The following is a 115,343-nucleotide window of genomic DNA, read 5'->3' on the forward strand; positions in this document are numbered from 1 at the left end:
ACCGAGTAATGCCGCGTAAAGGTCACAGCCTCTTGCATGAATGCCCGCAAATTCGGAAGATCCACATAATCTGCCAAAGCGCCGCTCAGGCAATCAGCCCGAAGTTGATCAATGATGATGAACAAGACGTTTTTGGCCTGAGACATCTGAACACTCCGCTTCAACCTCGACTCCCACGCGGACTGTGTCTCGCATTCTGGGCTCAAGCAACTGATTAAATAAGTAGCCAACACTTTCTTGTATACCCGAGCCCGAAAACCTGGCCGCACCAAACAAGGCGTGACGCGAGGGCCATCCTGCACCGCAAAAACCCGATCTTTCAGAACAAAGACTTGAAGGCTCAGAGCGTTTTACTTCACATGGCTTTATGACGAAGGCAATGATCTCATCCGAGCGCGACACCGAAGGCACTCATGTCCGTATTTCGGGTGAATTGCTCACGCAATCTTTGGCATCAGTGGAGCATGATTTTGCAGCTATACAACCCTCGGCTGACAAGGTCGTTTTTGATTTGTCCCAGATCGAGGCCCTCGACACCGGAGGTGCATGGTTGATCGCGGACCTTGGTAAGCGTTTCACCTCGAACGGTGGGGCAGTGGAAATTCTGGGGGCAAAGCCTGCACATGCGACGCTTATTGATACCGTAACCCGCTCGATCCCGGGCAAACCCGGCAAGCTCGAAGATCCCCGCAGTTTCATGGATTGGGTGGCAGATGTGGGTCGCGGCACCTTCGGGGCTTGGAAGGACACGCTTTCAATCCTTGAATTTTTGGGACTTACGCTACACCGGCTGTTCCGCACCATGGTCATGCCATGGCGGCTGCGCAAGGCGGCCCTCGTCACGCATATGGAGGAAACCGGTGTCAAAGCCCTTCCCATCGTGGCTCTGATGGGGTTTCTGATCGGTGTTGTTTTGGCTTTTCAAGGCGCGACGCAGCTCAAGCAGTTTGGCGCAGAGATATTTGTAGTGGAGTTGATCTCAATCTCGGTCTTACGAGAGCTTGGGATTTTGTTGACAGCGATCATTGTTGCGGGTCGCTCAGGCTCGGCGTTCACAGCCTCGATCGGTTCGATGAAAGTGCAGGAAGAGATTGATGCCATGCGAACCTTGGGGCTGGACCCGATTGAAGTGCTGGTAATTCCCCGTGTCCTCGCCCTTTTGATCATGTTGCCCATTCTGGGGTTTATCGCGGACATAGCGGGTTTATTCGGTGGCGCCTTGATGAGCTGGATTGATCTGGGCGTAAGCCCCGGCATGTTTCTGACGCGATTGAAGGAGAATACGGATGTCTGGCAACTAGCCGTTGGTCTGATCAAAGCGCCCTTTTTTGCGTTGGTTATTGGAGTAATCTCCTGTTGGCAGGCCATGCAGGTCAGAGGATCTGCACAAAGCGTGGGTCAGCGGACAACCGCATCGGTTGTGCAATCCATCTTCATGGTCATAGTAATTGACGCCCTGTTTTCGATTTTCTTCTCAGAGGTCGGAATCTGACATGAACAGCAGAATACAAGAGGCAACGAGTTCAACGGCGTCACAACGTGACGCTGTGATCCGTGTGCGCGGCCTCAGAAACCAGTTCGGATCGCAGGTGGTGCATGATAATCTGGACCTCGATGTCTGGCGCGGCGAAGTTCTGGGAATTGTCGGCGGGTCCGGCACTGGTAAATCGGTATTGCTCAGAACAATTGTAGGGCTGAACACGCCGGCGGCGGGCAGCATCGAAGTTCTGGGTGTTGATGTCTTGAACGGCCCCGAGGAAGATCGGCGCAGCATCGAACGCCATTGGGGTGTGGCCTTCCAGGACGGCGCTCTGTTTTCGTCATTGACCGTCCTGCAAAACGTAATGGCCCCGCTGCGCGAGCACACGGGTCTGAGCGAAAAGCTGATGGAGTCGCTGGGCTCGCTGAAGATCAGCCTGGTTGGGTTGCCTCAGCTGAGCTGCGGCAAGTTTCCGTCCGAGCTTTCCGGCGGTATGCGCAAGCGCGCGGCGCTGGCCCGGGCATTGGCCTTGGACCCCGAAATCGTGTTTCTGGATGAACCAACCGCCGGATTGGACCCTATTGGGGCGGCGGCTTATGATGAGTTGATTGGCGAATTGCAGCAGGCTCTTGGGTTGACAGTGTTCATGGTCACCCATGATCTGGATAGCCTTTATGCCATCTGCGACCGGATTGCTGTGCTTGCAGAACAGCGCGTACTGGTCGAAGGTCCGATCGAAGACATGGCCAAGGTCGATCATCCTTGGGTGCAGGAATACTTCACAGGCCCCCGCGCCCGCGCAGCACAACAAAAGGGCCAGGACAGGTAGAGGCAATGGAAACCCGAGCGAATTATATCCTGATCGGCGCGTTTACCCTTGCAGGGCTTCTGGGCGCGTTTGGTTTTTTCCTTTGGCTTGCGAAATTTGAGGTCACACGCCAATACGCTTATTACGACGTCTTGTTCGACAATGTCTCAGGGCTTTCCGCTGCGGGAGGTGTGAGCTTCAACGGCCTTCCTGTTGGCCAGGTTATTTCGTTGAATTTGGATGAAGACGACCCCTCGAAAGTCAGAGTTCGCATCGAAGTGGATGCAGATATTCCAATCACCGAGGAAACGATTGCCCAGTTGCAGTCCCTAGGTGTGACCGGGGTTGGCTATGTCGAGTTGACCGGTGGGTCGGCGAGCGCACAACGACTGGCACAAAACAGCGTGATCAAAAGCAAACGCAGCACAATCCAGTCACTGTTTGAAGGCGCACCGAAAGTGTTGGATGAGGCCGTCACACTTTTGGAAAGCCTCAACAAGGTCGTTGACGACAAGAACAGGGAAGCCGTGAGCGGTATACTAGACAATCTTGCGTCGGCTACAGGACGGTTGGACAACACTTTGACAAGCTTTGAGTCTGTCGCCAGCGATATTGGTAATGCCGCCAAGGACATTGGCGAATTCTCTAAGCGTCTGGATCCATTGATCGAAACAGCTCAGACAACGCTTGAGACAGGAACGGATACGCTGGACTCGGTCAAAACCGCATCAGAATCCGCCAAGGCCGCGTTGGACGAAGCAAAAACAACGATCCAAACGGCGGACCAGATCCTGCAAGAGGACATTCGACCTTTCATTGAACGCGGCGCGCAACTGGCTGAACGTTTGACGTTGTTGTCGGACGAAGGCAGCGTCACCTTGGAAATTGTCAACGAAACCGTTCTGAACGCCAACACGACATTGGGGTCGATTACGTCGGCGATGGACACGGCGAAGGGGGCGCTGTCTTCGGCAGAGACGGCGTTCAACTCAGCCAATCGGGTGATGGAAGAAGAAGTCGCGCCTGTGGCTGCTGACATCCGCAAAGCGGCTAATCAAGTGACCGAGACGGTCTCGAACGTGACCGAAAAGATCGATCAAATCTCGGACGACGTTCTAAGCGCATCGAATTCTGCGTCTGAACTGATGGGCACTATCGACGGCATCGTTCAGAACAATCGTCGCCAAGTTTCGGATTTCCTGCGCGTCGGCCTTCCGCAATTTATCCGCTTCATCGAAGAATCCCAACGACTTGTTATCAGTCTCGACCGACTGGTGGATAAGATTGAACGGGATCCCGCACGATTCCTGTTGGGCACTCAAGCATCGGAGTTCCGCCAATGATCAAGCCTGTTTTCGCATTGCTGGCATTTGCCCTGATCGGCGGCTGCGCTGGCCTGGGTACGTTGCAACAGGCGGCCAAGCCCAACGACCTTTATTTATTGACGCCCAAAAGCACCTTTTCGTCCGCACTGCCCCGAATTCAAAAGCAGATCGTTGTCGAGGAACCAACAGCAACTGCGGCAGTGAACACAGATCAGATCGCTATTCAGCCGACGCCCTTGCAGGTGCAGTACCTTCCGCGCGCGCGTTGGGTAGATCGTGCTCCTTTGATCGTTCAAACGCTGTTGGTGGAAAGCTACGAGAATTCGGGAAAAGTTGCGGCGGTTGGTCGATCTACCGTTGGCCTGCGCGCAGACTATGTGATTGCACCTGACCTGCGCGAATTTCAGGGCATTGTGGTCCAAGAAACAGAGACCAGTAAATCGGTCCGCATTGAAGTGCGTATGAATATTAAGGTCATTGACGAGTACGAAGACAAGATTATTGCATCCAGCTCGTTCCAGGAAAATGTCGTGGCCGCCAGTGAACAAACACCTGATCTGATCGAAGCCTTTGACAAGGCCTTGGGCCGCGCGATGCGAGATGCGGTCGAATGGAGCATTCGCAGGATCAACACACATGTGGTGAATAACCCGAGGTCAATCCCTAACTGATCTGTGACTGTCACTTCACTTGAAATCGTGGGGAAACCTTGTTCCCGATCTGGTACAGTCGGGGAAAAGGTATTTATTGAAGCTTCCGTGGATCAATGCACGTGGACAGCCGTCTGGGTTCCCGGCTTTGGCGCACGACAGAAAAACAATAGCGGAATTGTCGCCAGGGCCAGCAGGCCAAGATTGTTGAAAACGGTCAGGTAAGAGATCAGTTCTGCCTGCTTCGCGATTTCCTGACCCAGGATCGCAGCGCCCTGTGGACTGTCAGGTGTCAAGCCAAGCGGGTTCAGGTAAGCTTGCGCCGCAGGGTTATAGGGCGTCACATTCTGGCTTAGGACAGCTGTGTTGGTCTGAAGTCCACGTACGATCCATGTGCCGACCAGAGAGATGCCAACCGATGAGCCCAACTGGCGAGTGACGTTGAACAGGCCAGAGGCTTCGTCTTGCCGGTTTTGGCTGATGCTTTCGAACGCGAGAATAGACATAGGCACAAAGACCAAACCCATCCCTAACCCACTGATGGCTCCGGGCCACGCCAACTCCCAAAACCCGGCATTGAGGTTGATGGCACCCATCATGAAGTTCCCAATCGCAGTCAGCAACAATCCGGCGCCCGCCAATAAGCGTGGATCGAAACGATGAACCAGTACGGCGCCGGTCAGAACCATCGACAATCCTGCTGTCAAACCGCGCGGAATAAAAAGGTGGCCTGAAGCGATAACGGGGAAATCCAGAAGGTTTTGTACGAGCGTTGGCAGGACTGCAATACCACCAAACAATGAGACCGCAAATCCGGCGATGATCAGATTGCACAGGGCAAAATTGCGGTCCGCAAACAAACGCAGATCCACGACCGCGTTACGCGCGGTCAATGCGTGAACAATAAATCCGATCGCGCCCAGTACCGACGCGACCACAGCCACTTGAATGACACGAGACGACATCCAATCCATGGTTTCGCCCTGATCCAGGACAAATTGCAGACACCCGATGCCAAGTGCCAACAAGGCCAGACCCTTCCAGTCGATCTGTACATCCTCGGTCTTGTCTTCGGGCAATTCCCCGGCCAGCAACAGAAGGGCAAGGGCGGCCACAGGCAAGTTGACGAAAAACACCATCCGCCACGAGAAATACTCGGTCAGGATCGCACCAACCGTCGGCCCAAGAACGGGTGCCACTACGACCCCCAAGCCGAAAACCGCCATCGCCTTCCCACGCTCTTCTCTGGGGAAGGCGTCGAACAGGATCGATTGCGATAATGGGATCAGGAAAGCTCCAAACATGCCTTGGGCCAGCCGAAAGGCAACAATGACTTCGAGGCTCCAGGACAGGCCACACATCATCGACATAACTGCAAAGCCAGTCACTGCTGTCAGGATCAACCGTCGCCGCCCAACACGGCGGGCCACAAAGCCGGTCAGTGGCATTATGACCACCGCCGATACGATATAGCTGGTCAGAATCCATGTCGCTTGGTCGGTTGTCGCCCCAAACGCGGCCTGAATATGCGGCAAGGCAACGTTGACAATCGTGCTGTCCAGCACTTCCAATATGGCGCTGAGAACAACAGCAACCACGATCACCCGGTTTACAGGGCCGGACGCCGCCGAAGTCATTTTCCGTCCGCCGGGCCCGTTGTGTCCACGACAACTTTGCTGCTGCCGCCGACCCGCAAGGGGGCATCGGTTGGGTCAAGTGCGATCCGAACCGGAAAACGCCGTGTGACCTTGACCCAGTTTCCACTGGCATTCTCGGACGGCAGCAACGAGAATGTGTCCCCTGAACCGCGTCCGATTGAGGCCACCTTGCCGGTAAGCTTCACCCCCGGCAGCATGTCGACCTGAACTGTTACAGGCTGCCCGGGCCGGATACGAGGCAACGACGTTTCCTTGAAATTGGCGTCTACCCACCAATCCGAGGACTCAACAATCGAGAATTGAGGCGCGTTGGCAGAGACCGAAGATCCGGGGCGCAACGTCAGATTGGCGATCCAGCCATCTGCGACCGCATAGACCTTGGTCCAAGCCAGGTTTGTTTCGGCGATCTCAAGCTGCGCCTGAGATGACAAGATGTCGTCCTGTTTTGCTTCCAACCCGCTTTGCAGCGCCAACAAGCTGGATTGGCTGGTCGTCAGCCGTGCCGAGGCCTGCGCGAATTCTGATGTCGTCTGGTCCAATGAGGCCTGCGCGACATCACCTGCAGCAAACAGGGCTTTCGCGCGCTCTAGGCTCTTATTTGCAGTGTCATAAGCAGATTGGGCGCTTTGAACGGACGCTTCAGCGGCCGTAATTTGTGTCGAGTACGACTTGGCCTGTTGAATGGCACTGTCCAGATCAGCTTTGGCCGCGTCGACGGAGGCTTTGAACTGAGTGTCGTCAATAGTGAACAGGAGATCGCCATTCTTAACCGATTGGTTATCGGAAATCTGGACTTCCGCCACTTGCCCGGTCACCTGGGCTGCCACATAAATGATGTTGGCGCCGATATAAGCATCCTGGGTGGATGGGTACCGTTCCTCGTGCCGCCAAAACAACAGCAAACCCACACCGATTACTGCCAACATAACAGCAATGGCTATGGTTTTGAGAGGTCTCATGCCGTTTACCTTTGTTGTGCGCTGCCTATTACATCACATGCATATGCATTCGGATCGCCAGGTTGCCCAACACCCAAACCGTACCCAGAATCATAATCAACAAAACCATCGTGGAAAACAGCACAAGGTGCAGGTCTTCCCGGCTGCTGCGACGACGGTCGATATGCAGGAAATAAACTAGCTGCAAAACAAGCTGTGCCAGACCAAGCAATCCAATTGTCAGATACACGCCAGTGGTTTCGATCCCGAATAGATGCGCCACGCCAAACATGGCCAGTGTAAGCAACAGCGACCCGCCATATCCGATCACATAACGTCGCCGCTCACGACGGTGCATTTCAGAGCGCTTATCCATAGGTCAGACCTCCGAAATAAACGATGGTGATTATTCCGATCCAGATCAGGTCAAGGAAGTGCCAGAACAACGCCAGACGCACCACGCGTGAGATAATCAGGTCTGTCATTCCTTTCGCGCGCAATTGAATGCCCAGAACGATCAGCCACAGACATCCCGCCGCAACGTGCAAACCATGCAGCGGGACCAGACCGAAGAATGCCGATAGGAAGCCGCTGCGTTGTGGAACACCGCCTTTTTCCGCCATGGCCATGAAGTCACGCAGTTCAAGAACCAGAAAGCTGAGTCCCAACAAAAGCGTAACCCCAAACCAAAGAATGATGCGCCCGCGCGGCAAGTTGTACTTTAAGGCCAGCATGGCAAGACCGACAGTCAGGCTGCTGGTCAACAGGATCAGGGTTTGAGCAAAGACACTTTTCAGATCGAACAGTTCGTGCGGACCGGGTCCACCCACCTGCGCATCAATCATTGTGATGTAGATTGCAAACATCAGGCCGAAATAGACCAGATCGCTCATCAGGAAGATCCAGAAACCAAAGGTGACAACTTCTGTCGCCTTGTCGGCACTCGCGTGGCGTTCCCCAAGGTTGATGCCCGGATAACTATGCGTTGGTGTGCGTTTCATGTGACTGCCTCCAGATCTGGGCGGGCGAGGCCGCGGTTTTCTGGGGAGGTTTCGTAGTCACGATCCACAGCCTTTTCACTGTGAACTAGGGACAACCAGGCTTCATGATCTCTGCGCACTTCTTCAGCAGCGATGGTGAATTCGGTACTGTCGTCAAAGGTCCAGATGATCACGGCCAGGATCATCAGCACAGTCATCAGGGCCGCCAACCACCAGATCCACCACACCAAAGCAAACATCCAGACTCCGCTGAAAACACAGAGGATAAAGCCGATACCGGTATTGCGCGGCAATTCGATATCTTCATATGCGTCCGGCGTTGGATACGCGATGCCTCGTTCTTTGGCGGCAGCGAAGTCATCACGATCCTTTACCTGTGGGATGATTGCAAAATTGTACGGCGGCGGTGGCGATGGAATCGACCACTCCAATGTACGGCCATCCCATGGATCCCCCACCGGGACACGGGTCTTTTCGCTATCCCGGACACTGACCCACAATTGGATGAGAACCGAAAACAAGGCGCACGTAATCACCAGCGCCCCAACGATGGCGACGATCATGAAAGGGTGGAAGGACGGATCGTCATAGCTGAATGAGCGGCGCGGCATTCCCATCAGCCCGACGAAATAGAGCGGCATGAAGGTCAACAAAAACCCTATGGTCCAAAGAGCGACTGTAACGCGGCCCCAGAACTCGTTCAGGCGGAAACCGAACGCCTTGGGGAACCAATAGTTATAAGCTGCCAACAGACCAAACAGCACACCCGGCAACAGCACGTTGTGGAAATGCGCCACCAGAAACAGCGTGTTGTGCACCTGATAGTCGACCGTTGGATTGGCCAGGATCACTCCGCTAAGGCCACCAATCACAAACAGCATCAGAAATGCCAGCCCATACAGCATCGGAACCGAAAACCGGATCCGCCCTCGCCACAAGGTTGCCATCCAGTCATAGACTTTCACACCGGTCGGAATAGCGATCAGCATGGTTGCAATACCAAAAACGGCGTTGATCAATGCGCTCTGACCCATGGTGAAAAAGTGATGCAGCCAGACCGTGAAGGACAGCACCGCAATCGACATTGTCGCAATAACAAGCGAGTTGTAGCCATATAGCCGCTTGGCCGAGAAAGTCGCGAACACTTCGGAATAGATACCATAGGCAGGCAGAACCAGCAGATAGACCTCGGGGTGACCGAACAGCCAGAACAGGTTGGCGTAGTTCATCATGTTGCCGCCGAGGTCGTTGGTGAAAAAGTGGAAATCCAGATAACGGTCTGCGGCCAGCATCAACGCGGCAACCCCCAAGGGCGGCATCGCAAAAACGATCAGGATCGAACTGCAGATAATCGTCCAGCAATACATCGGCAACCGCATGAAGGTCATTCCCGGCGCCCGCATTTTGTAGATCGTTACGGCAAAGTTGATGCCTGTGAGCGTGGTCCCAATACCCGATACAACGATGGCCCATATCCAATAATCCGGTCCCACTCCCGGATTAAACGCGGCGCCCGTATATGGCGGGTAAGCTGTCCAGCCGCCTGTTGAGAACCTCCCCACCACCAGTGAGACCATCAACATCATGCCAGCGGACACAGTCAAACCCAAACTGATCTGGTTCAATCGGGGAAACGCGACATCGCGCGCCCCGATCATCAGCGGCACAACATAATTGGCAATACCAAAGACGAAGGGCACGGCAACAAAGAAAATCATGATCGTGCCGTGGGTGCTGAAAAGCTCGGCAAAGTGCTCGGCCTCAAGAAATCCATCACCCGGCCCTGCGGCTTGCTGAGCGCGCATGACAACGCCCTCCAACACGCCGCGCGCAAGCATTACGATGGCAAAGACGACATACATGATGCCTATCTTCTTGTGATCGACGCTAGTCAGCCAATCGCGCCACAGCGGTGTCCACAGCCGAAACCAGCTGAGCAGGCCCACCACGGCAATAACGCCAACGATCACGACTCCCGCAGCCGCATTTGCCACGATCTCATTGGCGCTGGGGTCTTGAAGCAACCCGGCAATCGGAAGCGCATCCCAACTGAGGCGGCCCAAAAAGCCAGTTTCGGTTGACGTCATTTTTGCGCCTCCTGCCCGAAGGATGCCGTGCCCGGTTGTTGATCGGCAGGCAAGCCCTCGCCGGTGTGATACCGGTGCAGAATGCTTTGGAACACATCCTCTTCTAGCGTGAAATACAGTGCATCATCAGGCATCTGTGCTGTCCCCAAAGCTGCTTGAACCTCATCCCTGTCAGTTCGCATCGCAAGCGTCTGATAGGTGGCCGCATTCAGCGGGATGCCGCCGGTGCGCACTTTGTCGACCCACGTATCAAAGGCATCTTGCTCCATCGCAACAGTGCGGAACTTCTGTTTTGTGAACCCACGTCCGTTATACTGCGTGTTTTCGCCCTGCATGACCTCTGGAGTATCTGCGACCAGATGCAATTGCGTTGTCATGCCCGGCATCGCGTAAATCTGACCGGCCAGAGAGGGGATCATGAAAGACTGCATCACAGTATCGGTGGTTAATGTCATGGCCACCTGTCGTTTGGTTGGGATTCCAAACTCGCCGACGCTGGCAATGCCCAGATCGGGATAGAGAAACAACCACTTCCAATCCAGACCAACCACCTGAACCTGCACGGCCGGTTCCTCACCAAAACTTGCTGAATACGGGTCGAGCCGGTGCGTCGCCTTCCAAAGATAGAAAGACAGGAGCGCTACGATCAAAACAGGCACGCCCCACATGATAATTTCCAGTTTGGCTGAAAAATCCCAGTCCGGCCTATAGGCAGCGGTTCCACCCCTTCGACGCCGGTATCGAAATGCGATCCAGGGGACCAGAACGAGGACGGGTATGACCGCCACCATGATCAGGGCGGTCGCCCGTAACAGATGAGTTTTCTGAATGGCTGCAATCGGGCCTTGCGGATCCAAAAAACTGTCGCTGGCAACAGCCATTTGCGCAGTTACAGCCAAAATGAACACGGCAGCCACCACGAGCGAGGATAGGGTGGACAATCTGCCTGCGGCCATAACACACAACCCTCTCGTGATCCAAATTCCACCCAACTATCAGCAAATGCGAAAGTTTTCTCAAGACCTTTCCATACTGCAGATTGCCAGGTAAGACTTTCATTCAACCTTGGGCATCAATGGAAAACCGCATCAGTCGAGCCCCGGCCAAAACAGGGACGCAACTTGGTTTTGATACACAAAATACTTGCAATCATAGGTCTTATTTTGACTTCGCAAGCTGCGCTGGCTCAGGATCGCGCTGAAGTTGAACGTCAATTCCAAACCTGGTTGCAAGAGGTGGTCTGGCCAAAAGCGCGTTCCAAAGGGGTTTCACGGGATACGATGCAACAGGCGTTTTCTGGCGTGACCCTGAACTGGAAACTGCCAGATCTGGTCCCGCCCGGACGAAAGGCCAAGACACCAAAAAATCAGAAACAGGCCGAATTCGGCTCGCCTGGGCGGTACTTCAACTCAGGATCCGTTCAGGGTGCCACCTCGGTTGGGCGCAAGATGGCAAAACAGCATTCCGCAATACTTGCCTCGGTCGAGCGCGAAACCGGTGTGCCCGGCCGCATAATCCTGGCAATCTGGGGCAGAGAGAGCGGGTACGGACAGGTGCCCATCCGCCACGACGCGTTTCGCGTTCTATCGACCAAAGCATTCATGAGCACGCGTGCCGAGTATTTTACAAACGAGTTGATTGCGGCCCTTCAAATAGCCGAGGCTGGTTATTTACCTGCCCAAGACATGAAAAGTAGCTGGGCGGGTGCATTGGGTCAGCCACAATTCATGCCATCCAATTATTTGACCTATGCAAGAGACGGCGACGGGGACGGCCGGGCTGACATCTGGGGATCGCCCGCTGACACAATTGCGTCCATCGGCCATTATTTAGACCAACATGGATGGCTAAGCAGTCGAGACTGGGGTTTCGAAGTTTCCGTTCCCGCGAATGTGTCCTGCGCTTTGGAAGGGCCCGATCAGGGCCGACCCATTCACGAATGGGAAAAAATGGGGATACGCCGGATTTCAGGCAGGCCCTTTCCGGACCATGAGCGTGACGGCCTCGGCTATCTGATGATGCCAGCTGGACGCCATGGACCGGCCTTTCTGGTTACACCAAATTTCTATGTGCTCAAAGAATACAACAAAAGCGATCTTTACGCTCTGTTCGTTGGCCATGTTGGAGACCGCATTCAATTCGGTGTCGACGATTTTGTGGGGCAATGGGGTCCGGTCGGTGGGCTGTACCGTTCTGACATCGCCGCAATGCAGCGGACCCTCGAGAAAATGGGCCATGACGTTGGCGGTGCCGATGGTTTGCCGGGGTTCAAAACACGCCGCTCGATTGGCCGGTGGCAAATGACTTCAGGCTTTGCGCCAACTTGCTTTCCGGAACCTGCGATGAAGGCACAACTGACCCCCTGAGGGTGTTCTCAAATCTTGAGTTGTCGCTTGGGCCAACACCAAACCTGCCACGCCGGTCAGCCTGCGAAACCCCAGCGCGCACAGGTTTCATACCCGGGTCACGTCCATTGGAGGTCTTTTGAGTGAATTGTTGCTGATTTCAGAACAGAAGTGTGGGAACAGGCGTCCGCTCCTTATAAAAACACTTTTCCTCAAGAACAGTCTCAAAACCCTACCCTTGATTTGTCTTGACCCCTTTTCATCATCCCCGGATGCGTCGGAAAGATGTGGCTCACACAATTTTTATCACCGCATGAACAAACCGGAAAACGTGCACAAAAAAGCATATATTTTTAAATAAGATACACCCCAGTGAGCCTAGCTTTTTCGGATGGCTGAAGCGATACCCAACTGTTGCCAGATAGCCCAAACTCGGGCTTGGACCGGCTGAACTTCAACCGTAACCACTTCACAGCATGCGAATCCGGATCACTGTTATAATTCTTTAAAAGGCGTCAACTATCATGCGGGTACACAGCCAAGATTGCAGAGCGTGCTTTTGACAGCAGCCGGACAAGGTGGCACGATTTGACCAATTGCCACCCAGGCCATCGGGTATAATTGATTGATCGGGTTACGCAGCCTATGAGAACATGTCGGATTAAATCCGTTTTTCCGGCTGAATATTGAAATTGAGAGGCACCATGACACGCAAGGTCACCAAAGCGATTTTTCCAGTTGCAGGTATGGGAACGCGGTTTTTGCCTGCAACCAAGTCGGTCCCAAAAGAGATCATGACTTTGGTGGATCGCCCATTGGTGCAGTACGCAATCGATGAAGCACGTGCGGCAGGCATTAAGGAGTTTATTTTTGTCACCTCGCGCGGCAAATCTGCGCTCGAAGACTATTTCGACCACAACCTGGTGTTGGAGCAGGAACTTAGGGCCAAGAAAAAAGACAAGTTGCTTGAAATCCTGGACAAGACGAACATGGAAAGCGGCGCGATTGCCTATATACGTCAGCACAAGGCCTTGGGTCTTGGGCACGCCGTTTGGTGCGCCCGCCGCCTGATTGGGGATGAACCCTTTGCCGTCATGCTGCCTGACGATGTAATCGCTGCAGACAAGCCGTGCCTTCAACAAATGATTGAAGCCTACGAGGAAACTGGTGGCAACATGGTCGCGGCTATGGAAGTTTCGCCGGAAAAAACCAGCTCTTACGGGGTTTTGGATGTTGGCGACAGCATCGGTCCTGTCATCCCGGCCAGAGGTATGGTCGAAAAACCCGAGCTGAACGAAGCCCCCTCTAACCTGGCAGTTATAGGCCGCTACGTTCTGCGCCCATCTGTGCTGAACAACCTGAATGCGATGAAGACCGGAAGTGGCGGCGAAATCCAGTTGACTGACGCCATAGCCGAGGACATTGCAGATGGGGTCCCTGTATTTGGTTACAAATTTGACGGACAGCGCTTTGATTGCGGTTCAAAATCGGGCTTTTTGCAAGCCACGGTAGCCTTTGCGCTTGCCCGTGCCGATTTGCGCGATGACCTGAGTCAATATCTGAATGATATTGTCGCCACCGGAAAAGCAGCCCAATAGTTAAGAGCTATTTCATTGCGTAAAACTAAAGAAATACCTTCTGTGATTACCAGTTCAAAGGCATACGCATGACGAATACAGTTCATCCTGTCATTCTTTGCGGAGGATCAGGGACACGTTTATGGCCTCTGTCGCGCAAGAGTTATCCCAAGCAGTTTGTTCCGTTGGTGGGAGAAACCACACTTCTACAAGATTGCGCAGAACGCATGCTTGGGCCATCAGAAGCGCCATATGCAAAGCCGCTGGTTCTGACGAATGAAGCCTTCCGCTTTATCGTCCCGGAACAACTGGCCGAAGTTGGCATTGACCCCGGACCAATTCTGATTGAACCAGAAGGGCGCAACACAGCCCCTGCTATTCTGGCTGCTGCCCTCTATCTTTCGTCGCGCAATCCGGACGCGATCATGCTTGTGGCTCCGTCCGATCATGTGATTCCAGACAAGACCGCGTTCCACAAGGCGGTCGCCGAAGGCGCGCGCGCCGTCAGCGAACGTGGTGATCTGGTGACGTTTGGCATTACGCCCACACGTCCGGAAACGGGGTACGGGTACCTCAAACTCAGTCACGCACCGGATTCGAGTGAACGCGCGGTTCCGCTGGATTGTTTTGTCGAAAAACCAGACGCTGACACCGCACGGTCGATATTGGAAGACGGCAGCTATTTGTGGAATTCGGGTATTTTTCTGTTTGCGGTGCGCGACATCGTGGCTGCATTCGAACAAAATGCAGGAAGTTTGATCGCACCTGTGCAAAAAGCCGTTGTCGAGGCAAAAACCGACTTGGGCTTCCTGAGATTAGACCCTGCCGCTTGGGCCGAAAGCGCAGACATCTCAATCGACTACGCGGTCATGGAAAAAGCGGAAAATCTGAGTGTGGTCCCATTCTCCGCCGGATGGTCTGATGTCGGAAGCTGGACCGCTGTACAAGAACTGTCGGATGTGAATAAAGATGGCGTGGTGACAAACGGTGACGTCACCGCGATCGAATGCCGAAACGTTCTGATACGATCAGAATCGCCCACACAGGAAGTGGTGGCGATGGGGCTTGAGAACGTGATAGCGGTTGCGATGCCCGATGCGGTTCTTGTTGCCAGTATGGACAAGGCACAGGATGTAAAACAAGCCGTAACCGTGTTGAAGGAAAAAGGGGCGAAACAGGCAGAGACGCTGCCGGTAGATCACCGCCCGTGGGGATGGTTCGAAAGCCTGGTGGTCGGTGACAGGTTTCAGGTCAAGCGGATCCATGTCCATCCGGGTGCCGCATTGAGCCTTCAGTCCCATCACCATCGATCCGAGCATTGGATTGTGGTCAAAGGCACCGCCAAAGTCACTATCGACGACAAAGAGCAACTGGTGAGTGAAAACCAATCCGTCTACATCCCATTGGGCGCCACACATCGGATGGAAAACCCAGGCAAAGTTCCTATGGTCCTGATCGAAGTGCAGACGGGCGCTTATTTGGGAGAAGACGACATCATTCGCTACGAAGACATTTATTCCCGCGAGTAATTGGCGAAAGCTCCTGATCTAATCTGGCTGGGCTCTCCTGGCTTGACGATCAAAAGTAAACAACAGGTTTTCCGGGCGGTCGGCCCGGTCACAAAGGTTTGACGCGCTTCGCGGCAGTGTAGCGCGCAACCGATGTTTCGGGCCGACAGCTACAGGAGGCCCCTCGTGTCACAAACCTCACCCCGACTGAACCTTCCCTTTCTGCAACCCTCATAAGCGCAAAAACACGTCACTCACAACGAGGCTCTGCGAGGACTTGATCTGATCGTGCAACTAACGGTCCGCTCAACGAACGCAAATACACCGCCAGTGGTGCCCGAACAGGGCGAGGTTCATGCGGTTGGGGCCGCACCAATAGGTGACTGGGTGGGGCACGCCGGGGACCTTGCCGCCTGGTTGGACAATGCGTGGCATTTCGTGACCCCGTCTTCAGGTTGGCGCGCCTGGGACGAAAACACCGGCGAATTTCAGCTTTGGGATAGCACAGCCTGGGCCCCTGTGCCCGTTAACATGCAAAATCTGGATGGCGTCGGCGTATCGGCATCTTCGGACACAACAAACCGCCTCACAGTGCGAAGCCCCGCCACCTTGCTGACCCACGAGGGCAGTGGGCACCAGCTAAAAATTAACAAGGCCAGCTCTGGTGATACTGCATCACTTCTGTTTCAGTCGAACTGGACAAGTCATGCCGAAATGGGTCTGTCCGGCAGCACTGGATTTTCCATCAAGGTGTCCCCCGACGGTGCGAGCTGGACAGATGCGTTGAGCTTTGATCCCAACACCGGAGCAGCCACAGGTGCAGCCGTCCAAAGTGACGCGTCCGAAACCACCGCTGGCCGCCTTATGCGAGCAGATTTCGGTTACGGCCCCGGTAACCTTTTGGGCTCGGTCTCTGAGAACACTGGCACACCTACCGGAGCCGTCATCCAACGTGGCCATAACGCAAACGGAGAGTACGTGCGGTTCGCCGATGGGACCCAGATCTGCACGTTCACACTGCCCGCGGTTGATTGCACCAATACTGAAGGTGCTCTGTTCGCCAGTTCAGCACTGACCTGGGATTTTCCCATGGCCTTTGCTGCGACACCCTGTGTGAGTGGAAGTGGAGGCGCAGTTGATCGGTTTATCGGTTTGGATACTCCCGACACAACACAGGTTAACTGCAAAGTGCTGTCGGTCCTTTCAGATTCCTCGGCACTGTCTGCGACCGTAATCGCGGTCGGGCGTTGGTACTGACTGAATCGGCCGCCCGCCTCTGGTATCGGGCGGCTGTTTTTCGCATCGGTCTAAGTTGGTCTGTTCCCGAAATCACGTGGGAGCCCACGAAGTCCATCTTTGCGCCCCTGGTATTTAACTGAACCGTCGCCTTTCAACGAAACGTCACTTTTGACCTTATTGGTTCGAAAGCGGCCGATTTTCGGAACCATTTCCCGATTGTCAAAGGACCGTCGCAAAACCAAAGGCTTCATAGCTTTTGATAGCTCCGGCAGTGTCATGCTAACCTTGGTTCGGCTCGGCGACTTTGTGGCCAAGATCTTGAGGATTGGAAACCCTAGCGCACGTCTGATCCCATGTAATAAATATTCTTTGTTCGATGAGATCTCGGTGAAATCAGTTCTGTCTGACCCGAATATCCGCGACCACAGGCATATTTGTCTTTGACGCACACTTAAATAATTCAATGCCTTATTGCCTCAAAAACAGCGAGACTCTATGGGATGCAGCCTGAGGCCTCTTTGAACCATTGAATTTGGCGTCCATTTCTTCGATTGTTCACACATTGTCGGCAGATATTGGTAAAAAAGGATTAAATGATGCGTATTGCGATGATCGGAACCGGTTACGTTGGCCTTGTGTCCGGCGTGTGCTTTTCGGATTTCGGTCACGATGTGATTTGCGTCGATAAGGCAAACCAAAAGATCGACATGCTCAAAGCCGGACGGGTTCCAATTTACGAGCCGGGCCTGGATGTTTTGATGGCCAAAAACGTGGCCGCTGGTCGACTGAGTTTTACCACTAATCTGGCAGATGCGGTGGATGGAGCAGATGCCGTCTTTATTGCGGTGGGCACACCAACCCGGCGCGGTGATGGCCATGCAGACCTGACCTATGTCATGGCCGCCGCAGAGGAAATCGCAAATGCCGTCACTGGCTATACAGTGATCGTCACAAAATCGACTGTACCCGTTGGCACCAACAGACAGGTACAAGAGGTGGTTGCCGCAGCCAACCCAAAGGCGGATTTTGATGTTGCGTCCAATCCAGAGTTTCTGCGCGAAGGTGCCGCAATTGACGATTTTATGCGCCCCGACCGCGTTGTCGTGGGCGTTGAAAACGACCGCGCCGCCGAAGTGATGGCCGAAATCTACCGCCCTCTCTATCTACGAGATTTTCCGATCCTGACAACCGATCTGGAAAGTGCCGAGATGATCAAATATGCCGCAAACGCGTTCTTGGCGACCAAGATCACCTTTATCAACGAAATCGCGGGCCTGTGCGAAAAAGTTGGCGCAGATGTCAAAGAGGTATCCCGAGGCATGGGTCTGGACGGGCGGATTGGCAACAAGTTCCTGCACGCCGGACCCGGCTATGGCGGGTCGTGCTTCCCCAAAGACACTGCGGCACTGGCGCGGATTGGCCAGGATCACGCGTATCCGATGCAGATTACGGAAACCGTCATTCGCGTGAATGACGAAGTCAAAAAGCGCATGATCGAGAAGATCCGCGAAGCTTGTGATGATCGCTTCAACGGCAAAATCATTGCAGTTCTGGGTGTTACGTTCAAACCCAACACGGATGACATGCGCGACGCGCCGTCATTGTCCATTGTCCCCGCCCTGATCGGCGGAGGAGCAAAAGTACGCGTTGTAGATCCACAAGGTAAATCTGAGGGTGAAGCCTTGTTGCCTGGTGTTGACTGGTGCGATGACCCTTATGCGGCAGCAAAAGGAGCTGATGTGCTGGTTCTGCTGACCGAATGGAACGAATTCAGGGCTTTGAACCTTAGCGATTTGGCGGCGGCCATGAGCACCCCCAGAATGGTGGATCTGCGCAATATCTACTCAGAAAGCAAAACCCTGAAGGCAGGTTTCGAAACCTATGTCGGGGTCGGGCGCTGAGCTTACCCGATCTTGTCGTAGAACTTTTTGCGACGCCCCTACCAGCTTGGCCAACTTACCCTGATGCTTCGCAGTAGAATGAGGGGTTACGTCTGGATGTAAATCCCAGTCCTTTGCCGGGTCGTTTCGGGCTCGGCAAAGGACTGGTGCGGCTTTACTCGCCCGCCCAGATCTTGCGCCTGCGTTCTTTAACCATTTCGTTGCCCTCGTCCGTGCCGTCGTGGAACGTGTTGAACCACTCATCCCAAGGCGTTTCCCAGGTGCCGTAGTTGCAATCGAAGAACCTGTGGTGCAGCTGGTGAAAGAAATCCCCGACTTGAAACTTGGCTTTGTTACCAAGTTTCACGTGCTCGAATCCGGCATGAGAGGTCGGCGCGCCAATGCCGTGATGAAACAGCAGGAAGATGGCGTGGACCGGATGCGACGGCAGAAGGAAAAAGATCGTCGTGTCGAACATCAAAAAGAAGCTTTCGACGGGGTGCATAGCAAGGCCGGACCACGGGCCAGTATTGATGTTGCGGTGATGCCAAGCGTGCACTTTGGTGTAAAGCTGGCCGACATGCAGCAGACGGTGTAGCCAATAAAAATGAAAACCTGCCCAGATCGGTACAAAGATTATAACCGCGATGAACCATGTCGGATTGCTGTCGAATGTGATCATGGTGATCCAGCCGTTGGCGTAGGAATACAGGATCAGGCATTCCCAGAACGTCCAGAAGGTCAGCGCCGGGCCTAAGGTCCAAAACATATTGTCCCAGACCTGGTTCTTGAAGGTAAAGACCTTTGCGCCCTTCATCATCGGACGCATGTCATAGCGGTATTCGTCCTGTTGCGTACGGAATTTCCACAGTGCCAGGTGCAAGCCACCGGCAACCACCATCAAGATACAAAAATTGCGAAACCAGATTTCGGCCACCCAATCCCAGCTGAAGGTTTCAATCCGGCCCAGCGATGGGGTCAGGTAAGTCCAGGTGATGATGGCAAAGACCAGCAGAAGCGCGCGCAGCGCCAATGGGTTCCAGCTTTGCAGGAGGTAGCGCAGCGCAGCCAAGGGTTTCATCGGCCAATCCCAGTACGGAGACGTCTGAATTGGCAATTGTGGTGTAAAGTTCCAGATTTTGCGCTTGGGACGCGGAGGCAAGGCTGGTTTTGTCATGGTGTGGCTCGTTCATGCTGTTCGCTGCCAGCACGCTAGAGCAACTTGGGCAAGGCTCAGCACGGTTTGTCTTGCAGGTCAGGGCAAGTTTTGCTTAGCCTTTCAAAATGTCGTCACGTATCCCCTCTCTCAACTGGTTACGCGTCTTTGAGGCGGCCGCGCGTACCGAAAGCTTTGCCCGGGCGGCGGTGCAGCTGAACATGTCCGCCGCAGCCGTCAGCCAACAAGTCAAGGCGCTGGAAACCCAGTTGGGCACCCCTCTGTTCCACCGCCACGCCCATGCCGTCACCCTGACCGAGTCCGGGCGGGCCTACTTGCCGTCGGTGCAACAGTCACTGTTGATGCTGGAAACCGCCACCACCGGCCTGTTTGGCGAAACGCGGGGGCAGCGACTTTATGTGCAGTCTGTGTTGCTTTTCGCCCATGGAATCCTGGCCAAGGGCCTTTCAACATTTCAAGCCGGGCATCCTGATATCAACTTGTCACTGGCCACCGGAAACATCGTTTCGGATTTTGCCAATCGATTTACTGATTTGCAGATTGTGTTTGGCAACCCTGCTCTGTTTGGCACCGAAGGTGATGAGCTGGTTCGAGAAGTTCTTTACCCTGTTGCACCACCAGCAATCGCTGCACAGATCAAAACCCCACAAGACTTGCTGGAGCACACATTGATCGAGGTCTCAACGCACCGCGCAAGTTGGCCGCATTGGTTCGAAAGTCTACGCTTGCCTGCAGGACAGGCTCGGTACTTTTTCGCTGACAATTCGATCATGGCAGCAGAATTATCAGCCAGTGGGATGGGTATCGCCCTTGCCCGCGCGCCTGCTTCAGATCGGATCACAGAAAGGACGGGTCTAGTGCCATGCCTACCGGAGGCTTCAGTTGCCGGACAAGAAGCATACCACCTGATCTACCCATCGCTTGCAACCATGCGCAAACCCGCCCGCACCTTTCGTGACTGGCTGCTGGACTACAGCGCCGCAGTCCAGACTCGATAACGCCCTTGCCCCGTGACCTCTCGCACCAAACCTCGGCGGCTAAACAGATCGAAATTGCGCTGAACCGCCGCGCGGGACGCTTCGGTCAAGTCTTCGGCCAACGGAGCGGAGACCATCGGCCACGATGCCAGAACCTCGATCAGACGCGGTGGCGTGCGCCCGCTCAGATCTTGCGTGACGTCCCGGGCTTTGTTCTCCCACGCACTGATCCGGTCGAGATGCAAGAGACCCGCAAGGGCCGCCTGCCCTGCCCCTCGTATCCAGGATCCCAACTTTTCCGTCGGTTCGCCTGCCCCACGCAAGGCACCAGGGCCAGACAAGGCAAGCGGCATAAACAGGGCACCACCACGTCCCATGGACGCAGCGTGCCGCGCCGCAATCACGGCGGCCTCTGTGTCTTGTCCAATACCCTGCGCGATCGCGCGCCATGCATGAAACGCAATTGCCGATTGCGTCACCGGATGCAAACCTTCAGCGCTTTGCATAACTTCCGCCAAATCCACAACAGCCTCGGGCGCGGCATCAGAACCCTTTGCCAGACGGTCCAGAAACGCGGTCAGCCCGCTTTCCCATCCCCCTTCTGCAGGAGCAGCGCCCGAGCTTAATCGGCGCACAGCCCAACCCGCACGGAACAAAGCTTGCACATCGTCGTGGGTCGCGCCAATGCGCAGACCAGTCCACAAGGCCAATCGGTCCACACTGACCCGATCGCCGGTCCACCAGCCCAGATCAGACGTCTCCATCAAAGCCAGACGATGGGTCCATCCTTTAGGTCCAGCACGTAACCGTTCGTCCAGCGCCCCAAAAGTCAGCGCCAGATCCGCAAGCTCTGCCGACAAGTCTGACTGCGCCGCCCGCCAATCACGCGGGTCAAACAACAAACGCCGATCAGATCGGGGGCCGGGCGGGAAATAATCCTCCTCCGCCACCTCATCGGGTGGCAAAAACCACAAATCCTCTTCTTCGGTCGGATCACCGTCAAAAATACTGGCCGGGCCGAGATCTTCGGCCTCATCCTCCGGAAGCGGCATGGGTTTCTTCGAATTCATACCGGTATTCTTCGGGCATTTGCACCGGTTCACAAGAGGCTTTCCAAAAGATTACGATCAGCCTGCAAAGGTCCGGGTCAGAACGTCCAACTCATTCTGCAAATCGGTCTGCGGCGAACTGCCCAACAGCATGTAACCATAACCATCTTGCGTCCACGTGGCCGTCGCCAACCCGCTCAGCACCGCTTGCTTTATCTCAGCTGGTGGGGCATCTGGCCCCTGACGAAGAACACAAAACGCAAAGGGTTGGCCTTGTTCATCCGCAAAAACAACCTGGATCAGAGGCTTACCTTTGAAGGAAAGAACTTGCGCCCGTTTCAGCTCTAACCCCGGCAAGGATTCCAGCGTTTCACGGTTCAAAGACCGCCCAAGCTGTGCCTCAGCCATCTCAAATTGTTTGTCTAGCGATTTGGTTGAACTGTCTAGCCAGGCTATGGTCTCGGGCACGTAAAGCGACTGATAGATCGCAGCTTGCTGTGCCCAGCCCAGGTCTGCCGGTCGAGTGGCCCAAAAGGTCACGGCAATGGCAGCAATCGCCGCACTCGCTGCGACTGCAACAAGGCGCAGACCACTGCCGCGCGCTGCTGGCATCACCGGATCGGGCATCTCGATAGCTGGCGCCTCAGCCGGAAGTTTCTCAAAAACATCACGAACAATTGGCGCAAATGGATCCAGCGCCATCAGTCGTTGTTCCAGCGTGGTGTCGGTCTCGACCGCAGCCTCAATAGCGCGGCTCTGAGCCTCATCCAAGGTGCCTTCCAGATACGCCACCAGCGTTTCGTCGGAAAACGTCATTTACCACTCCGTCGCGCGGTGTCCGCCGCATCAGGCTGCATCACCGCTTTCAGTTTCTGCCGGGCATTCGAAAGCCGGCTCATAATCGTACCGATGGGAACTTCCAGTAAGGCAGCGGCTTCGCGGTAACTGTACCCTTCGACGAACACAAGCAAAACCGTTTCCCGCTGCGCTTCTGGAAGCTGCATCACTTGTGTAAACACTTCAGTGGCGAAAATATTCGTTTCTGTGTCCGACCCTGTCGCCACAAGGTCTGCTTCGGGCGTTACCGACAATGCCTGCGCCCGACGGACCGAGCGTGATCGCACTTCGTTCAGCCAGATTGACCGGCAGATTGTCATCAGCCAGCTGTCCAGACGATTATGCGACGTGACCTGATGATGACGCTCCAAAGCTCGAAGACATGTCGCCTGCAAAAGGTCATCGGCCACGTCAGACGCCCCAGACAATGCCAGCGCGAACCGCCATACGCGTTTCGAGTGCGTCTGCACCGCATCGCGGACGGCCTGTTCGGAAGTCATTTCAGCATTCATCGAATAAATTGCGACCTATGTGTGTTTGGTTTTCACGGACCGGGCCCGCTCGGCAAAATTGTCATAAACCTTGGAGGAATGAAATGAAACTTCTGTTGAAAGCAGTCACGATTGCGTCGGCGATTGTTGCAACACCTGTTCTTGTCGGCACGTGGACTTTGGACAGCGACAACTCGCACTTGGCTTATGGCACCATAAAGAAAAACGCTGTGGGTGAAGTCAACAGCTTTAGCAAACTCAGCGGGCATGTGACCCAAGATGGTCACGCTGAAATCACCATCGACCTGTCATCAGTCAGACCAATATCGATATTCGAAACGAGCGGATGATTGAATTTGTTTTTCGTAAAGCCGGTTCGGCAATGCTGACAGCTGACTTCGACATGGCCGAAGTATCCGGGCTGTCGATTGGCGAAACCACCACATTAGATGCAGCATCCGTTCTGTCTCTGGTCGGCTCGGACGTTTCTTTCGACACAGAACTGTTTGTCGCGCGACTATCCGAAACTTCGGTCCTGGTCTCCACCAATGATATGGTGTTCCTCAGCGCAGAAGATGCCGGTGTGAACGCAGGCGTCGACAAGCTGATGGAATTGGCAAACTTGCCAAGCATCACCCGAACAGTTCCCATCACGGCCCGGCTTATCTTTCACTCTGACGGCAAAAAGGTCGCCGCAACACCAGCAGCAGAAACTGCGGCCGTTGCAGCCGCCGCGTCAGGAGACATCAAGGCAGGTAAGAAGGTTTTTCGCAAATGCAGCGCCTGCCATAAACTGAACGAAGGCAGTAACGCTGTCGGCCCTTCCTTGCATGCCGTTATTGGCAAGCCAGCGGGCCAGGTTGAAGGCTTCAAGTATTCCGCTCCTGTGCAGAACTCTGGCATAGTTTGGACACAGGAAAACTTGAATGCATTTCTGGCCGATCCCAAAGGGTTCCTCCCTGGAAATAGGATGCAATATCGTCAACTTGTTGTCATATCTGCAGAGCGAAAGCTAAGTTTTACCGAGCTTCGACCTTGATTCAGTCGCGCGTTCACCCGCGCACTGATGATCAGGTGATCTTGTTTTCCTTTTGAAGCGCAAAAAAACGCGCGCTCCGGTTTACTTGCTTTTGGTTCGTGGCCCGCATTGTACTTGTTTCAACTCTTTAAAGCCCCTATCTAACTCTCCGCACGATCAACAGCTGGCATGAGCCTCACTGACGCAGTCCGGTATATACCCTTTTGGCCCGGCAAAATTTGGGGTATCTGAACGTGCGCACCGTTTCACGATTTGGAGAACGCAATGATAACGCGCGCCTGGAAAAAATGGCGATCAGGCTACATGGGCCGCCTTGTCGGCGAAAGCTTTTATGCTCAAGGCCCCTTATACGGCATTGCGATTTTGGCAATGATCGTAGTCGCCGTCACCACGGCCGGGTCGGCCTATATGATGGAGTACATCGTCGATGCCATGACAAGCCCGGAACTGCGGGGATGGTCACATGTTATTGCTTTGGCTGTTGTGCTGCTATTTCTAACGAAAGCGGTTGCCTCATATATTCAGGCGAACTTTCTGGCGCGCGCTGGCAATCGAATCGTCGCACAACAACAAGAAAAAGTTTATCGAAAACTGCTTCGTCACGGCGTTTCTTTCTTTACTGCAAATGAATCGTCAGACCTGCTGATGCGAACAACAAACGGTGCACAAGCCGCCCGGAGTTTGATTGATGTACTTGTTACAGGCTTTGTCCGTGACGCTCTTACCTTGGTTGGCCTTGTCGCGGTCATGGTATACCAGCAGCCCGTTCTGTCCGTGATGTTCTTTGTTTTAGGTCCTGTCGCTTTGTTGGGGGTGCGGCATCTCCTGAAAAGTGTGCGCAAAATAATGCAGGCCGAGTTCAAGTCGCTGGCCGAGATCATTCGCGTCCTTCAGGAGACATCAGCCGGAATCAAAATCATCAAGGTCTTTTCGTTGGAAGATCGCATGATCGACCGGATGGAGACCGCGATCCGCAAGGTAGAGCAGCGCTCGAACGACATTGCTAGGCTGCAAGCAATCGCCAGCCCACTGATGGAGTTTCTGGCAGGCCTTGCCGTTGCTGGTGTGCTCATTGTCAGCACGATGGATATCGCCGGTACGGAACAACCGACAGCCGGGCAGCTGATGTCCTTCATCACCGCTTTGCTGATGGCTTATGAACCGGCGAAACGCCTGTCGCGTATGCGTGTCCAGATCGAAGCCAATATGGTGGGTGTGAGCATGTTGTTTGGCTTGCTAGACCAACAAGACACGATGACCGAAAGCCCCGATGCCCGAGACCTGACCGAAGGGCCGGGTCACATTGTCCTACGCAACGTGACCTTTGGGTATCAAGGCGCGCTTCCTGTGATCGAAGACATGAACGTCTCGTTCGAAGCAGGTAAGACAACGGCCCTTGTTGGCCAGTCAGGCGGTGGCAAATCCACTTTGTTCGGATTGATCATGCGTTTTTATGATCCAGACGAAGGCGTTGTTGAGATTGACGGACAAGACGTGCGGGAGGTGAGCTTTGCCTCCCTACGTCGAAAGATTTCATATGTAGGTCAGGACACCTTCCTGTTTTCCGCATCAGTCCTTGATAACCTGCGTTACGCGGCCCCTGAAGCGACCGAAGAAGAAGTATTCGAAGCAGCGAAAGCAGCGTACGCCCATGATTTCATCATGGAATTGAAGGACGGGTACGACACTCAGGTCGGTGAAAACGGAACCTTCCTGTCAGGAGGTCAAAAACAGAGAATAGCGATTGCGCGTGCCATTCTGCGCAACGCTGAAATCCTGCTGTTGGACGAAGCCACTAGCGCCCTGGATGCTGAATCGGAATCGTTTGTCAAAAAGGCTTTGGATGCCTTGACTCAGAACGTTACCGTCATCGTTATCGCGCACCGCCTGTCCACAGTGCTCGAGGCAGACAAAATTATTGTGGTTCAGGATGGTGCAATTGTTGAGCAAGGCAATCTGGACGAGTTGATGAAGAAAAGCGGTAGTTTCCGCACTTTGTTTGATCAACAATTCAAACAGCACACGCCTGCAAAGGAAGTCGCGGAGTAACCGCGACTTCCACACAAGCGTTGGTACGTTCGCCAAGAATGCGATGTTCGATATCCATGAGTTTAGTTCAACACAGATGAGCTAGGGTACTTGACCTCTAAACCCGAGCGTTAGGCCTATCGGTCTTAACCGTTAGCTAAAATGAACGAACTGCTAATCGGGCCAGGCTGATACTTTAGTTGTCCTACAGATTTTGTGCACGCGAATACCAACGACTTAGCTAAACCAGCTCGAGTTTAACAACTAGCAATTTTATGAAACGACTGAAGGGTCACTTCCCGAACCCTGAAGCGCGAAACCAGGCGAAGCCACCCTCAACCTGGTTTCTTGATACCTTACGCAAGCAGATCGAACCGGTCGTTGTTCATGATCTTGGTCCACGCTGCCACGAAGTCGCGCACGAACTTCTCGGCATTGTCGTCCTGAGCATAAACCTCGGCATAGCCGCGCAGGATCGAGTTCGACCCGAAGACTAGATCCGTGCTGGTGGCGGTGAACTTGACCTCACCAGAAGCGCGGTCGCGCAGCTCGTAAGTGCCGCCTTCAACCGGATGCCAGCTCAGCGACATGTCCGTCAGGCTTACGAAGAAATCGGTGGTCAGCTGACCCACACGGTCGGTAAAGACACCATGCGCCGTTCCGCCATGGTTAGCACCCAGCACTCGCAGGCCGCCCACCAGAACGGTCATCTCAGATGCGGTCAGGCCCAACAACTGCGAGCGGTCCAGCATCATCGCTTCAGGCGACACGGCGTATTCCTTCAGCTGCCAGTTGCGGAACCCGTCAGCCAGTGGTTCAAGCACCGAGAAGCTGTCTGTGTCGGTCTGTTCGTCCGTCGCGTCACCACGACCAGCCGAGAACGGAACCGTCACATTAAAGCCTGCTGCCTTGATCGACTGTTCCAGACCGACATTACCTGCCAGAACGATCACGTCAGCGACCGACGCTCCGGTTTCAGCAGCAATCGGCTCCAGCACACCCAGCACTTTTGCCAGACGCTCAGGCTCGTTGCCCGCCCAGTCTTTCTGTGGTGCCAAACGGATGCGCGCACCATTTGCGCCACCGCGTTTGTCCGAGCCTCGGAAGGTACGTGCACTGTCCCAGGCGGTGTTGATCATCTCGATCGCTGCCAGGCCACTGTCTGCGATCTTTGCCTTGACGGCTTCTACGTCATAATCAGTCGAACCGACCGGGATTGGGTCCTGCCAGATCAGATCCTCTGCAGGGACGTCCGGACCGTAATAGTTGACGCGTGGACCCATGTCGCGGTGGGTCAGTTTGAACCAGGCACGGGCGAAAGTGTCCGCGAAATAGTCCGGAACAGCCATGAATTTCTGACAGATCGCATTGTATGCCGGATCAACCTTCATCGCCATATCCGCATCTGTCATCATCGGCATCCGGCGGACAGACGGGTCGGTCGGATCGACCGGTTTTTCATCTTCCGGCATGTCCACGGGCTGCCACTGATGGGCACCGGCAGGGGATTTGCCCAGCTCCCATTCGTAACCGAACAGATAATCGAAATAACCCATGTCGAACTTCAGCGGCTCTTTCGTCCACGCGCCCTCAATGCCTGAAGTGAACGCGTTGGTCGCCTTGCCGTTCTGATCCGGGTTGTCCCAACCCAGGCCCTGGCCAGACACAGGGCAGGCTTCGGGCTCGGAACCGATATTGTCGCCCGCCATAGCGCCGTGCGCCTTACCAACCGTGTGACCGCCGCAGGTCAGCGCTGCGGTCTCTTCGTCATCCATAGCCATACGGGCAAAGGTTTCACGGATATGCAAAGCGGTCCGCGCAGGGTCCGGATTGCCGTTTACACCTTCGGGATTCACATAGATCAGACCCATGTGCACAGCGCCCAGGGGGTTTTCCAACGTGCCGGGTGTTTCCAGATCGCCATAGCGGCTCTCGGACGGGGCGAGCCACTGGTTTTCCGAACCCCAGTACACGTCTTTTTCCGGGCCCCAGATATCTTCGCGACCAAATCCAAATCCAAAGGTTTTCAGGCCCATCGATTCATACGCAACAGTGCCCGACAGGACGATCAGGTCAGCCCAGGACAGTGCGTTGCCGTATTTCTTTTTTACCGGCCACAGCAGACGGCGGGCTTTGTCCAGGCTGGCATTGTCCGGCCACGAGTTGAGCGGAGCAAACCGGATGTTGCCCGACCCCGCGCCGCCACGACCGTCGCCCAGGCGATAGGATCCGGCAGAATGCCAGGCCAGACGGATCATCAGGCCACCATAGTGACCCCAGTCCGCCGGCCACCAGTCTTGACTGTCTGTCAGCAGCACCTCGACATCGGCACGGACGGCTTTGAAATCCAGACCTTTGACCGCTTCACGGTGGTTGTAATCCGCATCCATCGGGTTGGTGCGCGTGTCGTGCTGGCTCAGAATGTCCAGGTTCAGCGCATCCGGCCACCATTTGGTGACTGAATTGCCTGTACCTGTGTTCCCGCCATGCATGACAGGGCAGCCGCCGGTTTGATGATTGTGAGGGTTACCGTCCATTGTAAATCTCCTGAGTATTTACCTAGGGGTTCAGATGCCTTGACTCGTACCCGAACCAAGCGATAAATGGAAATTTGTAATTTCTATCATTGTGATTAGTTTTTCAAATGAAATCACTGACGCTCAAGCACCTGCGTTATTTCGAGGCCCTTGCCACCCATGGTCACTTCGGCAAAGCCGCAACTGCCAGTGCAATTTCGCAGCCAGCGCTTTCCATTCAAATCAAAGAGCTAGAGGCCATCATGGGCGGCCCATTGGTCGAACGGTCGGCGCGTGAAACCCGCTTGACCGCCTTGGGTGAAGACGTGTTGAAGCACAGCCGTGAAATTCTGACCCGAGTCGAGGACTTGGGGAAACTGGTGCAATCACCGTCCGGCCCGCTGTCAGGACGATTAAGGATCGGTTTAATTCCCACAGTTGCGCCTTATCTTCTGCCCTCGATTATCAAGGCCATGTCGCAGCGATTTCCGCAGCTAACGATTGAGCCCAAAGAGACCATCACCGAATCCGTAATCCGCGAAATACTGGACTCACGACTGGATGTCGGGGTCGTTGCGCTGCCGGTGTCGGAACCCAGTCTTCGAGAGTTCTCGTTGTTCAACGAAGATTTTTTGCTGGTCCGCCCGGCGCGAGATGCCAGCCTGCCCATGCCAAGTTCATCGCAGCTCCGAACAATGCGGCTATTGCTGCTTGAAGAAGGCCACTGTTTCCGTGACCAGGCTCTGTCTTTTTGTTCAATCCGCAATATCGAACCGCAACAGGTTATGGAGGGCAGCTCGCTTTCGACCCTTGTACAGATGGTTGGGGCAGGAATTGGCGTCACCCTGATCCCCGAGATGGCCGTTGGGTTGGAAACCCGTTCCGCCGATGTCTCTATTGCCCGGTTCCAGGACACCCCGCCGGCGCGAACAATTGGGCTAGTCTGGCGAAAGACCAACCCGCTGAGTGAAAACCTGCTCAAGATCGGCGCGATCATCCGCAAAACCGCAGAAGAGAACATTTTGAACACTGGGCACAGCGATCAGTCGGCAGCCGAGTGAACCACCTTTAAGCGCGATGCGGCAGGTATTGCCGGATCATTACATTTAGATATCATTCGGAAAACACATCATAGGCTTTGAGCGCCTTGGCGCTGTACGCATACGACGGCCCACCTCCCATATAGGTCGCCATGGCCAAAGCCTCGCACATTTCTTCGCGCGTGGCCCCCAGACGAACCAGCGACTTCACATGAAACCCAATGCAGCTGTCGCAACGAGTCGCGACAGCGATGCCCAACGCGATGAATTCCTTGCTCTTCTCGCTCAGCGCGCCATCGGTTTTGGCCGCCTTACCCATAATACCAAAGCCCCGAACGGTTTCAGGAACTTCCTTTGAGAAAGTCCCGATATTGGCCTCTGTCTCGGCCATGAAGGCTTTCCAGTCCATTTTTTAACTCCTTATCCGCGCTCGTCTGCGCCCATGCGGCGTTCCAACCGGCGCACACCAGCACTGATGATCAGTACGAGGATCAAATATTCAAAGATCAGCAGTGTGTAGATTTCCAGCGGGCGGTATTCCGTCACAACCAATTCATTCGCGCGGCGAGTCAATTCCTGCATCCCGATGACGCTGGCGAAGGCACTCATCTTGACGATGTAGATGAACTGGTTGGCCAGCGGCGGTAGAATACGCCGGATCGCCTGAGGCAGGATCACGTGACGCATGGTCTGCACATAGTTCAGACCTATGCTTTGCGCCGCTTCACGCTGACCGCGCGCGATGGATTGAATACCCGCGCGATAGATCTCGGCCGTGAATGCGCTGTCTGAAATCGCAAGGGTAATGATTGCACCCCAGAATGGATCGATTGGGACGTTCATTCCCATCGACTGGAACACGATAGGCAATCCATAAAAGACCCAAAAAAGCATCGGCAGCAGTGGAATGGCGCGGATGAATTCCACATAGACCCGGTTGACCAAACGCCAGCCGCGTTTCTCGGACAGCCCCGGCAATGCCACCATCAGGCCCACGACAATCGACAGAACCGCCGCGATCAGCGATATCTGGATCGTCGCCCACATGCCCGAGACAAGGAATTTCACGTTGGTCCAGCCCGATGCCGTGGTGGGGTCGATCACATACCAGCCCCAAGTCTGGGACGAGGAACAACCCGCAAGCAACAGCAAGGGCGCTATCAGAAGTAGTTTTTTCATAGCCCCTCTCAGTGCTGCAGAATTTGCGACAGGAATTTACGACACCGCTCGGATTGCGGGTTGGTGAAGAAATGTTCGGGCTTGCCTTCTTCGACGATTTCACCCGCGTCCATGAAGATCATCTTGTCGGCCACCTTGCGCGCAAACCCCATCTCATGGGTCACAACCACCATGGTCATGCCCTCGTTCGCCAACTCGACCATGACATCCAACACTTCCGAGATCATCTCGGGGTCCAACGCCGAGGTTGGCTCATCAAACAACAGAACACGCGGCTCCATGCACAGGGACCGCGCAATGGCAACGCGTTGTTGTTGGCCACCGGACAACTGATTGGGTTTTTTGTCCGCCTGATCAGGAATGTGTACGCGCTCCAGATAGAGACGTGCCTTTTCCTCGGCCTCCTTACGGCTCAGACCCCGCGCTTTGATCGGGCCCAGAGTCAGGTTTTCCAACACGGTCAGATGCGGAAACAGGTTAAACTGTTGAAACACCATTCCAACCTCGGACCGGATAGTCGCCGCAGATTTTGCGTCATCCGTCAGTTCGACCCCGTCCACACAGATGATGCCTTTCTGGTGTTTTTCCAACTGGTTGATACACCGAACGACGGTTGACTTACCTGACCCCGAGGGCCCGCATATCACCACCTTCTCGCCGCTGTTGACCGTCAGGTTTATATCCTTGAGTACGTGAAACGTGTCGAACCACTTGTTCACGCCCACAAGTTCAATTGCGGCGTCTGGCATAAGCTGGTCTGCCCCTGTTTTAGTCAAGTTGTAATATTTTCTTGAGGTTATCTTTCTCTTTCGGGTTAAATCAATGATGAACACGGCGGCAAGACATAAACATCACCAACGGGAGAAAGCGATGAACACTTTTTTGAAAGCAGCGGCAGCAGCCGCGCTGGGTCTGGTATTGTCAGGTGCCGCACAGGCGCAATCCGCACTGAACGAGATTCTGGATTCCGGCGTGCTTAAAGTGGGCACGACCGGTGACTGGAACCCCATGTCGCTGCGCGATCCGGCCACCAACAGCTACAAAGGCTACGACATCGACATCATGAACGAACTGGCCGCCGATCTGGGGGTCGAGGTCGAATATGTGCCGACCGATTGGAAAACGCTGGTCAACGGCGTGGTGGCGGGCAAGTACCACCTGACCGGTTCGGCCTCGATCTCTCCGCCTCGCATGAAGGTGGCCGGTTTCTCGGATAGCTACATCGCGGTGGAATTGTTCCCGTACACGACCAAGGATAAGGCGGACAAATTCGACGGCTATGATTCAATCAACCAACCGGGCGTGACGGTCGCCACAACTCTGGGCACCACGTTTGAAAAGCGCGTGCGTGAATGGTTCCCGAACGCTGAGATCAAGGTCGTGGAAGCCCCGGCCCGCGGTTTTCAGGAAGTGATCGCCGGACGCGCGGATGTGTTCATCACGTCAAATATCGAAGGCTCGACACTTGAGGCGAAGTTCCCGGTGGTTCGCGTCAAGAATGCGGGTCCCCGGTCGCCATCGCCCATCGCGATGATCCTGCCGCAAGGCGATCAGGTCTGGATCAACTACGTGAACAACTGGATCGAAGTGAAAAAAGCGCAAGGCTTCTTCGAAGCTAACCGCGAAAAATGGGGTCTCTGATCCATTTTCAGACATAACCAGCACTTTAGCGCCCGGCCTTCAGGATCGGGCGTTTTCTATTTTGACATGACGGAGCAAAGTGCTTGGCGCACCAATTTTCGATCAATATGTCCGCGGAACCAGACCGGCCTGAAACCATTGAATAAAAGAGACGATAGAAAACACGGGCAACCCAGTAGCCCGTTGGATATCGCGTGCATAGGGGCACATATTTGTGCATTCCAGCACGATTGCACCCAAGTCAGGGTTGTCCGCAACCAAGGTATGCGCCGCCTGAACATTATCTTCACGCGCTTTCTGAACATCCAGCCTTAGCTCATTTCCAAGGATCGCACGGGTGAACTCCTGCCCGCCTTCGGTTGTGCCAATCGGGGTATCCAACGGCACGTTGGCCGCCCGCAGATGATCTTTCGTCAGGGTCGAGGCTGAAATGGTCAAAACCCCTGCGCGCTTGCCCGCAGGCAGAATGCGGTTCACCATCTCGACCTGCATCAAGGACGATGTAGCCACCGGAACCGGGACGGCTTGGGCCAGTTCTTTCTGGAACAGGGACAGGAAACCGCAATTGGTGGTTATGCCATCCACACCATCCCTTACCAGATCCTGCGCCGCGTCGATGAACACGTCCAACATCCCCTCGGCCCGGTGCCGAACCACCCGATCCGGCGAGGCATCACGGACGATGCGATAGAGCACCGGGAATGGCCAGGTCAGCGCGTTGCCCATGTCACCTGGGATTCTGGGGAATTGGGCATCCAGCATCAGAATACCAACCGATGCGCCGTAGATGGATTTTCCGCCTTGCGCAATCATCCCTCGACCTCCTCGATTATGCGGGCCGAGATTTCTTCTGACCCTTCCATATAAATGCTGCTAATCCCGTGACGCACAGCGTCCTGCACCTGATCCATGCGCTTGGTGATATGAGCGCCAAGAACACGCGCGGCCTCTTCCGCATCCCGTTCCATCAACGCCTGCATAACTCGCTTATGCTCCTCTTTTGAACGTTGCACCCGGTCCATACTCATGGAAATCCAACGGATATAGCGAATACGCTCATTGATCCGCGTCAGGGTATGCAACAGCTCCATATTGCCTGACAGTTTGGCAATCCCAAGGTGAAACGCCTCATCCCGGCTGACTGCTTCTTCGACGGTCAGACCAGTGATATCGATGCCCGTTGAGTAAAGCTCATCCCGCAGATTCTGCAGGTCTTTGTCAGAGGCCTTGGAACACGCCGCACGCGCGGCGGCAGTTTCGATAATCTGGCGCAGTTCAAACAGGTCAAACACGCTTTGCGCATCCAACGGACGACAAAAAAACCCTTGCCCCGGGCGAAAATCAAACAACCGTTCTGCAACCAACCGGTTCAATGCCTCTCGTAAAGGGGTCCGGCTGACGCCCAGGTCCTTGGACAGGGCAACTTCGTTCAGGCGATCCCCAGGGCGCAGACGGAACGAGACCGCCATCGCCTTAACCTGATCATAGATGTCGTCGACCCTTGGACCCGCCATTAACCTGCCCTTCCTCTTGTTTGCCACAGGTGCCATAGGCAGCGCTTGAAATCAATATACAAAACTGTATACAGTTCTGCGTACAGCGTGGAATCGAGAGGCTCGTAGATCATGACAGGGACGAATTATCTGACCGGGGCAGAGGCTATGGTGCGTATGCTCGAGGCGCACGGCGTGAAGCACATGTTCGGCCTGTGCGGCGATACCACCTTGCCGTTCTATGACGCTCTGGCGCGCATGGATCACGGTATTCAGCACATTCTGACACGGGATGAACGGCACGCGGCCTATATGGCGGACGGTTACGCGCGTGTGACTGGGAAGCCCGGTGTCTGCGAAGGTCCCTCGGGCGGAGGTGCAACTTACATTCTGCCCGGCGTTGTAGAAGCCAATGAAAGTTCTGTTCCGATACTGGCGATCACCTCGGACGTCGCGACAACCAGCCGGGGCAAATACCCATTAACTGAACTGGATCAGCCCGCCCTCTTCAAGCCCTTAGCCAAGTGGAATACCACGCTGGACGACGCCGCGCGGCTTCCGGCCATGGTGCGGGCAGCCTTCCGGGCAATGACAACAGGCACGCCGGGCGCCACGCATCTGGCCCTGCCGTTCGACACGCAAAAAGCGCAGGTGGATGAGGCCGAAATCTGGGCGGATGACAGACATCGCAGCTATCCTGCCGAACGCTCAGCCCCGGACATGGATGCGATCGAAGCGGCGGCGGATATTCTGGCACGGGCCAAATCCTCTGTTGCTGTCTGTGGCGGCGGGCCGGTTCTTTCAGGCGCAACCGAAGCATTGCGACAGGTCGCAAATTTGTTGGACATGCCCGTTGCCACAACCGTTTCCGGCCAGGGTTCCATCGCCGAAACCGACCCTCTGGCTTTGGGCGTTATCGGGTCTAACGGAGGTGTGCCCGCGACACGTGCTGTCGTGGATCAGGCGGATGTTGTCCTGTTCATTGGCTGTCGCGCCGGCTCGGTCACAACCGAACGGTGGAGAAGCCCTGGGCGTGATGCCACGATCATTCACATCGACAGCGATCCCATGGTGATTGGTGCAAACTACCAGACGGAAGTGGCTATTTGCGCCGATGCCCGACTGGCGCTGGAAGCTCTGGCCCGCGCATTAGAAGGTCGCAAGGATCTGAACACACAAGGCGGGGCGGACAAAGCCCGCGCCGCGTGGGATGCCAAGCTGGCCGCTTTCGCGCCACTGGCCGCAAGTCGTGAAATGCCGATCCGACCCGAAGCTGTCATGGCTGCGTTGATGGATATTCTGGATGACGACGCAATTGTTGTGGCTGACCCCGGCACCCCATGCCCCTATTTCAGCGCGCATTACCGGTGGCGGACATCGGGACGGCAGTTCATCACCAACCGAGCCCATGGCGCTTTGGGCTATTCATTAGGTGCAGCGATGGGGGCACATGTCGGGCGTCCGTCGGTAAAGACCCTGGCCGTCATGGGCGATGGCTCGTTCGGCTTCACATGTGGCGAGTTTGAAACGATGGTGCGGCACAAAATGCCCATCACATCGATTGTCTTCTCAAACGCGGTCTTCGGCTGGATCAAAGCAGGTCAAGATGCGGGCTTTGGTCAAAGATTCTACAACGTTGACTTCAACCGCACAGATCATGCCGCAGTGGCGTCAGCCTTTGGTGTGAAATCATGGACGGTCAAAGACCCCGAAGACCTGCCAAAAATCCTGAAGCAAGCTATCGAACATGACGGCCCCACACTGGTCGATATCCATTCCCAACAACTTCACGAAGCTGCTGCGCCAGTATCTGAATGGGTTGCGTAAGAGGCGATTGACGGGATCAGTTGGTCCAGAAACTCCTGAGCGATCCTGGATAAAGGGCGACCTTTGGCTGTGATGATTGCAAGCTCCAACATGACCGCTGGCTTGAAAGGGCGGGTCTGATATCCGCTCTCTTCATCAAATGTAACGGTAAAGGGATCGATCATGGCGACCCCCATGCCTTGCTTCACAAAGCTCAGTAGGTTTTCAGACAAGTGCGTGTGAATCTGTGTGCGCCATATGCGCCCGGCACGCTGAAAGATGTCACGGGTTTTACGATGCGTCTGGTGTTCCGGCCCCATCACAATAAAAGGCTCGTTCTCCAGAGTTTCCGGCGTCAGAACGTCATACGCCACCAACGGGCTGCCTTCCGGGAAGGTTGCTAGAGTTTCGAACTGAAACACCTGATAATTCAACGTGTCGTGCAGGATCGGCATCTCGACAATGCCGATCTCAAACAAGCCAGACGTCACCCATTCTTGAATCTTGGACGAGTATTGCGACTGAAAGCTAACGGACAGGTTCGGGCGGCTTTCGGCAAACCGCGCGATCTCACGCGGCATGAAACCGAAGGACAACAGATGCGGCGCGGCGACCTGTAACTGACCCGGATGCTTGTTCTGCAAATCTGTAACCGCCTGTGCAACGTGATCCAACCCGCGCACAACCGTGTCGACCTCGCGGTACAACAGCTCGGCTTCGGGCGTGGGCAACAGACGCCCCTTGTTGCGTTCGAACAGAGGTAATCGCGCCTCGCGCTCCAATTGCGCCAAAAGGTTGCTGATGCCGGGTTGCGAGATGCCAAGAACTGATGCCGCGCCGGTCACGGTTCCCGTTTCCATGATGGCGTGAAAAGCTTGAAGCTGACGAAAGCGCAATGACATAGGTATAGTATCATTTTTTCTGATGAACTGTTGAAGATATTGTATTTGAAATGATAGTTCGGTCAAGGCAGGCTGCTGCTCATCCACAGGGGGCGGAATGAGCGATCTGTCACAAAAAATCACTGGCTATGACCTATGGCACCTCAAGCTGCCAGTGACCTCGCGGCGGGATCACGGCATTGGATCCGTCGAAGGCGTTTGTGAAATTGTTATCCTACGGCTGACATCCGAGGACGGCTCTCAAGGGTTTGGCGAAGCATCGCCTTGGTCAGTTTTTACCGGCACGCCAGAGGCAACCTTTGCTGCGCTCGATCGGTATCTGCGCCCACTTGTTTTGGGCGCAAAAGTCAGCGATAGATCCGCGATCATGGCGCGTGCCGCTTACGCTGTGGCGCACTGCACTGAAGCCAAGGCCGCACTGGAAACCGCGCTGCTGGATCTTTCAGGCCGGATCAGCAACGTGCCCGTTTGGTCTTTGTTGGGCGGCAAATGTCGGGATGCAATCCCCCTGAGCTGTTCCATCGCCAACCCTGATTTTTCGCAAGACATCGACCTGTTGGCACGGTTGCAGGACGATGATGTCCGTATCGTGAAACTCAAGACCGGGTTCAAGGATCACGCCTTTGACATCATGCGGCTGGAATACCTGGCCCAGAACTGCCCCGAGTTTTCGGTGCGCGTGGATTATAACCAAGGGCTCAAAATCGAGGATGCACCGGCACAGGTGCGTGACGTCGCCCGGTTCGATCCCGATTTCATCGAACAGCCAGTGCGCGCTCATCACTTCGGCATGATGGCCAAGCTGCGCCAAATGACCGATGTCCCATTGCTGGCAGACGAGAGTGTGTTTGGCCCCGAAGACATGGAGCGTGCAGCCCGCGAAGGGATTTGCGACGGTGTTTCCGTCAAAATCATGAAATCCGGCGGCCTGACACGCGGTCAGACTGTTGCGCGTATTGCGGCGGCTCACGGCCTGACAGCCTATGGCGGCGACATGTTCGAGGCCGGCCTGGCCCATTTGGCCGGCACGCACATGATTGCCGCGACACCAGAAATCACTTTGGGCTGTGAGTTCTATCAGGCGTCATATTTCCTGAAAGAGGACATATTGGAAGAACCGTTCCAGATCAGGAACGGGCAAGTCTGCGTGCCGGATGGTCCTGGGCTTGGCGGCAAACCAGACTTGGACAAACTGAACCACTACGCAGTTTCAAAGGCGGTGGCGGCGTGAGCGAGAAGAAGACCATAGCCATCATCGGAGCTGGAATTGTCGGAGTCTCCGCGGCTATCTGGCTGCAGCGCGACGGTCACGATGTGATTTTGATCGATAAGGCCGGGCCTGGCGAAGGAACCTCTCACGGCAATGGCGGCGTGCTTGCGTCATGCTCTATCGTGCCTGTAACAGTTCCCGGACTACTCGGCAAAGCACCAAAGATGCTTTTAAGCCCCTCTCAGCCGCTGTTCCTGAAATGGGGGTACTTACCAAAGCTGTTGCCATGGCTCAGACAATACTTAAGCCACGCAAATGCCGCAGACGTGGAACGGATCGCTGCGGCCCTGACGCCCATCGTGGGCGACAGCCTGAACGACCACAAGGCGCTGGCCGCCGGAACTGGCGCTGAGAAATGGATCGTTCCAAGCGACTATCTGTTCCTCTATGAAAACCGCGCCCATTTCGAAAGTGATGCCTTTGGTTGGGGCATTCGGCGTAAGCATGGCTTTGCGTGGGAAGAGTTGGAAGGCAAGGCATTCCACGATTACGATCCAGTATTCAGTCAGGATATCGGGCTCGCGGCCAAGCTGTCAGATCATGGTCACATCACCGATCCGGGGCGATATGTCAAAGACCTAGCTGCACATGTTGAGGCGCAAGGAGGTCGGATCATCCAAGCCACCGTCGAAGACGTCACGCGCGAAGGCGGAAGCGTCACAGGCGTTCGCACAGGTGGCGAAACCATTGCGTGCGACACAGCCATCGTGACGGCAGGCGTCTGGTCAGGACCTCTAGCGAAGCGATTGGGTGTTTCTGTCCCACTTGAAAGCGAACGCGGGTATCATCTTGAATTGGTGGAACCTTCTGACATGCCGCGCAGCCCGGTCATGGTCGCATCAGGTAAGTTTGTTGCAACACCCATGGATGGGCGCTTACGCTTGGCAGGCATTGTAGAGTTCGGAGGGCTGGATGCACCGCCCTCTCGCGCGCCGTTTGAATTGATGCGCAAGAATGCCCGGGCGGCTTTCCCGGGCATAACATGGAAGGAGGAAGTGGAATGGATGGGGCACAGGCCCGCCCCGGCTGACTCGATCCCGATCATTGGCGACGTACCCGGCATCAAGGGGGCCTATATGGGCTTTGGGCACCATCACATCGGCCTGACAGGCGGGCCAAAAACCGGACGCCTTCTGGCCCAAATGATCGCGGGCAGAACCCCAAACGCGGATGTCAGCGTCTACGCGCCGTCACGCTACTCAACATAAGAACAAGCTGATGAGAAACATCGGCGTTTCAAAATCCAATAGGGAGAAAACGATGAAAAAACTGACAAACCTTCTGGCAGCGACAGCTCTGACTGCAGCTGCAGCCGCACCGGCCATGGCCGAAAAATGGGACATGCCGATGGCTTATTCGGCGTCGAACTTCCACTCGGCCACAGGCGCGGAATTCGCCAAATGCGTGACCACCGGTACAGGTGGTGAGATCGAGATTGTGACGCACCCGTCCGGCTCGCTTTTCAAAGGTGCCGACATCAAACGCGCGATCCAGACCGGGCAGGCCCCGATTGGTGAGCGTCTATTGTCTGGCCACCAGAATGAAAATGCCCTGTTCGGGTTTGACTCAATCCCATTCCTCGCGACCTCTTTCGACGACAGCGCCAAGCTTTGGGAGGCCGCCAAGCCATCTATTGAAAAAGTATTGGCTGAACAGAACCTAACACTGCTTTACGCTGTGCCGTGGCCGCCTCAGGGCTTGTATTTCAAGAACGAGGTAAACTCGGTCGCTGACATGAAAGGCATAAAGTTCCGCTCGTACAACAATGCAACCTCGCGGTTGGCTGAACTGACGGGGATGCTGCCGGTGACAATTGAAGCCGCGGAAATCAGTCAGGCCTTTGCGACGGGTGTGGCGGATTCGATGGTGTCATCGGGATCGACCGGATATGACCGCAAGGTTTGGGAAAGCCTGAACTATTTCTACGAAGTCGATGCCTGGTTGCCGCGCAACTATGTGATGGTCAATTCTGATGTCTGGTCTGGTGTATCTGATGTCAACAAGAACGTCATCAAGGGCTGCGCTGAACTGGCAGAATACGCGGGCAATTGGCGCGCCAAGGAATACACCGGATTCACCCTGCAGGGTTTGCGGGATGGCGGGATGACCGTTGGCCCGGCTTCTGAACAGATGACGAATGAGCTGAAAGAGATCGGCGTGACCATGACCAATGAATGGCTGGAAGCTGCCGGTGACGAAGGCAAAGCCATCGTCGACGCGTTCAACGCGTCACAGTAACCTTTTTGATTTGGGCGGCGGGTCATCCAGCCGCCCTTTTCGCATCCAATCAAAACACAGCGGGGACAGCATGGCGGTTTTGCGAGGGCTTCGGTCCGTACTGGACTTTATATATCTTGCGGCAGGGGTGCTTGCGGCTCTCAGCCTCATTGCGATCCTGCTTTTGATCGTCGTGCAGATGCTGGCCCGCTGGACCGGCGAGGTCTTTCCCGGAGCGCCCGACTATGCTGGCTATGCCATGGCCGCCGCTTCCTTTCTTGCCTTTGCCAATGCGCTGAACAGGGGCAGCCACATTCGCGTGTCAATCCTGTTGAACGCTGTGCCTGATGGTGTCCGCCGCATATTGGAAGTCTGGTGTTTTGCAATCGCCACTGCCGTCATGTGGTATTTCTGCTGGTACGCTTATCGCTTTGTCTACTGGAGCTGGAAATTCAACGATGTCAGTCAGGGGCAGGACCGAACCGCCCTTTGGATCCCACAATCCGCGATGCTGCTAGGCGCGGTCATTCTGGCCATTGCTCTGACTGATCATTTGATCCACGTGCTTTTCAAGGGCGAACACCGCATCGTCCGCGATCTGGCCGATCAGAGTCACGGAGAGTAAATCATGGAAAACCTCTCTGTCATCATTCTCTTTCTTTTTGTTCTCTTCACCTTGCTGGGCACCGGCGTTTGGGTCGGCTTGGCTTTGATGGGCGTTGCCTGGGTCGGAATGGAGCTCTTCACCACCCGCCCCGTCGGGGATGTGATGATCACCACCATCTGGTCGGCGTCGTCTTCGTGGACCCTGACCGCACTGCCCATGTTCATCTGGATGGGTGAAATCCTGTACCGAACGCGATTATCGGAAGACATGTTCAAGGGTCTGTCCCCGTGGATGGCCCCTTTGCCGGGCGGATTGGTGCACACCAATATCGTGGGTTGTACGGTTTTTGCAGCTGTCTCGGGCTCTTCAGCAGCCACGCTGACAACTGTTGGAAAGATGTCGATCCCCGAACTGCGCAAGCGCAACTATCCCGAGCGGATGATCATCGGGACATTGACCGGGGCCGCCACACTTGGGCTGATGATCCCGCCCTCGCTGACCTTGATCGTCTACGGTGTGACGATCAATGAATCCATCACCAAGCTGTTCTTTGCAGGGATTCTTCCCGGTCTGGTACTGGCCGGGATGTTCATGGGCTACGTGGCGATCTATTCCAAACTCGGCAAAGACTGGAGCCCCAATTCCGAAGCCAAACTGAGTTTCTCAGAAAAGATCAAGAACTCTCGTTTCCTGCTGCCTGTAATCCTTTTGATCATGGTCGTGATTGGGTCGATGTATCTTGGATATGCCACCGCAACCGAGGCCGCGGCCTTTGGGGTCATCGGCGGGCTGCTGTTGGCGGCGGGACAAGGGTCGCTAACCTGGAAGACCTTTACCGAAAGCCTGATGGGCGCCACGCGCACCAGCGCGATGATTGCCCTCATTCTTGCGGGCGCTGCGTTCCTATCGCTGTCCATGGGCTTTACCGGCCTGCCGCGCGGTTTGGCCGATCTGATCGCCGGTTGGGAACTGACCCGGTTCGAGCTGCTTATGGTGTTGTTGGTTTTCTACATCATTCTGGGCTGTTTTCTGGATGGTATCTCTTCGGTCGTGCTGACCATGGCCGTGGTCGAACCCATGATCCGCGACGCCGGGATCGATCTGATCTGGTTCGGTATCTTCATCGTTGTTGTTGTCGAGATGGCGCAGATCACGCCCCCGATCGGGTTCAACCTGTTCGTCATGCAGGGCATGACCAACCACGAGATGAGCTATATTGCGCGGGCCGCCATTCCGATGTTCCTGATCATGGTTCTGATGGTCTTCATCCTGATCTGGTTCCCCGACCTTGCAACTTGGTTGCCCGAAAACCTGCGACAAAGTCCGGGCGGATAAGGCGGTTTTGAACCCGCTTCATCTGGCCGGGCGTCATGGCCCTTATGTTCTGATCTGCGGCTTGGCGGCAGGTCTACTTTTACCAGCTCTGGCGGAGCCAATGCGGGATTTGCTTCCGCCTTTGGTGGTGCTTTTACTGTTCGTGACTGTGCTGAGGATGGACCCCAGGACCATTCTGGGATCACTGAGTGACTTGCACAAAGTTGCGTTTACGGTTGTTGGATTTCAGCTGGTGACGCCGATGATCATCGTTGCGCTCGGATACGTGTGCGGATGGATCGGGACTCCCGTGCTTTTGTCCCTTCTTATCATGGCGGCAGCGCCGTCCATCTCGGGCAGTCCGAATATGTGCCTGATGATGGGCCACGCGCCAGAACATGCGATGCGACTGATGGTTGTCGGTACGGCCCTGTTACCTTTGACCGCCTTACCCATCTTTCTCGTAATGCCGCAGTTGGGCGACGTACAATCTGTCTTATGGGCTGGCGTGCGACTGTTGCTCACGATCTTATGCGCAACTGGCGCAGCCATATTTGTAAGGCGCACGGTTTTGCGCAACCCTTCACAATCCATGCTGATGAACCTTGAGGGGATGGGAACACTCACACTGGCCGTATTTGTCATCGGCCTGATGCCGTCGGTCAGCGCAACGGCGCTGGAGGACCCAGCTTTGGCTGCATTCTGGATCGCCTTTGCCTGTCTGGCCAACTTTGGCGCACAGATTGTCATGTTTCGCTTTACACAGGGCAAGCTACCTGCTGCGCAGGCAACTGCGGTGTCATTGATTGCTGGCAACCGCAACATCGCGATCTTTTTTGTGGCTCTTCCAACAGAGGTCACTGCCCCGATAATGGCCTTCATCGGAGCCTATCAAATTCCGATGTACCTGACCCCAATGATAATGCGCCGCCTCTACCAAAAGAACGCGCCATCGTGATCATTGATTGTGTGTGCCTCTGTTTCGTACTGTGCTCTGCCAATCCCGTTTTTGTAAATCGGAACATTCAGGTGATGATCACGGCTGATGGGACTTTTAACAAAAAGTACTTTGATGGGGCGGCAAAACGAAGTGGCGCGAACCGCCAGAGTTGTAAGTCAGGTACAGGATACCTCCCCTCTCAGAGCAGCTACCGCGCGTGCCAATCATCGCATGCATGTGCCAGGATCAGTTGTTTCGCGGTGATTTGAACAAATCTTTTCGCAGTGTCATCAACGCACCGGGGTCGATTTTGGCTTGAATAACCGTTGTTTCATTTGATGCGATTGCTTGTTCCAGCGCAGGACCAACCCCGCCTGGCCCATCGACCCATATACCTTTCCCACCACACAACTCGGCAAACTTGTCGAAACGGGGCGAGCGAATTTCGGCTCCAAGCAGACGGCCTCCGTAAAATTCCTGCTGATAGGCTTTTTCAGCCCCCCAAGCTTCGTTATCCAGAACGATGATTGTGATCGGCAGATAGTGTTGAATGGCGGTCTGTATCTCGATCATCGTATAGCCGACAGCCCCATCGCCCATAATCGCCACGACAGGGCGATCCGGTGCGGCTGCCTTGGCTCCAATTGCAGCGGCAAGGCCAAACCCGACAAGGCCGAAATCCAATGGCGTGATCAAAGACACCGGCGCGTAATGCGCCAACCGGTCTGCCGCCTGAAGACATGTGTTACCGGTGTCCAGTGTCACAATAGCATCTTCCGGCAGCGTCGCGCGGATTTCGGCCAGCGCACGGCGTGGGTGCATGGGCAAGCTCTCAAGCTCTGCCTCTGCTGCGCGCTCGGCTGCCAGGGTGGCCATATCGGACCGAAACGCTTCGCGCCACGGGTCGCAATTAGGACGCATTGTGGCATCGATCAGGGCCTCGGCAGTCAGGCGGGCATCGCCTTGCGCTGCGATCTCGGCCGGGAAGTACCGCCCAACCGCCGCGCCTTCGATGTCCACATGGGCGATACGGGTATCAGCACCCACATATTCATTGGAATGAAAGGTCGAGTTGAACCCAAGCCGAGCACCCAATACCACCATGACATCCGCTTCACGGGTTAGCCCGCTGGCGACCACATTGCCCCGTGGGCCGGCCTGCCCGGCAAACCAACGATGCCCATGAGGCATGACGTCGGCATGGCCGGTAGAGGCGACGACCGGTATTTCAAGCTTTTCGACCAGTACCGTCAACGCATCGCGCCCTGCCCCCCATTTGAATCCCCCTCCGGCAAAAATCACCGGTCTTTCGGCCTCTGACAACAGCTTGGCAATGGCGGCAATATCGGCGGGTGCGGCAGGACCGGGGCGCGCGATATTCACCGGTGCAGGCTCAATCGCCGGAATATCGGCGGCAAGCAGATCACGCGGAACATGCAGAACCACCGGCCCCCGTCGGCCTGTGTTGGCCAACCGGATGGCGTCTTCTAGCATCGGCGCCAACCGCGCTGGGTCTGTCACCATCACCGAGCGTTTGGAAATGGGCGCAAACAGCGCCACCTGATCGATTTCCTGAAACGTGTCTTTGCATTGATCGGCGCGAGTGATGGCACCGGCGATCACTACGAGCGGAGAATAGGCCAATTGCGCTTCGGCTACTGCTGTTACGATGTTGACCACGCCGGGGCCGGCCTGCGCACCCAGAACCACACCCGGCTTGCCCGTCATCCGCGCCCAGGCATCAGCCATGTGGCCCGCGGCACGTTCGTCGCGCGCCCCGACATAAGCGATCTGACCGCCCTGATACATGGCGTCATAAAGTTCGAGCATCGAACCGCCCAACAGGCCAAAAACGGTGTCGATGCCGTTGGCTTTCAGAACGCGATAGACGGCTTCTCCGCCAGTGATGGTGGTCATGTTCAGTCTCCGGAAATTTGACGTTCAATCTGCCGGGCAAAGCGCAGCAGCCGGGCGTCCGATCCTTTCGGACCGGTGATGTGAAGGCCCACGGGCATACCGTCCGAAGAACGGCCCAGTGGAATGGAAATCGATGGAAGCTCCATCGTCGGTGTCAGAGTCACTGTACGCCAATCTTCGGTGATTTCTCCATCACGCAGGTCGGCGCTGAACGGCAGGCCGGTGGCGGTGGGCCAGAGGGCAAAATCGTAGTGATTGAAGAATGTAGCGACAGAGTCCCAGACATGACGGCGGATCGTCTGATAGGCGATCAGATCGGCAAGGCTTTGCTCTTCGCCCTGTGCGCAGGCCGTGCGATAGCTTTCGGTGGCCTGTGTCATGTCGGGATTGAGCGCCGCGCGAATTTGCAGAGCGCATTGACCCCGAATGATATCGCCATATGCAAGCAGCGGAACAAGGTCCGGGGCCGTGTCTTCATCGACATGCCATCCCAAATCTCGGCAAAGATCAGCGATCGGTGCCAAGGCAGCCTGAACCGATGGGTCAACACTTGCACCGAAAGGCGAAAGGCTCAATGCCACGCGTCCGGCAGTCAGCGGAGCATCAAGCTCGACCGGGTCCGGGTAAGCGCCGATGAATGCCAAAGGTTGGTTGGGCGTCGGTCCTTGCATCACACTCAGCATCAAAGCGAGGTCCGAAACCGTACGCGCCATCGGGCATGGCACGGACAAACCGTCGAACGGGGCCGGGTTTGGATCCATGGGCACCAATCCCGATGTTGGCCGCATACCGACAACGCCACACCATGCAGCAGGTGTGCGGGCACTGCCACCAAGATCCGAGCCATCAGCAAGGGCAACCATGTTGGTCGCCAGCGCGGCTGCAGCGCCACCAGAACTGCCCGCAACCGTCTTTTCGGGGTTCAATGGATTGCGCGTCGTCCCCGATACAAAGTTCGTGGTCTGGCCAGAAAACGTGAACTCGGGCGTGTTTGTCTTACCAATTATAATAGCGCCGGCCGCCCTCAGACGCGCAACGTGGAGCGCGTCACTGGATGGGACATGATCAGAAAAGCTTTTTGACCCGTGTGTGGTGCGCAGACCGGCGGTATCAAAGCAATCCTTGATTGCGATGGGCAGCCCGTGCAGTGGCCCGGCAATCTGCCCGCACGCGGCCATCTTGTCCAATTCTTCGGCGCGGGCAGTGGCGGCGTCCCAATCCAGCGTGACAAACGCATTCACCCCAACTTTGTCGTCTTCGATGCGGGCGCGGTGCGCGCCCAGAACTTCGGCACTGCTAAGGGTTCGGGCGCGTAGATCAATCGCAAGTTCGGTCGCCGTTTTCTGAATGATATTGTTTTGTTGCGGCAAGTGTCACTCCTCGGATCGCGGTCGCAAATTCTGCGGATCGAAGAGCGCATCTTGATGTACCGTAACCGGGATGTCACGATTCAGAATCCGAACGCTGAGGCCTGTTTGCAGGGTGCCCTTGCGAACGAACAACCACCCCAGGGACTTGCCGATCGTATAGCCATACCCACCCGATGTGGTTAGGCCCACAGGCTCACCTTTCAGCAACACCGGCTCGCCACCATGAATGTCGATGTTTTCTGAATGCAGTTCCGCATAGAATAGCTGCCATGCCGGATCTCGGCTGAGCAGCGCATCGCGGCCCAGAAAATCGCGTCCTTCGCTCACGACAAAGCGTTCGAGGCCGACGTCAAGCGGGCCGACATCCGTGGTCAGTTCCCCGCTGGCGCGATAGGCCTTTTCCATACGCATCCCGTTGAACGCGTAAGAACCCAGATCGGTCAGACCATGTTTGGACCCGGCTTCGAAAAGCGCGTCGTAGATTGCGCCAATCTGATCCAGCGGCGCGTGCAATTCCCAGCCCAATTCACCGACAAACGAAACGCGCAGGGCATAGCAAAGAATGCCTGCCACGCGGATTTCCTGCCCCGACAACCAAGGGAAAGCGCGATTGGACAGATCAACGTCTGTCAGTTCGGACAGGATACGGCGGGTCGCGGGGCCTGACAGCGCCAGCATCCCCCAATCTGCCGAGCGGTTGATCATCGTCACATCCTCGCCGGGTCGGATATGGGACTTGATCCAATCGAAATCCGGTGTGGCGCGGGCAATGGGGGAACCTGTGAAAAACCGGTCTTCGGCCATGCGCCAGATCGTGATTTCTGTCTCGAACCTGCCCTGCGCCGTCAGCAAATGGTTCAGGCTCATCCGCCCGTCTTTCGAAGGTATTCGGTTGGCCGACAGCCGGTCCAGCAAAGCGCCCGCATCCTTGCCCGAGATCTCGAACTGGGCAAAAGCGCAGAGATCTATGACACCCGCGGCATCGCGCGTCGCTTTAGCCTCGGCCGTCGCGTTTGCGTGCCAAGGCTGATGTCCCCAGCCGATCTGTTCAGCCTCGCCTGCTTCTCCGAAATAGCGTGGGCGCTCCCAACCGGCGACTTCTCCGAAAACTGCACCCTTGGCGGCAAGGCGGTCATACAGCGGGTGCTTTTTCAGCGGTCGAAGGCTTTGGAACTGCTTACCCGGGCAAGGCGTATCATGACGGCGCATGAACTCGTCTTTGGTGCGCTCAACTATGAAATTGTCCGACGCAAAGTCCCCATAGCGGCGGGGGTCGAAACCACGCGTATTGATCTCGGCCTCTCCGTGCACCATCCAATCGGCCAATACCTTGCCCGCGCCGCCGCCCCAGGCCAACCCAATAGACGAGCCGCAGGACAGCCAGACATTCGGCGCGCCCGATGGCCCGACCAGCATTCCGCCATCAGGTGTGTGCGTGATGGCCCCGCGCACGACCCGCTTGATACCAAGCTCGGCCAGGATCGGCATCTTGTCGAAAGCAACCATCAGGAAATCGCCAATCGAGTCGTAGTCGGCCTGAAATAGCTCATTCTCCGCTGCCCAAGGCGCACCTTCGGGCATTTCCCAGACCGTCGGACAGACATGGCCTTCGTAAATACCGATCAAGCCGGATTTCTGCTCCTGCCGGATGTACCCGCCATAAGCATTGTCTCGCATCACTGGCAACTCGGGCCTGTCGGCGAACTGAGGGACGGTATCGGTCACAAGGTAATGATGCAAACAGGACACCGAAGGGATTTTCAACCCGAACCACTCTCCCACCTGATTGGCGTAGGACCCAGCGGCAATCACCACATGTTCGGCCAGCACATCGCCTTTTTCGGTGCGCAACAGCCACATATCGCCTTTGCGGGACGCCCCCAGTACCCGGTTGTGCCGTTCAACCCGGGCGCCGCGCGACCGGGATGCAGCAGCCAGCGCCATGGTCACGCTTGAGGGGTCAATGTGACCATCCTCGTAGGTGCGCACCGCAGCTCTAACGTCGTCGACCTTGTAGAAGGGATTAACCTGCGCCACCTCTTCCGGGCCTATCAGATCCATCGGCAGATCCAACAGCTTGCCCACGCCCATGATAGACTTCATCCAATCGACTTCATCGTCGGTGGTCGCAATCCGGATGCCACCGACTTCGTGCCAGCCGATGCTTTGCCCGGTTTCGGCCTCGACCCGTTTATAGGTTTCGATCGAGGTTTTGTTGATCCATCCCATAAGGCGGCTGCCCACCGCATGGGCGATCTGACCGGCCGCGTGCCATGTGGACCCGCTGGTCAATTCGGCCTTCTCGAACAGGATCGTGTCAGTCCAGCCGTTTTCCGCCAGCTGAAACTGCGCGGCCACGCCCATGATGCCGCCCCCAATGATCGCCACACGTGTCGTTTGGATCGTATCGCTCATGCAAAAGCTACCTTTGCGGGTTTGAGAGAAGCTTTGGCCGTGTAACGGGCGCACGCGATTTCGACTTCGAACCCGTCCAAAACGTCTTGCGTTTCAAGCAGGTCCAAAGGCGCTTTGATCAAGCCAAGCGCCACGGAACGACCAAACCGGTAGCTCCATCCGGCTGAGGTGATCTGCCCCACGACCTTGCCGTCAAAGTAAATGGGTTCATCGTGCAGCGGGATCGCTGCGGGATCGTCGAACAGAATCGAAACGATGCGCCGTTCAGGCTTGTGGTCCCGCAAGGCGTCTGCGCCCACAAAACCCGTGCCCATAGCGCAAAACGCACCTAATCCGGCTTCAAGCGGCGTGGTGCCCGGTGTGAGTTCGTGCCCGAACGCCCGAAAACCGCTTTCGATGCGCAACGATCCACTTGCGTAAAGACCTGCATGGCTTGCACCTGCCGCGACCAGCGCCTCATAGGCGGCCATGGCCATATCGGCAGGGATGTAAAGCTCAAAGCCTTCTTCTCCGGTAAAGCTCAGCCGACCTGCCCAACCTCGGGCCAAACCAATCTCGACGGGTGCAAAACAGAACCGCTTGAGGTCCGGGACAGCTGCGTTTGTCGTGGCCTGAAGCACGTCTCGAGCCCGCGCACCAGCAAGGCCCAGAATGGCATACCCGCTGGTAACATCCGTGAACTCAGCGTGGAAGCTGCCCTTCATGCCTCGCATTCGCTGCATCACACGGACGGTCTCATTGGCACCGACAACCAACAGGTAAGCTTCGGACCCATGCCGCTGAACGGTCAAATCGCTTTCTACACCACCGCGCGCATTCAGAATCTGAGTGTAGGCGATACGGCCCTCGGGCACATCCATCTGCGCGGCGCAAAGCCGGTTTAGAAAAGCGCAGGCATCCGGCCCCTGCACCATGATCTTGCCGAAGGCGCTTTGATCCAGAATGGCCGCACCGGTGCGACAAGCTTCAACCTCATGCCCGACCTGTTCGCGCCACGAGGGAACGCCAAAGGTCAGCGGCAGATGGGCGGCCTCACCGCCAAAGTGCACGGCGCGCTCCCAACCTCCGCGGGCTTCGAATTGCGCGCCGGCGGCCACCAACCCAGCATGAATGGGCGAGCGGCGTTGACATCGCGCTGACTGCATCGAGCGTCCGGGAAAAGGGTTGTCATAGTGCCGACCCAGCACTTCAGGTATGCGGGCTTCCAATGCCCCCAAAACGTTCAGTTCGGGGCTGAACCGCCGAATGTCGGCCTCGTTCAACTCCATCGTGGGTTCTCCAGCGATGATCCATTCCGCCATAGCCTTGCCCGCGCCACCTGCCAAAGCGATGCCGGTTGAATTCATCCCACCCATCAGGAACAACCCCGGCACTTCTGGGCTTTCGCCCAGCATGAATTGACTGTCGAGCGTGAAGCTTTCCGGGCCGTTCAGCAACATCCGAACCTCGGCCTGCTCCAATGCAGGAATGCGGCGTAGGGCGTTTTCCATCATCGGCATGAAATGGTCCCAGTCCTCGTCCAACAGATCGAACGAGAATTCGGCCGGCAACCGATCTAGCGGCAAGCCTTTGGCATGGGGTTCGAACGAGCCAACCAACAGCCCTTCGACATCGTCCCGGGCATAAAGGAACGCATCCTGATCGTTCAGCGTTGGCAAGTGCGCGCCCTTGCCCAGGGCCTGAACCTCGGGCAAAGGCTTGGTCAGAATGTAGAAATGTTCACAGGCATAAAGCGGCATATGCGCCCCGGCCATGGCCGCCACCTCGCGCGACCAAAGCCCACACGCAATCACAACCTCGTCGGCTTCAATAACGTGATCGCTGACCTCAACGCCCGATATCCGTCCACCTTTCTTTTGCAGGCCAGTCACGCGCGTGTCTTCAAAGATCTGAACCCCACGCGCCCGCGCGCCCTTTGACAACGCCAGGGCCACATCGGAGGGGTTGACCCGTCCATCCGACGGCGACCAGACCGCGCCGATCACATCATTAACGTTGATCAGCGGCCAAAGTTCCTTAGCGCGGGCCGCATCCACAACCTCGGCCTCAAGCCCAAAGGCACGGCCAAGCGAGACCTGGCGCTTGATATTGGTCAGCCGGTCCTGGTTGGTGGCCAGCGTCAGCGAGCCGGTTTGGGCCCAACCCGTGGCTTGCCCGGTTTCACGCTCCAGTTCGCCATAAAGGTCAATGGAATAGTTGATCAGCTTGGTAAGGGTAGCCGACGGGCGCAAGCGCCGCACCAAGCCAGCCGCGTGCCATGTGGTGCCGCTGGTCAGTTTCGAGCGTTCCAGAACAACGATGTCCTTCCGCCCTTCGCGGGCCAGGTGGTATGCTATCGAGCAGCCGATGACGCCGCCGCCAATGATGACGGTGCGGGCATGGGTGGGCAATGTCATGACAGTACTCCGTCGCGGACCAATTCTGAAACAGTGTCGCTGAAAAGTGCGACCGCCTCGTCGATCAGATCAGGCGTATGCGGCAGGCCAGTGACGCAGGAAGTGAAGGACATGAAATCCACGCCTCTCTCCAGCAACCCGTCACGCAAGCCCTTGACGACGGCAGGCGGCGTTTTTCGAATTGCCGCGGCATCGAGCCCTTCAATGGATCGTCCACCAAAATAGAGGTGACAGGTCGAGCTGTCGCCATAGGCCAGTGCCTGCACGTCAAGCGCCCGGAAGGCTGCGTTGAAGCCATCCCGCAGACGCACGGCCATTGCGTCGGCATGGGCCTGCACGTCACCGGTCGACAAGATCTCCATAGCCTTGACCGCCCCCGCAGCCACCAAGGGGGCCGCGTTGAAAGTTCCCTTGTGGCTGACAGGAGGTGAAAGCCCGTCTCGGGTTTTTCCGGGGCTGAGCAGATCCATGACGTCAGCCCGACCAACAACGGCCCCGCCCGGCAAACCGCCAGTGACGATCTTGGCCAATGTTGTCAGATCCGGCGTCACCCCATCACGCGCCTGACGGCCACCCGGCGACCAGCGCAGACCCGTGATCACCTCATCAAAAACAAGCACATGACCTGTTCTTTCGGTCAGGGCCCGCACCCCCTGCAAAAACCCGTCCGGCAGCGGGACCGAGCCGTAATTTGCGCCGGATGCCTCGACAAAAACCGTTCCGATCTGGAGGTCGCTGTCCAGCAGTTCGGCGACAGTATCCAGATTTGGGGGGGATATCACTGTTAGGTCGGTGACGGCGTGGGATATGCCCAAACTCGGCACTGTGTTGGTGCCTGGTTTGGCCCCCTTGATCAGCATGTCATGCCAGCCGTGGAAATGGCCGTCGATGCGTAGCACTTTGTCCCGACCCGAATGCGCACGGCCCAGCCGCAGGGCCAGCATCGTCGACTCTGTACCGGACCCAGTGAAACGTACCCGCTCAGCTGACGGAAACAAACGATTCAGCCATTCGGCCCATTCGACCTCAAGCGGATGGCAGTCGGCGGTATAGGGCATCCGCGCCATTTGTTGGGCGACAACTTGCGCGATTTCGGGATGGGCGTGACCTAGTATCTGACTGGCCGCGCCCAGTTTGAAATCGATATAGCGCTTGCCGTCCACATCCCATTTCTCGGCCCCTTCGGCCCGTTCGAAATAGATCGGATGCGGAGTTTTATAGCGCAACTCGTGGCTGACACCGCCGGGCATCACGGCTTGCGCGCGAGCGCTGAGGTTTTGACTTTTCATGAGAACCTGCCGGTTTGCTTTCGAGTCAAACGGATATCGAAGCGCGCGCGCAACGCCCGGTCAACGTCATCAGGAATGTGCTGTGGGAACTGGCTGGACAAAATCTCGCGCGCTTTGTCCCGCGCGATGTCGCCCACTGGTCGACTGCCGTCTTCGTGCCATTCCCGCGGAGTTCTGCGATCTCCGATTTCAGGGTAAAAGTAATCGGATTTCATCCGGTTGAATGTATGCTGTTCGCCCAGATAATGCCCTTCGCCCCGACAAACCTCGGCGATCAGATCTGCGGCGATATTCTCTGGCGTGGCCTCGACCCCGCGCAGGGTCCGCAGGATGTTACCCAGCATGTCATTGTCGCTGACATAGGCCGCGTGGCTAACGCCCAATAAACTGGCCTGCATTCCCGCAGCTTGTGTGACGATGTTCGAGCCCGCATGGGCGGCCATGGTCACAGCCAGCGATTTCTCGGCCCCATATTGCGCATCCAGACACTTGGCATCGGTAATGCCCGCGATGGAAGAGGTCGGCAGGTCAAAGTGCCGCCCCATCTGTGCCGCACCGGCCATCAGGATCGCCTGCTCCCCTCCGCCGCCGCACATCGATCCGGTGCGCAGATCTGCCACCAGCGGTTTTGGGGCAAAGATTGCCTTGACCTCTGGATCGACGAGGCGGGCGAACACAAGCCCAGCCAGCGTTTCGGCCACAGCTTGCACCAACGATCCGGCAATGGTGGCAGGACTGGTTGCCCCGGCTTGTCCAGCGCTTATCAATTGAACCGGGAAGCCTGCCAAAATTGCGGCCTCGAGCACTTCACACGCCTCTTCGGCAAAGCGCATGGGTGGAACGACATGGCACACCATCACGGTCAGGAAAGGTCGGGCGCGAAAGGCCTCTTCACTTCCGGCGACGGCATAACACAGCTGGGCAATTGCGGGCACATTTTCAGGCTCGCTGATCGAGATCGACACATGTTTGGACGTGCCCGCCAGACAGGCATAAGCGGTGTTGAGATCCATCACCGCATTGTCTTCGATATCCCGGGCGACAACCGAACGGCTGAAATGGTGGATGTTGTCCATCTGGTCGACAATGCGGGCTGCATCGTACAGGTCGGCCAGGGTTGAATCCCGGTAGTTGCCCGTTTCCAGATCAAACACGCCGGGGGCCGCACCGCCACTGGACATGTGCACGCGGGCTTGGCTGATGTCCAAGTCATGTTCAGGGGTTTGACCGCAAAGGGAAAAGTTTCGCTTTGCTTCAGTGATGGATTGTTGCACCAGCGCGCGGGGGAACAGCAAACGATTGTCGCTGGACAACGAGCCGCCCGCTACAAGTACCTTGTCGATCATCGACGGAATAGCCTGGCTCAGACCAAGCGTTTCCAGCAGCGTCAGCGCCGTTTCTTCAACCAGCGCCACCTCCTCGGGCGAAAGCGGCTTGAAACGCCCACCGTAGACACCCGGCCAAACGGGCGGGTTCGATACGGGTTCGGTTGTTTGGCTCAGACGCTGCTTGCGGCCGCGCCTGCGGGCGGTAGAGGTCATTTTCCATGAGTCCAGATTAACTACCTACAATGATTGCAGCCATAGTGGCCTATTTACAAATGGTCTTTCCTCAGCAACTAGTGAGTTGAACTCATCATTGAGGCTTCCATGCTTCCATCTCTATCCGCGCTGCGCGCATTCGATGCTGCGGCCAAGACTGGCAGTTTTCGTGCTGCGGCCGAGCGCCTTTCTGTGACACCAACAGCCATCAGCCACCACATCCGAGGATTGGAAGAACAACTGGGCACGTTGCTGTTTGAACGCGTAGGGCGCGAAGTCAAACTGACCGAAGACGGAAAGCGTCTAGCCGAGACAACAGCGCGCGCCTTTGGAATGCTGGAGGACACGGTCGGGCGCTTGCGCAGAACGTCACGCAAGGTTGTCCGTTTAGCAGCCGGACCCATTTTGACGGCCCGATGGTTAATGCCGCGCATCAGCGATCTTTGGCAGAGTTTCCCCGGGATCGAACTTGAGGTTGTTCCCTCATACCGCCCGCGCATGGGGGATCAAATGCATGCCGATATCGTCCTGAGCTGGCATCGCCTAGCGGACATGCCACGAGGAGCGCTCAAGTTGCTGGAGCTGCGACCTGTCGCCATCGCCAGCGCGCAATATTTGGACCAATATGGACCAATTAACACTCCCGCAGATCTGCTGGACAAGCCTATTCTGCACCAGCGCAATCACTGGGGTTGGCTGGACTGGTTCGCCGCGATGAACGTGCAGCCCGCATCGCCCCTGATAGGCGTTGTGTTTGAAGATGCAAATATTCTGTTGCGAGGTGCGGCCGAGGGACAAGGCGCGGTGGTGGGCTGGCTGCCGTTGATTGATCAGGACTTAAGAGAGGGGCGTGTGCTGCGCCTGTTCGACCAAGACATCAAACCAACGCATGGCTATTTTGTCGAGGCGCAGGACGGAAGCCGCGACAGACGAGAAGTCCAGAACGTCATCGATTGGTTGGTGTCTCAGAGTTGAAGCTCTGATCAGATGTGCTTCGCAATTCGGTTTGAATGCGCGCTGCCTTTCGCAGTGCGCTGTTTTTGAGTTCAAATATTGACATGCCTCGGGGGTTAGGCGGGCCCATTAGGACTGTGCCTGCGCCAGGACTAGTTGCGAAGCCTGCCACCATTGGGATCGAACGGGGCTTCGGCCAGTACCCGCCCGGTATGCGGTTTACCAATGACCTGAATGATCACCTCATCCCCGGGTTTCGTCACCTCGGGGTTGCGGAACCCAATAGCCAATGATTTCCCGACTGAATAGCCAAACGCCCCAGACGTGACCCGGCCCACTGGCCTACCGTCAGGTGTAAAGATCGGCTCACTACCGGTCGCGTCCGCGTCCTCGGCCACGTCCAGTTCGAAGACGGACAAAACCTCGCGCGGGGCATTGTCCTTGATCGCCAAATAGGCATCCTTGTGCAGGAAGTCCTTGTCCAGTTTGATCAACCCCGCCAAGCCAACTTCTTGCGGCCAATATTCCTGAGAATACTCCCGCCCCCAGGACCCATAGCCCTTTTCGATACGCAATGATCCCAGAGCACGCCCACCGACCGGGCCACCACCGCAGTCATTGGCAGCTTCCAGCAACGCGGTGTAAAGTGCGACCTGATCAGCCTCGGCGCAGTGCAGTTCCCAGCCCAGATCGCCGGTAAAACTAACACGGATGGCCAGGCAATCTATTCCTGCAACCGTGATTTTCTGGGATCGCATGAAACGGAATGCTTCATTGGACAAGTCCGCATTGGTCAGACGCGCCAGTGTCTCGCGTGATTTCGGGCCTGCTATGTTGAACCCGGCGATACGATCAGTCGCGACCTCCAGTGTAGTTCCCTCGGGCATTTCGACCATTTGAAAGAAGCGTTGATGGTAACGTTCGGCCATTCCTGACCCGATCATCATGTATTCGTCTTCAGCTAGCTTGGTGATGGTAAAATCACCTGCCACGCCACCGCGAACCGAGATCAGAGGCGTCAGGCAACTGCGCCCAACTTCGGTTGGCACACGGTTGGCCACCAGACGGTCCAGCCAGTCATAAGCACCTGGCCCCTTGATCACGTAATTTGCAAAGTTCGAGATATCGATGATACCCACGCTGTTGCGCAGCATCTTTACCTCGCGCCCAACCGGATCGAACCAGTTTTGGCGGGTAAAGCCGATAGTCTCTTCAGTGTCGGGTTCGTCGGCAAACCATAGCGGGTGTTCCCAGCCGCAGTTCAGACCAAAGACGCAACCCATCTGCTTCTGCATCTCGTATGCGGGGCGCACGCGGGCCGGACGGCCGGCGCTGCGCTCTTCGTTGGGAAAGTGAATCTTGAAGCGATGGATGTAGGAATCCTGCACGCGCGCTTTGGTGAACTTCTTATCGGCCCAGTCGCCAAAACGGGCTAAATCCCAAGCAAACATGTCATATTGCGGCTCGCCCTCGATCATCCATTGCGCCGCCAAAAGGCCCAAACCGCCGGACTGCGAAAAACCGGGGATCAGACCGCCAATCAGGAAATAGTTCTTCAGCTCGGGCACCGGCCCCCACAACATGTTCGAGTCAGGCGACCAGATCATCGGCCCGTTGATGACTCGTTTTACACCGGCGGTTGCTGCGACCGGCACACGCTCTGTCGCGCGGATGACGTTTTCCATGATCCGGTCCAGATCGTCGGGAAACAGGTCATGCGCAAAGTCCAGAGGCGTGCCGTCTTCGGCCCAGAACTTCATGTCTCTTTCATAAGCACCAATCAGCAGCCCGTTGCCCTCCTGTCGGAAGTAATATTCGCCATCCCGGTCCGCGATCGAAGGCAAACGGCGGCCCAGATTGGCAACCTCATCAATGGCTTCGGTCACGAAATACTGGTGCTCGGTGGGTTGTAGCGGCAGGGTTAACCCCGCCAGTGCTGCCACTTCACGACCCCAAAGGCCCGCCGCGTTGACCACCCATTGCGTGTGAATGTCGCCTTTGGGCGTGTGCACGATCCAGCTGCCGTCCGCTTGTTGTTCGGTCCCCGTCACAGGGCAAAACCGTTCAATGGTAGCCCCCATGGCACGCGCTCCGGCGGCATAGGCATGGGGTACACCAGAAGGATCCACGTTGCCGCCATCGGGTTCATACATGATGCAGCGGATGTCATCGAACTGCGCCAGCGGATGCAGCTCTTTTGCTTTTTCACGGCTGACTTCGTGGAAGTTCAAACCGTAAAACCGCGCTTTCGCCTCTTGAAGGCGCAACTGCTGCTCGCGTTCTTCAGTTTGGGCCAGATATAGTGACCCGGGCTGGAACACACCGCAACTTTGACCGGTTTCCTTTTCCAGCTCTTTGTACAGGTTCATCGTGTAATGCTGGATACGGGTGATGTTGTTGTTGTCGTGCAGACCGTGAATGTTGGCCGCCGCATGCCAGGTTGAACCACTGGTCAATTCGTCCCGTTCCAGCAGGATGACATCGGTCCAACCAAGCTTGGCGAGGTGGTACAGAATCGAGGTGCCGGCAAGACCACCACCAATGATTACAGCTTGTGCGTGGGTTTTCATGAAAGGGTTTCCCTGGATGCGGCGCGGCTCAGGCGGCGAATTCTTTCCTGGCGGCGAGGAATTTGGCAACCTCGACTGTTGAGTTGTGTCGGCACATCGAAACCCGCACGCAGGAGACGTAGCCCGACGGAGTAAGAATATTTCCTGAAAAATGATCTTTCCTGCGCAAACGGATGCGGATTTGATCTGGCCGGTCTTCGGATATCTGGCTCATGACAGATGGTGCTTTGTGTTGACTGCGCAGGGTATCGCACAGACCCTAAGACGGTTGTCCCCTCAAGACATGCAAAAAAAACGGGCCCATTGTGGTCGAATTTTCTGCGCCAACCATAAGCCCCGGCTGGCATGGAAACGTGCAGGCGGCAAAGACAACACAGGCCCAAGAGTGAGCCAATCAATCCATCGGGCTCTCTGTTTCGGTTGCCACTTTCAATAACCAGTTCTGGAACAGTCGAACCGCAGGCGTGGCATTGACCTCTCGGAGATTGACATAATAAGCCCAAGGGCTTTCCAGATTCAGATCAAAGGGCTCAATCAGAAGCCCCCGCTCTACATAAGGTTGCGCCAACGACTTCGGGATCGCTACACACCCCAAGGATTTTGATGCAAGCTCAAGCGCTAGGTTCGAGACGTTGGTTCTTGGACCTTCATTCTGGCCAAGATTTTCAAGCCCGAACTCAGCGGCCACCTTGTCCCAATATGCCGAGCGACCCAGAATGTGGATCAGTTGCGCATCGTGTAATTGTTGGGGATCGTTCAATGGTTGATTGCCCACGGTATAGCCCGGAGAGCAGACCACCGTCAGCTTTTCCACCCATAATCGTTCCAGACCTTCAGACGCGTCATCTATGTGATTGATCGTAATCGAGATATCCGAAACATTTGGGTCCACATCCGTCCAGATGGTACCGTGTACAGTCACGGAAATATCCGGATGGCTTTCTGAAAATCCCTGAATGACGTTGGGCAGCCAATTTCCCGCCAGGCTAACAGGGCACGAGACGACCACGGTTTTGGTATGGGGCCGCAGCACAAGCGACTGGGTGGCAACGTCAATTTCCTGCAACGCGTGGCGCACTGAGGGCAAGTACGCTTTGCCAACATCCGTAAGGGACAGAGACCGGGGGTGGCGCACAAAGAGCGGGCGCTTCAGAAATTCTTCAAGCGACCGGACATGATTGCTGACGGCTGATTGCGTGCAGTTCAACTCTTCCGCAGCACTTGTAAAACTAAGATGGCGGGCAGCGGCCTCGAAAGAACGCAGAAACGACAGGTGCGGTAGATTCATCATATGCAAATGTCCCGGGCGATCCACCTGTCGAGTATGGCGTAACTGACCCGGCCTCTTGTTCTTTTGCGACACAAAGACTGTTACGTAAGCGACATGTTTGACTTTGGACCCACAAAAATTCCTGTACCATTGCCCAAAGATTGTTTTCGTGCCGCACAAGTGAATTGCGCCTACCATTCCCACTAAGACCGGTAACAGACTTCAATTGCAAGCAGGCGAACCGTGGCGGACCGATTTCAGAAAATTGCTCACTTTACCCTTGAAACACGCGCCGAGGATATACCGGATAGCACACTAAGGGCCGCGGCCCGGATGACGCTGGACACATTGGGTATCACAATCGGTTCCGGGCCCATGTCAGCCGGAGTAATTGCGCGCGAAACTGCGATGGCATTGTACGGTGCGGGTGACACGGCGTACAGCGCGCGCATGATGTTTGATGGTCGTCGGGTCAGCGCTGCAGGTGCGGCTTATGCCGCTGCAACTCAGACAGACAATTTGGACGGCCATGACGGGTACAACCCAACAAAGGGCCATATTGGTGTCGTGGTCATTCCCGCACTGGCCGCAGTGGCGGAAACGATAGGAGATTTTACGGGACCCGAGGCGCTGGCAGCTATTACCGTCGGCTATGAGATCGCCGGACGGGCCGGGGTTTCGCTGCACAACACCGTCAGCGACTACCATACCTCGGGCGCGTGGAACGCCTTGGGCGTTGTGGCCGTCGCTGCACGTTTGCGTGGGCTGAGTGAGGACCAGATGCGGCAAGCCATGGGGATCGCAGAATATCACGGCCCCCGCAGCCAGATGATGCGCGAAATCGCCAATCCTACTATGTTGCATGACGGTTCTGGCTGGGGGGCATTGGTCGGGATCTCTTCGGCGGTATTAGCCGAAAAAGGCTTTACCGGCGCACCCGCCATCACCATCGAAGCGGACGATGTCGAGCCATATTGGACGGATCTGGGCCAGTTCTGGCAGATGGAGCATCAATATGTGAAGCCCTATCCGATCTGCCGATGGGCGCACGCCCCCATCGACGCCACCCGCGCCTTGATGCGGGATCATAGTCTGTCGCACAATGATATTGCGTCGATCCGGGTCAATACCTTCCATGAAAGCGCCTGCTTGTTTCAGGGGATGCCAGACGACACATCAAAAGCGCAGTATTCTCTGCCTTTTGCCGTCGCCACCATTGCCGCCTATGGGCGGATAGGCGTCGAACACATCACCGGGGCCGGGTTGTCGGACCCTCTCGTCGCGTCGATTGTGGATCGTATTTCCGTTTGTGAAACCGAACGACACTCCAACCGTTTCCCGAAAAACCGAATGGCAGATGTATCCATCACACTAAAAGACGGGCGGATTCTTGAATCGGGCGATGTTCACGCCCGAGGGGGGCCTGAGTCGCCCATGGAGGATGCTGAAGTGGACGAAAAGTTCATGGACTTTGCTGCCCCCTCGCTGGGCAGCGCCCGCGCATCGACCATCCGCGATGCCGTGTGGGGGCTGTGCCAGCCGGGGTCCAAGTTCTCGCACCTTGCCGAGCTGCTCTATGATGCACCGAAAACATAGTCGAGGCTTTTGTATGCTGTTGATGGTGGAATGCGCACGACGTTTGGATGTTGATTTGTTGAACTTCGCCTTTGCGGTTTCGAGATTTAGCATCGCCGAACCGAAAGCCCGTCAAGTGGTCTAGGAATTGAAGAAAGAGACTGCACTGTGAAATCTCCCATTTCCGTTTTGCATGCCGACAATCCCGTTGCTTCGAAGGCCCTGCTGGCTGCCCGTCACCCCGAACGAGGATCCTGACATGGCACGAGAAAGACGCAGCGCGCGGGGAGGCGGTCGACGCGGCAAAAGTGATCGCAGCAGCGCGGCAATTCAGCAGCTGCCCTGGCAGGCTGTAGTCAACACCTCGCCCAAGATGGAATTGCTGAGCGAAGATCAACTGGATCAGCTGCACGCCACTTCGATGCGTATCCTCTCTGAAGCAGGCATTCGTGTCATGGGTGAAAACGTCTTGGCCCTTTTTGAACAGGCCGGAGCGTTGGTAGACCGAGACACCAAAACCATTCGGATTGACGAAAGCATCGTTAACGAGGCGCTGAAAACCGTCCCGAAGACTTTTACCCTAACCGGACGCAACCCGGACAAGCGGATCACTTTGGGTGGGAACAACGTCAATTTTGGCCTCGTCGCCGGTCCGCCGAACGTACACGATTGCATCAACGGGCGACGTCCGGGCAACTATGAAGACTATTGCAACTTCATCAAGTTGGCCCATCACTTCAACGCAATACACCTGATCGGCAATCAAGTTACGGCTCCGCAGGAAATGCCGGCCAATAATCGACATCTGGACACCTACAACGCAAACCTCAGCTATTGCGACCTCAGTTTTCACGCCACAGCGATTGGCCGAGGGCGGGCGATAGATGGCATCAACATGATGGCCATCGCTCGGGGTATCTCTTTGGATCAGATGCGCGCCGACCCGGGACTGATCACCATCATTTCCGTGAACTCGCCCCGCCTGTTTGACGACGCGATGGGCGACGGCCTGATCGCAATGGCCGAGCACGGCCAGCCGGTGACGATCACACCCTTCACTTTGATGGGCGCGATGACCCCCGTCACCCTTCCCGCCGCTTTGGCCCAGCAGAATGCCGAGGCCCTGTTCGGGGTGACGCTAACCCAACTGGTCAATCCGGGAACCCCGGTGATGTATGGTGCGTTCACGTCGAACGTCGACATGCGCTCGGGTGCGCCTGCCTTTGGAACACCAGAAAACACCAAGGCCAATATGATCAGCGGTCAGCTGACCCGCCGTTATGGCATTCCCTATCGAACTTCGAACGCCAACGCCTCGAACGTGGTCGATTTGCAGGCGGTCTATGAGACGATGATGGCCACCTGGGGCGCGGTGTTAGGTGGGGCCAATCTGGTCTATCACGCAGCCGGTTGGCTCGAAGGTGGGCTGACGGCATCTTATGAGAAGCTCGTCATGGATGTGGAAATCCTGCAAAACATGATGGAGTATCTGAAGCCTCTGAAATTTGACGAAGGCGAACTCGCGCTGGACGCGATCAAAGATGTGCCCACTGGTGGCCATTTCTTTGGCACTGAGCACACGATGGAACGCTATGAAACAGCGTTTTATTCCCCCATGCTGTCAGACTGGCAAAATCATGGCGCGTGGGAAGCAGCGGGGTCCAAGACCGCGCTGACCCGGGCGACCGAAATCTGGCAGCAGACTTTGCGCGAATACGAAGAACCGGTAATGGACCCGGCGATCCGCGAGGAGTTGGACGCTTATATTGCCAAGCGCAAAGAAGAAATCGGTTCCGACGAGCCTTAAAGAAAAGGCAGGGTTATCAGGCCCGACCTTTGTTTACAACAGATCGAACAAGCGTCCCGGCACACTGCCTTGTCGGGGCAAGCACAAAGCCCGCATTAGCGCAAACATCATGGCCTGATTGGACGTCACCACAGGTTTGCCCAGCGTGGCTTCGATCCGGTCAACGGCCTCGACCGCGCGCATGTCGGTACAGCTGAGCACGATGGCTTCGGCTTCTGGATGATCGGCCTGACAGGCCAGATCGAACACTTCATCCGGGGTTAGTTCACCCTGCCCGTAATTCCCAAGTTCACGACCAATATCAGCGCATTTGACTGTTGTGATCTGGTTTTTCGCCAGAAAATCAACTGCCTGCGAGTTAATCTCGCCCAGATAGGGTGACGAGAACCCCACTTTGGTTACGCCCAAAGCCTTGATTGCATGGATCAATGATCCGGCGGCGGTAAAAGACAGTGCGCCTGACCCTGCCTTAATGTCCTGTGCCAATTGCTCATCAAATGACGGGCCGTGTGTCAGAGTGGCAGACGTGCAGCCATAGAGCACCACATCAGGCCGCACACCTGCTATCATCTTCAGATCATGGCTGATGTCCGAAGCCCCAAGACCCGCCATTTGATCCGAGCCCGGAATTTCATCGACGTCATACCCGCCCATGCGCTGGAAATGCACGGTCGTGTCCGGGCAACGCATCAGCATCATGTCTGCCTCAAGGTTGGTGTTGGTGAACGGCACCAGCACACCGATCTTGGCCCGTGTTCGGGTCTCATGGGTCATGACGTCACCTCTTTCAAAACGGTCAGGCACCGATCCATTACGGGTTCTTCACAAATGGTGGCGCGCAGACAATCGCCCAGACCATAGCCCCCCATGCCGCGCATCAGTAACCCTTGGGCACGCAGGGCAGCATCTGCCTTTTGCGCCATCTCCACGTCGGCAAAACGGATCAACACGAAATTCGTATGGCTCAGCGCAACCGCCAGCCCCAGAGCGCAGCACCCATTGGCAAACTGATCCCGAATGGCAGCGGTTTTGGAAACCGTATCCAGCATATGATCCTGATCCCGCATCGCTGCGGTCGCCATGGCCTGCGAAGGGATCGAGACATTGTTCGGGTTCAACAGCTTCCGCACCTCACCGGCGATAGAGTCGGGGAACAGACCCCAACCCACGCGCGCGCCCGCCAATCCGTAGGCCTTGGAAAAGGTTCGCATGACCACAGTGTCGCCGCGATCTACCAGCGCGAAGACTTCGTCCGGGTTTTGATCCTGATCGGCGAACTCGGCATAGGCCTGGTCGACCACCAACAACACGTCCGCCGGCAACGCGTTGCGCAGGCGCAGAATTTCGGCATTCGGGATCAGAGTCCCGGTGGGGTTGCCCGGGTTACAGACAAAAGCAATCCGCGTTTGAGGCGTGACAGCGGCCAATATGTCATCAACCGAAACGGTCAAATCCACCTCGCGCGCTTTCACGTAATCGGCCTGCACTTGCGCCGTTGCAGAAGCAACGTAAGCATAGCCATAATCCGTGCCCAGCACCCGATCGCCCGGCCCGGCGAATGCCCGGATCAGGCATCCGATCAACTCCATCGATCCCGCGCCGCACAGGATGTTCCCGGCCTCAACACCATGGGTTTCAGAAATTGCACTGCGCAGCTCTGGCCAGTCTGGGTCGGGGTAAAGTGGCATTTGATCCAACGCCGCCTGCCCTGCCGCAACAGCCGCGGGACTGGCGGGAAAGGCACTTTCGTTTTGGGCCAGAGACACGGTCTCGGGCCCACCCAAATCCGCCAGCGCGTAAGCTGCCATCTGGCGGACATGCTCGACTGCGCGGATCATGATGACGTGTCTCCATAGGCTTTCGCGCCTGCTTCGGTCACAAGGCCGCGTTTGAGATCCAGCGCCAAGGCCTTTGGATCCCGTTCTGACGGATCGCCAAAGCCTCCACCGCCCGGCGTGTCGAAGATCAGGTAATCATCGCCCTCCACCCGCAGTTCTCCTTTGCCGGGTATATCGTCGTTGCCATCGCGGAACCGGATGCGCCCCGGGGCACCGGGCTGGCCGCCCATTCGGCCCAAGGCTGGGAACTTCAGACGCTCGACCGAGAGGAAAACGATGAAAGGCGCGTTATTGGACGAGGTCATCTCAATCCTTTGTCCGAGACCTCCGCGATATTTACCCGCTCCACCTGAATCCGGCAGCAGTTCCCGCCGCCACATCACGACTGGTGCGACGCTTTCAGTGATCTCGACTTGCGAACCGAACACACCAGAAGGATATGCAGTTGCAGACAATCCGTCTGCGTGGGGTCGCGCGCCGGTGCCACCATTGTGGACTGGTTCGATCGCAAATTCCCGCCCTCCATTGGCCGCCACTTCGGGCGCATGACGCATGGGCAGATCGAACATGCACGATGCACCCTCGGCGGGAACCTGATCCGGCAGTGCCTGGTGCAAGCACCCCAGGACCAAATCCGGTGTCACCTGTCCCAGCGTATGGCGCATCGCAACCGGCACCGGGCGTTGCGCATTCAGGATGCAGCCCTTTGGTCCATCGACTGTGAAGGGCTCCAGCGAGCCAGCATTGTTCGGAGTGTCCGGGCCAACGATGCAGCGCAAGGCAAACACCGTGTAAGCCGTTGCATAGTTCAAAGGAACGTTGATACCTTTTTTCGAACAGCCCGATGTGCCGGTGAAATCCACGTGCATCCCGTCCTTGGTAACGGTCAGCGTGGCGTGCAACTCCAACTCATTCTCGTAGCCATCCATCCGCAGAACGTTCTTATAGACGCCTTCGGGCACCTCGGCGATGGCCTCCAGCGCGCCTTTACGCGAAGTGTCGATGATATAGCAGCCCAAAGTGTCCAGATCGTCGATCACGAACTCGTCCATCATTGCAACCAACCGGTTCACCCCGGCCTCACAACAAGCGATTAGGGCATAAATGTCGCCCTCGTTGGCAATGGGTTCGCGCGAGTTGGCACGGATGATGTCCATCAACAGCGCGTTGGGCGTGCCTTCTTCAACCAGTTTGCAGGGCGGGATCAACAGGCCCTCGTCATAGATGTCCGACCCCTCGGGGCCCATACCCAAACCGCCCAGATCCACCAGATGCGAGGTGCAGGAGGTAAAACCAACAACCTTGCCATCCTTGAACGCTGGCATCATCAGCAGGAAGTCGTTCAGGTGCCCCGAAGCCAGCCAGGGGTCATTGGTCATATAGATGTCGCCGGGTTTCATGTCCTGCACCGCAAATCGCTCGCGCAGGTGAAGAACGGCTTCGGCCATAGTGTTGATATGGCCAGGCGTACCGGTCACGGCCTGCGCCAGCATACGGCCATTGACGTCAAAGATACCGGCGGAAATGTCGCCACATTCGCGTACAATGGGCGAGAAGGCGGCACGGATCAGAGTCTGACCCTGTTCCTCGACCACCGCAAGCAGGCGGTTCCACATCACTTGCAAGCGGGCAGGAGAGAGTTTTGGGGAAAGCTCAGCGCTCATTTTGCGCCTCCTTTCTGATCCTGAATCAAGACAAGATTACCAATGGCGTCCAAATGGGCCGAGAAATCGGCAGAGACCAGCGTCGTCGTTTGCGGTTCATGAATCAGCGCTGGTCCCCGAACGCGGTCACCGGGTTTCAAATCAGCGCGGGCGACAAAAGCTGCGTCCTTCGCAGTTCCATCTACGTCGCACGTGACGGGTCGCGTTTCAGAGACTTTAAACACAGAAGGTTCAGGCGTTTCCGGAACTGGTGGAACGGAACGTTCCGGGGTGGCGACACGAACAGCCCAATTGAGAATCTCGATCTGCATACCCGGGACGGGGCGCGAGAATTGCTTGCGGTATTCTTCCTCAAACGCGGCGGTCAAAGGCGCGATATCCTCGGGCGACAGCGCGCGATCCGGTAATGAGATTTCGATCTCGTGCCCTTGTCCGTTGTAACGCATAAAGGCAGTGCGTAGGACTTCGGTCGGCGCATCACCTGCGCCTTGGGCGACAACCTCTTTTGCCTCGGCAATCATTGTGTCGAACAGAGCATTCACATCGTCCATATCCAAGCTGTCCAGCAAAGAATAGCGAGAGCGGACGATCTCAAACGACACAGACGCAAACAGGAAACCAACTGCGGATCCGACCCCCGGATTGGGTGGGATCACGATACGCGACACACCGGCAGATCGCGCAACCCGGCTGGCGTGCAGCGGCCCATTGCCACCAAAGGCAATCATCGTGCGCGGACCCAGATCTTTGCCACTTTCTACGGCATGCATTCGCCCCGCGCTGGCCATGCTCTCATCCACGATCCGACTGACGCCATCTGCGGACCCAATCGCATCCAGGTTCAACCTCTCACCAATCACGCTTTTCAGAGCCGCCTTTGAGCCCTTGGGGTCGAGCTTGATATGTCCCTCGGCAAATGTGTCCGGGACAATGTAGCCGAGTGTGATGTCGCTGTCGGTGACTGTCGGTTCTGTGCCACCGCGCATGAAGGCAACCGGCCCGGGTTCCGATCCGGCCGACTTCGGGCCAACGGTCAGGCGCCCCAGCCGATCGACGCCTGCAATCGAACCGCCGCCCGCACCGATTTCAATCATCTCGATCACCGGAATACGCACAGGCATACCCGAACCTTTGATGAACCGCGCGGCGCGCGCGATTTCAAAGGATCTGGAGGTCTGAGGGCGCGCCTTGTCGATCAGACAAAGCTTGGCTGTGGTACCGCCTACGTCAAACGACAACACCTGGTCCAGCCCGGAGCGCGCCGCAATCCTAGCAGCCAGAATGGCTCCACCCGCCGGCCCGGATTCAACCAGCCGGATGGGGAAGCGTGCCGCAGTTTCCACTGTGCACATCCCTCCGCCCGCAGTCATCATCAGGATCGGGCAATTCACACCCTGAGCTGCAAACTGCTTAATAAACCGGCTCAGGTATGACTCCATCAGCGGCTGAATATACGCGTTCGCGACTGTGGTGCAGAGCCTGTCGAATTCTCGCGCTTCGGGGCTGACGTCGGACGAAATCGAGATTGTAAGATCAGGACGATGCTCGGCCAGAATATCGCGCAAGCGTTGTTCATGCGTGGGGTTGGCGTAAGAGTGTATAAGGCAGATCGCCACCGCCTCTGCCCCGCTGGCGTCAAGTTCAGCCAGCAAGCGTTTTACTTGTGTCTCATCCAAAGCGACCAGGACCTCTCCTTCAGCCGACATACGTTCGCGGATTACAAAAGACCGTTCCCGCGGGACCAGAAGATCAGGTTTCTCCAAATTGATGTCGTACTGGGAATAGCGTCGCTCGTACCCGATATCGAGGATATCTCGGAACCCTTCGGTGCAAATCGTGGCCACAACCGCCCCACGCCGTTCAATCAGCGCGTTGGTCGCAAGTGTGGTTCCGTGGATAAACCCGGTGACCTCCATCAGTGACCGACCCGCCTGCGCCATGACGCGTTCAGCGCCTTCCATGGCACCTTCGGCGGGATTTTGATGCGTGGTCAGGGTTTTCGTTGACGCAAGTACCGTCTCATCCCCAGAGACCAGAACTGTGTCAGTAAAAGTGCCACCAATATCGATGGCCAGGCGTAACGCGGTTGTCATTTAGTATTCCGTTGTCGTCTGAAATCATGCCGTCAGTACGCCCCACAGGGCGATTACTGGCGCGGCGTTACCAGATCACACCCGGTCGCACGGCGATCCAGTCGATTAGGAATACAAAACCGAGTCATAGTGTTTTTTCTCGCATCATCGAGGAACATGCTAGCAAGTTTGCGACATGCGCGACCGCCAGCGACACAAACGATTTTGAGCCAAAGGCGTCAGCTTACATCCATCTCGCGCGCTTGGTGAGTTGGAGTCGCAACCAGGTTGTCGGCAAGCAAGTCATCAACAAAAAGGCTCAAAAGTTGAAGGCGGCCTGATACTCCGGCCTTTCGATAAATTGATGCACATTGTGCCTTGATCGTACCTTGTTTCGTGTCCCGGATTTCGGCGATTTCCGCAATCGCAAATCCCTTGATTGCCAGAATAGCGACATCCCGCTCTGCCTGCGTCAATGACCATGACTGAAACCGCGCCTCAAGCACCTCACCGAACGCGCCCGAGGCGACTTTCATTTGATCCTCGAGCTTGGACTGACGGTTCAGCATGCTGCGCAGCTCGATAGTAGTGAAGGCCAAACCACCAATCAGTGCAACCGTGACCAAAAGTTCAACAAGATCACTTTCCGCCAGAAAGAACGAGGAATTGGGCCAGAAATCCAACACGATATCCAAAAGAAAATAAACGCTGCAAAGAGCTTGCACCGCGAATAAGGACCATAAGAGTGTGGCACGTGTCATAGTTTGGCTTTCGGATTATGCGGGGCGCGTCCAAAGCCGGACACGCCCGTTCATGTCAGCTGTCGTCTTCGTCGTCGGCTAGTTCGATTTCAATAACCGCACCGGTTTCGGGAGAAACTTCGATCTCGTATTTCTTGCCGTTAAGGAAGGCATAGATCTCGATCTCGTCCTGTTCGGTTTCCACCTCGGAAATGGTATATCCTTGGGCCTCCAACGCCGAACGAATGTCAGCTTCTGAGGACCCAAGCACATGGCCTATATTGATCTGCGCCATCGCCAAGCCAGGAGTTACACAAGCCGCCAACACTGCCAGTTTACCAAATTTATTCATTTGCATTCCTTTCATGGATATCAGCCACCGCGAGACTGCGGTTGCCCTGATCTGTGAGGCTTGCAGGAACAACAAAATTGGACTTTTGGCAGAATTCAACCGGCTTAGGCCAAAGGTTTATGCGAAAAATGCCCGGCCTAAGGTTACAAAAACCGTTGAGAAACTTCGAAAAAAAAATAAAAAAGCTATGAATATCAAGAAAAAAAGCCCCCGTTTGAAACAGGGGCCGAATTCAGGTTCGTCAAGTCTTACGCTGGGGTGGACAGACCCAGTTGTTCAACGACCGCGCTTGCGGATTTGATCCAGCGCTCGCGTAGGGCACTGTTTTGGTTGTGGCGCAAACCGATCGATGTCAGAAACGCGAACCGTTTCGGATCATCGCCACCGAAAGACAGTGCAACACGCGGCCACCAATAATCCACAGCGCTTTGCATCTGCCTGGCCTCTCCGCCTTCTGCCAGCTTCATGGCACCTTCTAGCGCCAGGGTGCCGTGATGCGCTTCGACAGGGGCGATTTGACGAAAGACTTCTGCGAGAGGCTGATAAGAAACAGTCGAAAATTCGTCCAGCTGCTCGGCCACAGCGCGGCTCATCAAAAGGTTCATGATCACAGCGTCGGTCCAACCCGAGATCGGATAGTTGAACACAGCAAGCCGCATGTCATGCGCGCTGCGCGTTGCGCCGATATCGTCATCGCGATCCAGTCGCGCGGTCCATGGATGGTGCGTGGCGTATCGTTCGGTATCTGCGCCAAACTCGCCCATTATTTTAAGAACGCGATCTGCATGATCGGTTTTCTCAAGCACTATTTTTGCTGCCGCGATCCGTTCCTTGATGCCCGGCCCATGATTGATGATATCCGCAAAACCCGCGGCGCCTGCCAATTCGCTGTCCACAAAGGTAGCCATCAGCTTCATCAGTTCGGCGCGGTAGCGTGGCGGCACATTGGTCGGGTTGGTTAGTACCCCGCCTGCGGCCAGGTAGCTGTCGAGTGTCATGGCTTCGGTCATTGATCCTCTCCCTTTACTGGTCGTAGTCCACGGCCACACGGTCGGTCACCGGATAAGCCTGACAGCTCAGCACATAGCCCTTTTCGACCTCGTAGTCTTCGAGCGCATGATTGGCGAGCATCTCGACCTCCCCCTCGATCACGCGGCAACGGCAGGTAGAACAAACCCCGGCCTTACACGCGTATGGCGCGTCCATGGCGTTTTCCAAGGCTGCGTCCAAAATGGATTGATCCTTGGGCAGGGTCACGGTTTGGGTAGAGCCGTCAAGCGTGATCGAAGCGCTGGTCTGGTTCGCCTGCGTGCCCGTCTCTGCCATGTTTGCCGTGCGCTTTGCCCGGCCAGGTTGGGCGCTGGCAAAAAGCTCGAACTTGATCTGGCTGTCCTCAATCCCATGCTCGCGCAGCGCGGCGGCTATCCCCAGCATCATCGGCTCTGGTCCACAGATAAAAGCCGTATCCACGTTCTTGATGTCGATCCAGTGCTTAAACAGTTCGCCGCATTTTTCCTGCGTCACAAGCCCCGTGAACAAGTCGATCTCCTGCGCGTCGGTCTCAAGAATATGGATCACGTTCAGGCGACCCATATAGAGGTTTTTCAGGTCCTCCAGCTCCTCTCGGAACATGATCGAGTTGATGCCCTTGTTGGCGTAGATCAGCGTGAAGCGGGACTTGGGTTCGCGCGCCAGCGTTGTTTTCAGGATCGAAAGGACGGGTGTAATCCCCGATCCACCTGCAAAGCCGAGGTATTGTTTTTCCGCGCCCGCTTCGATTGGCACGTGAAAGCTGCCCATAGGCGGCATCGCTTGAACAACGTCACCAACGCTCAACTCTGCGTTGGCCCAGCTTGAGAAAGCACCACCTTCGACGCGTTTAATGCCAACTTGAAGAACGCCGTCATCCTTTCCCGCGCAGATCGAATACGAGCGGCGCAGTTCTTCGCCGTCAAAATCACGCCGGAAGGTCAGGTATTGACCCGCGGTGAAATCGAACTGTTCCGCTGCGCCATTCACAGGCTCAAGCGTCACAACAACCGCATCGCGGATGGTTTTGTGGATGTCGGTGACTTTCAGGTCATGAAAACGTGCCATCCGGTGCTCCTCCTCAGATGCACTTGAAATAGTCAAAAGGTTCCAGGCAGTCAGTGCAGCGCCAGTGAGCCTTGCATGGGGTCGAGCCGAACTGGCTGACTTTTTCAACAGCCTTGCTGCCGCAATGCGGACACCGTTCTGGCCCGCCCGCCGGTTGCGGTGGCGCAATGCCATAGTCTTCCAGCTTGGCGCGGCCTTTTTCACTTAGCCAATCGGTGGTCCAGGCGGGCGAAATGCTGGTTTCGATCCTCACTTCGCTGATCCCATGGTCTCGCAGCGCGGTTTCGATATCCATGCTGATGACGGAAGTCGCCGGACAGCCTGAGTACGTTGGTGTGACGGTCACAACCAACGTTCCGGCGTCCCAACGCACACCGCGAACGATTCCCAGATCCACGACCGAGATCACCGGTATCTCGGGATCGGGAACAGCATCCAACCAACTCCAGATCTGATCAGTCGAGGATTGCATCCGCTCTCACCACTTGGCTCCGGGATAGGCGCGTTGCAGCCATTGCATCTGCGTCAGCAGATGACCCAGATGCTCGGTATGCATGCGCCCGTCACGCCCGCCCTTATGGGCAAACTGGCTTTCTGGAATGCTCAGTGTTGCCTGGGTCAGTATCCTTCCGACCAAAGCGTCATATTCTTCTCGCAAGTCAGTCGGATTGGGTGCGATACCTGCGGCGACCATCTGGGCGTCGACTTCATCGCTTGCGAACATCTCACCGACATAGGGCCACAGATAATCGAGAGCTTCCTGCATACGGGCATGGCTTTCCTCTGTCCCGTCGCCCAGCCCCACTACAGTGTCGCCCGAGCGTTCGAGGTGATAGGCAACCTCTTTGCTGGCTTTGGCGGCAATGGCAGCGACACGATCATCCGCGGATGTCATCAAGCGCCCCAGCATAATCGAATGCCATGCGTCGAACAGAAACTGACGCATCAGTGTACGACCGAAATCGCCGTTGGGAACCTCGACAAGCAGTACATTGCGGAAATCCCAAGCGTCGCGCAGAAAGGCCAGATCGTCAGCGCTTTTGCCACCATCAATCTCGCCCGCAAGACCAAGCCACATCTGGGTCTGTCCGATCAGATCCAACGCAGTGTTGGCCAGCGCGATGTCTTCCTCCAGAACCGGCGCGTGCCCGCACCACTCGCTGACCCGGTGGCCAAGGATCAGCGTATTGTCCCCCATCCGCAGCAGGAATTGATGCAAAGCGTCGTTGGAAACAGAAACACTCATTACATCGCCCCCACTTCTTCGGGGATATCGAAGAAAGTTGGATGGCGGTACACTTTGCTTTCGCTGGGTTCGTACAGCGGGCCTTTATCACTGGGCGATGAGGCCGAGATGTTGTTTGCCTCGACAACCCAAATCGAAACACCTTCGTTGCGGCGTGTGTAAACATCGCGCGCGTTCTTGATTGCCATTTCGGCGTCCGGGGCGTGCAGCGATCCAACATGTCGGTGGCTCATACCGTGTTGGCCGCGGATAAAGATTTCCCACAGGGGCCATTCGTTGTTCATCGGGTTTCCTCCTTGGGTTTACTCTGCTGCCAGATTGCCGGATTGCTTCTTGCGGGCGTGCGCCAAAAGACCGTCACGCACCCATTTCCCGTCATCCCAGGCCTTGTTGCGGGCTGCCAGACGATCCACGTTGCACGGCCCGTTGCCTTTGATCACGTCGAAGAATTCCGACCAGTCAGGTTCTGAGAAATCGTAGTGCCCGCGTTCTTCGTTCCATTTCAGGTCTGAGTCGGGAATGGTCAGGCCCAGATACTCGGCCTGCGGCACGGTCTGGTCGACAAACTTTTGACGCAGCTCATCATTTGTATTGATCTTGATTTTCCACGCCATCGACTGGGCAGAATGAACCGAGTCCTTGTCGGACGGGCCGAACATCATCAGGGACGGATACCAGAAGCGGTTCATCGCATCCTGAGCCATCTTGCGCTGCTCGGGCGTACCTTCGGCCATTTTGCGGATCGCGTCGTAACCTTGCCGCTGATGGAAGCTCTCTTCCTTGCAGATACGGATCATGGCGCGCGAGTATGGTCCGAAAGATGTCCGCTGCAGCGGAACTTGGTTCATGATAGCCGCCCCATCCACCAGCCATCCAACAGCACCAATATCGGCCCAGTTCAACGTCGGATAGTTGAAGATCGACGAGTATTTCATACGCCCATCAAGCAGCATCTCGGTGATCTCGTCCCGGCTGACACCCAGCGTCTCAGCTGCACAGTAGAGGTAAAGTCCATGCCCGGCTTCATCCTGCACCTTGGCCAGCAGGATCGCCTTGCGCTCCAACGTCGGTGCGCGGGTGATCCAGTTGCCTTCGGGCAGTTGACCTACGATTTCAGAATGCGCGTGCTGACCGATCTGACGGATCAGGGTCTTGCGATAAGCCTGAGGCATCCAATCTTTTGGTTCGATCTTGATATCGGCATCAATCCGCGCCTGGAACTCTGCCAGTTTCTCCGGATCTTCGCTTGATGCTTCGGATTTAACCATCTGAGCATACATGTCCCGTCTCCTCCGTTACACGCGTTCAAGAATGAGGGCCGCGCCCTGCCCGACGCCCACACACATGGTGCAGAGCGCATAGCGACCCCCGGTTCGCTTCAATTGATAGGCCGCGGTCAGCACCAGACGCGCACCGCTCATGCCCAGTGGGTGGCCCAAAGCGATGGCCCCTCCATTGGGGTTCACGTGGGACGCATCGTCCGGCAGGCCCAACTCGCGCAGGGTGGCAAGGCCCTGAGAGGCAAACGCCTCATTCAACTCGATCACGTCCATCTGTTCGATGCTCAACCCTGCTCGGGCCAGAACCTTGCGGCTGGCGGGCACCGGGCCGATGCCCATGACACGCGGCGCAACACCCGCAACCGACATGCCCACCACACGGGCCATCGGGGTCAGACCATTCTTGACCGCCGCCGTCTCATTCGCCATCAGAATGGCTGCCGCGCCATCATTTACACCTGAAGCATTGCCCGCTGTGACGGTCTTTTCCGGTCCGTTCACCCCTTTGAGACCCGACAGCTTTTCTGCTGTGGTTCCCGGACGCGGGTGTTCATCCGTATCCACAATGATCGGGTCGCCTTTTCGCTGTGGCACCGAAACCGGAGTGATTTCATCGCCGAAAACACCCGCCGCATGAGCGGCCGCCCACCGGGCCTGGCTGCGTGCAGCAAAGGCATCCTGATCTTCACGACTGATGCCATAGTCCTCAGCCACGTTGTCGGCAGTCTGCGGCATGGAATCCACGCCGTAGTCCTGCTTCATCTTCGGGTTCACGAAACGCCATCCGATCGTGGTGTCGTGCACCGCGTTGTTGCGAGTGAACGCCGAAGTTGCCTTGGGCATCACAAACGGTGCGCGGGACATGCTTTCCACGCCCCCCGCAATGGCCAGATCGTAATCGCCTGCCTTGATGCCACGGGCTGCCATTCCAACGGCATCCATACCGCTGGCGCAAAGACGGTTTACCGTTGTTCCCGGAACGTCGATTGGCAACCCGGCCAACAAGGCCGCCATTCGCGCAACGTTCCTGTTGCTCTCTCCGGCCTGATTGGCATCACCATAGATCACATCGTCGACACTGGCCCAATCGACCTGAGGGTTGCGTTCTTTCAACGCCGCCAGTGGCAAAGCCGCAAGATCATCCGTGCGAACCGAAGACAGCGCTCCGCCATACCGCCCAATCGGTGTACGCGTCGCGTCGCAAATGAATGCGTCCATGTCCGAGGTCTCCTGTTCGCGTCAGTATTCATTAACCGTCTGGTCGGTTTTTATTAAAGTAACCGATTCGAGGCAAGCTTTATGTTACCTTTCTTTGACCACGTTCACCATTTTTGTAACATATAAAGTCAGAACTTTATCGTTGCGATATTCGGGGCCGCCTAAGGCGGTGATCCAAACAATACTTAGCTGACCGGGCGACGCTCACGTCCCGCTCGGAATCAATCGTCTAAAACGGCTTCCAGCGACGCAAGGTTCGGGCGAGGCAACCTGTCTAACAGCTGCACCACGGACTGTCGGCACTCCGCACCTTTCCAGTCTTCTGGCAGAAAGGCAGGTGGCAAAGGGGGATGGCGTAGGATAAGCCGCCGCCACCCATGAACGATCAGAACACGCAGAACGGCAGTTTGCAGGGGGTCTTCCATCCCCTTGGTGGGCAAATGATGCTCGACGAACTGAAGAGTGGTCCAGAACTGACTGTAAGCGTCTTTCAGAGGTTCAGGCCCACACAAATCTCGCATCCAATCGGGCACTGATATGGCACTGCTTTCAATCCCCAGCAGGTCTTCCAGCCCATCAGGGGCCGGGCCCGGTGCCATGGCCGTAGAGGCATTGACTGAGATATAGTCACCAATGAGCATCAGATCTGACAGTTCTTTGCGGGAACTTTCAGAACCGCTGGCGATCAGCACATGCCAGATGTCCGGCTTGTCGGTCTCACGGGAATAGATACGCGGCGCGGCGGCGGCACTTTGGCTGCGACCAAAATCCGTCAAGCGGTGCACGCTGGTGCGCCCCACCCGCGTACTTTCGATCCAACCTTCTTTCCGCAGCCGATGTAGTGCAACACGCGTCGCCTCAGACTTGATTCCGGCCAGACTGGTGAGCGCCGTGATCAAGCTGCCACTGACCCGGTCCGATCCGCTGGGCGCCAAATCTCCAAATATCGTAACCAGCACTGACCACACCCGCTGTGTGCCGGTGTTGGTCAGTTGACTGACACAGGTTTCGAACCAATCAGGGCTGATGTCTTTCATACACGAAGTATAATCGGGCCGAAGGGAATTACCATCCGGCCCATCGCAAGCATCCAAGTGGCTAGTAAGCAACCATCGTCAATAGCTCATATTCTGCGACCTGTTCGTCATCTTGCTGAGTCAGCGTGACGTGCCAACGAACTTCGCCATATTCGTCATTGCGCTTAGTTTTGGCCTTGACCGTCAGGCGCACTTTGATGCTGTCACCGGCTTCAACCGGCTTCATAAAACGCAACCCATCCAGACCGGTATTGGCCAGCACCGGCCCTTCATTTGGTTCGACAAACAATCCAGCGGCAAATGACAGCAACAAATAGCCATGGGCGACGCGACCCGGAAAGAACGGGTTCCGCTCCGCCGCCGCCTGATCCATATGGGCATAGAAGGTATCGCCTGTGAAAGTGGCGAAGTGTTCAATGTCTTCCATTGTTATGGTGCGCGGTTCCGTGTGGATGGTCTCGCCAATCGCAAGGTCATGAAACCTGCGCGTGAACGGATGGGCGGGGCCTTTGACCTCGGTCGCGCCGGGCACCCATCTGTTTCCAATCGCGGTCAACAGATCAGGTGAGCCCTGAATGGCGGTCCGTTGCATATAGTGTTTAACACCACGCACGCCGCCCATCTCTTCTCCGCCGCCAGCGCGTCCGGGGCCGCCATGCACCATATGAGGCAAAGGTGAACCGTGACCGGTGGATTCTTTCATCGAGTCACGGTTGTTGAAGTACAAACGCCCATGATACGCCCCTGCCCCAATGGCGACCTGACGCGCCACGTCAGGATCATGCGTGATGACCGACGCCACCAAAGATCCTTGCCCCCGGTTTGCCAGTTCAATCGCATGGTCGAGATCGCGATAGCCCATGACCGTGCTAACCGGCCCAAAAGCTTCGGTATCGTGTACACGCTGCGCCGCGTCAGGGTTGGCACAATGGTAAAGCATCGGCGGCAGGAAGGCCCCTTTTTCAGGATCTGCTCCATCGACCGCAAAATCATCCGGGTTGCCAAAGACACGCTCGGCCTCTTGGCCAATGATCGTCGCCTTTTCCAGAACGTCACGTTTCTGACCATTCGAGACCAATGCGCCCATGCGGGTGGTTTCAAGCCTTGGGTCGCCAATAACGGTTTTGGCCAGCCGCGCGGACAACGCCTCGATCACGGCTTGCACCTGCACCTCTGGCGCGATGATCCGACGGATTGCGGTACATTTCTGACCAGCCTTCGCCGTCATCTCGCGCTGGACCTCTTTGACGAAAAGGTCGAACTCAGGCGTACCCGGCTTGGCATCTGGACCAAGTATCGAGCAATTAAGGCTATCCTGTTCCGCCACAAACCGCACAGAGTTTTCAAGGATCACGGGGTTGGATCGCAATTTCAACGCCGTATCTGCCGAGCCGGTAAAGCTGACCACATCCTGCAGGGTCAAACGGTCCAGCATGTCGCCCAAACCGCCCGACACCAACTGAAGCGCCCCGGCGGGCAAAATACCGGAGTCCAACATCAACCGCACACACAGCTCGGTCACGTAGCAAGAATTCGTCGCCGGTTTAACGATGGCCGGAACACCGGCCAACAGAGTTGGCGCCAGTTTCTCCAACATACCCCAGACCGGAAAGTTAAACGCATTTATGTGAACCGCCACGCCGTGCAACGGGGTGCAGATGTGCTGGCCCAGAAACGTCCCGTTGCGCGATAGTTGCTCAACATCACCGTCCAGATAGACATGCCCGTCCGGCATTTCCCGGCGTCCCTTCGAGGCAAAGACAAACATCGTGCCAATGCCGCCATCGATGTCGATCATATGGTCCGACTGCGTCGCGCCTGTGTTGAAAGACAGATCATAGAGCGCCTGCTTGTGCTGGCCCAGATGCAGCGACACCGCCTTGAGCATCTTGGCCCGCTCATGAAAGGTCATCTTGCGCAGGGCCGGCCCACCGACGTCGCGCGCATAGTCCAGCATTCCTTGCACGTCCAGTTCCGCGTTGCCCGCAGTTGCAATCACCTCGCCCGTTACGGCGCTGGCAATATTGCGCGCCCCGGCACCAGGCGGCACCCATGCACCGGCGGCAAAGCTGGATATCTGTTGGATGGTCATGAGCGTCTCCTCATCAGTGTCTGGATCCTCACATCACCTAGCCGAACGTGTGAGGTCATATCTTTAACCGTACGGTCGGTCGTTATTTTTGCACAGCAACAACATAAACCGTACCCTTCAAAACTGCGCGGGAAGTCGCGCGAAACCCCGAAACCGGATACGGCCACCGCGTTCAGCACCATCGGTGATGCAATAATTCGGGAAGCGAGCCAGAAAACGCCCGACCGCCACGCGGCCCTCCATACGGGCCAAGGTCAGGCCAACGCAGGTGTGGGGTCCACCAGCAAAGGCGTGATGTTTATTGCGGCGTCGGTCCAACTTCATTTCATCGGGCCGCTCAAACTGTCGCGGGTCGCGGTTGGCGGCTCCGATGCAAAGATGGATATCTGTTCCGGCGGGAATGGTTTGGCCGTGGAAGATGACATCCTCGGTGGTCAAACGGTTGCCGAATTGGTTGGGGCTTTCCAACCTCAGAAACTCGTCCACGGCTGTGTTTATGAACTCTGGGTCGGCCAGCAACTCGGCCCGCTTGTCACGGTGCCGGTCCAGCAACTCCAGCGCGTTGCCGATCAGATTGGTCGTGGTCTCATGCCCAGCATTCAGGATGAAGATGCAGTTTTGGTACAACTCGACCTCGGTCAACCCGCCATCGGTGTCATCCTGCATCAATCGTGTCAGCACGTCCGTTGACGGGTCACCTGGATTGGCGCGACGATCATCTATGATGTGGCGCAGGAATGCTTTGAAGTCAGACACCGCACGGTTGCCCCAGTCTTCTTGGTCCGGAGTTAACTGAGGCTCCAGCGCGCCCAAAATGGCCAGAGACCAATCCCGCAGGGGCCCGCGCTCGGATCGGGGAATGCCTAGTAAGTTGCCGATAATCTCAATCGGGATGGCCCCGGCAAAATCCCCAATCAACTCAACGGTGCCCTTGGCCTGCATCTGGTCCAGCAAGCCGTCGACAAGCTGCACAAGGCCAGGCTCCATCTGCGCCAGTGCCCGCGGGTTCATCGCACCGACCATCACCTTACGAACACGGGTGTGCAAAGGCGGATCATTGAACACCAAACTGGTCGTGTGATGTTCGTATAAAGGGCTGTCGACCCCGTATTTCGGCCCGAAAACCGCCTTCTTGTCCGAAATGAACCGTGTCGTGTCCCGATACACCAGATCCAGATCGTCATAGCGCGAAAGGATGACAGACCCATCGGCTTGAAAGCAGACAGGCGTGTCTTCGCGCAGCGCGGCATAGGCCGGGTAAGGGTCCGCGTGAAAACCGGTTGGAAGTTCGGTCAGAGAGAACATCAGTGACCCATCGCTCCCATATGTTCCGGCAGAACCAGCACCAGCCATGGCACCAGAACGATCAGCGCCAGGCGGAAGATATCCGCCACCCAAAACGGCGTGACGCCCTTAAAGATGGTCCCGGTTGAGACATCCCCCACCACACCTTTCAGAATGAACACGTTCAAACCGACCGGGGGAGTGATCAAGCTGATCTCAGTCACGACAACGACAACGATGCCAAACCAGATCGGATCATAACCCAGCGATGTCACCAGCGGGAAAAAGATAGGCACTGTCAGCAGCAGCATCGACAGCGATTCAAAGACACAGCCCAGAATGATGTAGATCCCGAGGATCATCAGGATCACCATAAACGGCTCAACCTCATAGGCCGTCACCAAAGCGATCAGTGCCTCGGGAAGGCCAGCCAAGTTGATGAAATTCGAAAAGATCTGAGCTCCGATCAGAACCGAGAACAGCGCCGCAGCAGTGAAACTAGTCTCTTTCAACACTTCAAAGATGGAACCAAGGGTTAGCCCACCCCGAGACAGCGCAATCAGGAAGGCACCCATTGCGCCCATGCCAGCTGCCTCGGTCGGGCTGAAGGTCAGGTTCAGCGGATAGAAGTCAAACACCCCGTACAACCCGCCGATCACAAGGAAGAACAGCAGCAGCACGGCCCAGACCGAGCGCAGAGCCGAAAGGCGTTCGCCCCAGCCATGCCGCTCTCCTGCTGGTCCGGCGTCGGGTCTGCGCCAAACGGTCCAACGCACCGCCAGCAGATAGAACAGGATGCCCAACACGCCGGGAATTATTCCCGCAACGAAAAGCTTGCCAATCGAGGTTTCGGTCAAAAGGCCATAGATCACCAGTATAACCGATGGCGGGATCAGAATGCCCAGTGTTCCACCCGCAGCAATCGACGCCGTCGACAACTCATCCGAGTAACCGTAGCGGCGCATTTCCGGCATCGCGACTTTCGACATCGTTGCCGCTGTGGCCAGCGACGAGCCACAAATGGCAGAAAACCCACCACAGGCTGCAACCGTGGCCATGGCGATGCCGCCGCGGAAATGGCCCAGGAAGGCATTCGATACCGCATAAAGTTCACGCGCAAGGCCACCCTTGTTGACGAACAGGCCCATCAGGATGAACAGCGGCACAACAGACAGCCCGTAATCCTGCGCCGTATCGGTGATCTGGCGGCCTACCATGGACATCGCAGCCTTCAACCCACGTTCGGACAGGATGCTGCCGCCGCGTTCATATGCAAAGCCAAGCGTCCCAACTAGCCCCATCGCAAACACAATGGGCAGGCGCAGCAGCACAAGAACAAGGACAAGGGCGAAACCGATCAAAGCTGCAGTCATCAGGAGTGCTCCGACAAGGCTTGGGGGGCAAAAATGTACAAAATCCCGGTGATGATCATCGCGATAGCAGTGATCGCGGTGAAGGCAGCGATGAACCAACCCACGTAGAAGACAGGAATCGACAGGTATTCGGTGACATCGCCGTAGTCCCGCGCCCGCTCTGCCAACACCCAGACACGCTGAATTGGCCAGATCAGCATGATGCCGGATACCAGATACACAATCGCGTCCCGCACCCGGCTCAGCCGCAGACGTGCGAAAATCCCGTCTGTCAGGTCCACGGCGATCTGTCCGCGTCCGGCCGATATTATGGGCAGGACCGAAAAGACAAGGATCGCCATCAGAATACGTGTCAGCTCAGTCGCAGCCTCGATTGGCGCGTTGAAGACAGAACGCAAGATAACGTCGAAAAAGGTCATCACCATTAGGATGAACAGCGCCACACAGGCCAGCAGCGTCGGAACGACACTGATGCGTCGCGCAAAGGTCACGAGTGAGTGCATGATTGGTCCCCGTCGGGTGAAAAGGGCTGGCGGGTCATGCCCGCCAGCCGGGCTGCATTACTGCGAAGCCATTTCATTTACGATCATGTCATAAGCGGCTTGAGCGTCGATGCCCGCGTCGTTGACTTCGTCAATGACCTTGGCGCGCACGTCGACGGCAATCGTGTTGAATTTCTCAAGATCTTCAGCAGATGCCGCGTTGATCGCGTTGCCCTCGGTGGTTTCGGTTGCTTCGCGACCGATGGCGTCGATCTCGTCCCAGATTTTGCCAATCTCGCGGCTCAGCGGTTCACCAAAGACGTTCTCTTCCAAAGCAGCCTGCAGATCTTCGGGCAGATCGGCAAAAGTGTCTTCGTTCATGATGAAGGCAAACGATCCGCGATAGAGACCACCTGGAACTTCGTAAACATTCTGTGCCACTTCCGTGAGCTTGAAGCCCTTGCGGGATTCAAAGGGCATCACAACCCCATCAGCAGCTTTCGAGGCCAGGGTTTCATAGACTTTCGGCGCAGGGACCTGAATGCCGGTCGCACCCAGAGCCGTGCCAACGTCCCCCCCAACGCCACCCGGGATACGCACCTTGAGGCCCGACACCTCATCCAGCGTGGTCACAGGGCTGCTGGAATGTAACTGGGCAGGGCCATGCGTGTGCAGAGCGATCACCTTCACACCGCGATGTTCGTCTGCCTCTTTGAGGAACTTGTCATATGTGCGCCAATAAGCGACCGAGGCGTCCTCGGCCGAACCCTCGTATCCGGGCAGTTCGATCATCTTGGTGGTGACAAAACGACCGGGTTGATAACCATGGAAGATGATCGACGCATCAGCTGCACCATCCATGATCAAGTCCATCTGCGCCGGTGGCGGCGCAATGCCCAGCTTGAGTTCTGCCGTAACCTTACCGTCTGTCGCCTCTTCAACCATCTCCACGAATTTCGGCCACATCTTGGCGTTGATGCCATGGGTCGGCGGCGCCCAGCTTGAAATGGTCAGCGTATAATCCGCAGCCAGTGCCACTGTGCCCGAAACGGCCAACGCGGCCGACGCCAATAATGTGCTTAGCTTGGTGAATTTCATGGTTCTGTCTCCTCCCTGTGAAACATGACTCGAGAATGCGTTAATGGTCGCTTTTGTAACCATCAACATATTAAAGATCCCCCGAATGGTCCGCGATCCTCCAAGAGCCGGGGTTTTCGTTCGCAACTGTCAACATCGTTGCACGCGAAATTGCGATGCCGATTTCCTTGCTGTAGTTCATTGGCCCGCCACGCCACCGCGGGAATCCATATCCATGGATTTGCACCATATCGACAGATTCCGCGTTTTCCGCGATGCGTTCCTGAACGATTAAAGCGCCCTCGTTGGCCAGAACCGCTAGAATACGCGAGGAAATGTCCTGCTCTGTAAAGCTTCGGCGGGTTATGCCCTGTTCGGCCGAGTAGGTTTCGATCAACGCCTCAACTTCCGGGTCGCGGACCGGTTTACGGTTGCCATCTTCGTACCGGTACCATCCTTTGCCCGTACGTTGGCCAAGCCGCCCCATCTCACACAATTGGTCGGCGATGGTGACATAGCGTTCATCAGGGTTTCGTGTTTCGGCGTTGCGCTTGCGGTTGGCCCAGGCGATCTGAAGACCGGTCAGATCCTGCAGCTCATAAGGTCCCATGGGCATCCCAAACGCGCGCATCGCTTGATCCACCTGATAAGGCAGCGCCCCATCGGCCAGAAGATAATCAGCCTCGCGCCGATACGCCGCCAGCATGCGGTTGCCTATGAATCCATCGCAGATACCCGAAAGAACCGACACTTTCCGCAGCTTTCTGCCCAAGGCGAAACCTGTGGCCAAAACTTCGGGCGACGTATCAGGCGTATGTACGATCTCAAGCAGCTTCATCACATGGGCCGGGCTGAAGAAATGCAGGCCAATGCAGCGAGCCTTGTTTTCTACGTCCTCAAAGATGTCTACCGGATCTAGGTAGGACGTATTCGTGGCCAGGATTGCATCCCGGTGCATATGGCTGGCAAGCTCCGCAAACACCGATTGCTTGACGGACAAATCCTCAAATACAGCCTCGATTGCCAACTCGGCATCTGCAGCAACGGCATAGCTCTCGGCAGCCTGAAAACTTGTCAGACGATTACGCAACTGCGCTTCAGAAATCTTGCCCCGTTTGACGGCCCCGTTCAGCAGAGATTCAACCCGCTGCTGAGCGGCCGATGCAGCCTCAGCGTTTTGCTCAATCAAAGTGACCGACAGCCCGCCATTCAGCGCGGCCGTCGCAATGCCTGCACCCATCAGCCCACCGCCGACAACAGCTATCCGAGTGATGTCACGGGCTGTAGAACCCTTGATCAAAGCAGGCTTGGATACGGTGCGTTCAGCAAAGAATGCGTGACGTAGCGCCCTGCTTTCAGCGCTTTGGCGCAAAGCCAAGTGGCGGGCGCGTTCTTTCGGTTGCCCCTCGGCGAATGGCTCAACGGACCAACCGAGAGCGCTCAGGTTTTCCAGCGGCGATGGCTGCCCTTTGGCGCGTTTCCGCAACGCCAGACGGCTTGTTTCAAACAGATCGGGCGCAAAGTCCGGTACAGTGCGCTGACTGACAGGCAGTGGACGTTCAGGCAAGTCGGCAACAAATCCCGAAACTGCATCCAATAGGTCGTCGGCGATCAAATCAATGCCCCCGATTTCCGCCAGCGCTTCAGCTTTCATGATCTTGCCGGAACACGCCATGTCAATTGCAGCTTGCATCCCCACAAGACGCGGCAAGCGTTGCGTGCCACCTGCCCCGGGGATCAGTCCCACATTGACCTCGGGCAAACCAAAACCGGTATCCCGCGCTGCGATCCGCCACGCACAGGCCATCGCTATCTCAAATCCGCCGCCCAGCACGTTGCCGTGCATACAGGCGACAAATGGCACTTTGCTGTCTTCGATCTTCTGAACAACATCCGGTAAATGCGGCTCAATCGGCGGCACATCAAACTCGGACATGTCACCACCAGCGATGAAGGTCCTGCCAGCGCAACACAACACCGCCACGCGCGCGCCCTGAACCGCATCAACAGCGTCGGACAGCCCCTGTCGAACACCGGTCGAGGTCGCGTTCACTAGCGGGTTGTTGACCGTGACCCAAGCCACGTCACCCTTTAATTCAACACTTACCAGCGACGACTGCAACATCGACAACCCTTTTGATCGATCCAGATTCGGTACTGGTTTATATATTGACCAACCGTTCGGTTAATGCAATGATTAAGTTGGAACGAGGCCGGAAGAGAACGTCATGAGCGATACAATACTTGTAGAAAACAACGGGAACTGGGTTGAAATTACCCTGAACCGCCCAGACAAGTTGAACGCGTTCAATGAAGACATGCACGCGGCCCTGCAAGACGCATTGAAGACCGCACGCGACAACGGGGCCCGCGCAATACTGCTGACCGGTGCCGGGCGCGGGTTCTGCGCAGGTCAAGACCTGGGCGATCGCGATCCATCCAAAATGGATGGCCCTCCGGATCTGAGCAAAACGGTACGAACGTTTTATGCGCCTCTGGTCCGGTTGATCCGGTCCTTGGAGTTCCCGGTCATCTGTGCCGTAAACGGAGTCGCCGCAGGCGCAGGTGCAAATCTTGCGTTGGCCTGTGACATGGTTGTGGCTGGGGAAAGTGCCAAATTCATTCAGAGCTTTTCCAAGGTCGGCCTGATACCGGATACGGGTGGCAGTTGGCATTTGCCGCGCCTGTTAGGTGAAGCACGCGCTAAGGGGTTGGCTCTGACCGCCCAACCCCTTTCAGCCAAACAGGCAGAGGATTGGGGACTGATCTGGAAAACACTGCCCGACGATCAACTGATGAGTGAGGCACGCACGCTTACCGCGCAGTTGGCGAACGGCCCAACACTTGGGCTGGGCCTGACAAAGCAATGCATTCAATCTGCGGCCACCACATCGCTTTCGGATCAGCTTGAGATTGAGGCGGACGCGATGAAAACCTGCGGGGAAAGCGTGGATTATGCCGAAGGCGTATCCAGTTTCCTTGAAAAACGCGCGCCAAACTTTCAGGGGCGGTGACGATGACACCAAAGGAACGCGCCGAAAAATCCGCCGCTGCAATGTGGGCAAATGACGAGGCAAGCAAATGGTTCGGCATGGAGCTTGTCGAGATTGACGAAGGCCACGCAGTTCTGGCACTGACCGTCGCCAGCCATCACTGCAATGGTCATGGCACATGCCATGGGGGCGTCACCCACGCTCTGGCCGACAGCGCCTTTGCCTTTGCCTGCAATAGCCGAAACAAGGCAACCGTCGCGCAACACACAATGATCAGCTTCCTCGCCCCCGGAAGCAAAGGCGACCGCCTGACAGCCACCGCGACAGAGGTCACTGTGTCCGGACGCAGCGGTATCTATGACGTTCGCGTCACAAACCAAGACAACACTCTGATCGCCGAGTTTCGCGGCATGTCCCGCGCAGTGGGCGGTCAGAATTTTCAAGAATAGCTTCGCGACTGGAGGAGTGACGCGATGGAAGACCTTTCCCCAAACAAAGCGGATCTTGACCCGATCGAGATCGCCTCGATCGACGAAATTCGCGCCACACAGCTTGAACGGCTCAAGTGGTCCGTACGCCACGCATACGAAAACGTTGCGATGTACAAACAGCGGTTTGACGAAGCCGGTGTGCATCCCGACGATCTGCAGCAACTGACCGACCTTTCGAAGTTTCCGTTCACATACAAAAACGATCTGCGCGACAATTACCCTTTTGGCTTGTTTGCAGTTCCGCGCAGCGAGATCATTCGTCTTCACGCGTCCTCGGGCACGACTGGTAAACCGACCGTGGTGGGTTACACCAGGAATGACATCGACAACTGGGCGGATTTGGGCGCGCGTTCTCTGCGTGCTTCGGGACTGCGCAAAGGCGACATGGTCCACAATGCCTATGGTTATGGGCTGTTCACCGGCGGGTTGGGCGCCCATTATGGGATTGAACGCCTTGGCGCGACCGTTGTTCCCATGTCCGGGGGGCAAACCGAGAAACAGGTTAACCTGATCAACGATTTCCAGCCTGACGGGATCATGGTGACGCCGTCCTATATGCTCAATATCCTAGAGCAGTTCCACAAGGCCGGTCTCGACCCCCGAGAAAGCTCTTTGAAAGTTGGTGTGTTTGGTGCTGAACCCTGGACTGATGCGATGCGGGCCGAGGTCGAAGCCGCGTTTGATATGCATGCGGTCGATATCTATGGCCTGTCCGAGATCATGGGTCCTGGGGTGGCCAATGAATGCGTTGAAACCAAAGACGGTCCGGTGATCTGGGAGGATCACTTCCTGCCGGAAATCATCGACCCCGTGTCCGGTGAGGTCCTGCCCGATGGCGAAACTGGTGAATTGGTGTTCACAACCCTGACCAAGGAAGGGCTGCCAATGATCCGTTATCGCACGCGCGACCTGACATGCCTGCTGCCGGGAACTGCACGTTCCATGCGCCGGATGGCAAAGATTACAGGTCGCAGCGACGACATGATGATCCTGCGTGGCGTAAACGTCTTCCCCAGCCAGATCGAAGAACAGGTCATGGCGACGGGCGGGCTTGCCCCGTATTATCAGATCGAATTGTATAAGTCGGGCCGCATGGATGCGATGCGTGTATTTGTTGAATCCTCAACCGATTCCACCGACGAACTCTCCAAAACTGCGGCGGCGCGAATGCTGACCAAGCGGATCAAGGACGTTGTTGGCGTTTCAACGGAAATTGTTGTAGGTGACCCCGGCGACGTCGAACGCTCTCAGGGCAAGGCGAAGCGCGTCGTCGACAATCGCGATAAGGAATAGACCGTGGCCCGAACAATCGCCAAAGACCACGACCAAAAGCGGGAGCAGATCCTGAAAATGGCGGCCAAAGTGTTTGCCGATCAGGGGTTTGATCGCGCATCGATGACATTGCTGGCCAAAGAATGCGGGATCTCGAAGGCCAACATCTATCACTACTACGACAGCAAGGATGCCATCCTGTATGACATCCTTGAAACATACCTGCGCGAGTTAAGGGATCGGATCTGTAACGTGGATCTTAGCGGTTTGAACCCCGAGCAGAAGCTGCGCACAGCGGTGCGCGAAATCCTGTTTGCTTATCAGGGCGCAGATGACGAGCACCGCGTACAGATCAGCGGCATGAGCGCGCTGACAGACGAGCAGCAGAAACTCCTGCGGGGCTATCAGCTTGATTTGGTGAATTTTGTGCGCGACATCCTCAAAGAGTTGTCTCCCGAAGCTTTCGACGATGCCAAAGACAAGTTGCGCGGTGCCACGATGTCGGTCTTCGGGATGCTGAACTGGTATTATATGTGGAATACCGGCGCGGGCCCCAAAGCCCGCGAAGACTATGCCGATCTGGTCAGCACGCTGACAGTGCATGGCGTGCAAAAGCTTTAGGCGCACAACGCTGCACACAAAACGTTATGTCGCGGCTTTAGACCTATCCAGATAGGCTTGCTTTGCGATCATGACATCCTCGTCCGTCATGTCTGATCGGTTCAGTTCTAAGAAATGTTCTGAGGCCCCAACCGGTTGAACATTCAGGTTGCGGACGGGTGTCAGATCATCCGACCGTACATTCAAAATCGAAAGCACCTTGGTGACGGGAAACAAACGATCGCTCAGACCCGAGGTGTTCAGAGAGATAACGTCAGCTCGTGAAGACATATGCTCGGCGACCCGAGCCACCACGCCATCAAGGTCCGCGCCCGGGTTCAGCAGTTCAGTGTATTCGCACAGGTCTTCTTGTATTCTGTTTCCGCGAATGTTCTGCCAATACACGCTTTTGATCCAATCAGTAGTATCTCTGGTCGTGTAAAAGAATGTGATCCGCGCCTTGTTGTCTGTGAGTCTGTTGATTTCCTCACAGATAACTTCGGCAAGGATGTGCGTTTGGGCATAAGACCACACACCCTTGCGTCCCGGGATCATGCCTGCAAACTCTTCGCTGCTGATCAGCAACGGCAAGTCAGAGTGGCCATCCAACGACAGCAGAACCTGACGGAATTTCATGCGAAATTTTTCAAGCGTTCTTTCTTCCGATACCACTGAAAAACGGCGCGCGGCAACGCCAGCGTCTTTCAAATTCCGTGGCACTAAAGCATTGACTCGGGTCTTTAACCGGAAACGGTTCCTGTACAGCATCGTTTGCAGGGTTCTGGTTCCGGTTTTGTGAAACCCCTGATGGACAACAACCTTCAGCATCGAACCTACGACTCAATCAACGTGCAACTTCGGAAGTTAGAGCCACCGCATCGAAAACTTCAAGCGGTCCAATCGATGCTCAGTTCTTCTCGAAAGGCAAAGCGGGTCAAATGCGCCTCGATCACCTTTTGCCAACGACGCAAATCGCCACGCGGGCCGGTTGTGGCGGTCACCGTCAAAGTGGTTGCATCTGCTGTCAATGTCACCCGATCGCCGTCAGGGAAAGACGCGCTGCCCTGCGTTCCATCAAAGGAGACCTCGGCCTTGTGCGACCAATGTTTGCAGAGCTGCTGCAGGTATTTTGAGGCCGCGCTCGTTTGCGCAATGCCTGTTGCGGTCTGATCAGGCAACAGGCTCAGACCCGCGACAGCGGCAGACCGGATTGATTTGGCAAACAAGGTCACGTCAATGTTGGTGGCCACAAACGTCGCGCCGAGATCCAGACACTTACGTTGAAGGTCTGGATCCAGCGTAAAAATCCCGGCCGCTTTACCTGCTGCCACGATGCGGCGGATTGCATCCAGCACTGCGGCAACCACCTCAGGGTGGTTCGCATCCCCTAGATGGCCCATGTCAGCGGCGAGGTCGGCGGGACCGATAAACACACCGTCCACATCAGTCGCCAGAACATCGTCCAGCGCGTCCATGCCCTTGTTGCTCTCGACCTGCACAAGCAGGCAAATCTGTTCGTCGGCGGATTTCAAATAATCGGGTATCGCAGCGAAGCGTGACGCCCGCGCCAGCGATGATCCAACCCCACGAACGCCATGCGGCGGATATTGCACGGCCCGGACCAGTTCGCGCGCCTGATCGCCGCTTTCGACCATCGGCACCAGAATATTCTGCACTCCTGCGTCGAGATATTGCTTGATCATCCAGGTTTCGCCAATCGGCAGGCGTGCGACCGGCACACTGCCGGACCCCTCAATCACGCGCACCTGCTCCAGGATCGATTGCAGATCGTTAGGCGCGTGTTCGCCATCGACCAGCAACCAATCGAACTGCGCTGTGGCAGCGATCTCGGCCGCATAGGCATTGGCCAAACCAACCCAACATCCGATCTGCGGAGAGCCGGCCGTCAGCGCAGCCTTGAATGCATTTTGTGGCGCAGGCATTAGTTTTCCTTTCAGGCGAAATTGATATCGACTGAGCCAAACGGCCCGAAATCCGCGTGAATTTTGGTGCCCGAGGGGCATTCGACGGGGCGGATGAAACTGCCGGACAAAATGATCTGCCCCGGCTCGATGCTCTGACCGTATTGCGCCATCCGACGTGCCAACCAAACCACACTTTCGACAGGGTCGTTCAACACACCAGCACCTAATCCGGTTTCCTCAATCTCGCTATTGCGGAAAGCAATCGCCCCAACCCAGCGCAGATCAAGAGCATCCATAGAATGACGCTCTGCACCCAAAACGATGCCTGCATTGGCGGCATTGTCGCTGATCGTGTCAAAGACCGTGCGCGCTTTGCCGGTTTCAGGGTCCACTCTTTGAATACGAGTATCCAGAATTTCCAGTGCAGGGGCGACATAGTCCGTAGCGGCGATAACATCGTCGCGAGATACGTTTTCGCCGCCAACGGCGGACTTCATAACAAAGGCGATCTCGGCCTCAATCCGGGGCTGAATGAAACGGCCTGCCGGAACGGTCGCGCCATTGTCGAACGCCATGTCGTCAAACAAAATTCCACTGTCGGGAATGTCGATGTTCAAGGCATATTGCATCGCCTTCGAAGTCAGCCCGATCTTCCACCCGATCACCTTGCGCCCTTCGGCCAGTTTCTGGCGATAGATGGCGTTCTGAATCTCATAGGCATCATCCATACCCATCTCGGGGTGGCACAGACTAAGCAGGCCGATCTGTTTGCGCCGGCGTTCGGCCTGCAGCAGTTCGGCGGCGGCTCGGGCGTGGTCTTCGGGCGTCATACCTGTTCGTCCTCCACCGTGTTGCGCAGGGTTCCGATACCTTCGACGGACACCTCGACAACATCTCCGGGCATCAGGTACTTCGGCGGGTCGAACCGTGCCCCTGCCCCGGTTGGTGTACCAGTGACAACAATGTCGCCCGGCTGAAGCGTCATAAAGGTCGAGATGTATTCAATCTCGCGCCGGATCGGGAACATCATGCGGTTCAGCGTGTCGTCCTGCCGAAGCTCACCGTTCACGCGAGTTTGGATGCGGGCATCATCCAGTTGGGCCGCGTCCGTAAACGGCACCAGCCATGGGCCAATGGCCCCCGACTTGTCCCAGTTCTTGCCTTGCGTGACATTGAACTTTGCGTGCCGCACCCAGTCGCGAATGGTGCCTTCATTGCACAAGGTCAGCGCGGCGATGTGATCATAAGCGTCCTCCTGCGAAATGCGGCGACCAGCCTTTCCTATCACGATGGCCACCTCGCCTTCGTAGTCCAACGTATGGTTTTCAGGCGGTCGGATCAGCGGGCGGTCATGGCCGGTGAACCCACTGGCAAAGCGCGGAAAAAGCGACATGTACTTGGGCTGTTCGCTGCCGTCCTTGTATTCTGCATTCCGGTCAGGGAAGTTCACGCCGACACACAGGATACGGCGCGCATCCGGCATTACCATGTCATAGGTGAACTCAGTGTGGGTGACAGGTTTGCCCTCGGCAGCTTTTGCCAGTCGATCGAACGCCCCGTCGGCGATCACCTCGTACAGGCTGTCATGGTCCGGGAACACTTGGTTCAGTGCTATTGCACCGTCGTCAGTGATTGCTCCGAAAAACCGTTCCTCACCCGCTAAGAAAGTTCCAAACTTCATTCAAGTGTCTCCCACACGTCACGAATCACGTCGGCTGCTAACATCACGTCGTCCCGAGAGGTATCGAACTGCCCAACCTGAAAGCGGATGATCTTGCGGCCTTTGAACATGCCTTGGGTGAGATAAATCCGCCCATCATCGTTCAACGCGTCGACTAAACGCTGCTGCATTGCATCGTCTCCCGGACACCGGAACGAAAACAGGCTTAAGATCGGGCCGGTCGTGATTTCGAACCCTTCCATCGCTCCGATCCGATCAGCGAGCTCCTGTGCCCAAGTCACATGATTGCGGATGCGTTCGCGCAGTCCTTCCAATCCGTATGAGCGCAACAGAAACCAGATCTTTAACGCCCGGAACCTGCGCCCCAGAGGGATCGTCCACTCCGAGTAATTCGTCACCTCTGCTCCGGTTGTCTTGAGGTATTCCGGCTCGATCTTCAGCGTGTTGAGCTGTGGTGCTGCATCCCGCAAGAACTGGATGGCGCAATCGAATTGCGCGCCCATCCATTTATGCGGGTTGAAGACAATGCTGTCATAGCGGTCAGCACCCCTCCAAAGGGCTTCGCGAAATTCGGGGCAGATCATGGCTGATCCGGCCCAAGCTGCGTCGAGATGGGTGTAAAGGTCGTGTTTTTGCGCGATATCCGCCACGGCCACCAAGTCATCACAGGCCCCAACACCGGTTCCACCTGTGATCGCAATAATACCGGCCGGAACATGACCGGCTGCGATATCGCTTTGAATGGCGGCTTCAAGTGCAGAGGCATCAATCGCAAAGTTGGAACCCAAGGTCGGCAGCTTGACCAGATTGTCCTGTCCAATCCCCGCGACCCAGCAGGCCCTGTCGATGGACGAATGCACTTGATCCGAGCAATAGATCCGCAGCGCGCCCTTGGTGTTCAAACCTTCGCGGTTGCCGGTAAAGCCCGTGGCCCGTTCCCGCATGGTCAGAACCGCCGATAACGTGGCGGATGAGGCGCTGTCCTGAATAACTCCGGTCATACCTTCGGGCAGTCCAAGTGACTGCCGCAACCAGTCAACCATGACGCCCTCGACTTCAGTCGCGGCGGGCGAGGTTTGCCACAACATGCATTGCGCCGCGATTGTTGTCACCAGCATCTCGGCCAGCATCGACGGAGGAGCAGCATTGGCTGGAAAATAGGCAAAGAAGCGTGGGTGTTGCCAATGGGTGATACCTGGCATCACGATCCGTTCAAAATCGGCCATGATGGCGTCCATCGGTTCACCCGCCTCGGGTGGGGTTGCCACAAGCTGGGCTGCAATTTCCCCCGGTGCGGTCTGCGCGCGCACGGGGCGTTCCGCAAGTGTCTTATGGTAATCGGCCGCCCATTTTGAAATGTACTGACCCCAATGCGAAAACGTGTCCCAATCCATGCGTTAACCTTTTGTTGTCGCTGAAAGATCAGCCCGCCCGGTCCCCGCAAGATGCAGCACCACAACGAACGAATTTTCTATGTTATAAAACAGTTCCGATTGTCCGATGTCAGACCGAGAAACTGACATTCGCCTGACCGGTGCCGGAACTGCCGAAATATGGGGTATAGATGTCGATTTTGCCCTTGTAGCTACCCCAACCCAGCGCTCCGAACAGCAGGGCGGTGTCGTTCATGGCACATTCTCCGGTGCATTTCTTGGCGTAGTCAGGCAGCATTTCAAGGAACTCTTCAAAACGGCCCTGTTCCCATAATTCCAACACGCGCATGTCCATCTGGCGGTTGAACTCGCCATTCACCGCGTTCAGCCCCTCGACCGATCGTTCATTCGGGGTGAAATCATGGCTGAGAGACCCTGATGCCAGAACAGACACATTGCGGTCAGAACGCCGGATGCCTTCGGCAATGGCCTCACCCCAAACCCGGTTTTCCGCAATCGATGAGAATTGATTGACAGCCACAGGCAAGACCCGCGCATTCACCCCTTCGTTGATGAAATGCATGGGCAACAGGGTTCCGTATTCCATACCCATATCCGGGTGCGAATGACCCAGAGCACGCTCTCCACGCTCGCGCAGCACATCAAGGATCGTTTCCCCCAACTCATGATCGCCGCGATAGTCGAACTCCATATCAGCCAACATATGCGGCAGCTCGTGGCTGATGAAGCGACCTGTGTGATGCTCTTTTGTGTTCAGGTGAAAGCCCTGATTGGTGATCCAATGGGTATCGAACACAATGAAGGTCTCGACTTCGCGGTCTATCGCGTCCTGACGCAGGCGGGCATACCCATCAATGGCAGATTGCCGGATACCTTTGTATTTCGGCATCGTGTGGGACATCCAGATGCTGGGTACATGCGTTATTTTCGCGGCCTGTACGATCTTTCCCATGACGGTTCCTCCTAATGCGTTCTGGTGGTCCCAGTTCGGGGGAACCACCTGAGGCGATTATTTCCCCAATTGCATGATCTTGTGCTGACCGGTTGCGAAACCGATGTGCTTTTGTTCCATATAGAACTCAAAGCTCCAATCCCCGCCGTCGCGCCCGATTCCAGACGCTTTGACCCCGCCAAAGGGCGTAGGCAGGTGACGCACGTTTTCTGAATTCACCCAAATCATCCCAGCCTCCAGCTTGTCTGTAAAGCGCAAGGCACGGGTCAGGTCATTGGTCCAGACATAACCCGTCAAACCATAGGGCGTGTCGTTGGCAATCTGAAGCGCCTCGTCCTCGGTTGCGAAGGGGATCGAGGTCAGAACAGGGCCAAAGATCTCCTCGCGCGCGATGCGCATCTGGTTGGTGGCGTTGGTGAACAAGGTCGGACGGATAAAGTAGCCTTCATTGCCCACCTTGACCCCACCGGCAGCGACGGTTGCACCGTCCTTTTTGGCGATGTCGAAGTAGCTGGTGACTTTGTTGTAATGCTCCTCGGTCACCAATGGCCCAATCTCGGTCGCCGGGTCCAACGGGTGGCCCACCTTGATGTTGTTCACACGTTGGACCAGCTTTGCCTCGAACTCTTCTTTGATCGTATCCTGCACCAGCAACCGCGAAGATGAGGTGCAGCGCTCGCCATTGATCGAATAGATCATGAAGATCACCGCATCCAGCGCGCGATCCAGATCGGCGTCATCGAACACGATCACAGGGTTTTTTCCGCCCAACTCCAGATGGTTGCGCTTGTGCGTGTCCGCGCCTTGCTTGACGATCAGACTGCCGGTGCGGCTTTCGCCGACAAACGCAATCGCCTTGATCAGCTTATGTTCGCACAAAGCTTTGCCTGCATCAGGGCCAAACCCATTTACCGTGTTCAGCACGCCTTTGGGCAGCCCGGCCTCTTCGGCGATCTCCACCAGCAGGCGGGCCGTCAGCGGAGAGTCTTCAGCAGGCTTGTGAACCACCGTGCAGCCCGCAGCCAATGCTGGTGCGATTTTCCAGGTCGACAGCATGAACGGTGTGTTCCATGGGGTAATCACACCGACCGGGCCAATTGGAACGCGCGTGGTGACGTTCATCAGCGTCGGGGATTTCAGATGTTGCCCGTCGCGCGCCTGAACCACCTGATCTGCAAAATACCGAAAATTCTCTGCCCCGCGCAACGCGGCCTTGGACATGAAGCGAAGAGTCTGGCCCGTGTCCCAGCATTCACACAGCGCGATTTCCTCGGCCCGCGCTTCGATGGCATCAGCAACGCGCAACAAGATGCGGCGGCGTTCGGTGGCAGACATGTCGCGCCATTCAGCAAACGCGGCATGGGCGGCCTTGGCCGCCGCATCAATATCATCAGCCGTGCCATGTGCAACGTCGCAGATCACAGATTTGTCGACAGGCGAAGTGGATTGGAACACACCGCCAGACCCGTCCCGGTCTTCGCCAGCGATACGATTGAGAATGCCGGCTTCCTTGAACCGGGCCAGAAAGCTCGTCAGTTTTTCAATATTCGTATCCAGCGCACTCATATTTCAGGTCTCCTGCGAAGTCGCGGCCAGATGGTCGCGGATCGTGCCGGTCTTGGGCGAAAGCTTTGGGTCAATGTCGCGCATCTCAAGCGACAGAGCGATGGAATGCTGCGAAAGAGCCGGCGCCAGATAGGCTTTGACCGCGTCAAATATACGCCGCGTCGCGTCCTGCTTGACGTCTTCCGACCTCCCTGCACGCAGGCGGATCGAGATATCAACAAACCCATGGCCCGGATTTCCATCCGCAATGGCATAGTGGTCCACGCGCGTTGCGCGCACGCGAATGCCCGGCATCGGAAAGGTGTCGATCTCGGCAGCTGTTGCCCTTATGCATTCGCACAGGCCACCCATGTCGATCTTGCCTTCCAGGTTCCCGGAATATTCGACGTGGAAATGTGGCATGATTCCTCCTCTATTACTTAACATGTTTAGTTTTTTGCCAGCCTCACGTCAAGAGATTGCTTTGTTAATCTTTGCAATTTCCGAACCACCGCTCTAGAAGACCGCATGACCACTCAAAGCCATACCAAAAGCACCGCCCGATCCCTTCCTATCGCGCTGCTGCGTGCCCGTGAAACCGTCATGGCCCCGATCCGGGATATGCTGCAAGGCATCCAGATAACCGAACAGAAATGGCGCATCTTGCGCGTCCTGGATGAGCTGGGCGAAGTGGAGCAAAGCACTATTGCGCACGAGGCTTGTCTGCTGCTTCCAAGCGTGACCCGCATCTTGCGCACAATGGAGGCTGATGCCCAGATCACCCGCCGCCAGGACAGTGACGACAAGCGCCGTACCATGGTCACGATCACGGATGCAGGCCGGTCGATCCTTAGGGAAAACCTGGCCACGTCACTTGCGATTTCCAGCAATATCGAGGCTCAGATGGGTCGTGAAAAGCTGGACCAATTGCTGGACCTGCTAGAGGAATTGCAGGCGGTTAAAGTCTGACCCTGCCTTCAGTCGACAGGGCAGACCTAAAGCTCAAAGAGTCGACAGACCAGTATCCAACGCTGACAAAATCTTGGACACATCGTCTGAGGTGATAACCAGCGGGGGCGACAGAATGATGTTGTTTCCGGATACTCGTACCATCACGCCATCTTCGTAAGCCGCTTTTTGAACCTGCAACGGCAGGTGCTTAGCGATGGGAGCTTTGGTCGCCCGATCGGAAACCAGTTCCAACGCGCACATTAATCCCTCGCCACCGCGTACGTCGCCGATCGCGTCGTGTTTCTCGGCCAGCTTCCGCAACCCGGCGAATAATTCACCCCCTCGCGCTGCGGCGTTTTCCCAAACCCGCAGCCGGTTGATCTCGGACAGAGCAGCCAGTGCCGCCGCTGCCCCAACCGGATGACCGGAGTAGGTGTAGCCCTGATCGACCGATGCCAGCCCCGTAGTGTCCTTTTCGAAGACTTCAGCGACAGAGCCCGAAATCATTGCCGCGCCGAACGGAAAGTACCCGTTGGTGATCGCTTTTGCTGTTGTCATGATGTCCGGCTGAACGCCCCAATGTCGCGCGCCGCTTTCGCTGCCAGTTCGACCAAATGCGGTAATGATTTCGTCAGAGATCAAAAGAATACCGTGTTTGGCACACACCTCACGCACCATGGGCATGAAGCTTTTGTGCGGTGGGATCACACCCCCTGCCCCCAGAACCGGCTCCATGATAAACGCCGCAACCGTGTTCGCCCCTTGAAAGGCGATCTCGGCCTCCAACGCATTGACGCAAAGTTGCGCCAGACGCTCGGGGTCCGCCTCATCAAACGGGTTGCGATAGGTCCAGGGTGCGGGCACGTGGAAACAACCCGGCATCATCGGCTCATAGACCGCGCGAAACTTTTGATTGCCGTTGACGGATGCAGCCGCGAAATGTGTGCCGTGATAGCCCTGCTTAAGGCTGATGAACTTGGTGCGACCGGCATCGCCCCTCACCTTGTGATATTGCCGTGCAAGCTTCAGCGCAATTTCGACAGAGTCCGATCCACCCGACGTAAAGAACGCGCGGGTCAAACCGTCAGGTGCGAAAAACTGCGCCAGCTCATAAGACAGCTCAATGGCTTTGTCATTGCTGGTTCCGCGAAAGGTCGAGTAATAGGGCAACGCGTTCAATTGATCGGCAATGGCCTGTTTCACCGGTTCGCAGGAATAGCCCAAATTGACGTTCCACAGCCCCCCCACGGCATCCAGCGCTTTGTGACCATCAACATCGATAATGCTTACACCTTCACCGCCATTCAAAATGGTCGGCGGGTTCTTTTGACTGTCGGCAGGATGTGCCATCGGGTGCCAGAAATAACGGGCGTTGTTTTCCTTCAGAAAGTTCGAGTCTTTCATGGTGCGGGCCTCCGGAAGTATCGCTTACCCTGGGTCACGGGTGGAATTCGGTTGGAAAGGTGTCGGGCAACTGACCGCCAAAATCTGCGGTCAGGTCCGTCGAAAGATTGTGCAATGCAGACAGAATGGATGGCAGGCGGTCGTCGGTGGCGCGACCTTCAGGCACAGCAATTGCAATGGTCCCCAGAGCGACTTGATCAATGCCAAAAATCGGCGCGGCGTACCCAAAGACGCCCTCTTCATAGCTGCCGTTGCTGTTGGCCCAGCCTAAGGCGCTGATCCGCGCAACCCGTTCTTTGATGATTTCAGGATCAATGAGCGTGGCGTCCGTGAAGCGCGCCTGCTCTTTGTGATCCAAATCTTCCATCAGACTGGGTGGGCCAAAACTGAGCATACAAAGACCCGAGGCCGTTGCATTGATCGGCAGGATCTCACTGGGGTCAAGGCTGACGCGCACGCTGTGCCGCGTTGTTTCAACCACCAATGCGGTTTGCAGCCCGGTCTTTTCCAACAGTGACAGATGCAGACTTTCCCCAACGCGTTGCATCGCCATTTGCATTTTCTGGCGCGCACTTTCGATGCCTGGCCGCGCGATTTCACGCAGTGCTGCCAGGCGCAAGGCCGCCGGTCCGATAGCATAGGACTTGGTCATAGGATTCTGTTCGATCAGACCGTATTCCTCAAGCGCACGCAGGTGGCGCAGCGCGGTTGCCTTGTTCAATCCGGACAGTCGCGCAAAGTGACTCAGCCCGATTTCCGGTCGCGCGCTTGAAAAGTAATCCAGCATTTTTAAGGCATTAAGGGCTGTGCCCATTTGTTTCACTTCCTCTTACTCAGGGAATACTTGACAGAACTAACTTAACAAAGCAACATAATTATTGTTAACGCGGATCAATTAATGAACCATGTATGGGAGGAGTCAATGAAGAAATTTCTTACTGCTGCGGCTTTAGTGGCATCAGCTACCGCTGCACTGGCCGAGTACCCCGAAAAGCCGGTCAGCTTTGTGGTGCCGTGGCCTCCGGGCGATCTGGAAGATGTTCTGACGCGAATGATCGCCGATGAATTTCAAGCCATGTACGGCGTTCCAGCCGCTGTCGTGAACAAACCCGGTGGTGGCGGTGGTCCGTTCCCGGGTGCCGTCGAGGTGGCAACCGCCCCTGCGGACGGCTACACCATCGGGTCTTTTGTCATCGGCGTGCCGGTCATTGGTCCCGAAATCGGCATCCCCGAACTCAACCCCAACCCGTTTGATCCCATCGGGATCTTCCTGACCTATCCCTTCGTGATCGCAGCCAGCAAGGATGCGCCTTTCTCAAGCTGGGAGGAGTTGGCGGAACACGGCAAGGAAAACGACGTTGCACTTGGCCATTTCGGTTCCGTTTTACCACCGACCCAGGTGACCTTTGCCGCAGCCGTCAGCAGCGGGTTCGATTTTGCCAGCGAAGCGGCGTTTGATGCGCTGGACTGCAACACTTTGGCATCGGGCGACGTCGACGTGATCAACACCACCCTTCAGCTTATCCTGCCCTGTCTGGATCAGGTGAACGTCCTTGCCAGCATCGGCGGCGAGCGGATTTCGCTGGTGCCCGATACACCAACAGTCGTGGAACTAAACCCGGATCTGCCTTTGGCCCTGTGGAACGGATTGTTTGTCCACAAGGACACCCCAGCGGACGCCCGCGAAAAGATTTCGGCGGCGGCTCAAAAGGCGCTGAGTTCTGACAAGGCAAAACAATTGGCCGAGGAAACCGGTGCCCTGATTTATTGGCAGGATCCGGATGCCTCCAACGCTCAGATCGAGCAGGACAAAGCCTCGTTCGCCAAGATCGAAGAGATCCTGGGCGAATAAACCGGAACGGGCCCGGCACATTTAACACTGCCGGGCCTATTTCCATCCAACAGGAGGCCACGATGATTGCAAAGACCTTGCAAGACATGTTCCGGCGCTATCGACGCCCCGGGGACATCGTGTTTGCCACTATGTTCTTTGTGTTCTCGCTGTTCCTTCTCAGCCAGCTTGGAAGCGAAACTCAGGTCGTCAAACGGACAAAGTGGTTTGCGCAGCCTGCTTTGTGGCCAACTATCGCGATCTGGGGCATGGTTGTGTTCAGCGGTCTGCATTTGCTGAGCTCATTCCTGTCACCACGTATTCCAGGCCGTTTGCGAGAGATCACGTTTTGGCTGAAATCGCTCGAATATGTTGTCTATTTTCTGATTTACGTTGTTGCTGTTCCATGGCTTGGGTACCTGCCCTCCACCATGCTGTTCGCCGCCCTTTTGACGGTCCGCCTAGGGTTTCGCTTGCCCGGGGCCTTTTGCATTGCACTCATCTTCGGCGCGGTGGTCGCAATCGTCTTTCGGGCGCTGCTGCAGGTGAACATCCCCGCGGGTCGCGTTTATGAATACCTGCCCGACGGGCTGCGCGCCTTTGCGCTGACCTATCTATGAGGCCGCAATGGACGATCTGATTTCCGGCTTTGCAATTCTTGCCCAGTGGCAAGTCATGGTGGCGCTGATTATCGGCTCTGTCGGGGGCGTTATCATTGGCGCCTTGCCCGGCGTGGGCGCCGCCGTGGCCATCGCGATCCTTCTGCCTGCTACATTTGCTTTCGAACCCATCGTAGGTCTAACCCTTCTGCTGGGCATCTACGGGTCGTCCATGTATGGCGGCGCAATCCCGGCCATTCTGATCAACACCCCAGGCACGGCCGTGAACGCCCTGACCACCTATGACGGCTATCCCATGACCAAACGCGGCGAAGGCCATCGGGCCTTGTCGCTGGCCTATTCAGCGTCGTTCTTTGGTGGCATTTTCTCGATCCTTTGCCTGATCGTCCTTTCGCCCGTTCTGGCCTGGGTTGCCCCGCATTTCGGCAGTCGCGAGATTTTTCTGGCCGCTTTCATGGGTATTTTACTCGTGATCCTGGCCCATCGCGGGCAGACTTTTTCCGCCGCCATGCTGGCGTTTTTCGGAATTTTTCTGAACACGGTGGGGCTTGAGCCTGTCAAATACACGCGACGTTTCACCTTTGACCAAACCTGGTTATCGTCGGGCGTCGATCTGATCGTTGTTGTATTGGGCCTGTTTGCCATCAGCCAGGCGCTGCTTTTGCTGGTCGACAAGGAACACGCCCCCGGCGAAGCACATGTTCGCGGCAATATATTTACCGGCCTGAAAGAGCTTCTGGGCCTGAAGCGCATCGCCACCGTGTCGTCATCACTGGGCGTTCTCATGGGTATGGTGCCGGGCACCGGCGAATTCACGTCCCAGTTCCTGTCTTACACCTACGCTCAGAAGACTTCGAAAAATCCCGATGCGTTTGGCAAAGGATCACCCGAAGGCCTGGTGGCATCTGAGGCCGCCAACAACGCCGTTCCGGGGGCTGCAATGATCCCGCTTTTGGCTCTGGGTATTCCAGGTGAGGCACTGACGGCGATGATGCTATCGGTTTTCTACGTTCACAACGTGATCCCAGGCCCTCAACTGTTTGCAGAACAGATGGATTTTGTCATGGCGCTGTATATGGCGTTGATCCTTCTGAACGTGGTCGTTCTGATCTTTTTACTGTTTTCAACCAATCTGCTGCTGAAAATTATCCAGATCCCTACCCGATTTCTGGGCATTATGATCCTGACCCTTTCATTTGTGGGCGTGTACAGCCTGCGAAACTCGATCACGGACTGCGCGATTGCTGCCGGGTTCGGTGTTTTCGGCCTGATCCTGAAACGCCTGAACCTGCCGATCGTGCCCATCATTTTGGGTATGGTTCTGGGTGGGATCATGGAGGTCAAACTGCGCAGCGCCATGGCTCGGGTGAAATCACCGCTTGATTTCATCGACCGGCCCATAGCGGCAATCCTGTTTGTGATGATCCTGGGGATCATTCTTTTGCACATCCGCTCTCTGATCCAGGAACACAAAGACCGCGTCAAACCGCAACCGGTTCTCGACGAAGACACTACTCAGCAAGGATAACGCCTCATGGATCAGTTCTCGATTGACGCGCTGCGCACTCAGGAAATCACTCCGCGCGGACATTTCATAAACGGCCGCTTTCAGCAAAGCGAAACCAGCGCCCAGCATCAAGTTCATTCACCGATCAACGGTCAGCCACTGGCACTGATCGCCGAAGGCAGTGCCGCAGATGTCGACGCCGCCGTACGTGCGGCGCGGGTATCGTTTGAAGATGGGCGTTGGTCACGAATGGCCCCTGCGGGCCGTAAGAAAGTGCTGCTGAAGCTTGCTGATCTAATCGAATCCCAAGCGCTGGAGATTGCTGTTCTGGGTGTTCGCGACAACGGGACCGAGATCAACATGGCCTATAAGGCCGAGGCGCTCTCGGCTGCGGCAACGTTCAGGTATTATGCCGAAGCCATCGACAAACTGTACGGCCAGATCGCCCCCACGGGCGACGACGTTCTGGGTCTGATACATCACGCACCCGTCGGCGTTGTCGGCGCGATTGTGCCGTGGAATTTCCCTTTGATGATCGGTAGCTGGAAAATTGCCCCGGCGTTGGCGGCAGGCAACTCCGTGGTCTTGAAACCCGCAGAAAGCGCTTCGCTCAGCCTGTTGAAAATCGCCGAACTGGCAGCTGAGGCCGGGGTGCCAGACGGCGTGTTCAACGTGGTGACGGGGCGCGGGCCAATTGTGGGCGAAGCGTTGGCGCTGTCGATGGATATCGACATAATTGTCTTCACCGGGTCCGGCGCGACAGGAAGGCGGCTTTTGGAATATTCCGCACGCTCCAACCTAAAGCGTTGTTATTTGGAACTGGGGGGCAAATCGCCGAACATCGTCTTTGCCGATGCCCCGGACCTTGCCGAAGCGGCCAAGGTTTCAGCCGCTGGTATTTTCCGCAATTCGGGCCAGGTCTGCGTCGCCGGATCGCGCCTGTTGGTCCAACAGGAAATTTACGAGGACTTCGTCTCCGAAATCACCCACCACGCCTCAGCCTTTCGCGTTGGCGATCCGTTGGACCTGAACAGCCAGATCGGCGCGGTTCACAGCCTGTCCGAGTTGCAGGCCAATCTGGATTTCGTGACCAAAGCCGAAGCGGAAGGCGCTGAGCGCCGCACAGGTGGCGCCCGTATTCTGACCGAGACTGGTGGTTATTACATGGCGCCGACCGTCATGGCCGGGGTGAAAGAAACTGACACGCTGTTCCAAAACGAAGTCTTTGGCCCTGTTCTGGCCGTCACGCCCTTCAAGGACGAAGAAGACGCGATCCGTCTGGCAAACGCGACCGTTTACGGGTTGGCTGGTGGGGTCTGGACCTCGAACTTGGGCCGCGCACATCGCATGGTCGCAGGCATTCGTGCCGGGGTTGTCCATGTGAACACCTATGGTAGCGCAGACCTGACTGTTCCCCTTGGTGGCGTGCGCCAATCCGGCAACGGACACGACAAGTCGCTGCACGCGATCGAAAAACACTTCGACCTGAAAACCGCCTGGATCAAACTCTGATCGCTGAGGGGTAAGGGAGGCACAAATGACAAATAAGACTATCCTGTTGATCGGCACCTATGACACCAAAGAACCCGAAATGCGGTTCATCGAAGAGGCAATTCAAACGCAGGGTGCCGATGTGTTGACGATGGATGTGTCCGTTCTGGGAGACCCCTCTGCGCCAGTTGACATCTCAAAACATGACGTGGCCGCGGCTGGTGGCATGACAATTGATGAGGTCATCGCCCAGGGAGACGAAAACAAAGCCTTCCGCATCATGTCTGCCGGGGCCGCTAAAGTGGTTGCGCGGGCCTATGCCGACGGACGGTTTGACGGGATGCTGGCCACCGGTGGCACAATGGGCACCGACCTTGCGCTGGATTGTGCGCAGGCGCTGCCGATGGGTATGCCGAAATACATCGTCTCAACCGTCAGCTTCTCACCGCTTATCCCACCACATCGGCTGGCACCCGATATTCAGATGATCCTTTGGGCGGGCGGCCTCTACGGCATGAATTCAATCTGTCAATCTTCGCTCAGTCAGGCGGCTGGAGCCGTGGTCGGCGCGGCAAAGGCTGCGATCGTACCGGACCGCAGCAAGCCGCTGGTTGGCATGACCAGCCTGGGATCATCCTGTCTTCGGTACATGAAGACCCTCAAACCAGCACTGGAAGAGCGCGGTTTTGAAGTGGCCGTGTTCCATTCCACAGGAATGGGCGGCATGGCCTTTGAAAAACTGGCCAGCGAAGGCGTGTTCGCCTGTGTGATGGATTTCTGCATGCAGGAATTCGGAAACCTGATGGCGGGTTCTGTCGTGTCCAGCGGTGAGGACCGGGTTACCAATGCCGGGCGCATGGGTATCCCGCAGATGGTCGCCCCCGGCGCGTTGGACTTGCTGGATTTTGCGGGCTGGCAGGACATCCCCGAACACTATGCCGATCGCCCTTTTCATGAACACAACCGGTTGATCAAAAGCTCGGTCTTCAACGGGGCCGAACGGCGTGCCTGGATTCGGGAACTTGCCAATCGATTGGGCGCGGCCAAGGGGCCTGTGCATTTCTTTTTGCCGCTGCAAGGCATCGAGGCCTGGGACAAGAAAGGCGAAGAGGCGCATGACCCACAGGCCCTGGCGGAAATGATCGACGAAGCTCGCCAAGTGATGCCGGATCAGGTGCCAATGACTGAACTGGAAGCCCATATCAACGATACGGCGTTCTGCGACGCCGTTTTGGCGCTTTTCGATGAGTGGGTCGAACGTGGCATCGTGACATCCTCGCCTTAGCCTTCACGACCAACGCAAGTGCCTAGACCACTGGTTTGATGCAGTTTCGCTGGCGATCAGGCCCTTAAAGCACACGCCCACTTTGCATGAAATTCATTCACAAAAATCGGCTAATAATGGAATTGAGCTAAAACTTGACCCTTTCTAAGATGCGCGGGAAAACACCTTATCTAGGACGCGCTTATGCGGCGAACACGATCAAGAAGGGCCCCCGGTTCCGAAACTCCAAAGCTGACAACGCCGCCCGTCGGAGGGCGGTTCATGCCACTGGACAACAGCAAACTGGCCCATATCACCGATACGGCGTTTGATATTCTGGAACGGATTGGTGTGTCCGGTGCGCCGGAGGACATTCGCGTATTGGCGTTGGAGCATGGCGCAACGGAACGGGACGACGGGCGCATCACCTTTTCGCGCTCTTTGGTTGAAGACATAATCGCGGGGGCGTGTAAACGCGTAGAACTGCCCGGATTCATTCGGGATCGCGGGATCGAGATTGGAGGCGGCCGCGTCCATATCGGTACCGGCGGTGCAGCGGTGCAGGTGCTGGACGCCGCTACAAATTCGTTTCGCGACAGCACGTTACAAGACTTGTACAGCCTGATGCGCATCGTTGATGCCTGCAACAACATCCATTATTCCCTGCGTCCCGTTGTGGCGCGGGATCTGGAAGACCCGCTGACGCTGGATATCAACACGGCATTTACCGCGATGAAGGCGACTTCGAAACCTATTGGCACAAGTTTTTTCGAGCCCGCCAACGTGCCCTCCGTGGTTGAAATGTTCGACGCGGCTTTGGGCGGCGACGGAGCCTTCAAGGCGCAACCCTTCTGCTTTGCGTCCGTCTGCCACGTGGTGCCACCGCTGACGCTGGCCGAGGAAGCCTGCGGGGTGATGCGTGAATGCGTGCGACTTGGAATGCCGCTACAAATCTGTTCCGCAGCGCAAGCTGGGGCCACAAGCCCGGCCGCGCTGGCTGGCGCCTTGGCGCAGGGTTTGGCGGAATCCTTGGCCGGTCTGGTGCTAGTCAACATGATGCAACCGGGCTTTCCCTGCATTCTGGCCTTCCTGCCCTTTATCTCTGATCTGCGCACCGGCGCCATGACCGGCGGTTCGGGCGAGGCTGCGGTCGCCAACGCTGCTGCGGCGCAGTTGCTATTGAACCTTGGCCTGCCTTCGACCGTGTCAGCAGGTATGACAGATGCCAAGACAGCCGATGCACAATCGGGCTATGAAAAGGGATACACTATCGCGCTCGCGGCACAGAGCGGAGCCGATATGATCAACCTGTCTGTTGGTATGCTGGGCTCGATCATGGCCGCCAGCAATGAAGCACTGGTCATAGACAACGACATGTGCGGGGCCATCCTGCGATCGGTGCGCGGCGTGGAAATGTTCGAAGGCTCGATTGATCTGGACATGATCGAACAGGTCGTGACCGGCGAGGGGCACTTCCTCGGCACTGCTCAGACCCTGGATCTGATGACCAAGGAATACGTCTATCCGTCTTTGGGCGACCGCCAGAGCGTCAATGACTGGCTTGAAAGTGGTGCGCAAACTGTCTGGGACAAGGCCATAGCCCGCGTTGCCGAGATCGAAGCACAGCCCGCACCGTCCCATCTGCCCGCCGACATCGAGGCCGCCCTGCGCGCCCGCATGCCTATCCACTTGAAAGACTAAGCACATGAAAAGCCAAGCCAAAGTTGTGATCATCGGGGGCGGCGCGGTTGGTGTCTCGACCCTTTATCATCTTGCCAAAGCCGGGGTGACCGACACACTGCTGATCGAAAAGAACGAATTGACCAGCGGGTCGACCTGGCACGCAGCGGGCAACATCCCCACCTATGCCAACAGCTGGGGCGGGATGCGCGCGGGCAATTATGCTTGGCGGCTGTATAAGGATCTGGCGGAAGAGGTCGATTATCCGATCACCTACCGCCACACCGGCGCGTTCTGGCCCGCCCACACGCCCGAACGCATGGACCTGTTCCGCCATCTTGTCGGGGTTTCCAAGGGTCTGTGCTATGACATGGCGATGCTCACCCCGTCCGAAATGGATGACATGCACCCTTATTTCAGTTCAGGCGACAGCATCATCGGCGGCATCCTTGACCCCTATGAGGGCGATGTGGACCCTTCGCAACTGACCCAGGCCCTGGCCAAAGGCGCTCGGGATAAGGGCGCGGCGATTGCGCGGTTCACCACAGTCACCGGCATCTCACGCCGCGCTTCGGGCGAGTGGGAGGTTCAGACGGACAAGGGCAATGTTGTCTGTGACATCGTGATCAACGCCGGGGGCTATTACGGTCGCCAGGTGGGTGAGATGGTCGGCCAGAAACTGCCCGTCGTAACGCTGGAACACCAATATTTGGTCACCGAAAGCCTGCCGGAACTGGAAGCGAACCCGGAAAACTTCCCCCTCGTCCGCGACCCGGACATCATGTATTACCTTCGGCGCGAGCGGAACGGGTTGCTGCTGGGCTCTTACGGACACGAAGGGCGGCCCGCGTGGCTGGACGGGATGCCCGATTGCTTTGCCAACCAGCTTTATCCCGACAGCGTCGACGACATCGCCGAAATCCTCGAAGCCGCGCTGGAACATGTGCCGTTATTGGGCGAGGCCGGGGTCAGCCGCTTCGTGAACGGCCCGATACCTTACAGCCCCGATGGCGCGCCGCTCTGTGGTCCGGCCTTTGGTCTGCCGAATTTCTACCACGCTTGCTGTTTCCCGGTGGGTATCACCCACTCAGCAGCAGCGGCGAAAACCCTGACCGAGTGGATTACCGAGGGCGAAACCGAATGGGACATGTCCTTCTGGGATCCCCGCCGCTTTGGCAAGGAATGGGCGACCTTCGATTACACCGTCAAACGCTCGAGCGAGTTGTACGAACATCAATACGCGATCCCCTACCCACATCGTATGTGGAAATCGGGTCGTCCGGTGCAGACCACGCCGCTTTACGATACGCTCAAAGACAAAGGCGCTGTGTTTGGGCAGATTGCCGGATGGGAACGCGCTTTCTGGTTCCAGACAGATCAAATCAAGAATGACGGGCAGCTGGGTTTCCATCACGAGGTCTGGCACGATGCGGTCAAAGCTGAATGCGAAGGCGTGCGGGACCGGGTTGGTGTGATGGATCATGGCGGCTTCACTCGGTATGAAGTCGAAGGACCAAAAGCCACCGAGTTCCTGAACTACGTCTTCTGTGGTGCAATGCCTGGCGTGGGCCGGGTCAAGCTGTCCTATATGCTGACGCCCAAAGGCAAGATTTGGTCCGAAGCCACCATCGCGCGGCTGGATGAAAACAAATACCTGCTCTGCGGCCCGACTCTGGCCGATCAGCGCGATCACGACTGGATGTCGAAATTCCTGCCGGGCGTGGGCGTGACCCTGACCCGAGGTTCGGATTTTGACGCTGCCCTAATGGTCATGGGGCCAAAATCCCGCGACGTCCTGCAACCCCTGACCCAGGATGATCTATCAAAAGAAAACGCGCCTTGGATGTCAGTTCGCGAAATCACTGTTGCGGGTGCTTCGGTCATTGCCCTGCGCGTGTCTTATGTCGGAGAGCTGGGTTGGGAGCTGCACATGCGCAACGCCGATCTGGTCCGCGTCTACACCGCCATAATGGATCAGGGCACTGAACACGGTATTGTCGAGTTCGGCTCTTACGGGCTGAACGCCATGCGGCTTGAGAAAGGCTATCACGGCTGGCGCGCGGATTTCGGTATCGAATACACCGCCTTTGATGCAGGGCTGGATCGTTTTGTCAGTAAAAAGAAAAACAGCTTTGTTGGACGCGACGCGTTTCTGGCGCAGGCTGAGCAGCCGAAGGATTACCATTTCACCGCCTTCGTACTCGACGGCCACGGCGCCGACGCGCTGTCTTCCGACCCCATCTGCCGCGACGGCAAGCCCGTAGGCTATGTCAGCTCGGGCGGCACCGGGTTCCGCATCGGCAAGCGGGTCGCTCTGGGCTATTTGACCGAGGCGGCGCAGCCCAGTGATTTATACCAGATCGAAGTGCTTGGCGTTCCGGTCAATGCGACTGTGGCGACCGTGCCGTTCTACGATCCTGAAAACGACCGGTTGCGGGGATAAAACCCATGGCGAAATCTCTTCCGACGGACGTTCAGGTCGCCATCATTGGCGGCGGCATTGTCGGCTGCGCGACCGCTTATCACCTTGCCAAGGCAGGCTGGTCCGCCGCCTTGTTCGAGCGTAAGAAACTGACCAGCGGAACGACATGGCACGCCGCAGGTCTGGTCAGCGAAACGCAGGGGGTTCCGGTCACGTCGGCGCTGGCGAAGTATGGCCTCGACCTGATGGAAAGCCTTGAGGATGAGACCGGGCAGAAAACCGGTTTCAAGCGCAACGGCTCGATGACCGTGGCGCTGACCGAGGCGCGTATGGAGGAGTTGCGGCGCAAGGTCGACTATGCCCATGGATGCGGGTTGCGCGCAGAAGAGATCAGCCTGACCGAGGCGCAGGATCGCTGGCCTCTGCTGTCCGTCGACGGTGCAAAGGGCGCGTTCTGGTTTCCAGGCGACGGCTATACCAATCCCATCGACACGACGATGGCTCTGGCCAAGGGCGCGCGGGCCCACGGCGCGCAGGTTTTTGAAGATACCAAGGTCACCCGCGTTGTGATCGAAGGCGGTCGCGTTGTCGGCGTTGAAACCGCCGAAGGTCTGGTCAGCGCCGAGCATGTGGTCAACGCCACCGGCATGTGGGCGCGCGAGTTTGGCCTGACTCATGGGGTGCAGATTCCGCTGCATTACACCAACCATTACTACGTTGTGACCGACCCGATTGAGGGTGTGACCGGTGACTTGCCTGTCCTGCGGGTGATGGACGAATACGCCTATTACAAGGAAGAGGCGGGCAAGCTTCTGATCGGTTGTTCCGAGCCAAACGCAACACCGTGGCTGCCCAAGGACGGTTTGCCCGAGACGTTCGAATTCGACGAACTGCCCTGCGATGAGGAACACCTTTTTCCCATCCTTGAAGCCGCGATGGAGCGGGTTCCAGCCTTGGCTGAGTCCGGTATCCGCAAGTTTTTCAACGGGCCGGAGTGCTTTACCCCCGACGCCAAACACTATCTGGGCCCGGTTCCGGATGCGGCGGGCTATTGGGTCGCTGCGGGTTTCAACTCAACCGGAATCCAGAACGGCCCCGGCGCGGGCATGGCGCTGGCCGAATGGATCATGGCCGGTCACATGACCATGGACCTGACCGATGTGGACAGCCGCCGCATCGTGCCGGGCCTGAACGCGCGCAGCTATACCGCGACCAAGGCGGCCGAAACGCTCGGCCATGCTTATGAGATGCATTGGCCCTACTTGCGCAAAACACAGGCGCGCGGTCTACGCCGGACGCCTTACTACACCCACCTGCGCGACGCGGGCGCACAATTCGGCAGCGCCAATGGCTGGGAACGTCCGCTCTACTATGGGCGCGAGATGACGGATGGCTTCGGATGCGAGCCGTGGTTCGACGATTGGCAGGCCGAACATCAGGCTCTGCGCACTAATCTGGGCTGCATCGACCTGACCTTTGGGCGGTTCATCGTCGACGGGCAGGATGCCGAGGCACAGATGCAGCGGCTCTGCGGGGCTAATATGGCCGTGACACCAGGCGCGCTGGTCTACACCCATATGTTCAACCCGCAAGGCGGGATCGAGGCAGACGTAACCGTCGCACGCCTGAATGCAAACCGCTACATGGTCATGGCCTCGGCCGGGGCTGAGCCTCAGACGGACTACTGGCTGAAAAAGCAGCTGGCAGGTACGGATGTATCCGTGGTCAACGTGACCTCGTCCGAGGCAACACTGGCCCTGATGGGACCGCGCGCGCGGGACTTTTTAGCCAAGCTGACCGATGCCGATTTGTCGAACGACACGTTCCCCTTTGGAACATGGCAGGCATTGAATGTCGGTCATGCTCCGATCCGGGCACAGCGGATCACCTATGTAGGTGAGCTGGGATGGGAGCTGCATGTCCCTGCCGAGTTCGCCCAGCAGGTGTTCGAAACAATCATGGCTGCGCCCGATGCACCGCGCTTATGTGGCGGCATGTCAGTTGACTCATGCCGCATCGAAAAGGGCTTTCGCCACTGGGGCCACGACATCGGACCACATGACAGCCCGGTCGAAAGCGGCCTGACCTTTGCCTGTGACTTCGCCACCGAGTTCACCGGCAAAGCCGCCATCGAAGCCCGCAAATCTGCGGGGTCTGCAAGCCGGTTGCTGTCTTTCCGGTTGGAAATCCCAGAGGCGCTGGTCTTTGGCAAAGAGCCGATCCTGTGCGACGGCCAGATTGTCGGGCGTTTGACCTCGGCCAGCTATGGGTGGACCGTAGGCGGTGCGATTGGCATGGGCTATGTCACACGTCCCGACGGGATGGCCATGAAAGAGCTTGCCAAACGCAGCTATCAAATCATGGTTGCAGGAAAAACCATCGCCACAACGGCGAGCCTGCGCGCACTTTATGATCCCGGAAACGAAAAGATGCGCGGTTAAGGAACCGCGCATCTCCAATATCTAACGCTGTAAACCTGTGGTGTCAGCCGTCCTGACCCATCTCTTTTACGGCAGCCAGAAGGCGCGCGATCTCTTTTTCGGTGTTATAATGGCAGAACGAGATGCGGATACAATCCGGCAAACCCAGCGGATTCAGTACGTTGCCGGAATAATGATCGGCCTTGCGCACATGGGTTCTGATACCCTGCGCGTTCAGAGTGGCGACCACATCCTCGGATGAATGGCCATCAACAACGATCGACACCAGACCTTCGCGCGCGGGGTTGTCCGCTCCGGCCAGAATTGTGACGTGATCCATATCGCGCAGACCTGGCAGGTTGCCAGTGCCATTGATGGCAGTGTTGGTCAGATGCGTTTCGTAGGCATGGATGGCTCGACCCGCAGCTTCGATCCGTTGGCGGGGTTCGGTTTCATCCGAAACCTCTCCACCCAGCCAGTCGAAATACGACACGACATCAGAAACAGTAGCATAAGAGCCGGTGTCTCGTGTGCCGAACTCCCAACCGGTTGCAGGAGCGTCGATCAACATGTCGTGCGGAACAGCACTTAGCTTGTCGGAAATCCACGCAATGCCATATCCGTGGCGTGAGAAAACTTTGTACGGTGAAATCGCATAGCCATCGACATTGTAGGCATCCAGATCCAGCTGCCCATGAGCTGCGTGCTGAATGCCATCCACGATGATCAGGCAATCCGGCGCAACTGCGCGAATCGCGCTCGAGATTGCGGCAACATCCATACCCATACCGGTCACGGGCGACGCATGCAGGATCGTTGCAACCGCCACGTCCGGAGTCATGAGTGCAGCATAGTCCTCGGGCGTGACCAAACCGGTATCGTCGTCATGTGCAACATTGACATAGTCCAGCCCGGCGATCCCGGCCCACCGGCGCGCAGCACTGCGAGTGGCGGGGTGTTCGATGGACGACCCGATCACCTTTGCCCCCTTTGGAGCGGTCAAACAGGCGGTTCGGATCAAGCGGAACAAAAGTTCTGTCCCGCTTTCCCCTGCAAAGAACTGACCCGATGACGCGTTCATGAAGACGGTCAGGTCTTGCTTGGCCTTGTTGATCACGTTCTGGGTACCCTGCCCCGCCGGGTTGATGCGACCTGGGTTGTCGGGGATTGCGGCATAAAAGGCTGAGGTTTCAGCCACGGATTTCAATGTCAGCGCACCACCAGCGTTTTCGAAGAAAATGCGCTCGCCCTGAAACGGGCAGCTGTCGACATGAGCAAAACGGTCACGGATTGCGTCGATAAGGGCGGGATTGTCTTGGATCATAGTTTAGTCCTGTGAGTTGTCAGAGCGCGCGGCTCACGATCGTGCGGCAAAGCTCGGCCACCGCGACATGGCTTTGGCGGGGAAACCCATCGACGCTGTCGTCGACGATCCCGTGGGTTGAATTGATCAGGCCGTTGGAGACCATGGTGTCCAGCAGAAGGGTTTCTCGGTTTGGTGTGTGCAGAAGTTTGGCGTTGCCCGCACGCGCTGCCATGGCAGCAGCAATCGCGGTACAGCCCCAATTGGAACAGGCAGCCGTCACCAATACATCACAGCCTGTCACAGCGCCGATCCCACCACCGCAACCACATTGGCATGTGTCTCCGTAGGGGACATGTGCCTTCACATGGTCGGCGACCTTACCCATGCCGATTTCGTTGCCACCATCGCCAACCGCCACTACTGGGATGCCGCGCTCAAGTGCCAGATCGAACAGGAAATCGACACGCGCGCGACCCATGCCATAGTCGATACCGCGCATTGAGTGATAGACGCCAAATTCATTGCGCCCGACACGCTCGGTCGAGAACAACAGATCAGGGTTCAGCTTGGCCAGAAGGGTCTCGGCCTGCGCCTTCCCGTCCGCATCATCGGTGGCGTAGGGAAGCATAACAATCGTGGCAAGGCTTTTGTCTGCCTTCGCAATCGCCGCCTGTTCCACCGTGACGGGAAAAAGCCCGGCAGCCTGACAGGTGTTCTGGATCGCAGGCAGCAGAGTTTCCTCGCACAGCATGACGCAGGTCACATTGCGGGCCAGTACCAGCGCGCGCGCAATCGCTGCCGCACCCGAGGGGCCATCGTTTTCACCCAGATCAGGCGTGATCCAGGCCCGCGAGACCGATCCGGTAGTCAACACAACTGTTCCACCCTCTGGCACTGCCATCAGCGCATCCGCAGCCGCCCCAACCAGCGACCGGCCTTCCAGCGCACGGGCTGCCTCGAACAGGTGCTCAACGCCGCGTTCGCCCATATCGATGTTCACAAGCTGTTCCAGTCGATTATCCAGCCGGGTGATCAAAGCCGTATCGGCCATTCACGTGTCTCCAAACAGTGTTGCCGCAAACCATTTCTTGTCGTGCAAATGCCGCGCAGTCTGGCGCATTGCCGACATCAAACAGTCAGCCACCGCCATTGCACCCCCAGCCCTCGCCACAGCACCCGATGTCGGTTTGAGCCGGATCGAGACACGCCCGCCGGGTTGCCCATGGGTGTTGACCGTGACAATCCCTTTGCTCTGCAGCATTAACATACCAATGGCCGCGGTCACCTCGGCTGGCACCAATTCTGACCTGTCGGCCCCGGCCATGCCCAGAACAATCTCCATCGCTTCCTGTTCATCGATCTTTGGACCAAGAGCCGACCGAGTGATGCGCCCTTGCCCCAGCACGCTGTCCAGCGCGTCGGCCAGGTCCTGACCATCCCGCGCCTCTTGCAGCAACAGATCGGGGGTAAATCCTTGCAGACTACGCATTGCACCCACGGCGACGGGGGCACGAGCCTCCATCCCAAGCTCACTCGCTTTCGCTTGCACAGGAACCAACGCCGCAGCCTCACCACACAGGACACCAGCGCGCGGGCCAGACAGGCCAGCCTTGTCTGCATTGGTGATAATCAAATCAGCCCCAAAGGACAGCGACGCTCCACCGCCGTACAGCACCGGGCGGAACCGCGCACCATAGGCGTCATCCAGGAACGTGACACAGCCCGCCTTGTTCCCAGCCGTAGCGGCGTCGCGGATCAGATCATCGCCAAGCATCGACAGTTCCGAGGTGACAGGCGTGATCACGAATAGCGCCGGGTTGTCTTCTGCCAGAGCCTTTTGCACTGCGTCCAGATCATGAACCTCTCGCACCGGCACGCCAGCCAGCCGTGCCCCGCGCAGAAGCGAGGCATGGCTGCGGTCGCCTGCGGCCACCAAAGAAAGCACCGGGTTGCCGCCTGAATGCGCCAACACAGTCGCCACGATCCCCGCGCTAGTGCGATTGACCACTGCCGCCGCCTCATGCCCCTGTCCACCCAGATGCGCGATAGCAGCCTTGCGCAGCTCTTCCCCGAACAGGCCAGGACCAATCCATTCCTCACACAGCAGGCTCAGATCGTCCGGTGTGGCGGGAAAAAACCGCAGGTTACCGGTACAGATAGCGATCTTGTCGATGCCTTCGCGGGCCACGAAATCTCTGGCCACGCGACCGGCCTGCGCCAACCTGCGCACCTCATCCCCCGAGCCCCGCAGCAGCGCCCCCCGAGCATATCCCACGCCCGGGTCAATTGCATTGCCGAACCGGTCCGTGCTCACGCGCCGCCCTCGATATTGATTGTGACGCATTTGCGGTATGTATATGCCTCTAGCGCTCCCTCAATCGAGTATTCGCTGCCCATACCCGACTGCTTGGTGCCCCCGTAAGACATCCCAGGGATTTGCCCGCCGCCCTGATTTACCTGAATCCAGCCTGCATCGATAGCGCGCGTCAGGCGCGTTATGCGGCTGACGTCATGGGTGAACAGGAAGGCTGCAAGACCATAGTGAGTGTCATTGGCCATAGCGATCACCTCCTCTTCGGTCTCGAAGGGGATCGCGACCATCACCGGGCCGAACACCTCTTCACGGGAGATGCGCCAATTGTTATCAACGCCGGTGATGATGGTGGGGTTCGGGCAGAAACCCGCCGGGTCTTCCGCTGGCGTTTCGCCGATCAGGAAGGTGGCCCCTTCTGCCTCAGCTTCGGCCACATAGGCGCGGATTTCACCATAGCGTTCCGCGTTAACCACCGCGCCCATATCCACGTCTGGATCCAGCGCATCACCCACTTTCAAAGCTGCCGATTTCTCGGCGACCTTCGGCATCAACTCATCCCAGATATCCTTGTGCACAAACAGGCGCGATCCGGCGGTACAACTTTGGCCCTGCCGCATGAACCGCATCGCGTTTGCCACCTGCTGCGCGGTGCTGTCCAGACGGCCATCGGCGATGGCGTCAGGGAAGACGATGGTCGGGGATTTCCCGCCCAGTTCCAGAGTAAGTTTTGCAATGCGATCAGCCGTGGCATGGCCAATTAACTTGCCCACATCGCTTGAACCGGTAAAGGACACCTTGTCGATACCCGGATGCGAAGCAAGCGCTGCACCAGCTTCCTCTCCCAACCCAGTGACCACATTAAAAACACCCGGTGGAAACAAGCCATCCGCAAGTTCAGCCAGTTTCAGGATTGCCAGGGGCGCATCTTCGGCAGGTTTCAACACCAGGCAGTTGCCGGTGGCAAGCGCCATCGAAATCTTCACCGCACCAAGCTGCAATGGAGAATTCCAGGGGATGATCGAGCCCACAACCCCATGTGGCTCGCGCGTCGAATAGCTCAGCAGTCCCGGGCCGAGCGGCAGGGTTTCGCCCTTTTGCTCAACCGCCACACCACCATAATACTTCAGAACGCCCGCCGCGCCCAATGCCTCTCCGCGTGACTGGGTTTTGATCGCATTCCCGCTTTCAGCAGCCAGCACGCGGGCGACTTCTTCGACATTTTCTTCCAGGCGACGGCCGAGTTCGGTCAACAGTTTGCCACGCTCGCTTGCCGCCAAAACGCGCCACGCTGGGAGCGCGGCACGG

98 protein-coding genes (2 of these 98 running past the window's edge) are annotated in these 115,343 nt (G+C 56.7%); 38 read left to right on the top strand and 60 right to left on the bottom strand.

What is annotated here, in order from left to right; all coding sequences use genetic code 11:
* Positions 1 to 146, bottom strand: partial view of an alkaline phosphatase family protein gene (locus GS632_RS07975; RefSeq protein ID WP_171238068.1) — the 5' portion only. The gene continues 1,387 nt to the left of window position 1, outside the view; only the first 146 of its 1,533 coding nucleotides appear in the window; it begins with the start codon at positions 144 to 146; the stop codon falls past the left edge of the window.
* Between the two features lie 233 nt (positions 147 to 379).
* Here GS632_RS07975 and GS632_RS07980 point away from each other — a divergent pair, with 233 nt between their 5' ends.
* The 4 genes from GS632_RS07980 to GS632_RS07995 are packed head-to-tail and all read left to right on the top strand — an operon-like array spanning position 380 to position 4,284.
* Positions 380 to 1,492, top strand: a complete 1,113-nt coding sequence (locus GS632_RS07980) for an MlaE family lipid ABC transporter permease subunit (RefSeq protein ID WP_245224429.1) — start codon at positions 380 to 382, stop codon at positions 1,490 to 1,492.
* Position 1,493: 1 nt separating this feature from the next.
* Positions 1,494 to 2,309: an ABC transporter ATP-binding protein gene (locus GS632_RS07985; RefSeq protein ID WP_171721305.1), complete on the top strand. Its 816-nt coding sequence runs from the start codon at positions 1,494 to 1,496 to the stop codon at positions 2,307 to 2,309.
* Between the two features lie 5 nt (positions 2,310 to 2,314).
* Positions 2,315 to 3,631: an MlaD family protein gene (locus GS632_RS07990; RefSeq protein ID WP_171238065.1), complete on the top strand. Its 1,317-nt coding sequence runs from the start codon at positions 2,315 to 2,317 to the stop codon at positions 3,629 to 3,631.
* Positions 3,628 to 4,284, top strand: a complete 657-nt coding sequence (locus GS632_RS07995) for an ABC-type transport auxiliary lipoprotein family protein (RefSeq protein ID WP_171238064.1) — start codon at positions 3,628 to 3,630, stop codon at positions 4,282 to 4,284. Before GS632_RS07990 ends, GS632_RS07995 begins: the two co-directional genes overlap by 4 nt.
* Positions 4,285 to 4,376: 92 nt before the next feature.
* Here the strand turns inward: GS632_RS07995 and GS632_RS08000 are convergent, their stop codons facing one another.
* Genes GS632_RS08000 through GS632_RS08025 form a run of 6 tightly spaced genes read right to left on the bottom strand, consistent with a single transcriptional unit; the run spans position 4,377 to position 10,903 of the window.
* Positions 4,377 to 5,900 (bottom strand): DHA2 family efflux MFS transporter permease subunit, encoded by a 1,524-nt coding sequence (locus tag GS632_RS08000; RefSeq protein WP_171721304.1) that lies wholly within the window; start codon positions 5,898 to 5,900, stop codon positions 4,377 to 4,379.
* Positions 5,897 to 6,880, bottom strand: a complete 984-nt coding sequence (locus GS632_RS08005; protein ID WP_171238062.1) for an HlyD family secretion protein — start codon at positions 6,878 to 6,880, stop codon at positions 5,897 to 5,899. The genes GS632_RS08000 and GS632_RS08005 overlap by 4 nt, the downstream gene beginning before the upstream one ends.
* A gap of 28 nt (positions 6,881 to 6,908) precedes the next feature.
* Positions 6,909 to 7,235 carry a cytochrome o ubiquinol/quinol oxidase subunit IV gene (locus GS632_RS08010; RefSeq protein ID WP_245223157.1) on the bottom strand — a complete coding sequence of 109 codons (327 nt, stop codon included), beginning with the start codon at positions 7,233 to 7,235 and terminating at the stop codon, positions 6,909 to 6,911.
* Positions 7,228 to 7,860, bottom strand: coding sequence for a cytochrome c oxidase subunit 3 (locus tag GS632_RS08015; protein ID WP_171721303.1), 633 nt, complete (start codon positions 7,858 to 7,860; stop codon positions 7,228 to 7,230). Before GS632_RS08015 ends, GS632_RS08010 begins: the two co-directional genes overlap by 8 nt.
* Positions 7,857 to 9,947 (bottom strand): cbb3-type cytochrome c oxidase subunit I, encoded by a 2,091-nt coding sequence (locus tag GS632_RS08020; RefSeq protein ID WP_171238060.1) that lies wholly within the window; start codon positions 9,945 to 9,947, stop codon positions 7,857 to 7,859. Before GS632_RS08020 ends, GS632_RS08015 begins: the two co-directional genes overlap by 4 nt.
* Positions 9,944 to 10,903: a cytochrome ubiquinol oxidase subunit II gene (locus GS632_RS08025; protein ID WP_171238059.1), complete on the bottom strand. Its 960-nt coding sequence runs from the start codon at positions 10,901 to 10,903 to the stop codon at positions 9,944 to 9,946. Before GS632_RS08025 ends, GS632_RS08020 begins: the two co-directional genes overlap by 4 nt.
* A gap of 207 nt (positions 10,904 to 11,110) precedes the next feature.
* Here GS632_RS08025 and GS632_RS08030 point away from each other — a divergent pair, with 207 nt between their 5' ends.
* The 5 genes from GS632_RS08030 (at position 11,111) to GS632_RS08050 (ending at position 18,517) form a co-directional block, all read left to right on the top strand.
* A complete protein-coding gene (locus GS632_RS08030) occupies positions 11,111 to 12,313 on the top strand; it encodes a lytic murein transglycosylase (RefSeq protein ID WP_245223158.1) in 1,203 nt (400 codons plus the stop codon).
* Between the two features lie 683 nt (positions 12,314 to 12,996).
* Positions 12,997 to 13,890: a UTP--glucose-1-phosphate uridylyltransferase GalU gene (gene galU / locus GS632_RS08035; RefSeq protein WP_171238057.1), complete on the top strand. Its 894-nt coding sequence runs from the start codon at positions 12,997 to 12,999 to the stop codon at positions 13,888 to 13,890.
* Between the two features lie 68 nt (positions 13,891 to 13,958).
* The gene (locus tag GS632_RS08040) at positions 13,959 to 15,398 is read left to right on the top strand and encodes a mannose-1-phosphate guanylyltransferase/mannose-6-phosphate isomerase (RefSeq protein WP_171238056.1); all 1,440 of its coding nucleotides are present in this window, start codon (positions 13,959 to 13,961) and stop codon (positions 15,396 to 15,398) included.
* Between the two features lie 246 nt (positions 15,399 to 15,644).
* Complete coding sequence (locus GS632_RS08045; RefSeq protein WP_256368545.1) at positions 15,645 to 16,634, top strand: DUF2793 domain-containing protein; 990 nt, start codon at positions 15,645 to 15,647, stop codon at positions 16,632 to 16,634.
* A gap of 578 nt (positions 16,635 to 17,212) precedes the next feature.
* Positions 17,213 to 18,517 (top strand): UDP-glucose/GDP-mannose dehydrogenase family protein, encoded by a 1,305-nt coding sequence (locus GS632_RS08050; RefSeq protein WP_171238093.1) that lies wholly within the window; start codon positions 17,213 to 17,215, stop codon positions 18,515 to 18,517.
* 154 nt (positions 18,518 to 18,671) lie between these two features.
* On the opposite strand, the gene GS632_RS08055 is transcribed toward GS632_RS08050, so the two are convergent.
* Complete coding sequence (locus GS632_RS08055) at positions 18,672 to 19,673, bottom strand: sterol desaturase family protein (protein WP_171176726.1); 1,002 nt, start codon at positions 19,671 to 19,673, stop codon at positions 18,672 to 18,674.
* A gap of 107 nt (positions 19,674 to 19,780) precedes the next feature.
* Here GS632_RS08055 and GS632_RS08060 point away from each other — a divergent pair, with 107 nt between their 5' ends.
* Positions 19,781 to 20,671, top strand: coding sequence for a LysR family transcriptional regulator (locus GS632_RS08060; protein WP_171238055.1), 891 nt, complete (start codon positions 19,781 to 19,783; stop codon positions 20,669 to 20,671).
* On the opposite strand, the gene GS632_RS08065 is transcribed toward GS632_RS08060, so the two are convergent.
* The 3 genes from GS632_RS08065 to GS632_RS08075 are packed head-to-tail and all read right to left on the bottom strand — an operon-like array spanning position 20,644 to position 23,036.
* A complete protein-coding gene (locus GS632_RS08065) occupies positions 20,644 to 21,720 on the bottom strand; it encodes a helix-turn-helix domain-containing protein (protein ID WP_171238054.1) in 1,077 nt (358 codons plus the stop codon). The genes GS632_RS08060 and GS632_RS08065 overlap by 28 nt on opposite strands.
* Positions 21,721 to 21,777: 57 nt before the next feature.
* Positions 21,778 to 22,515 (bottom strand): hypothetical protein, encoded by a 738-nt coding sequence (locus GS632_RS08070; protein ID WP_171238053.1) that lies wholly within the window; start codon positions 22,513 to 22,515, stop codon positions 21,778 to 21,780.
* A complete protein-coding gene (locus GS632_RS08075) occupies positions 22,512 to 23,036 on the bottom strand; it encodes an RNA polymerase sigma factor (protein ID WP_245223159.1) in 525 nt (174 codons plus the stop codon). Before GS632_RS08075 ends, GS632_RS08070 begins: the two co-directional genes overlap by 4 nt.
* Positions 23,037 to 23,131: 95 nt before the next feature.
* On the opposite strand from GS632_RS08075, the gene GS632_RS21985 reads away from it, so the two are divergent.
* The 3 genes from GS632_RS21985 (at position 23,132) to GS632_RS08085 (ending at position 26,115) form a co-directional block, all read left to right on the top strand.
* Positions 23,132 to 23,377, top strand: a complete 246-nt coding sequence (locus GS632_RS21985) for a hypothetical protein (protein ID WP_174827341.1) — start codon at positions 23,132 to 23,134, stop codon at positions 23,375 to 23,377.
* Positions 23,374 to 24,066 carry a cytochrome c family protein gene (locus GS632_RS22115; RefSeq protein WP_253284442.1) on the top strand — a complete coding sequence of 231 codons (693 nt, stop codon included), beginning with the start codon at positions 23,374 to 23,376 and terminating at the stop codon, positions 24,064 to 24,066. The genes GS632_RS21985 and GS632_RS22115 overlap by 4 nt, the downstream gene beginning before the upstream one ends.
* Before the next feature lie 264 nt (positions 24,067 to 24,330).
* Positions 24,331 to 26,115 carry an ABC transporter ATP-binding protein gene (locus GS632_RS08085; RefSeq protein ID WP_171238051.1) on the top strand — a complete coding sequence of 595 codons (1,785 nt, stop codon included), beginning with the start codon at positions 24,331 to 24,333 and terminating at the stop codon, positions 26,113 to 26,115.
* Positions 26,116 to 26,450: 335 nt separating this feature from the next.
* Here the strand turns inward: GS632_RS08085 and katG are convergent, their stop codons facing one another.
* Positions 26,451 to 28,631: a catalase/peroxidase HPI gene (gene katG / locus GS632_RS08090; RefSeq protein ID WP_171238050.1), complete on the bottom strand. Its 2,181-nt coding sequence runs from the start codon at positions 28,629 to 28,631 to the stop codon at positions 26,451 to 26,453.
* Between the two features lie 107 nt (positions 28,632 to 28,738).
* Here katG and GS632_RS08095 point away from each other — a divergent pair, with 107 nt between their 5' ends.
* Entirely contained in the window at positions 28,739 to 29,671 is a 933-nt protein-coding gene (locus GS632_RS08095) for a hydrogen peroxide-inducible genes activator (RefSeq protein ID WP_171721301.1), read from the top strand.
* A 52-nt stretch (positions 29,672 to 29,723) separates the two neighbouring features.
* On the opposite strand, the gene GS632_RS08100 is transcribed toward GS632_RS08095, so the two are convergent.
* From GS632_RS08100 to GS632_RS08110, 3 genes are read right to left on the bottom strand one after another with little or no spacing between them, the layout of a single operon-like run.
* Positions 29,724 to 30,059 carry a carboxymuconolactone decarboxylase family protein gene (locus GS632_RS08100; RefSeq protein WP_171238048.1) on the bottom strand — a complete coding sequence of 112 codons (336 nt, stop codon included), beginning with the start codon at positions 30,057 to 30,059 and terminating at the stop codon, positions 29,724 to 29,726.
* A gap of 11 nt (positions 30,060 to 30,070) precedes the next feature.
* Positions 30,071 to 30,829, bottom strand: coding sequence for an amino acid ABC transporter permease (locus GS632_RS08105; RefSeq protein WP_171721300.1), 759 nt, complete (start codon positions 30,827 to 30,829; stop codon positions 30,071 to 30,073).
* Between the two features lie 8 nt (positions 30,830 to 30,837).
* Positions 30,838 to 31,578 carry an amino acid ABC transporter ATP-binding protein gene (locus GS632_RS08110; RefSeq protein ID WP_171238046.1) on the bottom strand — a complete coding sequence of 247 codons (741 nt, stop codon included), beginning with the start codon at positions 31,576 to 31,578 and terminating at the stop codon, positions 30,838 to 30,840.
* Between the two features lie 121 nt (positions 31,579 to 31,699).
* Between GS632_RS08110 and GS632_RS08115 the strand changes: the two genes are divergently transcribed.
* Positions 31,700 to 32,470, top strand: a complete 771-nt coding sequence (locus tag GS632_RS08115) for a transporter substrate-binding domain-containing protein (RefSeq protein ID WP_171235848.1) — start codon at positions 31,700 to 31,702, stop codon at positions 32,468 to 32,470.
* Between the two features lie 102 nt (positions 32,471 to 32,572).
* Here the strand turns inward: GS632_RS08115 and GS632_RS08120 are convergent, their stop codons facing one another.
* Positions 32,573 to 33,283 carry an aspartate/glutamate racemase family protein gene (locus GS632_RS08120; protein WP_171238045.1) on the bottom strand — a complete coding sequence of 237 codons (711 nt, stop codon included), beginning with the start codon at positions 33,281 to 33,283 and terminating at the stop codon, positions 32,573 to 32,575.
* Positions 33,280 to 33,984 (bottom strand): GntR family transcriptional regulator, encoded by a 705-nt coding sequence (locus tag GS632_RS08125; RefSeq protein ID WP_171238044.1) that lies wholly within the window; start codon positions 33,982 to 33,984, stop codon positions 33,280 to 33,282. Before GS632_RS08125 ends, GS632_RS08120 begins: the two co-directional genes overlap by 4 nt.
* 111 nt (positions 33,985 to 34,095) lie before the next feature.
* On the opposite strand from GS632_RS08125, the gene GS632_RS08130 reads away from it, so the two are divergent.
* Positions 34,096 to 35,790 (top strand): thiamine pyrophosphate-binding protein, encoded by a 1,695-nt coding sequence (locus GS632_RS08130; protein ID WP_171238043.1) that lies wholly within the window; start codon positions 34,096 to 34,098, stop codon positions 35,788 to 35,790.
* Here GS632_RS08130 and GS632_RS08135 read toward each other — a convergent pair.
* The gene (locus GS632_RS08135) at positions 35,751 to 36,671 is read right to left on the bottom strand and encodes a LysR family transcriptional regulator (RefSeq protein WP_171238042.1); all 921 of its coding nucleotides are present in this window, start codon (positions 36,669 to 36,671) and stop codon (positions 35,751 to 35,753) included. The two genes, GS632_RS08130 and GS632_RS08135, sit on opposite strands and share 40 nt — an antisense overlap.
* Before the next feature lie 97 nt (positions 36,672 to 36,768).
* Between GS632_RS08135 and GS632_RS08140 the strand changes: the two genes are divergently transcribed.
* From GS632_RS08140 to GS632_RS08165, 6 genes are all read left to right on the top strand, one after another.
* The gene (locus GS632_RS08140) at positions 36,769 to 37,902 is read left to right on the top strand and encodes an enolase C-terminal domain-like protein (protein ID WP_171620859.1); all 1,134 of its coding nucleotides are present in this window, start codon (positions 36,769 to 36,771) and stop codon (positions 37,900 to 37,902) included.
* Entirely contained in the window at positions 37,899 to 39,149 is a 1,251-nt protein-coding gene (locus GS632_RS08145; RefSeq protein WP_171238040.1) for an FAD-binding oxidoreductase, read from the top strand. The genes GS632_RS08140 and GS632_RS08145 overlap by 4 nt, the downstream gene beginning before the upstream one ends.
* A gap of 52 nt (positions 39,150 to 39,201) precedes the next feature.
* Entirely contained in the window at positions 39,202 to 40,179 is a 978-nt protein-coding gene (locus GS632_RS08150; protein ID WP_171238039.1) for a TRAP transporter substrate-binding protein, read from the top strand.
* 70 nt (positions 40,180 to 40,249) lie between these two features.
* The gene (locus tag GS632_RS08155) at positions 40,250 to 40,783 is read left to right on the top strand and encodes a TRAP transporter small permease (protein WP_171176690.1); all 534 of its coding nucleotides are present in this window, start codon (positions 40,250 to 40,252) and stop codon (positions 40,781 to 40,783) included.
* Between the two features lie 3 nt (positions 40,784 to 40,786).
* Positions 40,787 to 42,100, top strand: a complete 1,314-nt coding sequence (locus GS632_RS08160; RefSeq protein WP_171238038.1) for a TRAP transporter large permease — start codon at positions 40,787 to 40,789, stop codon at positions 42,098 to 42,100.
* Positions 42,101 to 42,107: 7 nt separating this feature from the next.
* Positions 42,108 to 43,037 carry a hypothetical protein gene (locus tag GS632_RS08165; protein WP_171235840.1) on the top strand — a complete coding sequence of 310 codons (930 nt, stop codon included), beginning with the start codon at positions 42,108 to 42,110 and terminating at the stop codon, positions 43,035 to 43,037.
* Positions 43,038 to 43,265: 228 nt separating this feature from the next.
* Here the strand turns inward: GS632_RS08165 and GS632_RS08170 are convergent, their stop codons facing one another.
* From GS632_RS08170 to GS632_RS08195, 6 genes are read right to left on the bottom strand one after another with little or no spacing between them, the layout of a single operon-like run.
* A complete protein-coding gene (locus tag GS632_RS08170) occupies positions 43,266 to 44,936 on the bottom strand; it encodes a thiamine pyrophosphate-binding protein (protein WP_171620857.1) in 1,671 nt (556 codons plus the stop codon).
* Positions 44,937 to 44,938: 2 nt separating this feature from the next.
* Positions 44,939 to 46,306, bottom strand: coding sequence for an amidase (locus GS632_RS08175; protein ID WP_171238035.1), 1,368 nt, complete (start codon positions 46,304 to 46,306; stop codon positions 44,939 to 44,941).
* Between the two features lie 3 nt (positions 46,307 to 46,309).
* Positions 46,310 to 48,721 (bottom strand): FAD-dependent oxidoreductase, encoded by a 2,412-nt coding sequence (locus GS632_RS08180; protein ID WP_171238034.1) that lies wholly within the window; start codon positions 48,719 to 48,721, stop codon positions 46,310 to 46,312.
* The gene (locus tag GS632_RS08185; RefSeq protein ID WP_171238033.1) at positions 48,718 to 51,117 is read right to left on the bottom strand and encodes an FAD-dependent oxidoreductase; all 2,400 of its coding nucleotides are present in this window, start codon (positions 51,115 to 51,117) and stop codon (positions 48,718 to 48,720) included. The genes GS632_RS08180 and GS632_RS08185 overlap by 4 nt, the downstream gene beginning before the upstream one ends.
* Positions 51,114 to 52,406: an aspartate aminotransferase family protein gene (locus GS632_RS08190; protein ID WP_171238032.1), complete on the bottom strand. Its 1,293-nt coding sequence runs from the start codon at positions 52,404 to 52,406 to the stop codon at positions 51,114 to 51,116. The genes GS632_RS08185 and GS632_RS08190 overlap by 4 nt, the downstream gene beginning before the upstream one ends.
* On the bottom strand, positions 52,403 to 53,947 hold the full coding sequence (locus tag GS632_RS08195; protein ID WP_171620853.1) for a trimethylamine methyltransferase family protein: 1,545 nt from the start codon (positions 53,945 to 53,947) through the stop codon (positions 52,403 to 52,405). The genes GS632_RS08190 and GS632_RS08195 overlap by 4 nt, the downstream gene beginning before the upstream one ends.
* A gap of 108 nt (positions 53,948 to 54,055) precedes the next feature.
* Between GS632_RS08195 and GS632_RS08200 the strand changes: the two genes are divergently transcribed.
* Positions 54,056 to 54,922: a LysR family transcriptional regulator gene (locus GS632_RS08200; RefSeq protein ID WP_171721299.1), complete on the top strand. Its 867-nt coding sequence runs from the start codon at positions 54,056 to 54,058 to the stop codon at positions 54,920 to 54,922.
* 131 nt (positions 54,923 to 55,053) lie between these two features.
* Here GS632_RS08200 and GS632_RS08205 read toward each other — a convergent pair whose 3' ends face one another.
* Together GS632_RS08205 and GS632_RS08210 are read right to left on the bottom strand one after the other, a co-directional pair.
* Positions 55,054 to 57,471, bottom strand: coding sequence for an FAD-dependent oxidoreductase (locus tag GS632_RS08205; protein WP_171176680.1), 2,418 nt, complete (start codon positions 57,469 to 57,471; stop codon positions 55,054 to 55,056).
* 394 nt (positions 57,472 to 57,865) lie between these two features.
* Entirely contained in the window at positions 57,866 to 58,762 is an 897-nt protein-coding gene (locus GS632_RS08210) for a LysR substrate-binding domain-containing protein (RefSeq protein ID WP_171176678.1), read from the bottom strand.
* A gap of 222 nt (positions 58,763 to 58,984) precedes the next feature.
* Here GS632_RS08210 and GS632_RS08215 point away from each other — a divergent pair, with 222 nt between their 5' ends.
* Both GS632_RS08215 and GS632_RS08220 read left to right on the top strand, forming a co-directional pair.
* Positions 58,985 to 60,337 carry an MmgE/PrpD family protein gene (locus GS632_RS08215; RefSeq protein WP_171721298.1) on the top strand — a complete coding sequence of 451 codons (1,353 nt, stop codon included), beginning with the start codon at positions 58,985 to 58,987 and terminating at the stop codon, positions 60,335 to 60,337.
* Between the two features lie 238 nt (positions 60,338 to 60,575).
* A complete protein-coding gene (locus GS632_RS08220; protein ID WP_171238027.1) occupies positions 60,576 to 62,123 on the top strand; it encodes a trimethylamine methyltransferase family protein in 1,548 nt (515 codons plus the stop codon).
* A gap of 33 nt (positions 62,124 to 62,156) precedes the next feature.
* Here the strand turns inward: GS632_RS08220 and GS632_RS08225 are convergent, their stop codons facing one another.
* The 20 genes from GS632_RS08225 to GS632_RS08320 all read right to left on the bottom strand — a co-directional run bounded on the left by GS632_RS08225 (position 62,157) and on the right by GS632_RS08320 (position 84,100).
* Positions 62,157 to 62,897 carry an Asp/Glu racemase gene (locus GS632_RS08225; RefSeq protein WP_245223160.1) on the bottom strand — a complete coding sequence of 247 codons (741 nt, stop codon included), beginning with the start codon at positions 62,895 to 62,897 and terminating at the stop codon, positions 62,157 to 62,159.
* Positions 62,894 to 63,961, bottom strand: coding sequence for a histidinol-phosphate transaminase (locus tag GS632_RS08230; protein WP_171235816.1), 1,068 nt, complete (start codon positions 63,959 to 63,961; stop codon positions 62,894 to 62,896). The genes GS632_RS08225 and GS632_RS08230 overlap by 4 nt, the downstream gene beginning before the upstream one ends.
* Positions 63,958 to 65,625 (bottom strand): hydantoinase B/oxoprolinase family protein, encoded by a 1,668-nt coding sequence (locus tag GS632_RS08235; RefSeq protein WP_171235815.1) that lies wholly within the window; start codon positions 65,623 to 65,625, stop codon positions 63,958 to 63,960. The genes GS632_RS08230 and GS632_RS08235 overlap by 4 nt, the downstream gene beginning before the upstream one ends.
* On the bottom strand, positions 65,622 to 67,718 hold the full coding sequence (locus GS632_RS08240; protein ID WP_171176666.1) for a hydantoinase/oxoprolinase family protein: 2,097 nt from the start codon (positions 67,716 to 67,718) through the stop codon (positions 65,622 to 65,624). The genes GS632_RS08235 and GS632_RS08240 overlap by 4 nt, the downstream gene beginning before the upstream one ends.
* A gap of 218 nt (positions 67,719 to 67,936) precedes the next feature.
* Positions 67,937 to 68,458, bottom strand: coding sequence for a LuxR C-terminal-related transcriptional regulator (locus GS632_RS08245; RefSeq protein WP_171176664.1), 522 nt, complete (start codon positions 68,456 to 68,458; stop codon positions 67,937 to 67,939).
* A 55-nt stretch (positions 68,459 to 68,513) separates the two neighbouring features.
* The gene (locus GS632_RS08250) at positions 68,514 to 68,789 is read right to left on the bottom strand and encodes a PepSY domain-containing protein (protein ID WP_171176662.1); all 276 of its coding nucleotides are present in this window, start codon (positions 68,787 to 68,789) and stop codon (positions 68,514 to 68,516) included.
* A gap of 248 nt (positions 68,790 to 69,037) precedes the next feature.
* On the bottom strand, positions 69,038 to 69,799 hold the full coding sequence (locus tag GS632_RS08255) for a Phenylacetic acid catabolic protein (RefSeq protein WP_171721297.1): 762 nt from the start codon (positions 69,797 to 69,799) through the stop codon (positions 69,038 to 69,040).
* A 13-nt stretch (positions 69,800 to 69,812) separates the two neighbouring features.
* Positions 69,813 to 70,886: a 2Fe-2S iron-sulfur cluster-binding protein gene (locus tag GS632_RS08260; protein ID WP_171176658.1), complete on the bottom strand. Its 1,074-nt coding sequence runs from the start codon at positions 70,884 to 70,886 to the stop codon at positions 69,813 to 69,815.
* 13 nt (positions 70,887 to 70,899) lie between these two features.
* Positions 70,900 to 71,358, bottom strand: coding sequence for a 1,2-phenylacetyl-CoA epoxidase subunit PaaD (gene paaD / locus GS632_RS08265; RefSeq protein WP_171176656.1), 459 nt, complete (start codon positions 71,356 to 71,358; stop codon positions 70,900 to 70,902).
* A 6-nt stretch (positions 71,359 to 71,364) separates the two neighbouring features.
* Entirely contained in the window at positions 71,365 to 72,132 is a 768-nt protein-coding gene (gene paaC / locus GS632_RS08270; RefSeq protein ID WP_171176654.1) for a 1,2-phenylacetyl-CoA epoxidase subunit PaaC, read from the bottom strand.
* Entirely contained in the window at positions 72,132 to 72,416 is a 285-nt protein-coding gene (paaB, locus tag GS632_RS08275) for a 1,2-phenylacetyl-CoA epoxidase subunit PaaB (RefSeq protein WP_170404692.1), read from the bottom strand. Before paaB ends, paaC begins: the two co-directional genes overlap by 1 nt.
* 18 nt (positions 72,417 to 72,434) lie before the next feature.
* A complete protein-coding gene (paaA, locus tag GS632_RS08280) occupies positions 72,435 to 73,412 on the bottom strand; it encodes a 1,2-phenylacetyl-CoA epoxidase subunit PaaA (protein ID WP_171721296.1) in 978 nt (325 codons plus the stop codon).
* A 15-nt stretch (positions 73,413 to 73,427) separates the two neighbouring features.
* The gene (pcaF, locus tag GS632_RS08285; protein WP_171176650.1) at positions 73,428 to 74,630 is read right to left on the bottom strand and encodes a 3-oxoadipyl-CoA thiolase; all 1,203 of its coding nucleotides are present in this window, start codon (positions 74,628 to 74,630) and stop codon (positions 73,428 to 73,430) included.
* A gap of 221 nt (positions 74,631 to 74,851) precedes the next feature.
* Positions 74,852 to 75,667, bottom strand: a complete 816-nt coding sequence (locus GS632_RS08290; protein ID WP_171176648.1) for a PaaX family transcriptional regulator C-terminal domain-containing protein — start codon at positions 75,665 to 75,667, stop codon at positions 74,852 to 74,854.
* Positions 75,668 to 75,728: 61 nt separating this feature from the next.
* Complete coding sequence (gene paaZ, locus GS632_RS08295) at positions 75,729 to 77,759, bottom strand: phenylacetic acid degradation bifunctional protein PaaZ (RefSeq protein WP_171176646.1); 2,031 nt, start codon at positions 77,757 to 77,759, stop codon at positions 75,729 to 75,731.
* A 117-nt stretch (positions 77,760 to 77,876) separates the two neighbouring features.
* A complete protein-coding gene (locus GS632_RS08300; protein ID WP_171176644.1) occupies positions 77,877 to 79,064 on the bottom strand; it encodes a cytochrome P450 in 1,188 nt (395 codons plus the stop codon).
* The gene (locus tag GS632_RS08305; protein ID WP_171176642.1) at positions 79,064 to 80,416 is read right to left on the bottom strand and encodes a TRAP transporter large permease; all 1,353 of its coding nucleotides are present in this window, start codon (positions 80,414 to 80,416) and stop codon (positions 79,064 to 79,066) included. Before GS632_RS08305 ends, GS632_RS08300 begins: the two co-directional genes overlap by 1 nt.
* Positions 80,416 to 80,919, bottom strand: coding sequence for a TRAP transporter small permease (locus tag GS632_RS08310; protein WP_171721295.1), 504 nt, complete (start codon positions 80,917 to 80,919; stop codon positions 80,416 to 80,418). Before GS632_RS08310 ends, GS632_RS08305 begins: the two co-directional genes overlap by 1 nt.
* A 57-nt stretch (positions 80,920 to 80,976) precedes the next feature.
* Positions 80,977 to 81,996 carry a TRAP transporter substrate-binding protein gene (locus GS632_RS08315; RefSeq protein WP_171176638.1) on the bottom strand — a complete coding sequence of 340 codons (1,020 nt, stop codon included), beginning with the start codon at positions 81,994 to 81,996 and terminating at the stop codon, positions 80,977 to 80,979.
* Positions 81,997 to 82,066: 70 nt separating this feature from the next.
* Positions 82,067 to 84,100 carry an FAD-dependent oxidoreductase gene (locus tag GS632_RS08320; protein WP_171721294.1) on the bottom strand — a complete coding sequence of 678 codons (2,034 nt, stop codon included), beginning with the start codon at positions 84,098 to 84,100 and terminating at the stop codon, positions 82,067 to 82,069.
* Between the two features lie 103 nt (positions 84,101 to 84,203).
* Between GS632_RS08320 and paaG the strand changes: the two genes are divergently transcribed.
* From paaG to GS632_RS08340, 4 genes are read left to right on the top strand one after another with little or no spacing between them, the layout of a single operon-like run.
* The gene (gene paaG, locus GS632_RS08325) at positions 84,204 to 84,989 is read left to right on the top strand and encodes a 2-(1,2-epoxy-1,2-dihydrophenyl)acetyl-CoA isomerase PaaG (protein ID WP_171176634.1); all 786 of its coding nucleotides are present in this window, start codon (positions 84,204 to 84,206) and stop codon (positions 84,987 to 84,989) included.
* 2 nt (positions 84,990 to 84,991) lie between these two features.
* Positions 84,992 to 85,417, top strand: a complete 426-nt coding sequence (paaI, locus tag GS632_RS08330; RefSeq protein WP_171176632.1) for a hydroxyphenylacetyl-CoA thioesterase PaaI — start codon at positions 84,992 to 84,994, stop codon at positions 85,415 to 85,417.
* A 24-nt stretch (positions 85,418 to 85,441) separates the two neighbouring features.
* A complete protein-coding gene (gene paaK / locus GS632_RS08335) occupies positions 85,442 to 86,752 on the top strand; it encodes a phenylacetate--CoA ligase PaaK (RefSeq protein ID WP_171176630.1) in 1,311 nt (436 codons plus the stop codon).
* Positions 86,753 to 86,755: 3 nt separating this feature from the next.
* On the top strand, positions 86,756 to 87,352 hold the full coding sequence (locus GS632_RS08340; RefSeq protein WP_171176628.1) for a TetR/AcrR family transcriptional regulator: 597 nt from the start codon (positions 86,756 to 86,758) through the stop codon (positions 87,350 to 87,352).
* 24 nt (positions 87,353 to 87,376) lie between these two features.
* Here GS632_RS08340 and GS632_RS08345 read toward each other — a convergent pair whose 3' ends face one another.
* The 8 genes from GS632_RS08345 to GS632_RS08380 form a co-directional block, all read right to left on the bottom strand.
* The gene (locus tag GS632_RS08345; RefSeq protein ID WP_171176626.1) at positions 87,377 to 87,967 is read right to left on the bottom strand and encodes a hypothetical protein; all 591 of its coding nucleotides are present in this window, start codon (positions 87,965 to 87,967) and stop codon (positions 87,377 to 87,379) included.
* 251 nt (positions 87,968 to 88,218) lie between these two features.
* Complete coding sequence (locus GS632_RS08350; RefSeq protein ID WP_171721293.1) at positions 88,219 to 89,274, bottom strand: aldolase/citrate lyase family protein; 1,056 nt, start codon at positions 89,272 to 89,274, stop codon at positions 88,219 to 88,221.
* 11 nt (positions 89,275 to 89,285) lie between these two features.
* Entirely contained in the window at positions 89,286 to 90,086 is an 801-nt protein-coding gene (hpaH, locus tag GS632_RS08355) for a 2-oxo-hept-4-ene-1,7-dioate hydratase (RefSeq protein ID WP_171721292.1), read from the bottom strand.
* A complete protein-coding gene (locus GS632_RS08360) occupies positions 90,083 to 90,937 on the bottom strand; it encodes a fumarylacetoacetate hydrolase family protein (RefSeq protein WP_171176621.1) in 855 nt (284 codons plus the stop codon). Before GS632_RS08360 ends, hpaH begins: the two co-directional genes overlap by 4 nt.
* Positions 90,934 to 92,331, bottom strand: coding sequence for a pyridoxal-dependent decarboxylase (locus tag GS632_RS08365; RefSeq protein WP_171176619.1), 1,398 nt, complete (start codon positions 92,329 to 92,331; stop codon positions 90,934 to 90,936). Before GS632_RS08365 ends, GS632_RS08360 begins: the two co-directional genes overlap by 4 nt.
* Before the next feature lie 109 nt (positions 92,332 to 92,440).
* On the bottom strand, positions 92,441 to 93,283 hold the full coding sequence (hpaD, locus tag GS632_RS08370) for a 3,4-dihydroxyphenylacetate 2,3-dioxygenase (RefSeq protein WP_171238023.1): 843 nt from the start codon (positions 93,281 to 93,283) through the stop codon (positions 92,441 to 92,443).
* A gap of 57 nt (positions 93,284 to 93,340) precedes the next feature.
* Positions 93,341 to 94,849, bottom strand: coding sequence for a 5-carboxymethyl-2-hydroxymuconate semialdehyde dehydrogenase (gene hpaE / locus GS632_RS08375; protein WP_171176615.1), 1,509 nt, complete (start codon positions 94,847 to 94,849; stop codon positions 93,341 to 93,343).
* 3 nt (positions 94,850 to 94,852) lie between these two features.
* On the bottom strand, positions 94,853 to 95,251 hold the full coding sequence (locus GS632_RS08380; RefSeq protein WP_171176613.1) for a 5-carboxymethyl-2-hydroxymuconate Delta-isomerase: 399 nt from the start codon (positions 95,249 to 95,251) through the stop codon (positions 94,853 to 94,855).
* A 105-nt stretch (positions 95,252 to 95,356) separates the two neighbouring features.
* Here GS632_RS08380 and hpaR point away from each other — a divergent pair, with 105 nt between their 5' ends.
* Entirely contained in the window at positions 95,357 to 95,797 is a 441-nt protein-coding gene (gene hpaR, locus GS632_RS08385; protein ID WP_171176611.1) for a homoprotocatechuate degradation operon regulator HpaR, read from the top strand.
* 33 nt (positions 95,798 to 95,830) lie between these two features.
* Here hpaR and GS632_RS08390 read toward each other — a convergent pair whose 3' ends face one another.
* Together GS632_RS08390 and GS632_RS08395 are read right to left on the bottom strand one after the other, a co-directional pair.
* Positions 95,831 to 97,183 carry an aminotransferase class III-fold pyridoxal phosphate-dependent enzyme gene (locus GS632_RS08390; protein ID WP_171176609.1) on the bottom strand — a complete coding sequence of 451 codons (1,353 nt, stop codon included), beginning with the start codon at positions 97,181 to 97,183 and terminating at the stop codon, positions 95,831 to 95,833.
* Between the two features lie 34 nt (positions 97,184 to 97,217).
* The gene (locus tag GS632_RS08395) at positions 97,218 to 97,997 is read right to left on the bottom strand and encodes an IclR family transcriptional regulator (protein WP_171176607.1); all 780 of its coding nucleotides are present in this window, start codon (positions 97,995 to 97,997) and stop codon (positions 97,218 to 97,220) included.
* 108 nt (positions 97,998 to 98,105) lie between these two features.
* On the opposite strand from GS632_RS08395, the gene GS632_RS08400 reads away from it, so the two are divergent.
* From GS632_RS08400 to GS632_RS08435, 8 genes are all read left to right on the top strand, one after another.
* Entirely contained in the window at positions 98,106 to 99,035 is a 930-nt protein-coding gene (locus GS632_RS08400) for a tripartite tricarboxylate transporter substrate binding protein (protein WP_171176605.1), read from the top strand.
* A gap of 62 nt (positions 99,036 to 99,097) precedes the next feature.
* Positions 99,098 to 99,634 (top strand): tripartite tricarboxylate transporter TctB family protein, encoded by a 537-nt coding sequence (locus tag GS632_RS08405; RefSeq protein WP_171176603.1) that lies wholly within the window; start codon positions 99,098 to 99,100, stop codon positions 99,632 to 99,634.
* A gap of 7 nt (positions 99,635 to 99,641) precedes the next feature.
* Entirely contained in the window at positions 99,642 to 101,162 is a 1,521-nt protein-coding gene (locus tag GS632_RS08410) for a tripartite tricarboxylate transporter permease (RefSeq protein WP_171176601.1), read from the top strand.
* A gap of 6 nt (positions 101,163 to 101,168) precedes the next feature.
* Complete coding sequence (locus GS632_RS08415) at positions 101,169 to 102,653, top strand: aldehyde dehydrogenase family protein (RefSeq protein WP_171721291.1); 1,485 nt, start codon at positions 101,169 to 101,171, stop codon at positions 102,651 to 102,653.
* Positions 102,654 to 102,678: 25 nt separating this feature from the next.
* Entirely contained in the window at positions 102,679 to 103,917 is a 1,239-nt protein-coding gene (locus tag GS632_RS08420) for a Tm-1-like ATP-binding domain-containing protein (RefSeq protein ID WP_171721290.1), read from the top strand.
* Positions 103,918 to 104,178: 261 nt separating this feature from the next.
* Complete coding sequence (locus GS632_RS08425) at positions 104,179 to 105,597, top strand: trimethylamine methyltransferase family protein (RefSeq protein ID WP_171238020.1); 1,419 nt, start codon at positions 104,179 to 104,181, stop codon at positions 105,595 to 105,597.
* 4 nt (positions 105,598 to 105,601) lie between these two features.
* On the top strand, positions 105,602 to 108,019 hold the full coding sequence (locus GS632_RS08430) for an FAD-dependent oxidoreductase (RefSeq protein ID WP_171176593.1): 2,418 nt from the start codon (positions 105,602 to 105,604) through the stop codon (positions 108,017 to 108,019).
* Positions 108,020 to 108,024: 5 nt separating this feature from the next.
* Positions 108,025 to 110,439, top strand: a complete 2,415-nt coding sequence (locus GS632_RS08435; RefSeq protein ID WP_171176591.1) for an FAD-dependent oxidoreductase — start codon at positions 108,025 to 108,027, stop codon at positions 110,437 to 110,439.
* 43 nt (positions 110,440 to 110,482) lie between these two features.
* Here the strand turns inward: GS632_RS08435 and GS632_RS08440 are convergent, their stop codons facing one another.
* The 4 genes in view from GS632_RS08440 to GS632_RS08455 are tightly spaced (at most 19 nt apart) and all read right to left on the bottom strand, a layout consistent with a single transcriptional unit that may run on beyond the window.
* Positions 110,483 to 111,742 (bottom strand): aminotransferase class V-fold PLP-dependent enzyme, encoded by a 1,260-nt coding sequence (locus tag GS632_RS08440; RefSeq protein ID WP_171176589.1) that lies wholly within the window; start codon positions 111,740 to 111,742, stop codon positions 110,483 to 110,485.
* Between the two features lie 19 nt (positions 111,743 to 111,761).
* A complete protein-coding gene (locus GS632_RS08445) occupies positions 111,762 to 112,775 on the bottom strand; it encodes a glutamate cyclase domain-containing protein (RefSeq protein ID WP_171176587.1) in 1,014 nt (337 codons plus the stop codon).
* Positions 112,776 to 114,038, bottom strand: coding sequence for an aminotransferase class I/II-fold pyridoxal phosphate-dependent enzyme (locus GS632_RS08450; RefSeq protein WP_171176585.1), 1,263 nt, complete (start codon positions 114,036 to 114,038; stop codon positions 112,776 to 112,778).
* A protein-coding gene (locus tag GS632_RS08455; RefSeq protein WP_171176583.1) for an aldehyde dehydrogenase family protein crosses the window boundary here: on the bottom strand, positions 114,035 to 115,343 show its 3' portion. Its footprint extends 176 nt past the window's final position; only the last 1,309 of its 1,485 coding nucleotides appear in the window; its start codon lies beyond the right edge, outside the window; its stop codon occupies positions 114,035 to 114,037. Before GS632_RS08455 ends, GS632_RS08450 begins: the two co-directional genes overlap by 4 nt.

This window comes from Ruegeria sp. HKCCD7296, assembly GCF_013110775.1.
Classification (GTDB): Bacteria; Pseudomonadota; Alphaproteobacteria; order Rhodobacterales; family Rhodobacteraceae; genus Ruegeria.

What these genes read in the sequence shown, in the direction of transcription:
- GS632_RS07980 (WP_245224429.1), top strand. Translation starts at nt 380, where the DNA reads ATGATCTCATCCGAGCGCGACACCGAAGGCACTCATGTCCGTATTTCG.
- GS632_RS07985 (WP_171721305.1), top strand. Translation starts at nt 1,494, where the DNA reads ATGAACAGCAGAATACAAGAGGCAACGAGTTCAACGGCGTCACAACGT.
- GS632_RS07990 (WP_171238065.1), top strand. Translation starts at nt 2,315, where the DNA reads ATGGAAACCCGAGCGAATTATATCCTGATCGGCGCGTTTACCCTTGCA.
- GS632_RS07995 (WP_171238064.1), top strand. Translation starts at nt 3,628, where the DNA reads ATGATCAAGCCTGTTTTCGCATTGCTGGCATTTGCCCTGATCGGCGGC.
- GS632_RS08000 (WP_171721304.1), bottom strand. Translation starts at nt 5,900, where the DNA reads ATGACTTCGGCGGCGTCCGGCCCTGTAAACCGGGTGATCGTGGTTGCT.
- GS632_RS08005 (WP_171238062.1), bottom strand. Translation starts at nt 6,880, where the DNA reads ATGAGACCTCTCAAAACCATAGCCATTGCTGTTATGTTGGCAGTAATC.
- GS632_RS08010 (WP_245223157.1), bottom strand. Translation starts at nt 7,235, where the DNA reads ATGGATAAGCGCTCTGAAATGCACCGTCGTGAGCGGCGACGTTATGTG.
- GS632_RS08015 (WP_171721303.1), bottom strand. Translation starts at nt 7,860, where the DNA reads ATGAAACGCACACCAACGCATAGTTATCCGGGCATCAACCTTGGGGAA.
- GS632_RS08020 (WP_171238060.1), bottom strand. Translation starts at nt 9,947, where the DNA reads ATGACGTCAACCGAAACTGGCTTTTTGGGCCGCCTCAGTTGGGATGCG.
- GS632_RS08025 (WP_171238059.1), bottom strand. Translation starts at nt 10,903, where the DNA reads ATGGCCGCAGGCAGATTGTCCACCCTATCCTCGCTCGTGGTGGCTGCC.
- galU (WP_171238057.1), top strand. Translation starts at nt 12,997, where the DNA reads ATGACACGCAAGGTCACCAAAGCGATTTTTCCAGTTGCAGGTATGGGA.
- GS632_RS08040 (WP_171238056.1), top strand. Translation starts at nt 13,959, where the DNA reads ATGACGAATACAGTTCATCCTGTCATTCTTTGCGGAGGATCAGGGACA.
- GS632_RS08050 (WP_171238093.1), top strand. Translation starts at nt 17,213, where the DNA reads ATGCGTATTGCGATGATCGGAACCGGTTACGTTGGCCTTGTGTCCGGC.
- GS632_RS08055 (WP_171176726.1), bottom strand. Translation starts at nt 19,673, where the DNA reads ATGACAAAACCAGCCTTGCCTCCGCGTCCCAAGCGCAAAATCTGGAAC.
- GS632_RS08060 (WP_171238055.1), top strand. Translation starts at nt 19,781, where the DNA reads ATGTCGTCACGTATCCCCTCTCTCAACTGGTTACGCGTCTTTGAGGCG.
- GS632_RS08065 (WP_171238054.1), bottom strand. Translation starts at nt 21,720, where the DNA reads ATGAATTCGAAGAAACCCATGCCGCTTCCGGAGGATGAGGCCGAAGAT.
- GS632_RS08070 (WP_171238053.1), bottom strand. Translation starts at nt 22,515, where the DNA reads ATGACGTTTTCCGACGAAACGCTGGTGGCGTATCTGGAAGGCACCTTG.
- GS632_RS08075 (WP_245223159.1), bottom strand. Translation starts at nt 23,036, where the DNA reads ATGACTTCCGAACAGGCCGTCCGCGATGCGGTGCAGACGCACTCGAAA.
- GS632_RS21985 (WP_174827341.1), top strand. Translation starts at nt 23,132, where the DNA reads ATGAAACTTCTGTTGAAAGCAGTCACGATTGCGTCGGCGATTGTTGCA.
- GS632_RS22115 (WP_253284442.1), top strand. Translation starts at nt 23,374, where the DNA reads ATGATTGAATTTGTTTTTCGTAAAGCCGGTTCGGCAATGCTGACAGCT.
- GS632_RS08085 (WP_171238051.1), top strand. Translation starts at nt 24,331, where the DNA reads ATGATAACGCGCGCCTGGAAAAAATGGCGATCAGGCTACATGGGCCGC.
- katG (WP_171238050.1), bottom strand. Translation starts at nt 28,631, where the DNA reads ATGGACGGTAACCCTCACAATCATCAAACCGGCGGCTGCCCTGTCATG.
- GS632_RS08095 (WP_171721301.1), top strand. Translation starts at nt 28,739, where the DNA reads ATGAAATCACTGACGCTCAAGCACCTGCGTTATTTCGAGGCCCTTGCC.
- GS632_RS08100 (WP_171238048.1), bottom strand. Translation starts at nt 30,059, where the DNA reads ATGGACTGGAAAGCCTTCATGGCCGAGACAGAGGCCAATATCGGGACT.
- GS632_RS08105 (WP_171721300.1), bottom strand. Translation starts at nt 30,829, where the DNA reads ATGAAAAAACTACTTCTGATAGCGCCCTTGCTGTTGCTTGCGGGTTGT.
- GS632_RS08110 (WP_171238046.1), bottom strand. Translation starts at nt 31,578, where the DNA reads ATGCCAGACGCCGCAATTGAACTTGTGGGCGTGAACAAGTGGTTCGAC.
- GS632_RS08115 (WP_171235848.1), top strand. Translation starts at nt 31,700, where the DNA reads ATGAACACTTTTTTGAAAGCAGCGGCAGCAGCCGCGCTGGGTCTGGTA.
- GS632_RS08120 (WP_171238045.1), bottom strand. Translation starts at nt 33,283, where the DNA reads ATGATTGCGCAAGGCGGAAAATCCATCTACGGCGCATCGGTTGGTATT.
- GS632_RS08125 (WP_171238044.1), bottom strand. Translation starts at nt 33,984, where the DNA reads ATGGCGGGTCCAAGGGTCGACGACATCTATGATCAGGTTAAGGCGATG.
- GS632_RS08130 (WP_171238043.1), top strand. Translation starts at nt 34,096, where the DNA reads ATGACAGGGACGAATTATCTGACCGGGGCAGAGGCTATGGTGCGTATG.
- GS632_RS08135 (WP_171238042.1), bottom strand. Translation starts at nt 36,671, where the DNA reads ATGTCATTGCGCTTTCGTCAGCTTCAAGCTTTTCACGCCATCATGGAA.
- GS632_RS08140 (WP_171620859.1), top strand. Translation starts at nt 36,769, where the DNA reads ATGAGCGATCTGTCACAAAAAATCACTGGCTATGACCTATGGCACCTC.
- GS632_RS08150 (WP_171238039.1), top strand. Translation starts at nt 39,202, where the DNA reads ATGAAAAAACTGACAAACCTTCTGGCAGCGACAGCTCTGACTGCAGCT.
- GS632_RS08155 (WP_171176690.1), top strand. Translation starts at nt 40,250, where the DNA reads ATGGCGGTTTTGCGAGGGCTTCGGTCCGTACTGGACTTTATATATCTT.
- GS632_RS08160 (WP_171238038.1), top strand. Translation starts at nt 40,787, where the DNA reads ATGGAAAACCTCTCTGTCATCATTCTCTTTCTTTTTGTTCTCTTCACC.
- GS632_RS08170 (WP_171620857.1), bottom strand. Translation starts at nt 44,936, where the DNA reads ATGACCACCATCACTGGCGGAGAAGCCGTCTATCGCGTTCTGAAAGCC.
- GS632_RS08180 (WP_171238034.1), bottom strand. Translation starts at nt 48,721, where the DNA reads ATGAGCGATACGATCCAAACGACACGTGTGGCGATCATTGGGGGCGGC.
- GS632_RS08185 (WP_171238033.1), bottom strand. Translation starts at nt 51,117, where the DNA reads ATGACATTGCCCACCCATGCCCGCACCGTCATCATTGGCGGCGGCGTC.
- GS632_RS08190 (WP_171238032.1), bottom strand. Translation starts at nt 52,406, where the DNA reads ATGAAAAGTCAAAACCTCAGCGCTCGCGCGCAAGCCGTGATGCCCGGC.
- GS632_RS08195 (WP_171620853.1), bottom strand. Translation starts at nt 53,947, where the DNA reads ATGACCTCTACCGCCCGCAGGCGCGGCCGCAAGCAGCGTCTGAGCCAA.
- GS632_RS08200 (WP_171721299.1), top strand. Translation starts at nt 54,056, where the DNA reads ATGCTTCCATCTCTATCCGCGCTGCGCGCATTCGATGCTGCGGCCAAG.
- GS632_RS08205 (WP_171176680.1), bottom strand. Translation starts at nt 57,471, where the DNA reads ATGAAAACCCACGCACAAGCTGTAATCATTGGTGGTGGTCTTGCCGGC.
- GS632_RS08210 (WP_171176678.1), bottom strand. Translation starts at nt 58,762, where the DNA reads ATGATGAATCTACCGCACCTGTCGTTTCTGCGTTCTTTCGAGGCCGCT.
- GS632_RS08220 (WP_171238027.1), top strand. Translation starts at nt 60,576, where the DNA reads ATGGCACGAGAAAGACGCAGCGCGCGGGGAGGCGGTCGACGCGGCAAA.
- GS632_RS08225 (WP_245223160.1), bottom strand. Translation starts at nt 62,897, where the DNA reads ATGACCCATGAGACCCGAACACGGGCCAAGATCGGTGTGCTGGTGCCG.
- GS632_RS08230 (WP_171235816.1), bottom strand. Translation starts at nt 63,961, where the DNA reads ATGATCCGCGCAGTCGAGCATGTCCGCCAGATGGCAGCTTACGCGCTG.
- GS632_RS08235 (WP_171235815.1), bottom strand. Translation starts at nt 65,625, where the DNA reads ATGAGCGCTGAGCTTTCCCCAAAACTCTCTCCTGCCCGCTTGCAAGTG.
- GS632_RS08240 (WP_171176666.1), bottom strand. Translation starts at nt 67,718, where the DNA reads ATGACAACCGCGTTACGCCTGGCCATCGATATTGGTGGCACTTTTACT.
- GS632_RS08245 (WP_171176664.1), bottom strand. Translation starts at nt 68,458, where the DNA reads ATGACACGTGCCACACTCTTATGGTCCTTATTCGCGGTGCAAGCTCTT.
- GS632_RS08250 (WP_171176662.1), bottom strand. Translation starts at nt 68,789, where the DNA reads ATGAATAAATTTGGTAAACTGGCAGTGTTGGCGGCTTGTGTAACTCCT.
- GS632_RS08255 (WP_171721297.1), bottom strand. Translation starts at nt 69,799, where the DNA reads ATGACCGAAGCCATGACACTCGACAGCTACCTGGCCGCAGGCGGGGTA.
- GS632_RS08260 (WP_171176658.1), bottom strand. Translation starts at nt 70,886, where the DNA reads ATGGCACGTTTTCATGACCTGAAAGTCACCGACATCCACAAAACCATC.
- paaD (WP_171176656.1), bottom strand. Translation starts at nt 71,358, where the DNA reads ATGCAATCCTCGACTGATCAGATCTGGAGTTGGTTGGATGCTGTTCCC.
- paaC (WP_171176654.1), bottom strand. Translation starts at nt 72,132, where the DNA reads ATGAGTGTTTCTGTTTCCAACGACGCTTTGCATCAATTCCTGCTGCGG.
- paaB (WP_170404692.1), bottom strand. Translation starts at nt 72,416, where the DNA reads ATGAACAACGAATGGCCCCTGTGGGAAATCTTTATCCGCGGCCAACAC.
- paaA (WP_171721296.1), bottom strand. Translation starts at nt 73,412, where the DNA reads ATGTATGCTCAGATGGTTAAATCCGAAGCATCAAGCGAAGATCCGGAG.
- pcaF (WP_171176650.1), bottom strand. Translation starts at nt 74,630, where the DNA reads ATGGACGCATTCATTTGCGACGCGACGCGTACACCGATTGGGCGGTAT.
- GS632_RS08290 (WP_171176648.1), bottom strand. Translation starts at nt 75,667, where the DNA reads ATGAAAGACATCAGCCCTGATTGGTTCGAAACCTGTGTCAGTCAACTG.
- paaZ (WP_171176646.1), bottom strand. Translation starts at nt 77,759, where the DNA reads ATGACCATCCAACAGATATCCAGCTTTGCCGCCGGTGCATGGGTGCCG.
- GS632_RS08300 (WP_171176644.1), bottom strand. Translation starts at nt 79,064, where the DNA reads ATGTTCTCTCTGACCGAACTTCCAACCGGTTTTCACGCGGACCCTTAC.
- GS632_RS08305 (WP_171176642.1), bottom strand. Translation starts at nt 80,416, where the DNA reads ATGACTGCAGCTTTGATCGGTTTCGCCCTTGTCCTTGTTCTTGTGCTG.
- GS632_RS08310 (WP_171721295.1), bottom strand. Translation starts at nt 80,919, where the DNA reads ATGCACTCACTCGTGACCTTTGCGCGACGCATCAGTGTCGTTCCGACG.
- GS632_RS08315 (WP_171176638.1), bottom strand. Translation starts at nt 81,996, where the DNA reads ATGAAATTCACCAAGCTAAGCACATTATTGGCGTCGGCCGCGTTGGCC.
- GS632_RS08320 (WP_171721294.1), bottom strand. Translation starts at nt 84,100, where the DNA reads ATGTTGCAGTCGTCGCTGGTAAGTGTTGAATTAAAGGGTGACGTGGCT.
- paaG (WP_171176634.1), top strand. Translation starts at nt 84,204, where the DNA reads ATGAGCGATACAATACTTGTAGAAAACAACGGGAACTGGGTTGAAATT.
- paaI (WP_171176632.1), top strand. Translation starts at nt 84,992, where the DNA reads ATGACACCAAAGGAACGCGCCGAAAAATCCGCCGCTGCAATGTGGGCA.
- paaK (WP_171176630.1), top strand. Translation starts at nt 85,442, where the DNA reads ATGGAAGACCTTTCCCCAAACAAAGCGGATCTTGACCCGATCGAGATC.
- GS632_RS08345 (WP_171176626.1), bottom strand. Translation starts at nt 87,967, where the DNA reads ATGAAATTCCGTCAGGTTCTGCTGTCGTTGGATGGCCACTCTGACTTG.
- GS632_RS08350 (WP_171721293.1), bottom strand. Translation starts at nt 89,274, where the DNA reads ATGCCTGCGCCACAAAATGCATTCAAGGCTGCGCTGACGGCCGGCTCT.
- hpaH (WP_171721292.1), bottom strand. Translation starts at nt 90,086, where the DNA reads ATGACGCCCGAAGACCACGCCCGAGCCGCCGCCGAACTGCTGCAGGCC.
- GS632_RS08360 (WP_171176621.1), bottom strand. Translation starts at nt 90,937, where the DNA reads ATGAAGTTTGGAACTTTCTTAGCGGGTGAGGAACGGTTTTTCGGAGCA.
- GS632_RS08365 (WP_171176619.1), bottom strand. Translation starts at nt 92,331, where the DNA reads ATGGATTGGGACACGTTTTCGCATTGGGGTCAGTACATTTCAAAATGG.
- hpaD (WP_171238023.1), bottom strand. Translation starts at nt 93,283, where the DNA reads ATGGGAAAGATCGTACAGGCCGCGAAAATAACGCATGTACCCAGCATC.
- hpaE (WP_171176615.1), bottom strand. Translation starts at nt 94,849, where the DNA reads ATGAGTGCGCTGGATACGAATATTGAAAAACTGACGAGCTTTCTGGCC.
- GS632_RS08380 (WP_171176613.1), bottom strand. Translation starts at nt 95,251, where the DNA reads ATGCCACATTTCCACGTCGAATATTCCGGGAACCTGGAAGGCAAGATC.
- hpaR (WP_171176611.1), top strand. Translation starts at nt 95,357, where the DNA reads ATGACCACTCAAAGCCATACCAAAAGCACCGCCCGATCCCTTCCTATC.
- GS632_RS08390 (WP_171176609.1), bottom strand. Translation starts at nt 97,183, where the DNA reads ATGAAAGACTCGAACTTTCTGAAGGAAAACAACGCCCGTTATTTCTGG.
- GS632_RS08395 (WP_171176607.1), bottom strand. Translation starts at nt 97,997, where the DNA reads ATGGGCACAGCCCTTAATGCCTTAAAAATGCTGGATTACTTTTCAAGC.
- GS632_RS08400 (WP_171176605.1), top strand. Translation starts at nt 98,106, where the DNA reads ATGAAGAAATTTCTTACTGCTGCGGCTTTAGTGGCATCAGCTACCGCT.
- GS632_RS08405 (WP_171176603.1), top strand. Translation starts at nt 99,098, where the DNA reads ATGATTGCAAAGACCTTGCAAGACATGTTCCGGCGCTATCGACGCCCC.
- GS632_RS08410 (WP_171176601.1), top strand. Translation starts at nt 99,642, where the DNA reads ATGGACGATCTGATTTCCGGCTTTGCAATTCTTGCCCAGTGGCAAGTC.
- GS632_RS08415 (WP_171721291.1), top strand. Translation starts at nt 101,169, where the DNA reads ATGGATCAGTTCTCGATTGACGCGCTGCGCACTCAGGAAATCACTCCG.
- GS632_RS08420 (WP_171721290.1), top strand. Translation starts at nt 102,679, where the DNA reads ATGACAAATAAGACTATCCTGTTGATCGGCACCTATGACACCAAAGAA.
- GS632_RS08425 (WP_171238020.1), top strand. Translation starts at nt 104,179, where the DNA reads ATGCCACTGGACAACAGCAAACTGGCCCATATCACCGATACGGCGTTT.
- GS632_RS08430 (WP_171176593.1), top strand. Translation starts at nt 105,602, where the DNA reads ATGAAAAGCCAAGCCAAAGTTGTGATCATCGGGGGCGGCGCGGTTGGT.
- GS632_RS08435 (WP_171176591.1), top strand. Translation starts at nt 108,025, where the DNA reads ATGGCGAAATCTCTTCCGACGGACGTTCAGGTCGCCATCATTGGCGGC.
- GS632_RS08440 (WP_171176589.1), bottom strand. Translation starts at nt 111,742, where the DNA reads ATGATCCAAGACAATCCCGCCCTTATCGACGCAATCCGTGACCGTTTT.
- GS632_RS08445 (WP_171176587.1), bottom strand. Translation starts at nt 112,775, where the DNA reads ATGGCCGATACGGCTTTGATCACCCGGCTGGATAATCGACTGGAACAG.